Origin of the sequence: Pseudomonas sp. RtIB026 (genome assembly GCF_016861355.2) — a bacterium.
GTDB classification, from domain to species: Bacteria; Pseudomonadota; Gammaproteobacteria; order Pseudomonadales; family Pseudomonadaceae; genus Aquipseudomonas; species Aquipseudomonas peradeniyensis.
This window is the reverse complement of the sequence record NZ_AP023348.2, coordinates 2,368,121-2,481,410: the sequence shown is the minus strand read 5'-3', so window position 1 is coordinate 2,481,410 and position 113,290 is coordinate 2,368,121. Positions and strand designations below refer to the sequence as shown.

Sequence of the window (113,290 nt, the reverse complement as noted above, 5' to 3'; positions counted from 1 at the left end):
ACGCCACTCGGTGCCCGCCCCGCGATGAGTTACCATAGCGCCCTTGTCCATAAGCCCCCTGCCGCTCACCCAACGGATCTTCCATGCGTCTGTTTCATACCTCCGACTGGCACCTGGGTCAAAGCCTGCACGGCCAGGAACGCGACTTCGAACACGCCTGCTTCATCGACTGGCTGCTCGGCCAACTGCGCCTGCGCCAGCCCGACGCGCTGCTGATCGCCGGCGACATCTTCGACACGGTCAACCCGCCGGTCAAAGCCCAGGAGCGCCTCTACGACTTCATCGTCCAGGCCCACGAGCAACAGCCCAAGCTGGACATCGTGATGATCGCCGGCAACCACGACTCCGGCTCGCGCATCGAGCTGCCAGCGCCGCTGATGCGCCGCCTGCGCACCCACGCCCTGGGCCGGGTGCACTGGCTCGACGAGGGCCAGCTGGACACCGAGCGGCTGCTGATCCCGTTGACCAACGCCCGTGGCAAGGTCGGCGCCTGGTGCCTGGCCCTGCCCTTCCTGCGTCCGGCCGAAGTCACCGGCCCCGCGCTGGGCGACGACTACCTGCAGGGCATCAACCAGGTCCATGAGCAACTGATCGCCGCGGCGCAGAAGAAGCGCAAGAAAGACCAGGCGCTGGTCGCCATCAGCCACGCGCACATGGCCGGAGGCAGTATCTCGGAGGACTCCGAGCGCAGCCTGATCATCGGCAATGCCGAGGCCCTGCCGGCCAAACTGTTCGACAAGGCCATCAGCTATGTCGCCCTCGGCCACCTGCACAAGCCGCAGAAGGTCAACCGCGAGAACCGCATCCGCTACAGCGGCGCGCCGATCCCGTTGTCGTTCGCCGAGATCAACTACCCGCACCAGGTCCTGGAAGTCGAGCTGGACGGCGCCGAGCTGGTCAGCATCGAGCCGCGTCCGGTACCCCGCGCGGTGGCCCTGCAACGGGTCGGCCCGGCGCCGCTGGGCGAACTGCTCGAACAGCTCGGGCAACTGCCGGTGATCGACCTGCTCGAAGACCCCAACCGCCAGCCCTGGCTGGAAGTACGGGTGCGCCTGGACGAGCCGCAGCCCGACCTGCGCCAGCAGATCGAAGGCGCCCTGCAGGGCAAGGCCGTGCGCCTGGTGCGCATCAGCGCCGAATACGCCGGCAGCGGCCGCGCCGAAGACGACGAGCAAGCCTTCGTCGAGCTGGCCCAGATGACCCCGCAGGACCTGTTCGGCCGCGCCTGGGAGCAGGCCTACGGCAACCCCGCCGACGACCAGGCCCTGGCCGATTTCGCCGAATTGCTGCAGGACGTCCTGCAAGAGGAGGAGCAGGCATGAAAATCCTCGCCATCCGCCTGAAAAACCTGGCCTCGTTGGCCGGCCCGGTCGATATCGACTTCACCGCCGAGCCCCTGGCCAGCGCTGGCCTGTTCGCCATCACCGGGCCCACCGGCGCCGGCAAGAGCACCCTGCTCGACGCCCTGTGCCTGGCGCTGTTCGGCAGCGTGCCGCGCCTGAACGACATCGCCCGGGAAGCCAAGGTGCCGGACGCCGACGGCGAGATCCCCACCTCGGATCCGCGCAATTTGCTGCGCCGCGGCACCGGCAGCGGCTTCGCCGAAGTCGATTTCGTCGGCATCGACGGCGGCCGCTACCGCGCCCGCTGGGAAGCCAACCGCGCCCGCGAAAAAGCCACCGGCAAGCTGCAGAACAGCCGCCAGAGCCTCTACGACCTGGACAGCGAGCAGTTGCTGGGCAGCGGCAAGAACGAATACAAGCAACTGGTCGAGGCCCGCCTGGGCCTGAACTTCGAGCAGTTCACCCGCGCGGTGATGCTGGCCCAGAGCGAATTCGGCGCCTTCCTCAAGGCCGACGACCGCGAGCGCAGCGAACTGCTGGAAAAACTCACCAACACCGCGATCTACACCCGCCTGGGCCAACGCGCCTTCAGCAAGGCGCGGGAAACCGGCGAGGTTCACAACGACCTGAAGAAGCAGGCTGAACACCTGCTGCCGATGGAAGCCGAAGCCCGCGCCGCCCTCGACCAGGCACTGGAACAGGCCCAGCAGCAGTTCAAGGCCGAACAGGCGCGCCAGCGCCAACTGGAACAGCAGCGCATCTGGTTTGCCGAACAGCAGCGCCTGCAGGCCCAGCACAGCGAAGCCGGCACGGCCCTGCAAAATGCGCAACACGAGTGGCAGCAACTGGCCGAGCAACGCGTCGACCTGCAACGCCTGGAGCGCCTGGCGCCCCAGCGCCACCAGTTCCACCGCCAGCAGCACCTGGCCGGGCAACTGGCCCCGGTGCTGGCCGATATCGACCAGCAACTGCGCCAGCAAACTGAACTGCAGCAACACACCGACGCGCTGCAGCAGGCTCTGGAAACGGCCCGCCAGCACCTGGTCCAGCACCAGGCCCTGCACGGCGAAAACGCCCCGCGCCTGCGCCAGGCCTTCGCCGCCCAGGGCGACCTGACGCGCCTGGACAAGGAGCTTGCCGAACAACGGGAAGCCTGCACCCAGGCCGAACAGGAAGTCGATGCAGCCCAGCAGCAACTGCAGCAGCTGGAAGACAACCAGCAGCGCAGCCTGGAGCAACTGGCCCAAATCGACAGCGCTCTGGCCGAAAGCGAACCGCTCGGCAGCCTGGCCGACGCCTGGCAGGCCTACCTGCCGCAACTCAAGCAGGTGATGCTGATCGGCGGCCGCCTGGCCAAGGGCCGCGAAGAGCTGCCCGGCCTGCAGGCCCAGGCCAGCCAGGCCAACGCCCAGCTGCAAGCCCAGCGCGAACATTTCGAGTTGCTGTTCCGCGAGGCAGGGGCCGAACCCCAGGCGCTGGCCGAGCAGATCGACCTGCTCGGCGCCATGCTCCAGGACAACCGCAAGCAGCAACGCGCGGTCGAGGAACTGTCGCGCCTGCATGGCCGCGAAATGGAACTGCGCAACGGCCTCAATACACTGCGCGAGCGCCAGCAACAGGCCATGCAGCAGCGCCAGCAACTGATCGGCGAAGGCACGGCGGCCAAGGCAGAACTGGAGGGCGCCGAGCAGGCACTGACCCTGACCCGCCAGCTGCTCGAGCGCCAGCGCCTGGCGCGTAACACCAGCGTCGAGGAACTGCGCGCCCAGCTGCGCGATGGCGAGCCCTGCCCGGTGTGTGGCAGCGCCGAGCACCCGTTCCATCAGCCCGAAGCGTTGCTGCACAGCCTCGGTCGCCACGACCAGGCTGAGGAAGCGGCGGCGCAGCGGCAGGTCGAACAGCTCAATACCAGGTTGGTGGAGCTGCGCACCGAGTTGGGCGTGGTCAACGCCCAGCTCAAGGACTACCAGCAGCAACAGCAGCAGTTGGGCGAGCAGTTGCAGCCCGTGCTCGAGCAGGTTCAGGCCCATGCCCTGTGGCCAGCGCTGGCGCCGCAGGACGACAGCGCCCGTGGCAAGTGGCTCGACGGTCAGCTGCGCCGCCTCGGCGACGAGATCGACCGCGACGAGAAACGCCAGGGCGCCCTGCTCGCCCTGCAAAGGGATGCCGCCCGTCTCACCCAGCAATTGCAGGCCGCCGGCGAAGCCCAGCAACAGGCCCAGCGCCACCTCGACCAGCAGCACCAGGCCCTGGCCGCCGACGAGCAACAACTCGCGCAGGCCCTCGAAAGCCTCGAAAGCGTGCTGCCCCCGGACATTCTCCAGGCCCTGCGCGACGACCCGGCCAATGCGTTCCTCGGCCTCGACCAGCAGATTGCCCAGCGCCGCCAGCAACTCGACCTGCGCAAGGACGAGCTGGAAGAACAACAGACTCGCCAGCTCCAGCTGGACAAACAGCGCGATCAGCAACAGGCACGCCTGCACAGCCAGCAGCAGCTGCAACAGAAACTCGCCGTGCTGGAGGAGCAACGCCACAAGGCCCAGGCCACCCTGGGCGAGCTGCTCGGCGACCAGCCCAGCGCCGAAGCCTGGCAGCAGCACATGGACACCCAGTTGGAACAGGCCCGCGCCGCCGAGGCAGACAGCGCCCGGCAACTGCAGGCGCTGCACACCCAGGGCGTGCAACTGGCCGGCGAGCTCAAGGCCAACCAGCAGCGCCAGCAGGCACTGGAGCAGGAGCACCAGCAGCTACAGGGCGAAATCGCCCAGTGGCGCAGCGAACACCCGGAGTTGGACGACGCCGGCCTCGACCGCCTGCTGGCCATCGACGACAGCCAGGTGGGCGAGCTGCGTCAACGCCTGCAGGCCGCGGAAAAAGCCGTCGAGCAAGGCCGCGTGTTGCTAGTAGAGCGTGAGCAGCGACTGCAGCAACACACTGCCCAGGCCCACGGCGAGTTGCCCGTCGAAGCGTTGGAAACCGCCCTCGCCGAACTGGCCGCACAGCTGGCAGCCCAGGAGCAGCAATGCGCCGAGCTGCGCGCCCAACAGGCCGAGGACCAGCGCCGGCAACAGGCCAGCCAGGCCCTGGCCGAACAGATCGAACAGGCCTACCAGCAATGGCAACGCTGGGCACGTCTGAATGCGTTGATCGGCTCGGCCTCGGGTGATGTGTTCCGCAAGATCGCCCAGGGCTACAACCTCGACCTGCTGCTGCATCACGCCAACAGCCAGTTGCGCCAGCTGGCCCGGCGTTATCGCCTCAAGCGCGGCGGTAGTGCCCTGGGCCTGCTGGTGCTGGACACCGAGATGGGCGACGAACTGCGCTCGGTGCATTCGCTGTCGGGCGGCGAGACCTTCCTGGTGTCGCTGGCCCTGGCCCTGGGCCTGGCATCCATGGCGTCGAGCACTCTGCGTATCGAATCGCTGTTCATCGACGAAGGCTTCGGCAGCCTCGACCCCGAGTCGCTGCAACTGGCCATGGACGCCCTCGACGGCCTGCAGGCCCAGGGGCGCAAGGTGGCAGTGATCTCCCACGTGCAGGAGATGCACGAGCGCATTCCGGTGCAGATCCAGGTGCGCCGCCAGGGCAATGGCCTGAGCGACGTGGAGGTGTGCGGGTGATCCTCTACTCGTTCCGTCGCTGCCCCTGGGCCATGCGCGCGCGCCTGGCCCTGCGCTACGCCGGCTGCGACGTGCAGGTCCACGAGGTGAAGATGAAGGAAAAGCCGGCCGTGCTGCTGGCACTGTCGCCCAAAGGCACGGTGCCGGTGCTCGATACCGGGGATGTGGTGCTGGAGGAAAGCCTGGACATCATGCGCTGGGCGCTCGCCCGACATGACCCCGAGGACTGGCGCCTGCAGGCCGATCCCACTGCCGCGCAGCAGGCCGAAACGCTGATCACGCGCAACGACAGCACCTTCAAGGCGCAGGTGAACCTGTACAAGTACGCCGAGCGCTACCCCGAGCACACCCGGGCGCACTACCGCGCCCAGGCCGAGCCCTGGCTGGCCGAGCTGGAACGCCTGCTCGAAGGCAGGCCCTACCTGCTGGCCGCTCACCCGAGCCTGGCCGACGCCGCCTTGCTGCCCCTGATGCGCCAGTTTGCCGGGGTCGAACCCGAATGGTTCGCCGAGGCGGCTTATCCGCGGTTGCGGAGCTGGTTGCAGGGCTGGCTGGCATCGCCGCTGTTCAAGGCCGTGATGGCCAAGTGAGACAGCGTATCGCTCAAAGCGCCAGGATCGGCGCGGACATCAACAACAGCACTACCGCCGTGATACGCCACATCATGCTCTGCCCCTTTGGAGAGTCAAAAAATTAGCGTCAAATTAAATCACGTGGCGTTGTGCTATTACCAATGGCTTTACACACTCAATTGGCATGCTTGCTCAGGGCGGCATGGAAATGCGCGCTCTGCTGCAGGTATTTCTGGGTGTAGCTGTGGGTGTTCGATGCCTTGGCGCTTTGCTCCAGTTGGGCGTGGGCCGGCAGCACGACGGAGGCGGAGATGGCGGAAGCGGCGATGACCGGGAAGAGATTGAAGTTCATGTGGGCTGACCTCGACTTCGGTGGTTGACGTTAGCCCGTTGGGGCCTTGGGTCAAAACTTACGCCGATGCATCTGCCTGGAAAAATTCATTGCAGCAGTAGCGAATATCACCCCCATCGATAATTGGACACGCGCCCCCTGTAGGAGCGGCCTTGTGCCGCGAAAGGGCTGCACAGCAGCCCCGGCGATTGATGCATTAACGCTGAAATCCTGGGGCCGCTCTGCGGCCCTTTCGCGGCACAAGGCCGCTCCTACAGGGCAAACGCAGGTTCATTCCAAAAACTTGAGATCCGAAGGCGCCTGCTGGGGCAGTTTCTGCACCGTATCCCCCAACTTGCCGCTGCGCGGATCGCGGCGCATGACCACGATCTGGTTGCTCTTCTGGTTTGCCACCAGCAGGTAGTTGCCATCCGGATCGAGGGCAAACTCCCGGGGATGGTCGCCCTCCACCGAGCGGCGTTGCAGCAGGGTAAGTTGGCCATCGTCCTTGCCCACGGCGTACACCACGATCTCGTTGGCAGTGCCACGGTTGCTGACATAGAGGAAACGCCCATCGGCCGACAGGTGCAGGCCGCCTGCGGCCTTCGCCGCAGCGTCCGTGCTCTCGGTCAGCGGCAGGCGCTGGCGCTGGGTCAACGCACCGTCCTGCACATCGAACACCACCACCTCGGCGCTCATCTCCAGGGTCAGGTAAGCATGCCGGCCCTTGGCGTCGAACAGCAGATGGCGCGGGCCGCTGCCCGGCGGTAGTACCACCGAAGGCGGAATCGCCGGGCTCAACGGATGCTCGGGGCTGGCGCCGTCGTAGCGGTAGATGAACACCTTGTCGGCGCCCAGGTCGCTGGCGTACAGGTGGCGGCCATCGGGCGACAACACCAGCGAATGCACATGGGCACCGGCCTGGCGTTCGGGGTTGACCTTGCTCGGCGCACGCCGGGCCTGCTGCACCACCGGCTTGAGCTTGCCGTCCCGGGCCACCGGAATCACCACCAGGCTGCCACCGGGGTCGGGGGCAACGGCGTAGTTGGCGACGAACAGGTAGCGCTGGTCGTGGCTGAGGCTGGCGTGGGTCGGCTCGTCGCCCTGGCTGGGCACCTGGTTCAGCAGCTTGATCTCACCCTGCTTGCCCAGCGAGAAACTGCTGACCTGGCCCTTTGGCGTTTCATTGACCGCGAACAACTGGCGCTGGTCGGCGGACAGCACCAGCCACGAGGGGCTGACGCTCTTGACCACCTGCCGGGGCGTAGCGTCGATCTGCCCCGTGCGGACATTGAAGTCGTAGCGGTAGATCCCTTCGCTGCCGTTGTCGGTGTAGCTGCCCACCAGCAACGTGGCGGCCTGGGCGTTGACTGACAAAGCCATGAGGCTAGTGGTCAGCAGGCGTGTCCATTTCCTGTTCATCGTCTTCTTCATCCGGGGCACGAAAGGCACTCATACAGACTAGACGATGCTCGCCTTCGTCACTGGCCAGGCTCCAATCGTCGCCCGCGCCGATGGCGGCGCTGATCTGGTCGGAGGTGAAGGACCAGCGACGCAGCTGGCGGCCGTCCATGCACTCGATGGTGAGGCCGGATGCGTCGAAGGTGAAGTCGAAGGCGTGCAGGCCATCGATCAGGAGCATGTCGCAGGATGCGAGGGCGGTGGCGAGGGTGGACATGGGACGAGAGATTACCGATGGAAAAAAGAGCCGACAGTATACGCTGTGGGAGCGGGTTTACCCGCGAATGCGTCGGTGAGTGCACCATCGTATTCGCGGGTAAACCCGCTCCCACAGACTCTACTGCCGCCTTGGTCAGTGAGCGAAGATCGACCCGCCTTCCTTGCCCGCCAGCTTCTCCGGCTTGATCAGGAACCGCGCCAGCGCCGGCAGCAGCCACAGGGCGCCGAACATGTTCCACAACAGCATGAAGGTCAGCATCAGGCCCATGTCGGCCTGGAACTTGATGGCCGAGAAGATCCAGGTGCACACGCCGATGGCCAGGCACAGGCCGGTGAACAGCACTGCCTTGCCGGTGGAGCGCAGGGTTTCATAGTAGGCCTCCTGCAACGGCAGGCCGGCGCGCAGGAAGCTCTCCAGGCGGCTGTAGATGTAGATGCCGTAGTCCACGCCGATGCCCACGCCCAGCGCCACCACCGGCAGCGTGGCGACCTTCACGCCGATGCCCATGAACGCCATCAGCGCGTTGCCGAGCACCGAGGTCAGCACCAGCGGCAGGACGATGCACAGCGTCGCGGCGAAGGAGCGGAAGGTGATCATGCACATCACCGCCACGCAGATGTAGACCAGGATGAGGATGGTCAGCTCGGCCGACTTGATCACTTCGTTGGTGGCCGCCTCGATGCCGGCGTTACCCGCCGCCAGGAGGAACTGCAGGCCGTCCTTGTTGTGGCTGTCGGCAAAGGCCTTGGCCGCGGCGGTGACCCGCTCCAGGGTCTCGGCCTTGTGGTCGTTGAGGAACACCAGCACCGGCGCCAGCGAGCAGTCGGCGTTGTACAGGCCATCGGCGCGGGCGATGGAGTTGTTGAGGATGTCCGGGTTGCGCGACAGGGTTTCCCATTTCAGGCTGCCCTCGTTCATGCCCTTGATGACCTGTTTCGACACGGTCACCAGGGAAATGGTCGACTGCACCCCCGGGGTGTTGTCCATGGTCCACATCAACTCGTCGATCGGCGCCATGGTCGAGTGGATCGAGCAACTCTCGGCCGGGGTCTTGACCATGATTACCAGCACGTCGGAACTGGTCGAGTAATTGCTGATGATGAAGCTGTTGTCCTGGTTGTAGCGCGAGTCCGGGCGCAGCTCCGGCGCGCCCTGGTCGAGGTCGCCGATCTTCAGGTTCTGGCTGTACCAGAGGCCACCGGCGAAGGCCAGCAGCGCCAGCACCACCGACACCGGCGCCACCTTGGCGCTGGCGAAGTTGGACAGCAGGCGCCAGAACGGGTGCTCGCGGGTGGCGTCCTTCTTGCTGCGGGCGATGGCCTTCTGGCTGATGCCGACGTAGCTGATCGCCACTGGCAACAGGATCAGGTTGGTGAAGACGATCACCGCCACGCCGATCGAGGCGCCGATGGCCAGCTCGCGGATCACCCCGATGTCGATGATCAGCAGGGTGATGAAGCCCACGGCGTCGGCGAGAATGGCGATCATCCCCGGCAGGAACAGCTGGCGGAAGGTGCGCCGCGCCGCGGTCAGGGCGTTGTCGGCGTCGCTCGACTGCAGGGCGATGCCGTTGATCTTCTGCACCCCGTGGGAGATGCCGATGGCGAAGATCAGGAACGGCACCAGCATCGAGTACGGGTCCAGGCCGAAGCCCACCGCATGCATCAGCCCCAGCTGCCAGACCACCGCCACCAGGGTGGTGATGAGCACGGCGATGGTGCTGCGGATGCACCAGGTGAACCAGTACAGCAGCGCCCAGGTGATCACCAGCGCCACGCCGAAGAACATCGCCACCATCACCAGGCCGTCGATCAGGTCGCCGACCTTCTTGGCAAAGCCGACGATGTGGATCTTCACATTGGGGTTCTGTGCCTGGAACTTGTCGCGGATCTTCTCTTCCAGCTGATGCGAGAACTGCTGGTAGTCGAGCTTGACCTGCTTGCCCGGATCCTGCGGATCGGGGTGGCTCTCCAACAGCGGAATGTCGATGATGCTGGACTTGAAGTTGTTGGCCACCAGGCGCCCGACCTGGCCGGACTTGAGCACGTTGTCGCGCAGGGTGTCGAGGCTGTCCTGGGAGCCGTTGTAGGTGTTGGGGATCACCTCGCCGCCGGAGAAGCCTTCCTCGGTGACCTCGCTCCAGCGCACGCTGGGGCTCCACAGCGACTTCAGGCCGGCGCGGTCGACGCCGGGGATGTAGAAGACTTCGTCATGGATCTGGCGCAGGGTCTCCATGTAGTCCTTGTCGAAGATGTCACCCTTGGTCGACTCCACCGACACACGCACGGTGTTGCCGAGGTTGGCCAGGTCGTTGCGGTGCTCGAGCATCTGCTCGATGAACGGATGCTGCAGCGGGATCATCTTCTCGAAGCTGGTGGAGGGGCGGATCTGCGTGGCCTGCCAGAACAGGAAGATGCTCACCAGCACGCAGATGGCGATGACGATGGGGCGGTTGTTGAAGATCAGGCGTTCCAGCAGGGTGGCCTTGTCCTTGTGCTGCATGTCGAAGCTCTCCCGGCTGGTCATGGACGCGCCTCCTGGGTGCCGTCGGCCGAGGCCAGGTGCACGCCCCCTTGCCCGACCAGCAGCAGGCCGCCGCCGCCCAGGCCGCTGACGCCCGACAGGGCGATGCGGTCGGCGCGGTTGCGCACGCTGAAGGTCTGCCCGTCGTCATGGCTGCGCAGCACGCTGCCACCGTTGCCGACCAGCACCAGGCTGCCGTCTTCGAGAAGCGTAGCGCTTGCCAGGCCGAATTCGAGCGGGCCACGCTCGGCCTTGAGCTCGATCGGCTGCCAGCTGTCGCCGAAATCAGTTGAGCGGAACAGGTTGCCGCGCAGGCCGTAGGCCAGCAGGGTGTTGGGCTGGGCGGTGCCGATCACGCCGAACAGCGAGCCCTCGTAGGGGCCCTGGACCTTGGTCCAGCGCTGGCCGGCATCGCTGGAGCGGAACATGCCGCCCTGCTCGCCGACAATGAACAGGCCGGCGTCCTTCACCTGGGTGATGGCGTTGAGGTGCAACTGCTCGGGGTTGTCCAGGCGCTCGGCGACGTCCTGCCAGTGCTGGCCGCCATCGAGGGTTTCCAGCACGGCACCGTAGGCGCCCACGGCGAAGCCGTGCTGCGGATCGAGGAAGCGCACATCGAGCAAGGGGGCTTCGCGGGACAGGTCTTCGAACTGCTTGCTCCAGGTCGCGCCGCCGTCGCTGCTGGCGAGGATCTGCGCGTCGTGGCCGACGGCCCAGCCGCGCTTGTCGTCAAGGAAGAACACCGCAGTGAGCAGTTGCCGGGTGGGGACCCGGGCCTGGGTCCAGGTATGGCCCTGGTCGTCGGAGAACAGAATGTGGCCGCGGTCGCCGACCACCACCAGGCGCTGCCCGGCGTGGGTGGCGCCGATCAACAGGCTCTGGCTGGCCTTGGCCGACTCTACCGAGTATTCCTCGGCGGCCACCGCCGCCAGGACTTGCCCGGCCCCGATACTCAGCGTCAGCGCCAGCATCGCGCTGGCCGCCAGGCTGTAGCGTGCCCTTGCCCGCTCTCTCATGACTGCCCCCTGTTGTGTTCTTGTGGTGGGTCAATCTATTGCCAGGTACTGCGAAAACCCTGTTCCAGAGCCCTGGAATAGCTTCGGGTCATCGTATCGGGGTTGTTCGGCGGAACACAACGAGCGGGACGTTATGTTTTGTTAACCACAAGAACAATTGGGGCCGCTGCGCGGCCCTTTCGCGGCACAAGGCCGCTCCTACAGAGGATCGCGGCCCCCTGTAGGAGCGGCCTTGTGCCGCGAAAGGGCTGCGCAGCAGCCCCAGGGGTCTCAAGCGAGGCTCTTGCTCACCACCTCATACACATCGCTGGACAGCGCCCCGGACGCGAGAATCCGCTCCAGCTCGCCCTTCATCAACGCCTGGCGCTTGTCGTCGTACTTGCGCCAGCGGGTCAGCGGTGCGAGCTGGCGCGAGGCGATCTGCGGGTTCAGCGCGTTGAGCTCGATCACCAGGTCCGCCAGGAAGCGGTACCCCGAACAATCGGCGGCGTGGAAGTTGACCAGGTTCTGCCCGGCGAAGGCACCGACCAGCGCCCGCACCTTGTTCGGGTTCTTCAGGGTGAAGGCCGGGTGCTCCATCAACGCCTGGACCCGCGCCAGGCCGCCCGGCAGTGCACTGGCCGCCTGTACGCTGAACCACTGATCCATGACCAGCGGGTTGTCCTTGAAGTGCTCGGCGAAGGCCTCCAGCGCCTTGGCCCGCTCGGCCTCGAATGGCGAGTTGACCAGCACCGCCAGGGCGGTGAGGCGCTCGGTCATGTTGTCGCAGTGCTCGAACTGCTCCAGGGTCGCCTCGAGCACCAGCGCCTTGCCGGTCAGCATCAGGTACGACAGGGCAATGTTCTGCAGGCTGCGACGGGCGAAGTGCTCGGCAGAGGCCACGTAGGCCGTCTTGCGCGACACCTCGCGGTTGGCCTGGTAGCGCGACCACAGGGCGTCGAACAACTGCTCGGCGATCTGCTGGCGGGCGAACTCGCGAGCGGCGTGGATCGCATCGACGTCGGCCACCTGGCTGATTTCGGTGAGGTAGGCCTCGCCCGGCAGCGAGAGCATCTCGGCGACCATGGCCGGGTCCAGCGACGCATTGCCAAGCACGGTAGCCAGGGCGGTGATCAGGCGCTGGTCAAGCGTGAGCGCTTCGCCGCGCTGATGCTGGCCGATCAGCTCCTGCAGTACCTGTACCGACAGCTGCTGGCCGGCTTCCCAGCGGTTGAAGCCGTCGCTGTCGTGCTGCATGAGGAACATCAGCTGGTCGCGGTCGTACGGGAAGCCCAGCTTGACCGGTGCGCTGAAGCCACGCAGCAGCGACGGCAGCGGCTTGGCCTTGATCCCCTCGAAGGTGAAGGTCTGCTCGGCCTCGGTCACCGACAGCACGCGGCTGCTGCCGACGGCCTGCGCCTCGCCCACCAGGCGCAGCGGCAGGTCGTTGCCCTCGGCGTCCAGCAGGCCCAGGGCCACCGGGATCACGAACGGCAGTTTCTCGACCTTGTCCGGGGTCTGCGGGCAGCTCTGGCGGAAGGTCAGGCTGTAGGTCTGCGCGGCGCCGTCATAGGCCTCGCTGACCTCCAGGCGCGGCGTGCCGGCCTGGCTGTACCAGCGCTTGAACTGGGTCAGGTCGACGCCGTTGGCGTCTTCCATGGCCTTGATGAAGTCGTCGGTGGTCACCGCCTGGCCGTCGTGACGCTCGAAGTACAGGTCGCTGCCCTTGCGGAAGCCCTCGGCGCCCAGCAGGGTATGGACCATGCCCACGACCTCGGCGCCCTTCTCGTACACGGTCAGGGTGTAGAAGTTGGAGATCTCGATGAAGCTCGCCGGACGCACCGGGTGGGCCATGGGGCCGGCATCCTCGGCGAACTGGTGGGTGCGCAGGTAGGCGACATCCTCGATGCGCTTGACCGTGCGCGAGTTCATGTCGGCGCTGAACTCGGCATCGCGGTACACCGTGAAGCCTTCCTTGAGCGACAGCTGGAACCAGTCGCGGCAGGTCACGCGGTTGCCCGACCAGTTGTGGAAGTACTCGTGGGCGACCACGCCCTCGACACGCTGGTGGGCGGCGTCGGTGGCGGTCTCGGCGCGGGCCAGCACGCAGCTGGAGTTGAAGATGTTCAGGCCCTTGTTTTCCATGGCGCCCATGTTGAAGTCGTTGACCGCGACGATCATGAAGATGTCCAGGTCGTACTCGCGACCATAGACTTCCTCGTCCCAGCGCATCGACTTCTTCAGGCTGACCATGGCGTGGTCGCACTTGTCGAGGTTCTCCTCCTCGACATAGATGCGCAGGGTCACCTCACGGCCGGACTGGCGTGTGAACTCGCTCTCGACGCACCACAGGTCACCGGCCACCAGCGCGAACAGGTAGGCCGGCTTCTTGAACGGGTCTTCCCAGGTCGCCCAGTGGCGGCCGCCTTCAGCCGGGCCGTCACCGACCGGGTTGCCGTTGGACAGCAGCACCGGATAGCGATGCTGCTCGGCGATCACCGTGGTGGTGAAGGTGCTCATCACATCCGGACGGTCGAGGTAGTAGGTGATCTTGCGAAAGCCCTCGGCCTCGCACTGGGTGCAGAACATCTTGCCGGACTTGTACAGGCCTTCCAGTGCGGTGTTGCTTTCCGGGTGGATCTTCACGCTGGTATCCAGGGTGAAGCGTTCGGCCTTGGGATGCACGGTGAGGCTGTCGTCATCGAGCTGGTAGTCGTTGGCGCCCAGCGCCTGATCGTCCAGCTGCACGCTCAGCAGCTCCAGGTGCTGGCCATCGAGCACCAGCGGCGGCAGGCCGGCGCCGCGCTCGGGGTTGCGGCGCATGACCAGCTGCGCATGGACCAGGCTGTGGTCCTCGAACAGTTCGAAGGTCAGGTGGGTCTCGTCGATCAGGTATTCGGGGGCCTGATAGTCCTTGAGGTAGATCACTTGCGGTTGTTCGGTACGCATGGTGACGATCCTTTTACTGGAGCACGGCCAGCTGGTAGGCCGTGTACTTGCGAATGTTGATCACGCCGGTGTCGAAGATCAGGTACTGGCCCTTGATGCCCAACAGTGTGCCTTCCACGACCGGGTCCTTGTCGAGGTTGAAGCTGACGATCTTTTTCGGGTAGGCCTCGACCGGGTAGCGCATCTGCACCACCTCGGCGTCGGGCAACGGCTGGATGGCCTGCAACCCGAAGCGTTCCTGCAGGCCGCGGATGCCGTCGGCGCAGGCGTCGAAGATCTGTTCGCGGATGGCCGGCAGGTCGAGCACCTCGGCGTCGCCCTTGAGCAACGCGCGCCAGTTGGTGCGGTCCGGCACCTGGCTGCGCAGCACGTCCTCGACCAGCCCGGATTGCTGACGAGTGGCCACGCGCATGATCGGCAGCGCCTGGCTGGCACCCTGGTCGAGCCAGCGGGTGGGCAGCTGGGTGGCGCGGGTGATGCCGACCTTGATGCCCGACGAGTTGGCCAGGTAGACCACGTGGTCGGTCATGCAGAACTGCTCGCCCCACGAAGGCTCCCGGCAGGTGCCGGCGTCGTAGTGGCATTTCTCCGGGGCCATGATGCACACGTCGCACTGGGCCAGCTTGGTCATGCACGGGTAGCAGTAACCCTGGCTGAAGCTGGTCTTGGTGCGCTTGCCGCAGTGGGTGCAGTGGATCGCGCCGAGGTATTCCAGGCGGATCGACTGGCCGATCAGCGGGTTGACCGGCACCTCGGCGTCATCCAGGCGGAAACTGTATTGAACGACCGGTGCGTCCAGGCGCACCGCCATCTTGCTCAAAGAGCCACGAGCGAGTTCGATCAATGTACCGAGTCCGACTTGAACAGGATGTTGGCGATCGGCGCCGACTTCGAGGCGCACTCCTGCGGGCCCATGTAGCCGGTGCGCTGCTCTTCGGGGAGGTTTTTCATCTCCCAGGCGATCACCGCCTGCAGCGACAGCTCCTTCTGTTCGGCGGTCAGCTTGCGGCCGTCGGACCATTTGCCGATCTCCACGGCCGTCTTCAGGCTCTCGTAGATCTCGGGGGTGATGTTTTCGATCATTTGCGCGAACGTGGACATGGTGTCTCCTCAGTCAGGCGGTCAGTTTACGCCGGGCAAGCCATCCGCCCAAGAGGCCGGTCAGGCATCCGATGAGCAACCCGCCGACATGGGCGGCGTTGGCGATCTGGCCGAAGCCCAGTTGACCGACCACGCCGCTCAGGCAGATCACCAGCCAGATCAGCATCATCACCAACACGCCTTTGGGTAGGTTGAACTGCGGATTGGGCGCCAGCCACTGGTACAGCCAGACATGCCCGAGCAAGCCGTAAAGCACCCCGGACAGGCCGCCGAACAGGCTCGGGCCGCTGGTGAAATGCTGGGCCAGGTTGGACACCAGGCTGAACAGCAACGTCAGCCCCAGCAGCATCCACGGGCCCTGGCGCAACTCGATGCGCTTGCCCAGCTCCCAATACCACAGGCCGTTCATTGCCAGGTGCAGCACGCCGAAGTGCAGCAGCATCGGTGACACCAGGCGCCACCATTGGCCTTCGGCCAGGCCCTGGAGCAACGGGGTGAAGTACAGGTAGTCGCCCTGCACCTTGAACGACAGGAAGGTGAACCAGCCGATGGTCGACAGGTTGTCGCCCAGGCCGGTTACCCCGGCGACCACCAGGCTCAGGATCAGCACCGCAGCGGTGACCTTGCAGGCCAGGGCCTGTTCCTTAAGCGAAGGCGGCGCCGGAGCGACTTCCACGGGTTCCGGCAAGGCTTGCAGATCGGCATTGCCATCAGGGAAACGCCGGTACAGCTCGAGCACGTCCCCGGCCATGGCCGGCGGCGCCCACAGCACCTGCTCCTCGCCCTCCTCCACCACCCGGTGCGGTACCTGCAGGCGCCGCAGCAAGGCGACGAAACCACTGAGGTCGACCGCCAGCGGCAGGCGCAGTACTTCGATCACGTTCATTGGCTGGCCTGCGGACGGTCGACGTCGACCCAGACGAACTTGTGCGGGTCAATGCGGGTTTCGTCATCCAGGCGGTAGGCCGCCAGCTTGCCGTAGAGCACGGCGCTGTAGTCCAGGCACGCCAGGTTGCCCCGGATCGGCGCCGGGCGTCCGCTGCGCCAGTAGTGGCCGACAAACAGCAGCGGCTCGTCCTCGTCGTAGCGCAGCAGGGCGTTCTTCTGGCTGTGGCTGAGGGGCGTGCGGGCCACTTCGTCGGGCAGCGCGTCGGGCTGGAAAACGATGTCGCCGTAGGTCTGCGGGTCTTCCTCCCAGAACTTGGTGCGGAAGAAGGCGCGGGTCAGGCCGTCGCCGCCGGTCAGCGTCAGACCGTCCGGCAGGCGCATGTCGGTGCCGCGCAGCAGGCGGTTGCACACCGTGGCGGCGAAACTGCCGGACACCGCCGACGCCTGCACGAAGTGCTCGTCGATGCGGCCCGTGGGGTACTGCTGGCGCAGCGGCTCGATCAGCCGCGGGTCCCAGCAGGCGTGCACCAGGCGGAAGCGCCCGGCGTCGACGAACAACGGCAGCTCATAGAACCACTGGATGAAATCGTGCCAGTCGCCAGGATGCTGGGCGAACTGGGTGAGGGTCTCGTCGATCAGCCGGGCATGGCGCGGGGTGTGCTCGCGCACGAAAGCCTTGCCGCTGCCGGGCAGTGCCGGGGTGACCCAGCCCAGGGCGTTGTACTCATGGTTGCCCATGATGCAGAAGGCCTGGCCGGCCTCGACCATGTCATGGACGATGTGCAGCGCCTCGCGGATGCGCGGACCGCGGTCGACGATATCGCCGAGGAACAGCGCCTGGCGCCGCGGGTGGCGCCAGACCCCGCCGACCCGCTTGTAGCCGAGCGCGTCGAGCAGGCGTTCGAGGGTGAGCGCACAACCATGCACGTCACCGATGATGTCGAAACTGCGCGCCGGATCGAGCATCAGTCGTCCCTGCCGCCGAGGCGGCTGCCCCAGCCGAGCTTGGTGCGGCAGACCTCGTAGTAGTTGTGGTCCAGCGGATGGATCAAGCGCAGCTTCTGCGGCTTCTTGCTCACCGTGATGGTGTCGCCGGGGGCGCAGGTGAAGTGGTTCTGGCCGTCACAGGAGACCTGCGGGTAGATCTGCAGGTCCTTGGACACGACGATCTTCAGCTCGCTGTTGCCGTCCACCACGATCGGCCGGCCCGACAGGGTGTGCGGGTACATCGGCACGATGACGATGGCGTCGAGCTTGGGGTGCATGATCGGGCCGCCGGCCGACAGCGCATAAGCCGTGGAGCCGGTGGGCGTGGCGACGATCAGGCCATCGGCCTTCTGGCTGCAGACGAACTGGCCGTCGATGTAGATCTCGAACTCGATCATCCGCGTCGACTTGCCCGGGTGCAGCACCACATCGTTGAGCGCATCGCCCTGGCCGATGGCCTCGTGGTGGCGGCGTACCTCGGCTTGCAGCAGGAAGCGGTTCTCCACCAGGTAGTGGCCGTCGAGCACCTCGGCGACTTTCTCTTCCAGCTCGTCGGGACGGATGTCGGTCAGAAAGCCCAGGTTGCCGCGGTTGATCCCCAGTACCGGGATGTTGTGCCGGGCCAGGGCGCGGGCGGCGCCAAGCAGGCTGCCGTCGCCGCCGACCACGATGACCAGGTCGCAGACCTCGCCCAGCAGCTTGCGCGTGGAGGTCTGCAGGCCGTGGCCGGGCAGGACTTCGGCGATGGTGTCCTCGAGGATCACGTGCAGGTGGCGCTCGAGGAGGAATTTTTTCAGTCGGCGAATGGTGTCGAGCACCTGGGAGCTGCCAAGGCGTCCGATGATACCGATATTGCGAAATTGCTCCATGGTGCTCCTGCAAGGCTCTGCGGCGGGGTGACAATGCCGGGATTATGGGCGAAAGGACCGGCCAGCGGCAAACCGGCTATGCTCGCAGGATGATGCCCTTCGCCGACCTCGAGTCCCTGCCCCGCCAGCTGCGCCACCCTGCCGTGCGCGACCTGGCCTGGGCGCTGCTGTCGCCCCCGCTGCTGGCGCAGGCCGGCTGCCCCCAGCGCCACCCGCTGCAGGGCAGCGCCTGGGCCGATGATCCGCAGCGCCTGGGCCAATGGCTCGCGTCGCTCGACCAGGAGCCTGCGCCGCTGCTGGCCTGGCTGACACGCCTGAACAGCCGGCGCCTGGGCCTGTACTACGAAAGCCTGTGGCAGTTCGCCCTGCAGCAGGCGCCGGGCATCGAGCTGCTGGCGGCCAACCTGGCGATCCGCGACGGCGGGCACACCCTGGGCGAACTGGACATCCTGCTGCGCGACCGCGAAGGCGATCATCACCTGGAGCTGGCCATCAAGCTCTATCTGGGACCACCGAGCGGTGACGGCGGCAACCCGGACCTCTGGCTCGGCCCCGGTTGCCATGACCGGCTGGGGCGCAAGCTGGCGCACCTGGTACAGCACCAGTTGCCCATGTCGAGCGGATCGCGGAGTCACTCGGTGCTGGCCGGACTGGGCCTGGATCGGGTGCAGGCCCACCTGTGGCTTGGCGGCTACCTGTTCTACCCACGGTCGGGACAGACCCACTCGCCTGACGGCGCCAACCCCCGGCACCTGCGCGGTGGCTGGCTACGTCAATCGCAATGGAGCGAAGCCGATAATGGATGCTGGCAGCCCCTGCCCCGCCACGCATGGCTGGCACCGGCGCGGTTCGAAGCACAAGCCTGCTGGAATGCAGCGCGCTTCACCGCCTGGCGGGAAGGGCTGGAGCCCGATGCCCACGCACACCTGCTGAGCAGGGTGGAGGAACAGCCGGACGGGACATGGGCAGAGGTCGAACGGATGTTCCTGGTGGCCGACAACTGGCCAGACCTCCCCCCACGCTGAAGCAGCCCCCACCGCCGATTCGCCGGCGACGGGAGCTCAAGCGTCAGGACGCCTCGGCCACTGGCTCAGGCGCCGGGCAATGCGCCTGGGCATCCTTCGGCCACAGCACCTGCCCCTTGCCGTCGACCACCTGTTCCGCGCCGCAGGGCAGGCGGTTGGTGTCGAACACCACGCTGCCATCCAGACGATACAGGGCGCGCAGCGTGCGCACGGCGTCGTCGCCATTGCCCTCGACCCGATAGGCGAAGATCGCGCCACGCGCCTCGTCGACTTCCAGGTCTTGCCATTTGGCGGGCACCAGCAGTTTGCCATCGAGGTCATACAGTGCGCGCAAGTTGTCCGACCTGCTACCCTCGGCAGCGAGCAGGTGATGGCCATCGGCCAACAGCTTGAACGACACGAACTGTTCCGGCTTGACCAACACCTTGCCCTGCTCGTCCATCAGGCCCACGGTATCCGTCTCACTCGGGCTACCGAGGAGCATGACCGTCTTCTTCGGCGATTTCAGCTCGGTGAAGGCATAGCGCTTGGGCGCGACCACACCGATCTGCTTGTAGGTGGGCTGGAACACAACCTTCCCCTGGTCCAGGTCGATGGTTCCGTAGGTTGCCAGGAACATGTTCTGCAGCTTGCCGATATGGTTGAAACCAGGGCGGTGCCCACTCATGCCGAGCAGGCCAATACCCGCGTCGCCGATCGAGTCGTACTCGGGCTCGATCAGCCATTTGCCGTCATGCCCGATCATCCCGGCTTTGCCCCGGTCTTCGTCGGTACGCGGCAACTGCACCATGCCGCCAACCTTGCCGAACGTCTCGCAGTTCTGGTACTGCGCCTCGATCACGACCTTGCCTTGATAATCCAGGTAGCCACAAGGTTTGTCGTAACCATCCCGATACGCCACCAGGCCACCCCCTGGCGTGCCCAGCCAGCCCTTGTCGAGCGCAATCACCAGGTCGCCGTTGGCATCAGCCAGGCCCTTGCCTGCGCCGCCTTCGCGGGAGACCACCAGATACCCGTCGGCCGCGCTGACAATGGTGTCGAAGTCCAGCTTGCGCAACACCTTGGTCTTGAGGTTGTATCCCCAGCTTTCGCCTTGGCGCTCGGCGAGCACCCAGTTGCCGCGCTTGGCGAAATCCTCGCGCACGTACATTGAGTCGAATACCGCCTCGCTGACCTTCTCGCCCTGAGGCGTGAGGATGCCGCGCAGTTCGTCGATCTCGTAGACGATAAAGTCGTTGTCGCCACCGACATAGACATTGTCGAAGATGGCCGGCTGGACTTCCTTGCCCTGCTCGTCCATCACCCCGACCTTGCCATTGCGGACGTAGCCGAACAGGCCAGGGGTCAGGGTGTAGAGCTCGTCGGTGAGGTCGGCGCGAATCACCTGCTTGCCGTCACCACTTGCCAGGTGCCAGTAGTCGCCACGCCCGAAGATGAAGGCGTTGGTGAAGGGTTGGGTATAGATCTGGGTGAACTCGCTGCCTGGGGCGACTCGGAATGCGCCGTTCTGGTCCAGTACGGCGCATTCGTCGTTCACGCACAGCGGAATGGTCAGGGCGGCAATCGGTGGCGTCTTGACCGCCGGGTTTTGCTCGCAGCCGGCGAGCAGCAGGGACAGGGCGCCGAACAGCGCTACCCGAGGGGTGGAGATGAGGCGTTTCATTGACACAGGATCCTTGTGCGATGGAGATCGGGTGCAGGCCCAAAGCCATCACCCAAGCCCGCTGTGTCGGCCGCGTTTGATAGATCTGAAGCAAACACATTTCCACGCCAGCGATTAGAGTTAGGGGCAGGCGCCAGCAAGAGCGCCCTTTTTGACCTGATGACGAGGATCCACCATGGTTTCATCCACTCCCGCGACCCATTACGCGCGGCTGTCGATCGTCCTGCACTGGCTGATGCTGGTGCTGTTGGCCGCAGTCTACGCCTGCATCGAGCTGCGCGGCCTGTTCCCCAAGGGCAGCGCCGAACGCGACCTGATGAAAGACCTGCACTTCATGCTCGGGCTGACGGTATTCGTGCTGGTCTGGCTGCGCCTGGCCCTGCGCCTGTCGCGCCCCACCCCGCCGATCGTGCCCAGGCCGCCAGCCTGGCAGACGGGCCTGTCGCACCTGGTGCACCTGCTGCTGTACCTGATGATGATCGGCCTGCCGCTGGCCGGCTGGGCAATCCTCAGCGCCGCCGACAAGCCGATCCCGTTCTATGGCCTGGAGCTGCCGGCCATCGTCGCCCCGGATCCGGACCTGAGCAAGTTCATCAAGGGCTGGCACGAGCGCATCGGTAGCTGGGGCTACTGGCTGATCGGCCTGCACGCGCTGGCCGGGCTCTACCACCACTATGTGCGGCGCGACAACACACTGCTGCGCATGCTGCCCTACAAGTAGCCGCGTCGTCCCTGCAGGCCTCCGGTGTGCAGGAACATCAGGCGGGTGCCGGGGGCGAAACGCCCGGCCTCGACCTGGTCGCGCAGGGACAGCAGGGCCTTGCCGGTGTAGAGCGCCTCCAGCGGCATGCCGGTTTGCCGTTCGGTGTCGGCGATAAACGCCAGCAGCGCGTCGTCGATACGGGCAAAGCCGCCGCGGCTGGCGTCGTGCAGCTGGTAGCCCTGCACGCCCGCCAATGTTGCGACGGTTTCCGGCACGCCGTGGTCCAGGGGCACGGCCAGGGCGCCATGGACCACATGCCTGCCCGCCTCCTCCAGCACCAGGCCCGCCAGGGTCGTGCCGGTTCCCGCCGCCAGCCACCAGGCGTCGTAGTCGGTCCAGCCGAGCGTTGCCAGTTGCGCCCGGCATTGCGCGGCGATCAACCCGCAGCCCTGGGCACCGGCCAGGCCGCCACCGCCTTCGGGGATACAGTGCCAACCTGGGTACCGGGCCTGCCAGGGCTGCCAGAAACCGGGCTCATGGCGGGCGCGGTAGCCGCCGAAACCGAGCCAGTGCAGTTCCATGCCCAGGGCGCGCAGGTCTAGCACCGTCGGTGTTTCCTGGGGGTGGCCACGCAGCAGGCCGGCGGTGGCGAAGCCGAAGCGCTTGCCGGCGGCCGCCAGGGCGTGGAGATGGTTGGAATGGTTGCCGCCCAGGCTGATCAGGCCCGGGGCATCGGCCGTGCGGGCCTGGATCAGGTGATGACGCAGCTTGAACCATTTGTTGCCGCTGATCAGCGGGTCGATCAGGTCCAGACGCAGGACCGCGGCTTCGATTCCCGCGTGGCGCAACCAAGGCAGGTCCAGGCGTTGCAGAGGGGCTTGGGGGAGAGAAAAATCAGACATGAAGGCAGTTTATCTGATCACGCAGATGCAGACGTGCTGCTCGTTGCCGTTGCCGTTGCCGTTGCCGTTGCCGTTGCCGTTGCCGATCAGGAGTCTATCCTCATACCTCGCTAGCGACAGCTGCGTCAGTCCAGGCGCCGCCCGTACCTTCGCGACTTCAGGAGGCCGGATGAATGGAGCAAAGTGGGTGAGGCATACCACCATCCCTTTCAAGGTCTTTTGGGTGGGAGGCCATTGACCGAGTGAAGGCCTCCAGGTGTCCGCCGCAACCCTTGCAGCGCCTATCAGATCGAGCGCCGCCCACGCGGCGCTCGATCTCACAGACGCTGCAACTCTAAAGTCAAACGCGACTTAAACAATCACAGTTCCGCCGCCAACCTCGACCCTTGGTTAATCGCCCGCTTGGCATCCAGCTCGGCCGCCACATCAGCGCCTCCGATCAGGTGTACCGACTGCCCGGCCGCAACAAGGCCATCATGCAACTCACGCAGCGGATCCTGGCCAGCGCAGATGACGATGTTGTCCACCGCCAGCAACTGCGGCTCGCCCTCGCCAACCCGCAGATGCAGGCCAGCATCGTCCACGCTCAGGTATTCGACGCTGTTGAGCATCTGCACCTGCTTGTTCTTCAGCCCCGTGCGATGAATCCAGCCGGTGGTCTTGCCCAGGCCGTCGCCGACCTTGGTTTTCTTGCGCTGCAACAGGTACACCTGGCGCGCCGGCGCATGAGGCTCGGCCTTGACCCCGGCCACACCACCACGGGCCTGCAAACGCGTATCGATGCCCCACTCCTTCCAGAACGCCTCACGGTCCTGGCTGGTGGCCACGCCTTTGTGCACCAGGTATTCGGACACATCGAAGCCAATGCCACCAGCACCGATCACCGCCACCCGCTCGCCCACCGGCTTGCGCTCCAGCAGCACGTCCAGGTAGCTCAGCACCTTGGCATTGTCGATGCCGGGAATGGCCGGCGTGCGCGGGGCGATGCCAGTGGCCAGGATGACCTCGTCGAACTCGCCGGCCACCAGCGCGGCCACATCGACACGGGTATTCAGGCGCAGGTCGACACCCGTGGACTTCACCTTGTTGCGGAAGTAACGCAGGGTCTCGTAGAACTCCTCCTTGCCCGGCACGCGCTTGGCCACGTTGAACTGCCCACCGATCTCAGCGGCGCCATCGAACAACGTCACTTCATGACCGCGCTCGGCGGCCACGGTGGCGGCTGCCAGGCCCGCAGGGCCTGCGCCGACCACCGCGATGCGCTTCACCGCCCGCACCGGCAGGTAGTTGAGTTCGGTCTCATGGCAGGCCCGCGGGTTGACCAGGCAGCTGGTCAGCTTGCCGCCGAAAGTGTGGTCCAGGCAGGCCTGGTTGCAGCCGATGCAAGTGTTGATCTCGTCGCCACGACCTTCAGCGGCCTTGTTGACGAAATCCGGGTCGGCCAGGAATGGCCGGGCCATCGAGACCATGTCGGCATCGCCCTCAGCCAGCACCGCCTCGGCCACCTCCGGGGTGTTGATGCGGTTGGTGGTGATCAGCGGGATCTTCACCGCGCCACGCAGCTTGGCGGTGACCTTGCTGAACGCCGCGCGCGGCACCTTGGTGGCGATGGTCGGGATGCGCGCCTCATGCCAGCCGATACCAGTGTTGATCAGCGTGGCGCCGGCCTGCTCGATGGCCTTGGCCAGCAGCTCGATCTCGTCCCAGGTGCTGCCGCCCTCGACCAGGTCGAGCATCGACAGACGGAAGATGATGATGAAGTTCGGCCCCACCGCCTCGCGCACCCGGCTCACGATCTCCACCGCCAGGCGCATGCGGTTCTCGTAGCTGCCGCCCCAGCGATCGGTGCGGTGGTTGGTGTGGGCGGCGAGGAACTGGTTGATGAAGTAGCCTTCCGATCCCATGATCTCGACACCGTCGTAGCCGGCATGCTGGGCCAGGCTTGCGCAGGTGACGAAGTCGCGGATCTGCTTCTCGATGCCCTCTTCGTCCAGCTCCCTGGGCTTGAACGGGTTGATCGGCGCCTGGATGGCGCTGGGCGCCACCTGTTTCGGGCTGTAGGCATAGCGCCCGGCATGCAGGATCTGCAGGCAGATCTTGCCACCGGCGGCATGCACCGCCTCGGTGACGATCCGGTGCTTGTCGGCCTCTTCCTCGGTGCTGAGCTTGGCCGCGCCCGAATACACGCCACCTTCGTCGTTCGGCGCGATGCCACCGGTAACCATCAGCCCGACGCCGCCACGGGCGCGCTCGGCAAAGTAGGCAGCCATGCGCTCGAAGCCGCCCGGGCGCTCCTCGAGGCCGGTGTGCATCGAGCCCATCAGGGTGCGGTTGCGCAGGGTGGTGAAGCCCAGGTCGAGGGGGGCCAGCAGGTGCGGGTAACGGTCGGTAGCCATGGATGGACTCCACAGGTGGCGTGATCACGGAATGCGGGCACCTCTACCCGCGCTCTACAGCAGCGCAGCGGGACCCGTCGTTTGTCTGAGGACGACATTAAACAGGCGTTTGAACCCGCTCAATGATCGAAACTGACAACTTATTGATCCTGCTGCACAGCAGGACTACCCTAGGGCACTCCTTCTGCACAACGCTGGACCGCTCCATGCGAAAACTGCTAGCCGGCGCCCTGGCGCTGGTCACCCTTGCCGCCCTCTGCGGCTACGGCTTCTGGACCCTGCAGCGCCCGGAGGGTCATTACTTGTCCGACCTGCGCATCGAACTGGCCCTCAACCAGGGCGTGCCGGGCGAGCACGGCAACCTGCTGGGGGTCGAGCCGCTGCTGTATCCGGGGGACTACCAGAACCTCACGCGCCTGCACCGCAAGCTCTCGGCCTACCTGGAACAGGCCCGCGCCCAGGGCCTGGTCAACCCGCGCACCGTGGTGGTGTTGCCGGAGCATATCGGCACCTGGCTGTGGGCCCGGGGCGAGAAGCGCGAGCTGTACCAGGTCACCCAGCGCAACGAGGCCTGGCAGTGGCTGGAGCTGAGCAACCCGCTGCGCTACGGCCTGGCGATGCTCGCCGCCAGCGGCGACGATCGCCGTTCGGACGCGCACCTGCGCATGAAGGCCGCGCAGATGGCCGCCGACTACCAGCAGGTGTTCGGCAACCTGGCCCGGGAGTTCGGCGTCACCCTGGTCGCCGGCTCCATCGTCCTGCCCGCGCCCTATGTGGAGAACGGCGTGCTGCGCACCGGCAACGGTCCGCTGTACAACAGCAGCCTGGTGTTCGCCAGCGACGGTTCGGTGCTCGGGCAACCCCAGCACCAGCAGTACCCCGACAGCGAAAGCCGGCGCTACATCCACGACGGCCAGCAGCATCCGCTGCAGGTGCTGCAGACTCCCGCCGGACGCCTGGGCGTGCTGATCGGCAGCGACAGCTGGTACCCCGCCAACTACCGGCAACTGGCCGCGCAATCGGTGCAACTGGTTGCCAACCCGGTCTTCCTCAGTGGCAAGCAGAGCTGGCAGGCGCCCTGGCGTGGCAACCGCCACCAGGCCCAGGCCGCCGACCTGCCCCTGCGCCGCGGCGCAGTGAGCGAACAACGCGCCTGGCAGCAACTGCCGCTGGCCGCCAACGCCGCCACCCCAAGCATGAGCGTGTTCATGCGTGGTCAGTTCTGGGAGCTGGGCAGCGATGGGCAGGGCTTTGTCAGCCAGGGTGGCACGCTGTGGGTCGGCAACGACAGCCACGGCGCGCGCCTGCTCAACCTGTGGCTGTGACGCCATGCCCCGCCCCCGCGTACGCCTGGGTGAACTGTCGGTAGGTTTCGTCCAGCCCCTGGCCGAGGCGCTGACGGCACTCGGTCACGATCCACACCCCCTGCTGCTGCGCTATGGCCTCGACTCCAGGCGCCTGGCCGAGCCGGGTGCGCGGCTGTCGATCCCGCGCTACATGCACCTGGGGCACGCGGCGATCGCCTTGTCCACCGAGCCGGCGCTGGGCCTGCACATGGGGCGCCTGAGCCGCCTGGCCCAGGCCGGCCTGGCCGGCGTCGCCGCCGCCCAGGCCCCGACCCTTGGCGATGCCGCCCGCACCCTGCTGCGTTTCGAGCCGCTGTATGCCGCCAACTACCGGGGCCAGTCGAGCTTTCAGGAAGACGCCCAGGGCGCTTGGCTGCGGTTCTATTCCATCAGCCCCTACAACGACTACAACCGCTTCGTGGTCGACTCGCTGCTGGCTGGCTGGCTGGCGCAGCTTGGCGCCCTGGCGGCCAGGCCGGTGCAGGCCGAGCGCCTGGAAATCGAGTTCGACGCCCCCGCCTACGCCGCACAGTACCAAAGCCTGTGCGCAGGCCCGGTGCATTTCGGCGCCACGGCCAACCAGCTGCGCCTGAGCCAGGCCACCCTGGCCCTGCCCAACCCGCAACACTGCCCCAGTACCTGGCAGCACCTGCTGCAGCTGTGCGAAGCAGAACTGGCCCAGCGCACCCGCGTGCGCAGCCTGGGCGAGCGCATCACCCACCTGCTGGGACCGCTGTTGAACGGTGGGCGCGAGCCGGATCTGGAAGAAGTGGCGCGGCACCTGCAACTGCCGACCTGGACCTTGCGCCGCAAACTCGCCGAGGAAGGCACGCGCTTTCGCAACCTGCTCAACGACACGCGGCGCGACCTGGCCGAGACCTATATCCGCGACACGGAGCTGGCCTTCGGCGAGATCGCCTATCTGTTGGGGTTCGCCTCGGCCGAGGCCTTCCAGCGCGCATTCAAGCGCTGGACGGGGCTGACGCCCGGGGAGTTTCGCCGCAATCAGCGACAGGTGGGTTAAAGCTCGGTGGCGTCGTCGGCCGGCTCCGGCAGGTCCAGTTCATAGGCCTGGAATTCGAGCAGTTCTTCCTGGTAATCGTCCATCTTCACGCCCCTTCATTCATCGTTCTTCAGTCATTGCGCCAACCTAAGCCAGCGAAATGACGGAATGATTACAGCCCTATGAACGATAAACGTAGCAGGCGCCCGGGAAGTTATCGACGTGTCAGAGTGGCGCGGGAGCCTGCTCCACTGCCGGTGCTTCCTGCTGCACCTGGATCGGTGCCGGCTCGACGGGCGGCGCGATGGGCTGCGAGCCCTTGCTGTCGTCCACAATCGGGGCCGCAGGGGCTTCGCTAGCCGGTACAGAAGCCGCTGGAGCGGCAACAGGCGCGGGAGCAGCGGCAGGGGCGGCGGCAACCGGAGTCGGTACCGGGGCCGGTGCCTCTGCCACGCTCTCGGCGACCGGCGTGGCAGGCTGCGCCGCGGGCGCCAGGGCAGCGGGCGCAGGCTCCGGCAGGCCCAGGTCGGCGGCCGGTTTTTCAACCTTCGGCTCGGCGGCGGGCTCGGTTTTCTCCGGCTTCTTCTGCTTCGGCAGGTAGCTTTCCACCAAAGCGAAGTAGCGGTCATAGAACTGCGCGGCAGTGACTGTCTCGCTGGCGACCTTGACCATGGAATCGTCGGTGGAGCCGATCGGCATCGATACCGAACCCAGTACACCCACGCCAAGACTGGCGGAAGTGTTGGATTTCTTCAGGGTATAGCGGTCCTGCAGGGCGTTGGCGAACATGGTCGAGCGCTGCTTGTCGCTCATGTCCGGCACGCAGGTGATGTTGAAGCTGATCTGCAGATGGTTCTCGGCGTTCTGCTGGAAGCTCTTGTTGCCGGCGACCTGGTTGGCGTCGCTGCTGGTGATTATGTAGCCCTGGCTGAGCAGCGCGCGCCGCGCCGCCTCGCAGGAGCCCGCCTCGCTGGTGGCGAAACTGCGGGAGAAGGTGCCCGAGTCATCGAAGTTCTCGTGCTCGTAGACGGCGGCCTTTTTCGAGGAACAGCCGGACACACCCGCCAGCACGACGGCCAGCCCGAGCGCGCCATAGACGGTTGATCTAGACATTGCCAATTCCGGGAAGAAACGAATGGGGCGTATTGTGCAACACATCGATCAGTGGCTGAAACCATTGATCGGTGAAGACTCTGTCAGCTTGGTGTAAATCCTTGCCCGTGTCTGTGCAAGGCGCTGAAACGAAAAAAGCGACCCGAGGGTCGCTTTTTCGTAGCTTCGAGGTGTTCTAGGGACCTCGAGGCGAAGATGGCGCAGCGGACGGGACTCGAACCCGCGACCCCCGGCGTGACAGGCCGGTATTCTAACCGACTGAACTACCGCTGCGTATCGTTCGGGCTTGCACCCGATTGAAACTGGGATCTGAGCTTTCAAGCGCTGTGGCGCGAAAGCCAGGCACAAAAAAGGCGACTTTGATATCGCCCTTTCTGTGTTGCCTTGAGCGTTCATGGGGCTCTTGGCAGAAGATGGCGCAGCGGACGGGACTCGAACCCGCGACCCCCGGCGTGACAGGCCGGTATTCTAACCGACTGAACTACCGCTGCGTATCGTTCAGGCTTGCGCCTGATTGAAACTGGGATCTGGCCTTGCGGCCTCAGACCGGTGCAAGCACCCATCTGGAGAAAAATGGCGCGGCGGACGGGACTCGAACCCGCGACCCCCGGCGTGACAGGCCGGTATTCTAACCGACTGAACTACCGCCGCGCATAGTTGGACTTGCGTCCTGTTCCTCTCTGCCAGCGTGTTTCTTTCGAAACCACTGAACCAGGAACGTCTCAGGAAGTGGTGGGTGATGACGGGATCGAACCGCCGACCCTCTGCTTGTAAGGCAGATGCTCTCCCGGCTGAGCTAATCACCCCCGCGATGTTGCTTGTTGCGTTTGCTTCGCTGAGGCCGCGAAATTTACGCAGGTACCGATGCTAAGTCAATACCCCCATTGAAGTTTTTTTCAAAAAGGGCAAAAAAGGCAGCCTGATCGCAGGGCCAGCTCGCTCCCACAACCAGACGCCCGCAGCGTGGGAGCGGGCTTGCCCCGCGATAGAGCCGGTACAGCTGACAAAAAAAGGGGCTCTCGGCCCCTTTCTCTTGCATCTCAACAGGTTACAACTCAGGTGTAGATCATCTTGCGGGTCATCCCGCCATCGACCACGAACTCTTGGCCGGTGACGAACCCCGCCTGGCGCGACAACAACCACGCCACCAGCGCCGCCACATCCTCGACCGTCCCTACCCTGCCAGCCGGATGCTGGGCATGGTCGGCGTCGCTCAGCGGATCGGCGCGCCGCTGCGAAGGGTCACGGGCATCGATCCAGCCCGGACTCACCGCATTGACGCGGATCTCCGGCCCCAGGCTCATGGCCAGGGCGTGGGTCAAGGCGACCAGGCCGCCCTTGCTGGCGGCATAGGCCTCGGTGTCCGGCTCGGACTGCCGGGCGCGGGTGGAGGTCAGGTTGACGATCGCGCCACCATGGGCGCGCAGATAAGGTGCGCAATGCTTGGCCAGCAGCATCGGGCCATTGAGGTTGACCGCCAGCACCCGGTTCCATTGGGCCAGGGACAGGCTTTCCAGGGTCTGGTTATGCGGATTGGCGATCGCCGCGTTGCACACCAGCGCATCCAGCCGGCCGAACTGCCCGAGCACCTCGGACACCCCGGCACTGACCTGGGCCTCGTCGGCCACGTCCATGGTGATGAACCAGGCATTGTCGCCCAGGGCCTTGGCGACCTTGGTGCCGCGCGGGCGGTCCAGATCGCTCAGCACCACCTGCCAGCCCTCGCAGATCAACCAGGCGGCGATGCCCAGGCCGATGCCGCGGGCGGCACCGGTCACCAGGGCCACCCGGCCGTTATGGCCGGGTTCGCCACCCTTCCAGTCGATCACAGCGCCGCCAGGCCGCGGGCCAGATCGGCTTGCAGGTCGGCCACGTCTTCCAGTCCGACCGCCACGCGCACCAGGCTGTCACGGATACCCGCCGCTTCACGCTCCTGCGGCGTCAGACGGCCGTGAGAGGTGGTGGCCGGGTGGGCGATGGTGGTCTTGCTGTCACCGAGGTTGGTGGTGATGGAGATCACCCGGGTGGCGTCGATGAAGCGCCAGGCGCCTTCCTTGCCGCCCTTGACCTCGAAGCTGACCACCGCGCCGAAGCCGCTCATCTGGCGCTTGGCCAGTTCATGCTGCGGGTGGCTCGGCAGGCCGGCGTAGTGGACCTTCTCGATGCCGTCCTGTTGCTCGAGCCACTCGGCCAACGCCTGGGCGCTCTCGCAGTGGGCGCGCATGCGCAGCTTGAGAGTCTCCAACCCCTTGGTGAAGACCCAGGCGTTGAACGGGCTGAGGGTCGGGCCGGCGGTGCGCAGGAAGCCCACCACTTCCTTCATCTGCTCGCTGCGCCCGGCCACCACGCCGCCCATGCAACGGCCCTGGCCGTCGATGAACTTGGTGGCCGAGTGGAACACGATGTCGGCGCCGAGCTTGAGCGGCTGCTGCAAGGCCGGGGTGCTGAAGCAGTTGTCCACCACCAGCATGGCGCCACGGGCATGGGCGATCTCGGCGAGTGCGGTGATGTCCACCAGCTCGGCCAGCGGGTTGGAGGGCGACTCGACGACCAGCAGCTTGGTATTGGCCTTGATGGCCTTTTCCCAGCCGTTCAGGTCGACCAGCGGCACGTAGTCCACCTGCACGCCGAAACGCTTGAAGTACTTCTCGAACAGGCTGATGGTCGAGCCGAACACGCTCTGCGATACCAGCACATGGTCGCCAGCGCTGCACAGCGACATGACCACGGCGAGAATCGCCGCCATGCCGGTGGAAGTGGCCACAGCCTGCTCGGCGCCCTCCATGGCCGCCAGGCGCTCCTCGAAGGCGCGCACGGTCGGGTTGGTGTAGCGCGAGTAGACGTTGCCCGGCGTTTCGCCGGCAAAACGCGCAGCGGCGTCGGCGGCCGTGCGAAAGACATAGCTGGAGGTCAGGAACAGCGCTTCGCTGTGCTCGGCCTCCGGTGTACGGTTCTGACCGGCGCGCACCGCCAGGGTGTCGAAACCGACACCCTCGAGGTCACTGTCCAGTCGACCGGCATCCCATTGATCGGTCATGCCGTCGCTCCCAAATCAGTTGTTGTACAGGTCGATGATCGCGCTGACCGCCTGGTTCTTCACCTTGGCCAGGTCGTTACGGGCCTGCTCGATGCGCTCGAGGTAGGCTTCGTCGATATCGCCGGTGACATACTCACCGTTGAACACCGCGCAATCGAAATGCTCGATCTTGATCTTGCCGCCACCGACCGATTCGATCAGGTCCGGGAGGTCCTGGTAGATCAGCCAGTCGGCGCCGATCAACTCGGCCACCTGTTCGGTGGTACGGTTGTGGGCGATCAGTTCGTGAGCGCTCGGCATGTCGATGCCGTAGACGTTGGGGTAGCGCACCGCGGGGGCCGCGGAGCAGAAGTAGACATTCTTGGCGCCGGCTTCGCGGGCCATCTGGATGATCTGCTTGCAGGTGGTGCCGCGCACGATCGAGTCGTCCACCAGCATCACGTTCTTGCCGCGGAATTCCAGCTCGATGGCGTTGAGCTTCTGGCGTACCGATTTCTTGCGCGCGGCCTGGCCGGGCATGATGAAGGTACGGCCGATGTAGCGGTTCTTGACGAAGCCTTCGCGGAACTTGACGCCCAGGTGGTTGGCCAGCTCCAGCGCCGCGGTGCGGCTGGTGTCGGGAATCGGGATGACCACGTCGATGTCATGGTCCGGGCGCTCGCGCTGGATCTTCTCGGCCAGCTTCTCGCCCATGCGCAGGCGCGCCTTGTACACCGAGACGCCGTCGATGATCGAATCCGGACGGGCCAGGTAGACGTGCTCGAAGATGCACGGCTGCAGTTTCGGGCTTTCGGCGCACTGCTTGGTGAACATCTGGCCGCCTTCGGTGATGTACACCGCCTCGCCCGGCGCCAGGTCGCGGATCAGGGTGAAGCCGAGCACGTCCAGGGCCACGCTTTCCGAGGCGATCATGTACTCGACGCCTTCATCGGTGTGACGCTGGCCGAACACCACCGGACGGATGCCGTTGGGGTCGCGGAAGCCGACAATGCCGTAGCCGGTGATCATCGCCACCACCGCGTAGCCACCGACGCAACGGCTGTGCACGTGGGAAACCGCGGCGAACACGTCTTCTTCGGTCGGCTGCAGCTTGCCGCGCACGGCCAGCTCGTGGGCGAACACGTTCAGCAGCACTTCGGAGTCGGAGTTGGTGTTGACGTGGCGCAGGTCGGACTCGTAGATCTCCTTGGCCAGCTGCTCGACGTTGGTCAGGTTGCCGTTGTGCGCCAGGGTGATGCCGTAGGGCGAGTTGACGTAGAACGGCTGGGCCTCGGCCGAAGTGGAGCTGCCGGCGGTCGGGTAACGCACGTGACCGATGCCGATGCTGCCGACCAGGCGCTGCATGTGGCGCTGCTGGAAGACGTCGCGCACCAGGCCGTTATCCTTGCGCAGGAACAACCGGCCGTCGTGGCTGGTCACGATACCGGCAGCATCCTGGCCGCGGTGCTGGAGGACCGTAAGCGCGTCATACAGCGCCTGATTGACGTTCGACTTACCGACGATACCGACGATGCCACACATGCGACGCAACCCCTACTTTGATGAAACTTGAGTGAAGAGCGCTCAGGGCTTGGTCGGCCCGAGCAACTGCTCCTTGAACGGAAGGTCAACGGGTGCGCTGACCCCACTGGACATCCACTGGCCGCTGAACCCGAGAATGAGGTTCTTCGACCAATCGGCTACCAATAGAAATTGTGGTATCAGGCGTGATTCCTGCCACCACGGATCCTGTTGCACCGGCCCCAGGCTCAGCAGCCCGACCGCCACCACCACCAGCAAGCCCCCGCGCGCGGCGCCGAAGGCCATGCCGAGGAAGCGATCAGTGCCGGACAACCCGGTCACGCGGATCAGTTCGCCGATGAGGAAATTGAGCATCGCCCCGACCAGCAGCGTGGCGACGAAAAGAATGGCGCAGCCGGCAATGACCCGTGCTGAAGGCATCTGGATATAGCTTTCAAGATACTGCGCAAGCGAGCCGCCGAACATCCAGGCCACCGCACCGGCGACAATCCAGATGAGCAGGGACAAGGCTTCCTTGACGAAGCCGCGCTTGAGACTGATCAGTGATGAAATGACGACGATCGCGATGATCGCCCAATCAACCCAGGTAAATGCCACGGTGTTGCCTGCCGACGTTAGAGGCGGCGCATTTTACCAGAGCCAGGGGCTTGGAGTAAGCGGAATGTCAGGCGTTTGAAGGGCTGCGGGCTGACTCCGGGGACAGCTTTACACCCTGAAACAGACCGCCTGGCCTGCGCTGACTCTGTAGGAGCGGCCTTGTGCCGCGAAAGGGCTGCGCAGCAGCCCCAAGGTGTGAGCGGGGGCCGCGTCGCGGCCCTTTCGCGGCACAAGGCCGCTCCTACAGGGAGGGCGTGAGATGTGCGTCAGCCACGCTCCGGCTGGAAGCGCACCACGATACCCTTGAGGTTTTGCTGGCGGCTGATCACATCACGCAGGCGCTCGGCCTCGGCGCGCTCGATCAGCGGCCCGACGAACACCCGATTCATGCCGTCCGCCGAACGGATGTAGGCGTTGTAGCCCTGGCTGCGCAGGGTCTTCTGCAGATTCTCGGCACCGGCCCGGCTGGACAGGCTGGCCAACTGGATCGACCAGCTCACCGGCAGGCCGTTGGCATCGATCTTCGACGGCGCGGCCGGCTTGGCGGCAGGCGCAACGCTCGGTGCAGGCGCCGGACGCGCCTCCACCTTGGCGACCGGCGGCGTCGGCACTGGTGTCTGCGGCTTGGGCTGCACAGGTGGCGCCACGGTCGCGACCGGCGCGATGGGCTGGCTCGGCGCCATCACCGGCGCCGTGGACTCGTCAACCACTACCGGCGGCTGCGCGTTCTGCTCCGGCAACGGCTGAGGCTCCGGCACCTGAACCGGCTCCACCTGCACCTGGGGCAGACTCGGCATGGCCGGCGCCTCCGGCGCCTCGACTCGCACCTGGCGCAGCTCGTCCTCGCGGGTGAACAACATCGGCAGGAAGATCACCGCCAGCGCCACCAGCACCAGCGCACCGACCATGCGCTGTTTCATCCCTTTATCCAGCACTGCCATCTACTCCATCCTCGGGGACCTGCCGCTCGAGCCAGGCCAGGGCCTCGCCGACGCAGAAAAACGAACCGAACAGCAGAACCTGGTCATCCGCCGTCGCCTGGGCGCACTGCCCTTCGAGGGCAGCCGCGACACTGGCGTAAGACTTCACTGTCGCACCCAGGTTCGTCAAGGCATCCGCCAGCTCCGTGGCCGGGCGGCTACGCGGCGTGTCCAGCGGCGCCACCGCCCAATCGGCGACCTGGTCGCGCAGCGGCGCGAGCACACCGGGCAGGTCTTTGTCGGCCAACAGGCCGAATACCGCCAGGCGCCGCCCTTTCACCGGGCGCGCCGCCAGGCGGCGGGCCAGGTACTCGGCGGCGTGCGGGTTGTGGCCGACATCCAGCAGCAACTCCACGCGCTTGCCCCGCAGCAGCAACTCGCGCCGGTCGAGACGACCGGTGATACGCGTATCCAGCAAGGCCTGGCGAACCGTGCCGGCATCCCACGGCAGGTCCATCAGCAGGAAAGCCTGCAAGGCCAGGGCGGCATTCTCCATGGGCAGGTCGAGCAACGGCAGGTCGCGCAGCTCAACGGGCGAACCGTCGAGCTGGCGACCACGCCAATGCCAGTGTTCGGCACTGCTATCCAGGTCAAAATCACGCCCGCGCAGGAAGAACGGGCAATCCAGCTCACGCACCTTGTCCAGCAAAGGCTGCGGCGGATCCAGGTCGCCACACAGCGCAGGCAGGCCCTGACGGAAGATCCCCGCCTTCTCGTAGGCCACCGACTCGCGGCTATCACCCAGGTAGTCAACGTGGTCGACGCCGATGCTGGTGACCAGCGACACGTCGGCATCCACCAGGTTGACTGCATCCAGCCGACCACCCAGGCCGACCTCAAGCACCACCGCGTCCAACGCGCAGTGCTTGAACAGCCAGAACGCCGCCAGGGTGCCCATTTCGAAATAGGTCAGCGAGATCTCGCCGCGCGCCGCTTCCACTGCGGCGAACGCTTCGCACAGGCGCTCATCGCTGGCCTCGCGACCCTCGATCAGCACCCGTTCGTTGTAACGCAGCAGGTGCGGCGAACTGTACACCCCGACCTTGAGCCCCTGGGCGCGCAGCAACGCGGCCACGAAAGCGCAGGTCGAGCCCTTGCCGTTGGTACCGGTCACCGTCACCACCCGCGGCGCCAGCTTGCCCAGCCCCAGGCGCGCCAGCACCTGTTGCGAGCGCTCCAGGCCCATGTCGATGGCCGAGGGGTGCAACTGTTCGAGGTAGGCGAGCCAGTCGCCCAGGCTGCGCTGGTTCATCACGCGACCGCGGCGACCTCTTTGGCCGCTTCCGGGGTCGGCTGGCCGGTCATCTGCGCCAGCAGGCGCGCCAGGCGCGGACGCAGCTCGTCACGGGAGATGATCAGATCGATGGCGCCGTGTTCCAGCAGGAACTCGCTGCGCTGGAAGCCTTCGGGCAGTTTCTCGCGCACGGTCTGCTCGATCACCCGCGGACCGGCGAAGCCGATCAGCGCCTTCGGCTCGCCGACGATCACGTCGCCGAGCATCGCCAGGCTGGCGGAAACGCCGCCGTAGACCGGGTCGGTCAGCACCGAGATGAATGGAATGCCTTCTTCGCGCAGACGCGCCAGCACCGCGGAGGTCTTGGCCATCTGCATCAGCGAGATCAGCGCTTCCTGCATGCGCGCGCCACCGGAAGCGGAGAAGCAGACCATCGGGCAACGGTTTTCCAGGGCGTAGTTGGCGGCGCGCACGAAACGCTCACCAACGATGGCACCCATGGAGCCGCCCATGAAGGAGAACTCGAAGGCGCTGACCACGATCGGCATGCCCATCAGGGTGCCGCTCATGGAGATCAGCGCGTCCTTCTCGCCGGTCTGCTTCTGCGCGGCGGTCAGGCGGTCCTTGTACTTCTTGCCGTCACGGAACTTCAGGCGGTCGACCGGCTCCAGGTCGGCGCCCAGCTCGGCACGGCCTTCTGGATCGAGGAAGATATCGATGCGCGCGCGGGCGCCGATACGCATGTGGTGGTTGCACTTAGGGCAGACGTCGAGGGTCTTTTCCAGCTCCGGGCGATACAGCACGGCTTCGCAGGACGGGCACTTGTGCCACAGCCCTTCCGGCACCGAGCTCTTCTTCACCTCGGAACGCATGATCGAAGGGATCAGTTTGTCTACCAACCAGTTGCTCATGCTTGCTTTCTCCAGTATTGGCCAGGGAGACCTGCGCGGCCCCGCCCTGCCCTTGAGCTCAAATTCTTCTGTAAAGCGACGATGGGCCGGCCACGGCCGCCCCACCTCCAATTCTTCCCCGGCATGCCCCGCGCTCTGGCGCGGCCTGGCAGCACCGGGCTGCGAAAGCTATGGACGATGGCGCGCGGCCAGCCGTCACATTAGCGTTCACGCGTGTTTCACCGCCTGCATGAAGGCTTCGATCTTCGCCGCATCCTTGATGCCCTTGGCCTGCTCCACGCCGCCGCTGACATCCACCGCGTACGGGCGCACCTGGCGAATGGCCGCCGCCACGTTGTCGGCCGACAGGCCACCGGCAAGGATGATCGGCTTGCTCAGGCGCTGCGGAATCAGTGACCAGTCGAAGGCCTCGCCGGTTCCCCCCGGCACGCCCGGCACATAGGCGTCCAGCAGGATGCCGCGGGCGCCGGCGTAGTGGTGGCAGGCGGCCTCCAGGTCATCCCCCGGGCGCACCCGCAGGGCCTTGATCCAGGGGCGGTGGTAGCCCTCGCAATCGGCCGGGGTTTCATCGCCGTGGAACTGTAGCAGGTCCAGGGAAACCACTTCGAGGATCTCGTTGAGCTCGCAGCGCGAGGCGTTGACGAACAACCCCACGGTGGTCACGAACGGCGGCAGCGCGTCGATGATCGCCCGCGCCTGGCGCACATCCACTGCCCGAGGGCTTTTCGCATAGAAGACAAAACCGAGGGCGTCGGCGCCGGCCTCGACCGCGGCCAGGGCGTCCTCGATACGGGTAATCCCGCAGATCTTGCTGCGAACGTTGCTCATGGACGGCGAACCTTGGGTGATCGGGAAAGCGTCGATGGTAGCAAATGACCCGTGCCCCGTCAGTCTGCCAGCGCCTCGTAACCGCTAAGAAAGTGTGGGCCGATGTAACGCTGCGGCAGCGCGTATTCCTGCGGATACTCCACCTGCACCAGGTAGAGGCCGTAAGGGTGCGCGGTCACTCCGCCGTCACGGCGGTTGCGCCCCTCCAGCACCTCGCGGGCCCACTCCACCGGACGCTCGCCGGCGCCGATGGTCATCAGCACGCCGGCGATGTTGCGCACCATGTGGTGCAGGAACGCGGTGGCGCGCACGTCCAGCACGATCATCCGCCCATGACGGGTCACGCGCAGGTGGTGGATGTGCTTGATCGGCGACTTGGCCTGGCACTGGCTGGCGCGGAAGGCGCTGAAATCATGGGTGCCCAGCAGATACTGCGCGGCCTCGGCCATGCGCTCGACGTCCAGCGGGCGATGGTTCCAGGTCACTTCCTCGGCCAGGTGGGCCGGGCGGATCGGATCGTTGTAGATGACGTAGCGATAGCGCCGCGCGGTGGCCTTGAAGCGGGCATGAAAGTGCGCAGGCATCGGCGCCGACCAGACCACGCTGATGTCGTGGGGCAGGTTGAAGTTGGTGCCCAGGGTCCAGGCGCGCTCGTCGCGCACGGCGCGGGTGTCGAAATGCACGATCTGCCCGCAACCATGGACGCCGGCATCGGTACGCCCGGCGCAGATCACCGAGATCGGCTCGTTGGCCACCGTCGACAGCGCCTGCTCCAGGGCCTGCTGGACACTGGGCACGCCGCTGGCCTGGCGCTGCCAGCCGCGGTAGCGCGAACCTTTGTATTCCACGCCCAGGGCGATGCGGGTGTAGCCTTCGGCGGCCGATTCGGCGGCGGCGGTGTCGATGATGTCCAAGAGCGGCAAACCTGATGCTGAAACGAAAGGCGGGAGTATACCGGCAAACCGTGCAGGGGCCGAAATGATCGCGGGGCAAGCCCGCTCCCACGTGTTCTGTGGGAATGGGCTTGCCCCGCGCGGTGCAACGTCGCCTCAGACCAGGCGCGAGAGCATCTCGTTGGCTTCCTGGCGCTGGCTGTCATCGCCGTCCTTGACCACTTCGTCGAGGATGTCACGGGCACCCTGGTGGTCGCCCATGTCGATGTAGGCGCGAGCCAGGTCGAGCTTGGTGGCCACCTCGTCGGCGCCGGAGAAGAAGTCGAAGTCCAGGTCGTCCAGCGGCTCGGGCTCCAGTGCCGCATCCTCGGCGGTGAACTGTGGCTCAGGCGCCGCTGCCGGGACATCGAGGTTCTGCGACAGCTTGTCGAGTTCGGCGTTGACGTCGTCCAGTTCCGAGGCGAAGTTCTTCGCCGCCGGCGAGTCGTCGTCCAGCGACAGCGACAGGTCGAAGTCCTCGGGCAGCTCCAGCTCGGAGATCGGGTCGAACTCCGGAATGGCCTCGAAGGCCGCGAGCTCCGCCGCCACGTCCACCGGGGCTTCCTCGCTGCTGGCCGGGGCCACCGGCTGTTCGGCGACATCCAGGTCGAACTCGGCCAGATCGTCGACATTCTGCGGCGTCGCCTGGGCTTGGGCAAGCAAAGCCTCGAAGTCGTCGTCGGCATCGGTTTCGGCAACGGCAACGGCAGGCGCAGGCTCGGCCTCGATCTCGGGCGCTTCGACAACCAAGTCCTCAAGACCAGCCAGGTCCAGATGGTCATCTACCGGCAAGTCATCACCCAGGCTCAGGTCAAAGGCGCTGTCCAGGTCGGCCTCTTCGACGACAGGCTCAGGTTCCGGCTCGGCCGCCACGACAGGCTCAGGTTCCGGCTCCACGACGAGTTCCGGCGCGCTTTCGCCCAGCTCCAGCTCCTTGTCCTGCAGCAGGTCCTGGACATACTGCTCATCCAGCTCGGCGGCCAGGGCAGCGGCCCCGGCAGCGCCTGCCGCCACCGCCGCGACACCCAGCATGGCCGGGAAGCGCTCCTTGAGCGCGGCGACCTCGGCCTGGTTCGCGTCATTGACCGCCAGCTTGCGCTCCTGGCCGGCGAAGGCGTCCTGGTCACCCTGGCGGGCATAGACTTCCATCAGCTTCAGGCGCAGGTCGCTGCGCTGTGGCTCGGAAGCCACCGCCGCTTCCAGCAGGTCGGCGGCATGGTTGAGACGGCCACGGGCCAGGCTGTCGTCCACTTCGGCCAGCAGCGCGGCGCGCGGATCGACCGCCGGCGCGGCAGCTTCGACGGGGGCCGCAGGTTTTTCCGCGGCAACGGCCGCAGCCGCCGAGGCCGCCACCACCGCTGGCGACAGGGTCACGGTCGGCGCCGACACGTCGAGGCCTTCGAAGCTGCTGGGTGGCAGCTCCAGGTCAGGGCCGCGCTCGCCATCCTCGGCCAGGGCACGCGCCATGCGCAGGTGCTTTTCGGCTTCCTGCTGGGCCTTGCGCTTGCGCGCCAGGAGCAGCAGCAACAGCAGCAGGACCAGGAACGCGGAGCCGGCGATCAGGCCCAGCAGCAGCGGATTGCCCAGCAACTGGTCGAGCATGCCGGGCTCTTCGCTGGCCGGCTCTTCGGCGGCCACATCCTGCGGCGCGGTGTCGGCGGCGGCAGGCGCCGGAGCGACCACCGGTTCGGCCGGGGTCAGTTGGGCGTTCACCACCGGTTGCGCCGGAGCTGGCTCACCCGGCAGCGCGCCGGCCGGCGGCTGCGGTGCTGCGCCACCCTGGGCCTCCAGGCGCGCCAACTGGTCGTTCTTCAGCTCGATCAGACGCTGCAGCTTGTCCAGCTGGCTCTGCAGGTCGACCATTCGGCTCTTGAGTTCTTCGTTGTCGCGACGGCTGGTGTCGAGGCTTTCCTGGGCCACGGCCAGCTTGTCGCCCAGCGCCTTGGCCTCACCGGCCGCAGCCTTGCCGCCCGGCGCCACCAGGCGCAGGTTGTCGCCCTGGGCGATGCGTGCCGGCGCGGCGCCGGCCTCGCCACGGCGGGTGGCGTCCAGTTGTCGCGCGCGCGGGCCGAGGCGACGGCCTTCGCGCCAGGCGGCGTACTGCTCGGCCACTTCGCGGTTGGCCTGGGCCTGGGGAATGCTCTGCGCCTGCTGCTGATCGGGCAGGCGCAGGACCTGGCCGGTCTTGAGCTGGTTGATGTTGTTGCCGATGAAGGCATCCGGGTTCAGCGCCTGGATGGCCAGCATGGTCTGCTGGATCGAGCCACCGTTGCTGTTGCGCGCGGCGATCTGCCAGAGGGTGTCGCGGCGCTTGGTGGTGTAGCTGCCCGCGCTGACCGCCGGGTTGATATTGGCCTGGGTTGGCTGGCTGCCCTGGGCCTGCGCCTGGTCGAGCAACACGCTGTAGTCGCGCAGCAGACGGCCCTGGGGCCACATGACCTGGACCAGGAACTTGACCACCGGCTCCGGCAGCGCCTTGCTGGAGGTGACCCGCAGCACGCTCTTGCCGTTGGGGTTGACCACCGGGGTGAACGTGAGGTCTTCGAGGTACGGCGGGAAGGCCACCCCGGCCTTGGCGAACTCTTCCGGCGACGCCAGGCTGGGCGCCATCTGCGCTGCGGTGAGGTCGCGCACATCGAGCAGTTCGATCTCGGCATCCAGCGGCTGGTTCTGCGCCGACTTGAGGGTCAGCTCGCCCAACCCCAGAGCGTTAGCCATGCCGGACGACAGCGCCGAGGCTGCCGCGATGGCCAGAACCAGTTTGCGAATTCGAAGCATGAACTCTTCCCTTGTATGAAGCGTCCCGAAAACCTTTGCGCGGTGCAGGACAAAATTGCTCGCAGTATCTTTTACGCCATGTGTTTTATCAACAATTGTGCCGCCTGCACGGCATTCAGCGCCGCGCCCTTGCGCACATTGTCGGTGGTCAGCCACAGGTTCAGTTGCTGGTCTTCATCGACACCATGGCGTACACGACCAACATAGACCACGTCCTGGCCCACTGCGTCACCTACCGGTGTCGGATAATCCCCCAATTCGACCAGTTCGATGCCTTCGGCGGCCTCCAGCGCGGCGTTGACGGCCGCCAGATCGACCGGATTACGGCTTTGCACCGCCACACTGAAGCTATCGCCGAAAAACACCGGGACTTGAATGCAGGTCACGGAAATCTTCAGTTGCGGCAGGTCGAGCACCTGGCGCAGCTCGCCAACCAGGCGCCGCTCCACCGTTGTGTGACCCTGTGCGTCGGGGGTGCCGACCTGGGGCAGCAGGTTGAAGGCGACCTGGCGATCGAAGAAGCGCGGCTCCAGCGGGCGTGCGTTGAGCAGCTCGGCGGTCTGCCGGGCGAGCTCGCTGACGGCCTCCCTGCCCTGCTCCGAAACCGCCAGGCAAGCGTTGACCTGCACGCGCTCGATGTCGAGCAGTCCCTTGAGCGGCGCCAGCGCCACAGCCAGGGCCACCGCGCCGGCGCTCGGGCTGGTGATCAGCGCGGGCCGCGCGAGTTCGGCGATGCGCTCGCCGTTGGCTTCCGGGACCAGGGCGGTGGCGCCGTCCAGGGCGCCGGACAGGTCGATCACCGCGCAACCGGCGGCGATGGCCTTGGGCGCGAAGCTGCGGCTCACGGCGGGGCTGGCGGCGAAGAACACCAGCTGGGCCTGGGTGAAGTCGAAGCTGTCCACTTCGCGGACTTTCAGTTTCTTGCCGGCGAACATGACGCTGCTGCCGGCGGATTCCATGCTGGCCAGCAGGTGCAGGGTGGAGACCGGGAAGGCCACTTCCTCGAGGATCTGGACGAGGGATTCACCGACGGTGCCGGTGGCGCCGATTACGGCGATGTCTAGGGCGGGGGTGGTCATGGGATCGGTTCCTTTCTGCGGGGGTACGGCGGGGGAGCGGCACTTTACTTGGATTGTGGGGTGGGAGGTAGGTTCGGGTTCGGGTTCGGGTTCGGGTTCGGGTTCGGGTTCGGGTTCGGGTTTAAGAGTGTGGGTTTTGATTTATTTATGCGCATTCATTGGCGATGTCGACGCATTATCACCCTTCCGCCCTTACGGCGGCCTACTTTTCTCGTGGGAAAAGTAGGCAAAACCGTCCCGCTCCGTTCATCCGGCCCCTGCGCTTCGCTCCGGGGTTCCCTCGCTCCGTTCTTGCTCCCGGGAGGACCGCGCTGAACGCCCCATCCTGGGGCGCAGCGCTTGACGGGCATCCATGCCCGTCACCTCCCTCCGCAAGAACTCCGCTCGGCCTCCTGAAGTCGCAATTGGCGGCGCCTGAACTATCGCGCGCTTAAAAGCAAGAGCAAGAGCAAGAGCAAGAGCAAGAAATGCGAAGTTGGCTGTTTGAAAATTAGTAATATATTGGCTGTTCCGGCCTATCGCGGGGCAAGCCCGCTCCCACGCTATTCCCGCACCAAGCTGAATAATCTGCGTGGGAGCGGGCTTGCCCCGCGATTTAATCGAGAGATTAATTAAGTTTCAACTAGCGACAGCTGCGCCAGTTCAGGCGCCGCCCGTAACTTCGCGACTTCAGGAGGCCGAACGCAGGACTTGCGGAGGGAGGTGACGGGCATGGATGCCCGTCAAGCGCTGGGGCCCAGGATGGGCCCTGCAGCGCGGTCCTCCCGGGAGCAAGGCCGGAGTGAGGGAACCCGGAGCGAAGCGCAGGGCCGGATGAATGGAGCGATGTACGGGTCACCCACATGGGTTACACAAAAGTTCACTCACATAGGTGACAACACCTTGAGTGTTACATAACCATCAGTGGCATCTCGCACATCGACCCTGCCAAGGATGATGGGACCGAAAATAACATCCCAGACGCCATCCCCAACCTGCTCCAGGCCAATGGTCTGGTGCTTGAGCACATAACCTACGTAGATCCTCAAGCCGCGGCGGTTGATGATGCCGCAGCTATCCGCTGGCAAGCTCTCAATATGGCTGGGATAGGTCATCTCGGGGAGTTTTTCAGGGAATGGGCGCGGCGAGGGTTGGTAGCAAGACGCCGGTGTTTTCTGCTTCAACGCTTCATGCAAGCGCTCGTGATTGTAGTGCTGCCGGAAGCGATCAAAGTGCCGTTGTTGAGCCTCCCAGGCCACTGCCGGCGGCGATGGTAGCGTGCTTTTGAGCGTCCGATGCATGCGTTCGTGGCGGCCATTTTGTTCAGGCCGACCAGGCGCAATGCGCTCGGGAATGATGCCTAGACGCAGCCACCAGATCGACAGCTGGGAAAGTCCCGCACGCCCCTTACTGGCAAACGGCACACCGTTATCGGTACGAATCCGCTCAGGCAGGCCATTCTCCCGGAACACTTGGGTGAAAACGGCCTGCGTTTCCAGAAGATTGGTGTTGGGCATGCTGTGGCAGGCGAGCAGGAAGCGACTGGCGTGATCCATGATCGTCAGCGGATAGCACCAGACGCCTGCACCTGTCAGAAATTGGCCTTTGTAGTCCGCACTGAACAGTTGGTTAGGCGACTCTGCCTTCTCCAGGGGCTTGGGATAGACCGCTACCCGCTGACGTAAGCGGCGTGGTTTGACCAACTCGGCCTTCTTGAGGATGTTGTAGATCGCTGTCTTCGACGGCGGCGCCTGATCAGGGAAACGCTCCTGCAGCGCAGCCTGGATCTTTTTCGGACCCGGTTCCGTTTCGCCTCGACTGCGCAGTTCGATAATGGCTTCGCGAACTGCAACAGGCACGATCCAGTCCTGGGTCAACCGGCGGCGGCTGCGTTCTTCCAGCCCCGAAGGCCCCTCTTTCTCATATCGCTCGACCCATTTGTAGCCGGTCTTTCGGCTGATCTCGTAGGCCTGGCACAGGGCGCTGAAGCTGGGCGCCCCCTGTAGGTAATCCGCGATGAAAAGCATTTTCAGGTCCATAGGTTTCAGCTCTCGCCAAGGCATGGTCAGATCCTCGAAAACCGACCCTGCCAGTTAAAGACTGTTACCTATGTGCGTGAACTGATTTGTAACCCATGTGGGTGAGTCATACCGCGAGGATTTTTTGGTGACTTTTTGATCCTTCAAAAAGTTACCCGCCGTAAGGGCGGAAAGGTGACTATGCGTCAACATCGCAAATGAATGCGAATAAAAACATCAAAACAAACAACGAATCTAACACCAATAAAAAAACCCGCATCACTCTCGCAACACGGGCTCTTCAAAATCCAAACTCAAACCACCCAGATCACCGCTCCAGCAGAATCCGCAACATCCGCCGCAACGGCTCCGCAGCCCCCCACAGCAACTGGTCGCCAACAGTGAAGGCCCCAAGATACTGCGACCCCATGTTCAGCTTGCGCAAACGCCCGACCGGCACGTTCAGGGTCCCGGTCACCTGGGTAGGACTCAGCTCCTGCATGCTGATCTCCCGCTGGTTAGGCACCAGCTTCACCCAGGGATTGTGCTGGCTGATCATGCCTTCGATATCCGCCAAAGGCACATCCTTGTTCAGCTTGATGGTCAGCGCCTGGCTGTGGCAACGCATGGCGCCGATCCGCACGCAGATGCCGTCGACCGGAATCGGGCTCTTGAAGCGCCCAAGGATCTTGTTGGTCTCGGCCTGGGCCTTCCACTCTTCACGGCTCTGCCCGTTCGGCAGCTCCTTGTCGATCCACGGGATCAGGCTGCCAGCCAGCGGCACGCCGAAGTTGTCGGTCGGGAAGCCCTCGCCGCGCATGGCCTCGGCCACCTTGCGGTCGATGTCGAGGATGGCGCTGGCCGGGTTGGCCAGGTCGTCGGCGACCGCCGCGTGGATACCGCCCATCTGCTTGATCAGCTCACGCATGTTCTGCGCGCCGGCACCCGAGGCCGCCTGGTAGGTCATGGCGCTCATCCACTCGACCAGGCCGGCTTCGAACAGGCCGCCCAGGCCCATCAGCATCAGGCTGACGGTGCAGTTGCCGCCGATGTAGTTCTTGGTGCCCGCGTCCAGCTGCTGGTCGATGACCTTGCGGTTGACCGGGTCGAGGATGATCACCGCATCGTCCTGCATGCGCAGGGACGAGGCCGCGTCGATCCAGTAGCCCTGCCAGCCCGCTTCGCGCAGCTTGGGGAAGACTTCGTTGGTGTAGTCGCCGCCCTGGCAGGTCAGGATCACGTCGAGGGTCTTGAGCTCGTCGATGCTGTAGGCGTCCTTGAGCGGGCCAGTGTCCTTGCCCACGGCAGGGCCTTGGCCACCGACGTTGGAGGTGGTGAAGAACACCGGCTCGATCAGGTCGAAGTCCTGCTCTTCGAGCATCCGCTGCATGAGCACGGAACCGACCATTCCACGCCAACCGATCAGACCTACACGTTTCATCGCAACTACACCTTTGCTAAAAGTGGGCCGCCACCGGGAGTTTTTGGTGGCGGGCCAGAGAGATTACAGATTCCGCAGCGCTGCGACTACTGCGTCGCCCATTTCCTGCGTACCCACCTTGCTACAGCCCTCGGAGAAGATATCGCCGGTGCGCAGGCCCTGGTCCAGCACCCGGCTCACCGCCTGCTCGATCGCCTCGGCGGCGGCCGTCTGGTTGAAGCTGTAGCGCAGCATCATCGACACCGAGAGAATGGTCGCCAGCGGGTTGGCGATGCCCTGCCCGGCGATGTCCGGCGCCGAACCGTGGCACGGCTCGTACATGCCCTTGTTGTCGGCATCCAGCGACGCCGACGGCAGCATGCCGATGGAACCGGTGAGCATGGAAGCCTCATCCGACAGGATGTCGCCGAACATGTTGTCGGTCACCACCACGTCGAACTGCTTGGGCGCGCGCACCAGTTGCATGGCGGCGTTGTCCACGTACATGTGGCTCAGCTCGACGTCCGGGTAGTCCTTGGCCACCTCTTCGACCACTTCGCGCCACAGCTGGCTGGAGGCCAGGACGTTGGCCTTGTCCACCGAGCACAGCTTCTTGCCGCGCACGCGGGCCATGTCGAAGCCGACACGGGCGATGCGGCGCACTTCGCTCTCGCTGTACGGCAGGGTGTCATAGGCCTGGCGCTCGCCGCCTTCGAGCTCGCGCTGGCCGCGTGGCGCGCCGAAGTAGATGCCGCCGGTCAGCTCGCGGACGATGAGGATATCCAGGCCGGAAACGATCTCGGGCTTGAGCGACGAGGCATCGGCCAGTTGCGGGTAGAGGATGGCCGGGCGCAGGTTGGCGAACAGGCCCAGTTGCGAACGGATCTTCAGCAGGCCGCGCTCCGGACGGATGTCACGCTCGATCTTGTCCCACTTCGGGCCGCCCACGGCGCCCAGCAGCACGGCGTCGGCCTGGCGCGCGCGCGCCAGGGTCTCGTCGGCCAGGGGCACGCCGTGCTTGTCGATGGCGGCGCCGCCGATCACGTCGTGGGTGAGGCTGAAGCCGAGCTGGAACTTGTCGTTGGCCAGTTCCAGCACCTTGACCGCCTCGGCCATGATTTCCGGGCCAATGCCGTCACCTGGGAGAATCAGAATCTGCTTGCTCATGCGTTCCTCTATCCAATCAAGCGGCGCGCCTCGCAGGCGCGCCGAAGTACTTCAGTGTCCAATGCCCCTCTGCGCGGGGCAAGCAGTCAATCACGCGTCGCGGAACAACCAGGGCTGGCTGGCGCGGTGCTTGCCCTCGAACGCCTTGATCGCGTCGCTGTCCTGCAGGGTCAGGCCGATATCGTCCAGGCCGTTGAGCAGGCAGTGCTTTCGGAACGCGTCGATCTCGAACTTCAGCACCTTGCCGTCCGGACGAGTCACCGCCTGGGCCTCGAGATCGATGGTCAGCTGGTAACCCGGGTTGGCCTCGACCTGCTTGAACAGCTCGTCGACTTCGGCAGCGTCAAGAATGATCGGCAACAGGCCGTTCTTGAAGCTGTTGTTGAAGAAGATGTCGGCGAAACTCGGCGCGATCACGCTGCGAAAACCATACTCGTCGAGCGCCCATGGGGCATGCTCGCGGCTCGAGCCGCAACCGAAGTTCTCCCGCGCCAGCAACACGCTGGCACCCTGGTAACGCGCATGGTTGAGCACGAAATCCTGGTTCAACGGGCGCTTGCTGTTGTCCTGGTAAGGCTGGCCGACGTCCAGGTAACGCCACTCGTCGAACAGGTTGGGGCCGAAGCCGGTGCGCTTGATCGACTTGAGGAACTGCTTGGGAATGATCTGGTCGGTGTCGACGTTGGCACGATCCAATGGCGCGACAAGACCGGTGTGCTGGGTAAAGGCTTTCATGCTGCGCTCCCTTGGATCAACTCGCGGACATCGATGAAGTGGCCGGTCACCGCGGCGGCGGCGGCCATGGCCGGGCTGACCAGGTGGGTACGACCACCGGCGCCCTGACGGCCTTCGAAGTTGCGGTTGGAGGTGGACGCGCAGTGCTCGCCGCTCTCCAGGCGGTCCGGGTTCATCGCCAGGCACATCGAGCAGCCTGGTTCACGCCATTCGAAGCCGGCTTCGAGGAAGATCTTGTCCAGCCCTTCGCGCTCGGCCTGGGCCTTGACCAGGCCCGAGCCCGGCACCACCAGCGCCTGCTTGACGTTGGCGGCGACCTTGCGGCCCTTGGCGATTTCGGCGGCGGCGCGCAGGTCTTCGATGCGCGAGTTGGTGCACGAACCGATGAACACGCGGTCGAGCTTGATCTCGGTGATCGCCTGGTTGGCGGCCAGGCCCATGTACTTGAGGGCGCGCTCGATCGAGCCGCGCTTGATCAGGTCGGGCTCGGCGGCCGGGTCCGGCACGCGCTGGTCGACGGCCAGGACCATCTCCGGCGAGGTGCCCCAGCTGACCTGCGGCTTGATCTGCGCGGCGTCGAGCTCGACCACCGTGTCGAACACGGCATCGGCGTCGGACACCAGGCCTTTCCAGGCCTCGACGGCCTGCGTCCACTGCTCGCCCTTCGGCGCGTACGGACGGCCTTCGACATAGGCGACGGTGGTGCCGTCGACAGCCACCAGGCCTACCCGGGCACCGGCTTCGATGGACATGTTGCAGATGGTCATGCGGCCTTCCATCGACAGCTCGCGGATGGCGCTGCCGGCGAACTCCATGGCATGGCCGTTGCCGCCAGCGGTGCCGATCTTGCCGATCACGGCGAGGACGATGTCCTTGGCGGTGACGCCAGCGGGCAATTGACCCTCGACGCGCACCAGCATGTTCTTCATTTTCTTGGCCACCAGGCACTGGGTGGCGAGCACGTGCTCGACCTCGGAGGTGCCGATGCCATGGGCCAGGGCGCCGAACGCGCCGTGGGTGGAGGTGTGCGAGTCGCCGCAGACCACGGTCATGCCCGGCAAGGTCGCGCCCTGCTCCGGGCTGATGACATGGACGATACCCTGACGCTCGTCATTCATCTTGAATTCGACGATGCCATATTCGTCACAGTTCTCATCGAGGGTCTGCACCTGAAGGCGCGACACCTGGTCGACGATGGCCTCGATGCCGCCCTTGCGCTCCGGCGTGGTCGGTACGTTGTGGTCGGGGGTGGCGATGTTGGCGTCGATGCGCCACGGTTTGCGGCTGGCCAGGCGCAGGCCTTCGAAAGCCTGGGGCGAAGTCACTTCGTGGATGATGTGGCGGTCGATGTAGATCAAGGACGAGCCGTCATCGCGGCGCTTGACCTCATGAGCTTCCCAGAGTTTGTCGTAGAGCGTTTTGCCAGCCATCAGACTGTTCCTCATCAGCGTCTTTCTATGCCAAAGACCCCTTGGCTTGTACGGACGATGCTATGGCGATAGATTGAATAACTCAAATTCATAATTTTCATGCTTTGCATAACCATCAGGAATTCAAATAGATGGACCTGGCCAACCTCAGCGCCTTCATCGCCATCGCCGAAACCGGCAGTTTTTCCGGGGCGGGCGAACGCCTGCACCTGACCCAGCCGGCCATCAGCAAGCGCATCGCCGGCCTCGAGCAGCAGCTGGACGTGCGCCTGTTCGACCGCCTGGGCCGCGAGGTCACCCTCACCGAGGCCGGCCGCGCCCTGCTGCCCCGCGCTTATCAGATCCTCAACGTACTCGATGATACCCGCCGCGCCCTGACCAACCTCACCGGGGCGGTGAGCGGTCGCCTGACCCTGGCTACAAGCCATCACATCGGCCTGCACCGCCTGCCGCCGCTGCTGCGTGCCTTTACCCGCCAGTACCCGGCGGTGGCCCTGGATATCCAGTTCCTCGACTCGGAGGCGGCCTACGACGAGGTGCTGCACGGCCGCGCCGAAATTGCCGTGATCACCCTGGCGCCCGAGCCGCACCATTTGGTGCGGGCCGTGCCGGTATGGGACGACGCCCTGGACTTCGTCGCCTCGCCCGAGCACCCGCTGGCCAGCAACGGCGCGGTCAGCCTGGCCGACGTGGCGCGCCATCCGGCGGTGTTCCCCGGCGGCAACACCTTCACCCACCATATCGTCCAGCGCCTGTTCGAAAGCCAGGGCCTGGTGCCGAACATCGCCATGAGCACCAACTACCTGGAAACCATCAAGATGATGGTGTCGATCGGCCTGGCGTGGAGTGTGCTGCCACGTACTATGCTCGATGAACAAGTGGCGCCCATCGCCCTGCCCGGCATACAGCTGTCACGCCAGCTAGGCTACATACTGCATACCGAACGCACGCTGTCGAACGCGGCCAGGGCTTTCATGGCCCTGCTCGACAGCCATGCAGGGTCCGCCTGACCGCTCGTCAGCACGGCATGACATCCACAAGGACGCGTTTTCCGCCAAAGGTCTGGTACCGATGCCCAAATCAGCAAACCGCTTTCCGCGCCTGCCACGCATCCCTGCGGCTGATCCCCAGGAGTCGGAGCTGGCCTGGCAGAACGCTCCCCAGCTGCTGGCCGCGCTCAACGGCGCGCGCCTGGGCGCCTGGCTGTGGGACATCGAGAGTGGCCGGGTGAGCTGGTCACGGGGCACCCAGGCACTGTTCGGCTTCGATCCGCAGCGCCCGCTACCCAACGACGTCGACTACCTGGACCTGCTGCCCGAGGAAGACCGCGCCCGCACCCGCCAGGCGTTCCAGGCCGTGGTCAACGGCGAGCCGGTGGAACAGGCCATGCGCCACCGCATCCGCTGGCCCGATGGCAGCGTGCACTGGCTGGAGATCAACGGCAGCCTGACCCACGATCCCCATGGCCGGCCACAGATGATCGGGGTCATTCGCGAGATCACCCGCCAGCGCGAGCGGGAAACCGCGCTGATCAACTCGGAAAAGCGCTTCGCCACCCTGTTCCACCTCAGCCCCAACGCCATCCTCCTGACCCGCCGCCACGACGGCCTGATCATCGAGGTCAACCAGCATTTCGAGCACATGTTCGGCTGGCCGGGCGCCCAGGTGGTCGGCAAGACCAGCCTGGAGCTGGGCCTGTGGGTCAATCCCGAGCAGCGCCACCTGGTGATGGACGCCACCCGCGCCGGCAGCGGGCCGTTCACCCTGGAGGTGCAGTTCCGCGCCACCAGCGGCAAGATCCACGACGGCATCCTCTGCACCCAGGGCATCGAACTCGAAGGCGTCACCTACCTGATCAGCACCTTCGTCGACACCACCGAGCGCAAACGTGCCGAACAGGCGCTAAAGGACAGCCAGGAGCGCCTCGACCTGGCCCTGGACTCGGCCCAGCTCGGCACCTGGGACTGGCATATTCCCAGCGGCATGCTCTACGGCTCGGCCCGCGCCGCCCAGCTACACGGGCTGGACCCGGTGCCGTTCCACGAGTCATTCGAGGCGTTCTTCGAAGGCGTGCCCGAGCACGAGCGCAGCGTCATGCGCCAGGCCTACCGCAGCCTGCGCGAGGGGCCGGCGGGCAACTACCAGATCACCTACCGCGTGCAGCTGGACAACGGCGCCTCGCGCTATATCGAAAGCCGCGCCCGGCTGTACCGCGACGACCAGGGCAACCCGCTGCGCATGGCCGGCACCCTGCTCGACATCACCGACCAGGTCGAGCGCGAACAACGCCTGACCGCCTCGGAAGAAAAATTCGCCAGCCTGTTCCAGGTCAGCCCCGACCCGATCTGCGTGACCCGCCAGGACACCGGCCAGTTCATCGAGATCAACCCGGCCTTCAGCCAGACCTTCGGCTGGAACCCGGAGCAGATCCTCGGCCAGACCGCCGAGGAGATCGGCCTGTGGGCCGAATCCGCCGAACGCGCCCAGCGCATCGAGCGGGTGATCCGCGACCAGGCCCTGAGCAACGTGGCGGTGGTGGTCAACCACCGCAACGGCACGCCGCTGACCTGCGTGATCTCCAGCCGCCTGATCAGCGTCGACAGCCAGCCCTGCAGCGTCACCACCCTGCGCGACATCACCCAGCAGCAACGCGCCGAGGCGGCGCTCAAGGCCAGCGAAGAGAAATTCGCCAAGGCCTTCCACTCCAGCCCCGACGCCATCACCATCACCGAGCGCCAGAGCGGGCGCTACGTGGAGGTCAACGACGGTTTCAGCCGGCTGACCGGCTACAGCCCCGAGGAAGTGGTGGGGCGCACGGTCTACGAGATCGGCATCTGGGCCGATGAAAAGCAGCGCGCCGCCCTGCTCAACGAGCTGCGCGAGCGCGGCCGGGTGCATCACCGCGAGATGCTTGGGCGCAACAAGCGCGGCGACATCCTCACCGTGGAAGTCTCGGTCGAGCCGATCAGCCTCAACGAGACAGACTGCCTGCTGATCAATGCCCGCGACGTCAGCCTGCTGAAGAACGCCCAGGCGCAGATCCGCCACCTGGCCTACCACGACCCGCTGACCAACCTGCCCAACCGCGCCCTGCTGATGGACCGCCTGAGCCAGCAGATCGCCCTGCTCAAGCGCCATAACCTGCGCGGTGCGCTGCTGTTCCTCGACCTCGACCACTTCAAGCACATCAACGACTCACTCGGCCATCCGGTGGGCGACACGGTGCTGAAGATCATCACCGCGCGCCTCGAGGCCAGCGTGCGCCTGGAGGACACCGTGGCGCGCCTGGGCGGCGACGAGTTCGTGGTGCTGCTCAGCGGCCTGGAGGGCAGCCGCGAGGTGGTCGAGACCCGGGTCCGCGAGCTGGCCGACACCCTGCGCGAGCTGCTGGCCGAGCCGATGTCGCTGGACGGCCAGCGCCTGCAGGTGACGCCGAGCATCGGCGTGGCGCTGATCCCCGACCATGGTGCCACCCCCGCCGACCTGCTCAAGCGCGCCGACATCGCCCTGTACCGGGCCAAGGACTCCGGCCGCAACACCACCCAGCTGTTCCACACCACCATGCAGAAGGCCGCCAGCGAGCGCCTGCGCATGGAGAGCGACCTGCGCCTGGCCCTGGCCCGGGGCGAACTGGCCCTGCACTTCCAGCCCCAGGTCGATGCCCGCGACAACCGCATTGTCGGCGCCGAGGTGCTGCTGCGCTGGCACCATCCGCAACTGGGCCAGCAACCGCCGGCGCAGTTCATCCAGGTGCTGGAGGAAAGCGGCCTGATCCTCGAAGTCGGCAGCTGGATCCTCGACGAAGCCTGCGATGCCTGCGCGCGCATGCTCGCGGACGGCCTGATCGACGCCGACGACTTCAGCCTGTGCGTCAACATCAGCCCGCGGCAATTCCGCCAGAACGACTTCGTCGAGCGGGTGCTGCGCAGCCTCGACGACTACCGCCTGCCGCGACGCATGCTGACGCTGGAGATCACCGAAGGCATCGTCATCCAGAACCTGGAGGACACCATCAGCAAGATGCGCGAACTCAAGGGCTATGGCGTGAGCTTCGCCATGGACGACTTCGGCACCGGGTATTCCTCGCTCACCTACCTCAAGCGCCTGCCGGTGGATGCGCTGAAGATCGACCAGACCTTCGTGCGCGACGCGCCGGTCGATCCCAACGACGCCGAGATCGTCCGCGCCATCGTCGCCATGGCCCGCAGCCTGGAACTGGCGGTGATTGCCGAGGGGGTGGAGCTGAGCGAGCAGCTGGAGTTCCTCGAGCGGCTGGGTTGCCACCTGTACCAGGGCTACCTGCACAGCCGGCCGCTGCCGTTGCCGGAGTTCCGCCAGATGCTGCTGGAGGCGCCGGCGGATTACTAATCAAGCGATCCCCTGTAGGAGCGGCCTTGTGCCGCGAAAGGGCTGCGCAGCAGCCCCGGCGATTACTGCTTTAACGCTGAAACCCTGGGGCCGCTACGCGCCCCTTTCGCGGCACAAGGCCGCTCCTACAGGGTCCGCATAAAGCAGAAAGGGCACCCGAAGGTGCCCTTTTTTTTATCCCGCCGAACTCAGTTCAGCACCGGCTTTTCGCCGTTGATCGGGATGCGCTTGGCCTTGGCTTCTTCCGGCACGATGCGCAGCAGCTCGATGCTGAGCAGGCCGTTGGCCAGGCCCGCGCCCTTGACCTCGATATGGTCGGCCAGGCGGAACGACAGCTTGAAAGCGCGCTGGGCAATGCCCTGGTGCAGGAAGGTGACACCTTCGCTGGCGTTGTCGCGCTTGCCGCCGGTCACAGTCAGGACACCTTTTTCGACCTGCAGGTCGAGGTCCTGCTCCTGGAAGCCGGCTGCGGCAACCACGATGCGATAGTGGTCATCGCCATGCTTTTCCACGTTGTAGGGCGGGTAGCTGCTACCGGCCTCGTTACGGGCGGCGGCTTCGAACAGGTCGTTGAAACGGTCGAAACCGACGGAGTTGCGGAAAAGAGGCGCGAGAGAGAAAGCGGTAGTCATGGTCATTAACTCCTGAGATTCAGCAAGTAAAGTCACTACGCGACCCGACTTCGGCATCGCGTACTCAAGAGATATGTCCGGGCAAACGCCTTTCAAGGGCTGGCCTGAAAAATTTTACGACTGGGCATGGCTTCGTGGGAGCGGGCTTGCCCCGCAATAGCGCCAGCTCAGGCGACACAAACCTCGACGGCCTGCAGCTCCACCCCCAGCAACCCACTGATCCGCTGGCAGTCATCCTCCCGACGCAACTCAGCGAACAGCGCCACCGCCTCGGGATAGCCACGGGTCAGCATCGCCAGCCATTGTTTCATCCGCCCCGGCGCATAGCGTGGCGACAGCTTGTCCTGGGCCTGGCGCCAGAACTCGCGCAGCAGCGGCAGCAACTCGTCCCAGCTCATCGGCTGGTATTCGACGCCATCGCGGGCCGCGGCGATCTGCAAGGCCAGGTCCGGACGCGACACCAGCCCACGGCCCAGCATGATGTCCCTGGCGCCACTGACCTCGCGGCAACGCCGCCAGTCGTCGACCGTCCAGATCTCGCCATTGGCGAACACCGGCACCGCGACCACATCCTGCACCCGTGCCACCCACTCCCAATGGGCCGGAGGCTTGTAGCCCTCGACCTTGGTCCGCGCATGCACCACCAGGTGCGCCGAGCCGCCTTCGGCGAGCGCCCTGGCGCAGTCCAGCGCGCCGTCGGGGCTGTCGTAGCCCAGGCGCATCTTCGAGGTCACCGGGATATGCGCCGGCACCGCGCGACGTACCTCGCGGACGATGGCATGCAGCAGCTCGGGCTCCTTGAGCAGCACCGCCCCGCCCCGGGACTTGTTGACGGTCTTGGCCGGGCAGCCGAAGTTCAGGTCGATGACCGGCGCGCCCAGCTCGCAGGCCAGGGCCGCGTTTTCAGCCAGGCACACCGGATCCGAGCCGAGCAGTTGCACGCGCATCGGCACGCCGGCGGCGGTGCGCGCGCCCTGGCGCAGCTCCGGCGCCAGCTTGTCGAACGACGACGCCGGCAGCAGACGGTCGCAGACGCGGATGAACTCGGTGACGCACCAATCGATACCGCCCACCCGGGTCAGGACGTCGCGCAGGATGTTGTCGACCAGCCCCTCCATCGGGGCCAGGGCAATTTGCATTTCAGGGTCTCGCCACGCAAAAGGCGGCAGTCTAGCAAAAAACCGCCCCGTTTCAGCGGCCGGTCAGCGCCGGACCGTAGCCGTCGAGGAATTCCGCCGGCATGCGCTTTGGCTTGCCGCTGGACAGCTCGATGCAGGCGAAGGTGGTCTGTGCCCGCAGCAGGGTCACGCCGTCACTCGGGCGCTTGAGCTGGAAGCGTCGGGTCATGCGCAGGCGCTGGTCCCAGTCGACGATCCAGGTGCCCAACTGCAGCTCGTCGTCCTCATAGGCGGCGGCAAGGTAGTCGATTTCATGGCGGACCACGGCCATCGCCCGGTCCAGCCGGCGATACTCGGCCAGGTCCAGCCCCAGGCGCTGGGAATGGCGCCAGGCGCAGCGCTCCAGCCAGGTGACATAGACGGCGTTATTGGCGTGGCCGAGGCCGTCGATGTCCTCGCTGCCGACGCGTAGGTCGATGATGAATGGTGCTGCCAGATCCCAGCTCATGCCCGCTCCATTGGGAAACTGCCCATTGAAATGCCCAACCCTGTGGGAGCGGGTTTACCCGCGAACACCAGCGAAGCTGGTGCCAGGCAACGCAATGCCTGCTCCCGTAGCGTTTTGCACACCGATCAAACGGGCACAGTGTAACGGATGCTCAGGCGCTTTGCCGCGCGTGCTGGGTAGAACGCGCCAGCAGCTCCATCACCGCCTCGCCCAGGCGCGGGTCGGCCAGCACCCGCTGATGACCACCCTCTTCCAGCAGCAGCAGGCGGCTGTCGAACCAGGCCTGGTGAATCACCGGCGCCTCGCCGGCCGGCACCACCGGATCGTCCTCGGCGTGCACCACCAGGCCCGGCACATCCAGCTGATAGCCACTGACATCCAGGCGCGCCACCTGGACGCCGACATCCCGCTCCACCTGACGGATGAACGCGGCCCGAGCCCGGGCCGGCAGACCCAAGCGCCGGGCAAAACCGCGCAGCACGCCAAGCAGGCGGGCTGGCGCGGCGATGCTGACCGCCGCATCGGTGCGCAGCCCCCATTGCAGGGCCAGCAACAGGCTGGCGCCGCCCATGGAGTGGCCAATCACCGCCCGCAGCGGCGGCAGCTCGGCGGCGGCCTCCAGCAAGGCGCGGGCGAACGCCACCACATGCGCCTGCTCGCCGGGCGAGCGCCCATGGGCCGGCCCTTCCAGCGAAACCACGGTATGGCCGCTGTCGACCAGCCGCTCGATCAACGCCGCGAACTGAGTCGGGCGCCCTTCCCAGCCATGCATCAGCAACACCGTCGGCCCCTGCCCCCAGCGCAGCGCCGACAGCCCGAAGCGCAGGGTAATGCGCTCGGCGCGGGCCAGCAGCGGCAGTTCCCAGGCTTTGGGTGGCAAGGTGCGCGGCGTCATGAAGGCACGACGCATCTTGCCGGCGACATGTTCGGGGACCAGGTGGCCGAGGGTGCCATTGACGCCACGAATCCAGCTCAGGGTAGTCATCGCCTTGCTCCAGGGTCAGGTTGCTCAGATCACCGCCGACTTGGCGGCGCGCAGGATACGGTCGGACAGCTCGCCATCGCCCAGGGCACGGGCCACGGCCAGGCCACCCACCATCAGGGCGAAATCGGCGAGCGCCTTGTCGATGTCTTCGGGGCGATCGACCATCTGTGCGGTCATCAGCTCGATGTGTTCGGCCAGCACGTTGCGAAACGCCTCCGGCAGGCGTTGCATCTCGCTCAGCGCATTGGGAATCGGGCACGCCTGCACCTCGGAATCACGGTGCTTGCGCGACAGGTAGAAGGCCGCGACCAGGGCCCGACGCCCGGCGCCGTCAAGGGCGGGATCGACCTGAGCGAGCAAGGCGCGGCGCTCGCCGAGCAACTGGCTGAACGCCTCGAGCATGAGCTCGTCCTTGCTGTCGAAGTGGGCATAGAAGCCGCCGACTGTCAGCCCCGCGGCGCCCATGACCTGGCTGACGCTCGGCTCGGCCGGCCCCTGCTGCACCAACGCGCTACGGGCGGCATCGAGGATGCGTTCGCGGGTCTTGCTCTTCTTGTCGCTCATGGCTCACCTCAAAACATTATGACCATCATATTATGCTCATAATATTTTCTGGCAAGCGGAATCTGCGGCCATTGATCGGCGCAGCGACACTTTTCGGGAGGCAGAAAAAACAAAAGGCCCATTCAATAATCGAATGAGCCTTATAAGTCCTGCAAAACGCAGGTAAAAAATTGGCGTCCCCTAGGGGACTCGAACCCCTGTTACCGCCGTGAAAGGGCGGTGTCCTAGGCCACTAGACGAAGGGGACTTAAACCTTCGTGCCGACTCGCTGCTGCGAATCGTGGCGAATTGGTGGAGCTAAGCGGGATCGAACCGCTGACCTCCTGCATGCCATGCAGGCGCTCTCCCAGCTGAGCTATAGCCCCGAGTAAAACAAATGACTCACCGATCTGGATGATGAGTCATTCAACTCCCGCAAACGCGGGTAAAAGTGGCGTCCCCTAGGGGACTCGAACCCCTGTTACCGCCGTGAAAGGGCGGTGTCCTAGGCCACTAGACGAAGGGGACGTAACCTTCGTGCCGACCCGCTTTCGCGAATCGCGGCAAAATTGGTGGAGCTAAGCGGGATCGAACCGCTGACCTCCTGCATGCCATGCAGGCGCTCTCCCAGCTGAGCTATAGCCCCGGATTTCTAGCCTCGCGGCCCAGCGACATCGTGAAACATCGCTTGTGTGAAACTGGCGTCCCCTAGGGGACTCGAACCCCTGTTACCGCCGTGAAAGGGCGGTGTCCTAGGCCACTAGACGAAGGGGACGAACCTTCTTACCTTCAAGACCCGTTTACTGGAACCGGTCTTGCCTGACGGCCTTGGCCATCAAGCGGAATTTGGTGGAGCTAAGCGGGATCGAACCGCTGACCTCCTGCATGCCATGCAGGCGCTCTCCCAGCTGAGCTATAGCCCCACAATGTCGCTTTGAACCGAACCGCTGGCTGGGTGCCTGGCGTTTCGTTTTCGCTCATCGCTGTGGACGGGGCGCATATTAAGATCGGATTGCAGGGCTGTCAAACGAATTTTTGAAAATATTCAAAATTTTTTTCACAGATAACAATCACTTACCGCCCTGCCCTGCTGAATCAGAGCGCCGCTCCCTTGTAGGAGCGGCCTTGTGCCGCGAAAGGACCGCAACGCGGTCCCACAATCTGTGCATTGACGCAGAATCGCCGGGGCCGCTTTGCGGCCCTTTCGCGGCACAAGGCCGCTCCTACAGGGGGCACGATAGCCGCTGTCAGGCGATATTCGCCAGCAGCTTCTCCCACTCCTTGTTTTCCTTCTTCGACACGCCACCGAGCAGGTCGATGGCCTGGCGCAGGCGGTAGCGGGTCAGGTCGGGGCCGAGGATTTCCATGGCGTCGAGCACCGACACCGAGCTGGCCTGGCCGGTGATGGCGGCGAACATCAGTGGCATGGCATCGCGCAGTTTGAACTCCAGCGACTCGACCACGGCCTGGATGCAGCCGGTGATGCGGTCCTTTTCCCACTGACGCAGGCTTTCCAGCTTCCACAGGATCAGCTGCATCACCTGGCGCACCTGGTCGGCCGACAGCTTCTTGCTCTCGAACAGCTTGGCGTCAAGCTTGAGCGCGCCTTCGAAGAAGAAGCCACCCAGCGGGGCGACCTGGCTGAAGGTCTCGACCCGGCCCTGCACGTGCGGAGCGATCTTCATCATGTAGTCGCTGTTGAACGCCCACTTCTGCACGCGCGCGGCGAACTCTTCCACCGGCAGCTCACGCAGCCACTGGCCGTTCAGCCACGACAGCTTCTCGATGTCGAAGATCGGACCGCCCAGGGAGATGCGCGACAGGTCGAAGTGCTCGACCATCTCGTCCAGCGAGAACTTCTCGCGCTCGTCCGGCATCGACCAGCCCATGCGGCCCAGGTAGTTGAGCATGGCTTCGGGCATGAAGCCCATGCGCTCGTAGAAGGTCACCGAGGTCGGGTTCTTGCGCTTGGACAGCTTGCTCTTGTCGGGGTTGCGCAAAAGCGGCATGTAGCACAGCTTGGGCTGTTCCCAGCCGAAGTACTCGTACAGCTTGATCAGCTTGGGCGCCGACGGCAGCCACTCTTCGCCGCGCAGCACGTGGGTGATGCCCATCAGGTGGTCGTCGACCACGTTGGCCAGGAAGTACGTCGGCAGGCCGTCGTTCTTCATCAGCACCTGCATGTCCATGCGGTCCCACGGGATCTCGACGTCGCCACGGAGCATGTCCGGCACCACGCAGACGCCTTCGCTCGGCACCTTCATGCGGATCACGTGCGGCTCGCCAGCGGCCAGGCGGCGCTGCACTTCCTCGTCGCTCAGCAGCAGGGCGCGGCCGTCGTAGCGCGGGGTTTCGCCGCGGGCCATCTGCTCGGCACGCATCTGCTCCAGCTCTTCGGCGGTGCAGAAGCAGTAGAAGGCGTGGCCGGCATCGACCAGCTGCTTGGCGTATTTGGCATAGATCTCGCCACGCTCGCTCTGCCGGTACGGGCCGTGCGGGCCGCCGACGTCCGGGCCTTCGTTCCATTCGATGCCGAGCCAGCGCAGGGCGTCGAAGATCTGCTGCTCCGACTCGCGGGTGGAGCGCAACTGGTCGGTGTCTTCGATCCGCAGGATGAACTCACCGCCATGCTGCTTGGCGAAGCAGTAGTTGAACAGGGCGATGTAGGCGGTGCCGACATGGGGGTCGCCGGTGGGCGATGGCGCGATGCGCGTGCGAACGGTGGTCATGGAGAGTCTCGGACAAAGAGAAACAAAGGCGGAATGTTAGCAGGGAGCGGGCACCGGGCTCCAGCAATGGCGCGATCGCCACTTGTGAGCGCCCTGCCGGGCGCTGTTAAATTTGCTTACATTTTCGCAATGACAGCCTCCCATGCCCACTCCACTCAAACGTCGCCTGCTGGTCTTCATCACCTTGGTACTGCTGGTCGGCCTTGCCTTCCTGGCCCACTGGTACTTCAAGGGGCGCTTCTACGAGAGCACCGACAACGCCTATGTGCAAGGCGAGATCACCCGCATTTCCAGCCAACTGGGCGCGCGCATCGACGAGGTGCGGGTCGAGGACAACCAGCATGTGAGCAAGGGCGACCTGCTGGTGCGCCTGGAAGCCGCCGACTTCGAGCTGGCCGTCGAGCGCGCCCGCGCGGCTCTGGCCACCCGCGAGGCGGAACTGGCCCAGGCGCGCAGCCGCCTGACCCAGCAAGGCAGCCTGATCGCGGCCGGCCAGGCCCAGGTCGCCGCCAGCCAGGCCACCCTCGACCGCTCGCAGCTGGACCTCAACCGCGCCCAGGCCCTGCGCAAGCCCGGCTTCGTCTCCGAAGAGCGGGTCACCACCCTGTCGGCGGAAAGCCATGTCGCCCGCTCCCAGGTGGACAAGGCCCAGGCCGACCTCAAGGGCCAGCGCCAGCAGGTCGACGCCCTGAACGCCGAACTCAAGCGCCTCGACGCGCAGATCGCCAACGCCCGCGCCGACCTGGCCCAGGCCGAGCTGAACCTGACCCGCTGCGCGATCCACGCGCCGATCAGCGGCACCATCGGCCAGCGCAGCGCCCGCAACGGCCAGGTGGTGCAGGCCGGCGCCTACCTGCTGTCGATCGTCCCCGACGAAGACATCTGGGTGCAGGCCAACTTCAAGGAAACCCAGATCGGCCGGATGCACCCCGGCCAGCGTGCCGAACTGCTGTTCGACAGCTACCCCGACACCCCGATCGAAGGCCGCGTGAACAGCCTGTTCGCCGCTTCCGGCGCGCAGTTCAGCCTGTTGCCGCCGGACAACGCCACCGGCAACTTCACCAAGGTGGTGCAGCGCATTCCGGTCAAGCTGACCTTCGCCGCCGACAACCCGCTGCATGGGCGCATCCGCCCGGGCATGTCGGTCACAGCCACGGTCGACCTGCGCGATGGGGATGCGGATGGCCGGTGACGCGCTGCTGCGCCCCACCGCGGAGCCGACCCGGCGCGACTGGATCGCGGTGATGAGCGTGATGCTCGGCGCCTTCATGGCGGTGCTGGACATCCAGATCACCAACTCTTCGCTCAAGGACATCCAGGGCGCGCTGTCGGCGACCCTCGAGGAAGGCTCGTGGATCTCCACCTCCTACCTGGTGGCCGAGATCATCATGATCCCGCTGACCGCCTGGCTGGTGCAGCTACTCTCGGCCCGGCGCCTGGCGGTGTGGGTGTCGCTGGGCTTCCTGGTGTCGTCGCTGCTGTGCTCGATGGCCTGGAACCTCGAGAGCATGATCGTGTTCCGCGCCCTGCAGGGTTTCACCGGTGGCGCGCTGATCCCGCTGGCGTTCACCCTGACGTTGATCAAGCTGCCCGAACACCACCGCGCCAAAGGCATGGCCATGTTCGCCATGACCGCCACCTTCGCCCCCTCCATCGGCCCGACCCTGGGCGGCTGGCTGACCGAGAACTGGGGCTGGGAATACATCTTCTACATCAACATCCCGCCGGGGCTGGTGATGATCGCCGGCCTGCTCTACGGGCTGGAGAAGAAGGAAGCGCACTGGGAACTGCTCAAGAGCACCGACTACGCTGGCATCGTCACCCTCGGCCTGGGCCTGGGCTGCCTGCAGGTGTTTCTCGAGGAGGGGCATCGCAAGGACTGGCTGGAGTCGAACCTGATCGTCAGCCTGGGCAGCATCGCCCTGCTCAGCCTGATCCTGTTCGTGATCCTGCAGTTCTCCCGTCCGCACCCGCTGATCAACCTGCGCATTCTCGGCAACCGCAACTTCGGCCTGTCGAGCATTGCCAGCCTGGGCATGGGCGTCGGCCTGTACGGGTCGATCTACCTGCTGCCGCTGTACCTGGCGCAGATCCAGGGCTACAACGCCCTGCAGATCGGCGAGGTGATCATGTGGATGGGCGTGCCGCAGCTGTTCCTGATCCCGCTGGTGCCGCAGTTGATGAAGGTGATCCCGCCCAAGGTGCTGTGCGCCCTGGGCTTTTGCCTGTTCGGCGCGGCCAGCTTCGGCTCCGGGGTGCTCAATCCGGACTTCGCCGGCCCGCAGTTCAACCAGATCCAGGTGATCCGCGCCCTTGGCCAACCGATGATCATGGTGACCATCTCGCTGATCGCCACGGCCTATATCCAGCCCCAGGACGCGGGCTCGGCGTCGAGCCTGTTCAACATCCTGCGCAACCTGGGCGGCGCCATCGGCATTGCCTTGCTGGCGACGCTGCTGGATGCGCGGACCAAGGAATACTTCGACTACCTGCGCGAGGCGGTGGTGCCGAGCAACCCACAGGTGGCGGAGCGCCTGGCGCAGCTGGCCGAGCGGCTAGGCAGCGATAGCGCGGCGCTGGGCAAGCTGTCCGAGATTACCCACCAGCAGGCCTTGATCATGGCCTACAACGATGCCTTCCATTTTGTCGGGATCGGGCTGGCGGTGAGCATGCTGGCGGTGTTGCTGACGCGCACGTTGCCGCAGGGGTTGAAGGCGGGTGAGGCTCACTGACACAGCCCACAAGCAAAATCTGTCGTGCGGCTGCCGGCCTCTTCGCGGGTAAACCCGCTCCCACAGGTTCAGCGTCTACGCGAATCCTGTGGGAGCGGGTTTACCCGCGAAGGGGCCGGCACTGATAGACGCCGCTCAACTGGCGATCAGCCGCTCGCGCAGCTTGCCGATCTCGTCGCGCAACTGCGCGGCGGCCTCGAATTCCAGGTCGCGGGCGAACTGGACCATCTTCTCTTCCAACTGCTTGATGCGCTTGGTGATCTGCGCCGGGGTCTGCAGCTCGGCCTCGTAGCGCTCGGCCTCCTCCGCCGCCTTGGCCATGCCCTTGCGCTTCTTGCTCCGCGCTCCCGGCACCGTGGCGCCTTCCATGATGTCGGTGATGTCCTTGACCACGCCCTTGGGCACGATGCCATTGGCTTCGTTGAACGCCACCTGCTTGGCCCGACGCCGCTCGGTCTCGTCGATGGCCCGCTGCATGGAGCCGGTGATGTTGTCGGCGTAGAGAATCGCCTTGCCATTGAGGTTGCGCGCGGCGCGACCGATGGTCTGGATCAGCGAGCGCTCGGAACGCAGGAAACCCTCCTTGTCGGCATCGAGGATCGCCACCAGCGACACCTCGGGCATGTCCAGGCCCTCGCGCAGCAAGTTGATCCCCACCAGTACATCAAAGGTGCCCAGGCGCAGGTCGCGGATGATCTCGACCCGCTCGACGGTGTCGATGTCCGAGTGCAGGTAGCGCACCCGCACATCGTGGTCAGCCAGGTAGTCGGTGAGGTCCTCGGCCATGCGCTTGGTCAGCGTGGTAGCCAGTACCCGCTCGCCCATGGCCACGCGCTTGCCGATCTCCGACAGCAGGTCGTCCACCTGGGTCAGCGCCGGGCGCACCTCGACCTGCGGATCGACCAGGCCGGTCGGCCGCACCACCTGCTCCACCACCCGCCCGGCGTGCTCGGCCTCGTAGGTACCGGGGGTGGCGGAGACGAAGATGGTCTGTGGGCTGACCGCCTCCCATTCGTCGAAGCGCATCGGCCGGTTATCCAGTGCCGACGGCAGGCGGAAGCCGTACTCCACCAGGGTCTCCTTGCGCGAACGGTCACCCTTGTACATCGCACCGACCTGCGGAACGCTGACGTGGGACTCGTCGATCACCAGCAGCGCGTCATCCGGCAGGTAGTCGTAGAGCGTGGGCGGCGGCGCACCGGCCGGGCGCCCGGAAAGGTAGCGCGAGTAGTTCTCGATGCCGTTGCAGTAGCCCAGCTCGAGGATCATCTCCAGGTCGAACCGGGTGCGTTGCTCCAGGCGCTGGGCCTCGACCAGCTTGTTGTGTGTGTTCAGGTACTCCAGTCGATCCTTGAGCTCGTCCTTGATGCCCTCCACCGCGTCGAGCAGGGTCTCCCGCGGGGTCACGTAGTGGCTCTTGGGGTAGAAAGTGAAACGCGGCAACTTGCGAATCACCTCGCCGGTCAGCGGATCGAAGGCGGCGATGTTCTCCACCTCGTCGTCGAACAGCTCGATACGAATGGCCTCGAGGTCCGATTCGGCCGGGAAGATATCGATCACGTCGCCGCGCACGCGGAAGGTGGCGCGGGCGAAGTCCATCTCGTTGCGGGTGTACTGCAGGTCGGCCAGGCGCCGCAGCAGGGCGCGCTGGTCGAGCTTGTCGCCGCGGTCGACGTGCAGGACCATCTTCAGGTACGTCTCGGGGCTGCCCAGGCCGTAGATGCACGACACGGTGGTGACGATGATCGCGTCGCGCCGCTCCAGCAGCGCCTTGGTCGCCGACAGGCGCATCTGCTCGATGTGATCGTTGATCGACGCGTCCTTCTCGATGAAGGTGTCCGACGACGGTACGTAGGCCTCGGGCTGGTAGTAGTCGTAGTAGGAGACGAAGTACTCCACCGCGTTGTTCGGGAAGAACGCCTTGAACTCGCCGTACAACTGGGCTGCCAGGGTCTTGTTCGGCGCCAGCACCATGGTCGGGCGCTGCACCTGCTGGATGACGTTGGCGATGCTGAAGGTCTTGCCCGAGCCGGTCACCCCGAGCAGGGTCTGGTGCGACAGGCCCGCGTCGATGCCCTCGACCATCTGGCGGATGGCCTCGGGCTGGTCGCCGGCCGGCTGGAATCGGGTGACGAGCTGGAACTCGGACATGACGGACCTCGTGGATGTCGCGGCAACTGTAAATTTAGCCAGTAGTCTATACCCAAATGCGCGCCCCGGGCGCGGGATTCAAGCCCGACCTGTGAACGTTCATGTCTATGGACCGGGCAATTCGACCAATGGTCGAAAAATATTTGCGCAAACAGCCGGAAAAGCTGCGCCAGACTGTCGCAGTGACCGGTCGGTATCACTATACTGACTCCCCGTTTGTGCACCGCTTCAGTGCCTTCGGCTGGAGCGTGGCGACCCCTATCACTCTCCTATCAGAGCCAAGGTAACAATGAGCCTGTTTTCCGCTGTCGAGCTGGCACCCCGCGACCCTATCCTGGGCCTCAACGAAGCATTCAACGCCGACCCACGCACCGACAAGGTGAACCTGGGCGTGGGCGTCTACTGCAATGAGGAAGGCCGCATCCCGCTGCTGCGCGCGGTAATCGAAGCCGAGACCGCCCGTGCCGCCCAGCACGCTTCGCGCGGCTACCTGCCGATCGACGGCATCGCCCAGTACGACCAGGCCGTGCAGAAGCTGATCTTCGGCGCCGAGTCGCCACTGCTGGCCGCCGGCCGCGTGGTCACCGTGCAGGCCGTGGGCGGCACCGGCGCGCTGAAGATCGGCGCCGACTTCCTCAAGCGCCTGCAGCCGGGCGCCGTGGTGGCCATCAGCGACCCGAGCTGGGAAAACCACCGTGCCCTGTTCGAGAGCGCCGGTTTCCCGGTACAGACCTACCGTTACTACGACGCCGCCAGCCAAGACGTCAACCGCGCCGGCATGCTCGAGGACCTGAACAAGCTGCCGGCCGGCTCGGTCATCGTCCTGCACGCCTGCTGCCACAACCCGACCGGCGTCGACCTGTCGCTGGACGACTGGAAAAACGTCCTGGAAGTGGTCAAGGCCAAGGGCCACATCCCGTTCCTCGACATGGCCTACCAGGGCTTCGGTGCCGGCATCGACGAAGACGCCTTCGCCGTGCGCCTGTTCGCCGAATCGGGCCTTGAGTTCTTCGTTTCCAGCTCGTTCTCCAAGTCGTTCTCGCTGTACGGCGAGCGCGTCGGCGCGCTGTCGATCGTCACCGCCTCGAAGGACGAGAGCACCCGCGTGCTGTCGCAGGTCAAGCGGGTAATCCGTACCACCTACTCCAACCCGCCGACCCACGGTGCCAGCATCGTCGCCGCCGTGCTCAACAGCCCCGAGCTGCGCCAGATGTGGGAAACCGAGCTGGCCGAGATGCGCGAGCGCATCCACGGCATGCGCAAGCAGATGGTCGAGCTGCTGGCCGAATACGGCGCCAAGCGCGACTTCAGCTTCGTCGGTCGCCAGTGCGGCATGTTCTCCTACTCGGGCCTGACCGTTGAGCAAGTGGCGCGCCTGAAGAACGAGTTCGGCATCTACGCCCTGGACACCGGCCGCATCGCAGTCGCCGCGCTGAACCAGAGCAACATTCACGTGGTCACCAAGGCCATCGTCGAAGTGCTGTAACTGCTTGATTGTCTTGGGGGAAGCTTGACTTCCCCCAAGCAGTCAGTAAGATACGCGCAGATTCCGCGATAGCTCAGTCGGTAGAGCAAATGACTGTTAATCATTGGGTCCCTGGTTCGAGTCCAGGTCGCGGAGCCAAACACTGAAAACCTCCAGATGCGCAAGCACTGGAGGTTTTTTCTTTTCAGGATCCGCCGCTTGTTTTCCGACTGCCCTGGACTATCGTCTGCCTGCGCACCTCGCGCAGCAACGACAGGGAGTCAACATGGACACCGTTCGCAATGCCCAGCAAGCCGTGGAAGTGGTCGCCGATCAATCCATCCTCGCCGCACTGCAGAAGACGTTCGCGGTAGGCGGCTGCATCATCGAAAATGCCACCGGCAAGGTGTTGAAGGCCATGCACAACAATGTGCTGATGCCCTACCCCGACAGCACCGCGCAACCCCCGTTCCTGCCTCATGATCCTACAGCCCACGGCGAACGCCAGTTGGTGCAGTGGTACTACGACAATCGCCAGGCCCTGAACCTGCCGCCACCCGGCGCGCTCACCGTGGTGACCACCCTGGACCCCTGCGCGATGTGCGCAGGCTCGCTGCTGACCGCCGGTTTCAATGTGGCGGTCAGCGCCATCGACACCTATGCCGGGGTCAACTACAACAGTCAGTTCGACTTCCCGACCCTGCCGCCGGAAGTGCGCCAGAAAGCCCAGCAAACCTGGGGCTACTACGCGGTAGACAAGCCTATCGATCGGCAGTACCAGGGCTCGACAGGCCCCGTCTTCGCGAAGGAAACCATCGACTCGCGAGTATTCAGCCTGACCGGCTCGATCTTCGACGCCAGCGTCAACACGGTACGCGATGCGAGCAACAATAGTGGCCTGGCGCCTGACAAGCTGAAGAACCCGGCATCGCTGCCGGCCAACAGCGCGGTGCGCAAGGCATTGGCCGAACTCAGCCCATGGGCATTGACGGTCAAGTTCGACGACCCGCGCATGCCGGGCGCGGCCTTGGCCAAGCCATTGACGGAAACCGCTCGCCATGCCGACACGATGAATGCCGTGGCCTTGCTGGATCCGTTCGGCAACCTGCTGGCCTGCCTTGGCGGCCAGGAAAAACAGTCGCCCATCCGCACGGCGTTCATGGAAACCACACGCCGCTATGCCCTGATGCGCTGGCAGTTGATGAACAGCAACGACCCGCAGGTCCGCGCTGAGGCGCAGCAGTACCTCACCCATCCCAAGTATGGCACGTTCGTTTTCCTGTATATCCCTGATCCGCGCACCAGTGAAGCAGTGATGACCTTCGGTGCGTATGGCTCGACCATGGAGGGGCCTGTGCCGCAGTCGTTCCCGTCCAACCTGCAATATGTGCTGCTGCACCCAGGTGTGACGCCGCAGGCCGTGGCGCAGCTGGCGCAGAAGCTGCCGCCCTTCTACACCCAGAGCGTTCAGGTCGCCCCCAGCCAGGTGCTGGACGACGCCTTGATCCAGGCTGCGAAGGGCGCGCTATAAGCCCCTCTGTCAATCATTGGGACAGGGGCTCGGTCACTGGACGCCCCTCGTCCACCAGGCTCCAGACCAGCAGTTTGGCCGGCTGGGTCTTGCTGGCATTGCGCGACACGCTGTGCACGGTGCCCGGCGCCTCGTACCAGAACTCGCCGGCCTTGTAGGTTTTCTCTGGTTCGTCGTTGAGCTTGGAGGTCACCGCCCCTTCCAGCACATAGGCCATGACCGCTCCCGGATGCTGATGGGCGGGCGATGCCTGGCCGGGGCCATAGCTGACCGTGAGCATCACGGCTTTCTTGCCGGGGGCGTTGGTGGGGAGTTGTTCCTGGAGAATCTTGACCTGGTCGGGCTTCTCGCCGTGGGCCCAGGTAGGTGACAACGGGGCGAGCAGGCCTAATGTCAACAGGGCAATAGGTAGACGGATGGATCGCATCGGGTTTCTCCTGAAGGGTATCTGCCTGCAGGTTAAGCCCAGGGTGGTGAGGGGCAAACGGCCAATTCGCGGAAAAAACGGGAGGCCGATTGCCGGTTTATCGTTTTGGCCGTTGCCGTTGCCGTTGCCGTTGCCGTTGCCGTTGCCGTTGCCGTTGCCGTTGCCGTTGCCGTTGCCGTTGCCGTTGCCGTTGCCGATCAAAAGTCTAGCGCCAAACCCAACTAGCGACAGCTGCGTCAGCCCAGGCGCCGCCCGTACCTTCGCGACTTCAGGAGGCCGAACGCAGGCCTTGCGGAGGGAGGTGACGGGCATGGATGCCCGTCAAGCGCTGGGGCCCAGGATGGGCCCTGCAGCGCGGTCCTCCCGGGAGCAAGGCCGGAGTGAGGGGACCCGGAGCGTAGCGGAGGGCCGGATGAATGGAGCGAGGATTTTTTGGTTCCTTTTTGATCCTTCAAAAAGGAACTCGCCGTAAGGGCGAAAAGGTGACTATGCGTCGACATCGCAAATGAATGCACTTACAACTATTAAAACTAGCACAGACCGACTTTGACTTTGACTTTTAGAGTCATGTGTTTTGAAAGTTATATGCGCATTCATTTGCGATGGCGACGTATAGTCACCTTTCCGCCCTTACGGCGGCTCACTTTTTGAAGGATCAAAAAGTAAGCAAAAAATCCTCGCTCCATTCATCCGGCCCCTACGCTTCGCTCCGGGGTCCCCTCGCTCCGTTCTTGCTCCCGGGAGGACCGCGCTGAACGCCCCATCCTGGGGCGCAGCGCTTGACGGCCATCCATGGCCGTCACCTCCCTCCGCAAGAACTCCGCTCGGCCTCCTGAAGTCGCAATTGGCGGTGCCTGAACTATCGCGCGCTTAGAAGCAAGATCAAGATCAAGATCAAGATCAAGATCAAGATCAAGATCAAGAAATATGAGTTGATTGCTGGGCTGTTGTATCTGTAATGAAACGGGGATTCAGAAACAGTTATTATATACTACGCCCAATCGGATAGAACTCACCCCGACTCCAAACTCCAAGCCAAACTTCCCCATCAATCTCCCGCGCCACCGCCAGTTCCACCAACTGATAGAACACATTGCGATGAATCAACGCCTCGAGGTTGCTGCGCATCAGCACATACGGAGAAGGCTCCTGGGTAACCGGATCAAGCTCAACCCGCAGGGGATTCTCAGGCCCAGCCTCGACCTGATCGTCGACATTGCTGGTAAACCGCAACACCTGCTGCTCCCCACTGCCCTCGACATCCAGCAGCACGGCAACAAATGGCGCATCATCGACCCGGATCCCGACCTTCTCCACCGGCGTGACCAGGAAGTAATCGTCCCCGTCACGCCGAATGATGGTGGAGAACAACCGCACCATCGGCTTGCGCCCGATCGGCGTCCCCAGGTAGTACCAGGTCCCGTTCCGGGCGATCCGCATGTCGATGTCACCGCAGAAGTCCGGGTTCCACAGGTGCACCGGGGGCAGCCCCTTGTGCGCGGGGATCTGCGCCAGCAGATCGTTGGCCTTGCCGGAATCGCTCATGACGCGCTCGCTCAGTTGCTCATGCCCAGAAGACTACGAGCGTACTCGCGCATCGGCGCGGCAAGCAAATCCTGTGGCGTGTTGTCGTGGAACGTCAACAAACCGCCGCGGCTCTTGATGCGCGCGGTGTCGATCAGGTAGCGGGTGCTGGTCTCGATCAGCATCATCTGCACCACGCCACGGTCCCAGCCCAGGCGATCGACAGCCTGCTCGTCATACCACTCGTCACCGTTGCCGATACGGTCGTCGGTGCGGGCGAAACGGGTGTACAACACATAGTCGGCACCCACCGCGCGGGCCTCGGCGATCGCGTCTTCCAGACCCAGCGGGCCCTGGGCGCGACGCACCAGCGGGAAGTACTCGACGAAGCTCTTGAAGGCCTCCTCGGCCACCGCGTTCTGCTGCGGCACCGGCCCCTTGCCCGGCGGCACGAAGGCGCCCTGGCCGATGAAGATGAACGAGTCCGGCTGCAGACGGATCGACAGGGTACGGGTGGTGTCGCTGTGGTCCAGCAGGCCCGCATCACTCATGTGGTAACGGACGCCCTCGCCCATATCGCTGACATTCATGCAGCCGCCCAACGCCATCAGCGCCAGCAGCAAGACCAGGCTACGCATCTTTCCTCCAGAAACCGGTGACGAAAAACCGGCGAATAGCCGCGGGATGCAGCTTTTGCGCCAGAGTCAGCCGCCGATCACCTTCATCACCATCACATCGCCGGAAAACGCCACATCCTGCTTGTCCGCCAGGGCCTTCACCAGCAGCCGCTGCAGCGCCGGAAGCGCCTGATGGCGGGGCTTGTCGAGCAGGTCGCCGACAAAGTGACGGTTACTCGACGACAGGCAGCCATGCAGCCAGCCGGTGGACGACAGCCGCAGGCGCGAACAGGTGCGGCAGAACGGCACGCTCTCGTTGGCGATCACGCCGAAATGGCCCTTGCCGGGAATGCGGTAGCGCAGGGCCGTGGCATCCAGCGGGCGCGGCGCCTGCTCATAGCTGTGTGACTGACCGATCAACGCCAGCAGTTGCTCAAGGCCGACGAACTGCTGCAGGAAAGCATTGCCGTCGCGCGCCAGGTGGCCCATGCGCATCAGCTCGATGAAGCGCAGCTCGTAGCCGCGTTCGAGGCAGTAATCGAGCAAAGGCAGCACCTGATCGAGGTTCTGCCCGCGCATGGGCACCATGTTGACCTTGATCGCCATGCCCGCGGCGCTGGCCTGCGCCATGCCCGCCAAGACGCTGGCCAGGTCGCCACCCCGGGCGATCCGGCGAAAGGTACTGGCGTCGAGGGTGTCGAGGGAAACGTTGAGCCGGCGGATGCCGGCGTCGCGCAGCAGCGGCAGCTTGCGGGTGAGCAGCTGGCCGTTGGTGGTCAGGCTGATGTCTTCCAGCCCCAGGCCCGCCACCGCGCCGAGAAAGGCTTCCAGTCGCGGACTGACCAGCGGCTCGCCGCCGGTGATGCGCAGCCGTTCGACCCCGGCCGCCTCCACCAGGTAGGCCACGCCCCGGGCCAGGGCATCCGCCGTGAGCTCGTCCTGCGCCGCCACCAGGCGCTTGCCATCGGGCACGCAGTAGGTGCAGGCATAGTTGCAGGCAGCAGTCAGGCTGACGCGCAGGTTGCGAAAGCGCCTGCCTTGACGATCGACGATCATGGATGACTCCGGCGTGGAAGATTCTGGCGAGCAAAACCTGACTCAAAAATCAGGTTTTTGCAAGCCTTCCCGGCGAAGCCTTGAGCGAAGGCGCCCGCCGGATGTGCGGTGGGCGCTGCTTGAACGGCTTTAGTTCGCGGCTTCCGGATCGCGCTTGCGCTTGTTGCCCATGCGCACGCCGATGTCCATGAGGAACTGGAAGAAACCTTCCTGATCCTCGAGCACATTGCTCCAGAACGGCGAGTGGTACAGCGCCACCGCGCCATGGACCAGCGCCCAGGCCGCACAGTAGTGGAAGTACGGCGGCACGTCCTCGAGCTTGCCCTCGCTGATGCGCCCCTTGATCAACTGGGTGAGGCGATCAAAGTTGGAGGCGCGGATGCTGTGCAGCTGCTCCACCATTTCCGGCACCTGGTTGCCCTTGACCACCTTCTCTTCCAGGCGGTCGAACAGCCGGTAGCGCTGCGGGTCGCGCATGCGGAACTCGAAGTAGGCACGCGACAGGGCTTCCTTGTCACGGTCGACGTCGGCCGAATGCAACAGCTCATTCAGGTCGCGCTCGTAGTCGAGCATCAGGCGCAGGTAGATCTCCGCCTTGGACTTGAAGTGCTTGTAGATCGTGCCTTTGCCGATACCCACGGCGTCGGCGATCATCTCGACGGTGACGCTGTCTTCACCTTGTTCGAGAAACAGCTTGAGCGCCGTGTCGAGGATCTCTTGTTCGCGACGGCGAAACTCACGGACCTTGCGAGGTTCTTTCTGCATAAAGAAGGACTGGGATGACAATCGAAGCGGATTATTATGCCTAACTGGCGGCAAATTGCACGGATCTTCCAACCATGTCTGTGTTTCTTGATGAGTTCGAGCAGGCGCCGGGCCTGTGCTACCTGAATCACGCGGCGATCGCCCCCTGGCCGCGGCGGACCGCCGAGGCCGTGGCGCGCTTCGCCCAGGAAAACGTGCGTCTGGGCGCCCGCGAGTATCCGGCCTGGCTGGCCACCGAGCGCCGCCTGCGCGAGCGCCTGGCACGCCTGCTGAATGCGCCCAGCACCGGCGACATCGCCCTGGTGGGCAACACCTCCCAGGCGCTGTCGCTGGTGGCCTTCGGCCTCGACTGGCGGCCCGGCGACCAGGTCGTCATCAGCGACGAGGAGTTCCCCTCCAACCGCGTGGTCTGGCAGGCCCTGGCTGATCGCGGGGTCGAAGTGGTCGAGGCAGGCCTGGCCGTCGCCGATCCGGAAGCGGCACTGCTCGCCGCCTGCGGCCCGCGAACGCGCTTGCTGTCGGTCAGCGCCGTGCAGTTCGCCAGCGGCCTGCGCCTGGACCTGGCACGCCTGGGCGCCGCCTGTCGCCAACGCGGCGTGCTGTTCTGCGTCGACGCGATCCAGCAGGTCGGCGCCCTGCCCTTCGATGTGCAGCACTACCAATGCGACTTCGCCATGGCCGACGGCCACAAGTGGATGCTCGGCCCCGAGGGGCTGGGAGTGTTCTATTGCCGCAGCGAGCTGCGCCGGCAGTTGAAGCTGCACGCTTATGGCTGGCACATGCTCGAACACCTTGGCGATTTCGAACGCCGCCAGTGGCAACCGGCGCGCAGTGCGCGGCGCTTCGAGTGCGGCAGCCCGAACATGCTCGGCGCCTGCGCACTGGAGGCCAGCCTGTCGCTGCTGGAGGAGGTTGGCATGACGGTGGTCGCCGAACAGCTGGGGCAGCGGGTCGAGCAGCTGCATCAAGGGCTGACGGCCATCCCCGGGGCGCAGTTGCATAGCCCGGATGATCCTTCACGGCGGGCCGGCATCGTCAGTTTCAGCCTGGATGGTCATGCCAACGCCGACATTTATCGAGCCCTGGGCAAAAACGGGGTGATATGCGCCGTACGCGGCCCCGGGGTACGGTTTTCCCCACATTTCTATACCGACCGCCGCCTGATCGACGAAGTACTGCGACAGGTCCGACAGATTGCCATGCATTGAACGCGCAAGGGACTGCGGACGTATTCCAAATCTGTTTAAAAAACGATCAATCACTGCTGGCGGGGCGCCAATCCTGGCCAATACTTGAAGTGTTGGCGCGGCGCATACCCCCAAGTGGCGCGCCGATAAAGGTACCCAGGGAGCGTGTGCCTTTGTTTTACTCCTAATGGTCTTAACCCGGATTCCCCCCCCAGAACCCGGGTTTTTTTTGCCCGGTTCGGGGTGGGTGGCGCTTGGTAGCGTTGGGGGGAGGCTTGCAGGTGTTCGCCGACAGATTTTCAGCGCTCTCGAGATCGAGCGCCGCGCGGGCGGCGCTCGATTTCAACGCCCCCATCCAACTTGAGCCTTACCCCACGAAACGACCTCAGGCCACCCTTGCCAGCGGGAACAGGCGCTTGAAGTTGCTGGTCGTCTGCTCGGCCAGCTGCTCGTAGCTCACCCCACGCAACGACGCCACATACTCGGCCACTTCCCGCACGTACTGCGGCAGGTTCGGCTTGCCGCGATGCGGGATCGGCGCCAGGTACGGCGAGTCGGTCTCCACCAGCAGGCGATCCACCGGCACCTGCCGGGCCACCTCGCGCAAGGCGTCGGCATTGCGGAAAGTGACGATGCCGGACAGCGAAATGTAGTAGCCCAGGTCGAGCGCGGCCTTGGCCATCGGCCAGTCCTCGGTGAAGCAGTGCAGCACCCCGGCCTGGGGCAGGTTGGCCTCGCGCAGCAGCGCCAGGGTGTCCTCGCGGGCCGCCCGGGTGTGCACGATGACCGGCTTGCCGGTCTGCCGCGAAGCCTCCAGGTGCAGGCGGAACGAGGCCTGCTGCAGTTCGGCGGCCTCTGGCTCGTAGTGGTAGTCCAGCCCGGTCTCGCCAATGGCCACCACATGGGGGTGGGCCAGTTCGCGCAACAGCCACTCCAGGGCCGGCGTTTCCCCGGGCGCCAGGTCGAGCGGGTGCACGCCCACCGAGCAGTCCACGTCGGCGTAGCGCTCGCTCAGCGCCTTGACCGCGCCGGCGTTCTCAGCGCTCACGCCGATGCACAGGAAGTGCCCTACCCCGCGCTCACGGGCCGCCTGCAGGGCGGCGTCGAGGGAGCCCTGGTGGGCGCTCAGGTCGAGACGGTCGAGGTGGCAATGGGAATCTACGAGCATGGGAACACGACACACATGAATGAACGGTGGAAATCAGCGCATGCCCGGCAGCTGCACCCAATGGGCGAGCAAGGCTTCGAGCAGCAGTACACGGTTGAGGTTGGCCTTGCCCAGCACCTTCTGGCGCTGCTCGAGGATCCACGCCTGGACCTCCAGCACCTTGCCCTGGCGGCTCTTCTGCGCCAAGTACTGCAGCACCTTGCGCATGTCGGCCAAGCCTAGTCCTTCCTCATCCTGGGTCAACTGGTAGCGCAGGATCAGGTGCGACCAGTCGCAGAACCAGTCGAACAGCAACAGCAACGGCACGCTGTTCCAGGCCTCGGCCAGTTGGCTGGGCGACTGCTGCTGCTTGAGCAGCTTCTTCACCCCCTCGGTCACCAGCGCCCGCTGCTCGCGCACGCCCTGGGCCTGCAAGCTCACGGCCATCAGCGGCGAACCGGCGGCCAGGGTCAGCAGCTCCTCGCGCTCCTCCTCGCCACTGTCGGCAAGGGCGGCGGCCAGCCAGGCGCGGCTCTGCTCCAGGCTCGGCTGCGGGCAGGCAACCTGCTGGCAGCGGCTCTTGATGGTCGGCAGCAGGCGGCTGGGCTGGTGGCTGACCAGCAGTAGCACGGTATCGCCGGAGGGCTCCTCCAGGCTCTTGAGCAGGGCGTTGGAGGCATTGATGTTCATCGCCTCCACCGGCTCGATCAGCACCACCTTGCGCCCGCCCTGCTGGGCGGTCTGCACCACGAATGACACCAGATCACGCACCTGGTCGATCTTGATCGGCTTGTCGGCCTCTTCCGGCTCCAGTACGAAGTTGTCCGGGTGGCTGCCGGCCTTGAGCAACAGGCACGACTTGCATTGGCCGCAAGCATCCAGGCCCTGCGGCTGCTGGCACAGCAGCCGCGCCATCAGGCGCTCGGCCAGTGCGCGCTTGCCGATGCCCTGGGGCCCGTGCAGCAAGTAGGCATGGGCATGCTGGGCGCGCCCGGCCAATTGCTGCCAGAGCGCCTGCTGCCAGGGGTACTGCTTATCCATGGTCGGTACGCCTGAAATGGTTTGCACATGTGAATGTGCCGCGCTGGATCTTTGCAAACATCATCTATGACAAATTAAAATCGGGCCGAAGCCTTCCATTGTACCTGCGCAATCACACTGAAGACACCGGAGCCTACGTGAGGAAAATTATCGGCCTGGCCGCCCCCGCCAGATCGGGAAAGGACACCGTCGCCGCGATGCTGCTCGCATACCCCGGCGTTGCTGCCTATGCGCTCGCCGACCCCCTGAAGATGGGCTGCCAGGCATTGTTCGGCCTGACCGACGAGGAAACCTGGGCCGACGCGCTCAAGGAGCAGAAACTCGATGACTGGGCACGTTCCCCACGCGAGTTTTTCCAACAGGTCGGTACCGAATGGATGCGAGTCTTCAACTCAGACCACTGGCTGATGCGAGCGGAACGGGCGATCGAGCCACAACCACAATCTGCGCAACCACTGGCCCAGGCAACACTCTCAGAAGCCGATGCCCCAATCAGGCTTGCCGCCCAGGCATTCTTTGGTTTTACCGAACAACAGACATGGGACCCGCATTGCTCAAGGCAAATTGACCCATTCTGGCAGGTCACGCCCGAGGACACGTTCGCTTTCATCTCGCAAAAGGCAGTTGAGCTGGACCGGGATTATCTGCTCAAGCGAGCACTGCGACCGGTGATGCGACCCAAGCCGTTGCCATTCCTGCCAGCGCAGATCAACACCATCGTCATCAAGGACATTCGTTTCGAGAACGAAGCCAGCTTCCTGCGTAGCCACAACGGCGTTATCTGGCATGTTCGCCGACCTGACGCCCTGCGAGTCAACGCACATAGCTCCGAGTCGGGCATACAGCAGAATGAGCAGGATATCCTGATCGTCAATGATGGAACGATCGCAGACCTTGAACACAAGGTGGCCAAGGCCTGGGCTACTCAGCAGAGCCGTTGAAGAGCCCTGCCTTGACTGCCGCCCTGCCAACTCAAGACGCTTGACGGGACACCTTCCCGCTCGCCGACATCCCTTGACGATGGATCGCACGCAATGCTGACAAATTTCCAGATCAAAAGCGATTGACCTTTCACTTGACACATGCCCAATATAGAAGGAAGGCTTCCGGTATGCGCTATCAGATCTGCCTACAGGCGACCGGGGGCAGAGCCCCCGGTCGCCTGTAGGCAGATCAAAAGCAGGCACATTTGAGCCGCATCGTGCGACCTAGCTTGCGAGGTTCAGATTCAGCACTTATGCTTTGACTCATGCATTACCTGCGGCTCGTCGGCATCGTACATACCCAAGATGTAGCAATGCGATTTGTGTTACCCTTTGAGTGTCTACCCTTCCAGCAAAAACAGGCGCAACAGCGATGAATTTCGCCAACATGCAAGCCCAAAACCTCAGCTTCTCCAACCTCGTGGCCTTCAAGGACATGGCGCGAGAGCAGCAAGTGCAAGCAGTTTACAGCGCTGACCGTAACGCTCTGGATATGGCTGCCAACTCGGTTAAAGCAGCCATCAAAGGGAACGCAGCGTCAATCGCACGCCCTCGACGCTTTTCGGTAGCCTGAAAGCGTGTCACAGCCTGAGGAATTACCTGAGGCTGTAGATCTGAGCACACCCGAACCACTATCTCCTTTCCAGCAGCTATTGGAACGGTCGGAAGTCTTTGCAACGCTTCGCGATCTCATCCAGCGCGTCTACCAGCCTTCAGCTGAAGAGGTTGTGACCAAGCACCACCTCGTCATTGTCGGCGGTCAATCGCTGGCCTTGTGGTCGAGACAGTACCTGATCGACGAATTGACAGGCGAAGAAGTCGGGTTTGTGACCAGCGACGACCTAGATTTTATCGGCAAAAGCTCTTCTATCGAACATTGCCAGCAAGCCCTAAACATCGATTTCCGCAAAGCCTCTATTGAAGACAACACGCCCAATTTAGCCATTGGCCTGTACGAATGGCAGAAGGACAAAAATCTTGTTGTCGATATCTTGGGTGAGATTGCAGGCGTCGAAGAAAAAGTTTTGCTTAAGAACTTATCTTTCATCGACCTAGAAGGAGTAGCCGTAGCAGTTATTGACCCTGTCACCTGCGTCCAATCCCGGCTAGCTAATCTTTTTGCCCTATGGCAATCAAACACTCACCGCGAAGCAATCCGAACGAAAATTGCGATCAGAGCCGCAAACTGCTTCATCCGGGAAATCCTCGTTCATGATGGCTACCGCGCCGCCGCCACAATTATCAGACGAGTTAAAAAACTGGCCCTTTCAGACTACGGCAAACGCGTATTTGTCGAGTACGGCATCGACATTTTTAGCGCGATCCCTCACGACCCAGCCATTTTCCCTGAACTCTATAACATACGCGAGCGACCCAAAAGCGTAACCCAGCTTGAAGACCTTCGCCGGAGAAAGCTCGTTCAATACAACCGCTTTGGGCGAAGCAACGATATCCATGAGTCTCATATACGCCCGCAGACCGCACCGACTGATACACGATAGTTGAACCACTAGGAAAGCAACCGCCATCCCAAACGAGACTAATGCGAATCGTCGATCCTGGCTCTACTCACGCACAGTGAGCAATGGAACCTTCTAGTCTTTCCTGGATAGCCTGCCCTATCAAAATAGCCAGCCAGAACTGCACCACCACCCAAGGCTCGCCACCCCATAACCTAACCAAAGCGCTGCAATGACAAGCACCACAGTGGCTCTTTTGCAGAATTCTTAGCGGATAAACCGCTTACACTTTTTCGCCAAGTTGCGTCCCAGAAGAGCGGCGTCCCTGCCCTGGCTAAAGCGGAAATGCTACTGGCCTCGATTACCGAGTCAAAGAACACTGGGGCCGGGCAACCAGAAACCTCTCCCGACCCCACCGCCTACCTGACGGCGGTCTCCGTCCAACGACTCATTGAGGCACAGACTGGTCCGTCGGCTGAGCCTCCTGCTGTGCAGGTTCCACCGGCACTGCCGGCACCTCCTCGGACTTGACCGCAGGTTGCGCGGATGATGGTTCATCCGTGGACTCCTTTGGCACAGGCGCGGGGCTGGAACGGTAATCCGCCCGCCGCTTGAGCTGGAACTCACGCACCGCACTGTTGTGATCGTCCAGGTCATCGGAGAACACATGGCTGCCATCGCCGCGGGCGACGAAGTACAGGCTCGAGCCGTTGCTGGGGTTGAGCGCGGCATGGATCGCCTCGCGCCCGACCATGGCGATCGGCGTCGGCGGCAGGCCGGTCATGGTGTAGGTGTTGTAGGGGGTCGGCTCGCGCAGGTCGGCGCGGGTGATCTTGCCGTTGTAGCGCTCGCCCATGCCATAGATCACGGTCGGGTCGGTCTGCAGCATCATGCCCAGGCGCATGCGCCGCACGAACACGCCGGCGATCTGCCCGCGCTCCTGGGGAATGCCGGTTTCCTTCTCCACCAGCGAGGCCATGATCAGCGCCTGGTACGGGTCGCGATACGGCAGGTCGGTGCTGCGCTCGGCCCATTCCTTGGCCAACACTTCGTCCAGGCGCATATAAGCCTGCTGCAACAGCTCGATGTCACTCATGCCGCGCACGAAGCGATAGGTGTCGGGGAAGAAGCGGCCTTCGGGGAACACACCGGTATGGCCGAGCTTATCCATCACTTCGGCATCGGACAGCCCCTCGAGGGTGTGCTTGAGCTTTTCGTGCTTCGCGACTGCGGCACGCACCTGGCGGAAGGTCCAGCCCTCGACCAGGGTAATGTTGTACTGCACCACGTCGCCGCGCTTCCAGGCGTCGAACAGCTGCCCCACGGTCATGCCCGGGGTCACCCGGTACTCGCCGGTATGCAGCGGCGTGCCCGCCATGTTGAAGCGCCAGTAAAGGCGCAGCCACAGCGGATCGTCGAGCAGGCCTTCGCCCTGCATGCGATAGAACATACGGTTGGGCGTCGTGCCGCTGGGCACGTCGAGCAGGCGCTCCTGCGCCACTTGCAGGGGCTGCTCCAGGACCGAGTTGACCTTCCAGGCGGCCCAGCCCAGTGCCAGGCCGGCGAGGATCAAACTCATTTCCAGCAGCAGCAGGAATTTGCGTCTCACGAATCAGGTATCCAGTAACGTACGGGCAACGGCCTGCAGTTTACGGGTGAGCGGCCCGGCCGGCCAGTTCAGCGCGGCGAATTCACGCACGGGCCAGATGCCGTAGACACTGTTGCAGACGAACACTTCGTCAGCCTGCTCCAGCGCCTCCAGCGGCAAGTCCCGCACCTGGGTGGCAATGCCCAGCAACGCCGCCTGCTCCAGCAACGCCGCGCGCATCACCCCGGCCACGCCGCAACGGCTCAGCTCGGCAGTCAGCAGCACGCCGTCACGCACCAGGAACAGGTTGCTGTACACCCCTTCGATCACCCGCCCTTGGCCGTCACGCATCAAGCCTTCGGCAAACGCCGGATCCTGCCATTCGGCACGGGCCAGCACCTGCTCGAGGCGGTTGAGGTGTTTGAGCCCGGCCAGCAGCGGTTGTTCCGCCAGCCGCGTCTGACAGGCGTACAGGCGCACGCCCTGTTCGGCGTTTTCGGCGGGATAAGCCGGCAAGGGGCTGCCCTGGAGAATGCGCCGCGCCTGGGCGCCAGCCACCGGGGCATAGCCGCGCTGGCTGTCGCCACGGGTCAGGATCAGCTTGGCGACGCCCTCGCCCAGTAGCTGGGCGAATTGCAACAGTTCATTGCGAACCAGCGTCAGATCGGCTTCGATCGCCAGGCGCTGGCAACCCAGCGCCAGGCGGTCGAGGTGCAGGGCCAGCAGGCTGGGCCTGCCGCCGCGCACGGCAATGGTCTCGAACAGGCCATCGCCGTAGGCCAGGCCACGATTCTGCAGATTGACCGCAGCCGCGTCCTGGCCATCGATCCAGCTGTGCATCAGTCGGCGAACCGACGGAATACCAGCGAGCCGTTGGTGCCACCGAAGCCGAACGAGTTGGACAGCACGACGTCGATCGGCATGCTGCGCGCCTGGTGCGGCACGAAGTCCAGGTCGCAGCCTTCGTCGGGCTCGTCCAGGTTGATGGTCGGCGGCGCCATCTGGCTGTTGATCGCCAGGACGCTGAAGATCGCCTCCACCGCGCCGGCGGCGCCGAGCAGGTGGCCGGTCATCGACTTGGTCGAACTGACCGCCAGCTTGTAGGCGTGCTCGCCGAACACGCGCTTGATCGCGGCCACTTCGGCAATGTCGCCGGCCGGCGTCGAGGTGCCGTGGGCGTTGATGTAGCTGACGTCCTCAGGCTGGATGCCGGCATCGCGCAGGGCGTTGGCCATGCAGCGGGCGGCACCTTCGCCGGAATCGGGCGGCGAGGTCATGTGGTAGGCGTCGCCGCTCATGCCGAAACCGACCAGCTCGGCGTAGATGGTGGCGCCACGGGCCTTGGCATGCTCCAGTTCTTCGAGCACCAGGGCACCGGCGCCGTCGGACAGCACGAAGCCGTCACGGCCCTTGTCCCACGGACGGCTGGCACGGGCCGGCTCGTCGTTGCGGGTCGACAGCGCGCGGGACGCGCCGAAGCCGCCCATGCCCAGGCCGCAGGCGGCCATTTCGGCGCCGCCGGCGATCATCACGTCGGCTTCACCGTAGGCGATGTTGCGCGCGGCCATGCCGATGCAATGGGTGCCGGTGGTGCAGGCGGTGGCGATCGCGTAGTTCGGCCCTTGCAGACCCAGGTGGATCGACAGGAAGCCGGAGATCATGTTGATGATCGAGCCCGGCACGAAGAACGGCGAGATCCGGCGCGGCCCCTGCTCGTGCAGGGTCTTGCTGGTCTCTTCGATGTTGGTCAGGCCACCGATGCCCGAGCCCATGGCCACGCCGATGCGCTCGCGGTTGGCGTCGGTGATTTCCAGGCCGGCGTTGCGCACCGCCTGGAAGCCGGCCGCCAGGCCGTACTGGATGAACAGGTCGAGCTTGCGGGCCTCCTTGGCCGACAGGTACTGCTCGACTTCAAAGCCCTTTACCGAGCCGCCAAAACGGGTGGAGTAGGCAGACAGATCCGTATGCTCGATCGGACCGATGCCACTGCGGCCAGCCAGAATGCCCTGCCAGGTGCTCGGTACATCGGTACCCAGTGGCGACAGCATACCCATACCAGTGACCACGACGCGTCTACGCGACACAGTACTCTCCTCATTTCCAAATTACAGAGTCTCTTGCCAGTGCACTGGCGCGGCCAATGGCCTGGCAACAGACTCCGCTGATTGCAGGGCTTGCAAAGAAAAAACCGCACGCCGGCGACGGCAGTGCGGTTTTTCCCGACAAGTAGCGTCGACTGAAACGTCTTAGGCCTGGTGGGCGTTGACGTAGTCGATGGCAGCTTGAACGGTAGTGATCTTCTCGGCTTCTTCGTCAGGGATTTCGGTCTCGAATTCCTCTTCCAGAGCCATCACCAGCTCAACGGTGTCAAGCGAATCGGCACCCAGGTCCTCAACGAAGGAAGAGGTGTTCTTCACTTCATCTTCCTTGACGCCCAGTTGCTCGGCGACGATTTTCTTGACGCGTTCTTCGATGGTGCTCATACCTAGTTTTCACTCCTAATGGACATATGTCAGGCAGCTGGCCGGTGACCAAGTTTATAGGAAGACGCCTGCTTTTCAAGCGTAACGCGCCTTCCACCAGGCCACCGGGCCCTCTGCCCGGAATCTGGTTGCAGCTTTATAACGGATTTTAGGCTCGCAGTATGACTCTTTTTTGAAGCAATCCGTCACATTGAGTTGCGGTTTTTACATGTACATCCCGCCGTTCACCGGCACGGTGGCGCCGGTGACATAGGCTGCGCCGTCGGAAGCCAGGAAGGAAACCACTTTCGCGATCTCCTCGGCCTGGCCCAGGCGGCCCAGCGGAATCTCTTTCTGCAGGGCCTCGCGCTGCGCTTCTGGCAGTTCGCGGGTCATGTCGGTGTCGATGAAGCCCGGGGTCACCGAGTTGACTGTGATGCCACGCGAGCCCACTTCACGGGCCAGGGCACGGCTGAAGCCTTCCAGGCCGGCCTTGGCGGCGGCGTAGTTGGCCTGGCCGGCGTTGCCCATGGCACCCACCACCGAGCCGATGCTGATGATACGACCCCAGCGGGCCTTGGTCATGCCGCGCAGCACGCCCTTGGACAGACGGTAGAGGCTGTTGAGGTTGGTGTCGATCACGTCGAACCACTCGTCGTCCTTCATCCGCAGCATCAGGTTGTCGCGGGTGATGCCGGCGTTGTTGACCAGGATGGCCGGTGCGCCGAACTGCTCGCCGATGGCGCCCAGCACCGCCTCCACGGACTCGGCGCTGGTGACGTTCAGCTCCAGGCCGGTGCCGTTGATGCCGTGCTCTTTCAGGGTGGCGGCAATGCGCTCGGCGCCCGACGCGGTGGTGGCGGTACCGATCACGGTCGCGCCCTGACGGCCCAGCTCGAGGGCGATGGCCTGGCCGATACCACGGCTGGCGCCGGTGACCAGTGCAACTTTACCTTGCAGGCTCATGCAAGCTTCTCCGAATTCAGGCCAGCGCCGCACGGGTGGCGGCGACGGCGTCTGGGGTGTTGAGGTTGTAGGTGGTCACGCCGTCGGCGCAACGCTTGTTCAGGCCGGCCAGGACCTTGCCCGGACCGCATTCGACCAGGTTCACCGCGCCGCGCTCGGCCAGGGCCTGCACGCACTCGACCCAGCGTACCGGCTGGTACAGCTGTGCCAGCAGATCGTGCTTGAGAGCGTCGAGGTCAGCGGCGATGGCGGCGGTGACGTTCTGCACCACCGGGATCTGCGGGGCCTTCCATTCGATGGCGTTGACCGACCCGGCGAAACGCTCGGCGGCCGGTTTCATCAGCGCGCAGTGCGACGGCACGCTGACCGCCAGCGGCAGGGCGCGCTTGGCGCCGGCCTCTTTGCACAGCTCCATGGCGCGATCCACCGCCGCCTTGTTGCCGGCGATGACCACCTGGCCAGGGGAGTTGAAGTTCACCGCGCTGACCACTTGGTCTTCGGCGGCCTTGGCACAGATTTCGACCACCACCGCGTCGTCCAGGCCGAGGATCGCGGCCATGGCGCCGTGACCGGCCGGCACGGCTTCCTGCATCAGCTGACCGCGGCGCTCGACAAGGCGCACGGCGTCTTTGAGCGACAGGCTGCCAGCGGCGACCAGGGCGCTGTATTCACCCAGGCTGTGACCGGAGACAAACGCAGGCTGCGCGCCACCCTCTTCCAGCCAAAAGCGCCACAGGGCGATCGAGGCGGTCAGGATGGCCGGCTGGGTCTTGTCGGTCTGGTTGAGTTGTTCTTCCGGGCCTTCCTGGACCAGTTTCCACAGGTCATAGCCCAGGGCCTCGGACGCTTCCTTGAAGGTCTCGACGATTACCGGTTTTTCGGCGCCCAGCTCTTTGAGCATGCCCAGCGACTGGGAACCTTGACCAGGAAAGACGAATGCGAGGGATGCAGACATTGAACAAGCCCTTATGATCTTGTCGTCGGATAGGGTGCGCCGGGCCGTGGGCCGGGCGCGCAATCTGAAAGCTTGGATGGAGCGGCGGACCAAGCGGTCACATTTAAGCACTTCATGGGCGACATGCCCAAAGGCTTTGTATTTCCAGTCATGGCCTCATCGCGGGGCAAGCCCGCCCCCACGCCACTCAGGGCAACAGGTCTTCGAGGCGCCCATGCAGGCGCTGCGGCAGGTTCTCCTGAATCTCGATCAGCGCGCGTTGGATCGCGCTCTGCAAGCCCTGCACGCCCGCCGAACCATGGCTCTTGATGACGATGCCCTGCAACCCCAGGAAGCTTGCGCCATTGTGTCGCGCCGGCGCCAGGTCGGCCTGCAGGCGCTTGAGCAACGGCAGGGCCATGGCCCCCGCCGCCCGCGCCAGCAGCCCGCCGCGGAACAACGCCTCGATGCGCGCACCGATCATGGTTGCCAGGCCTTCGCTGGACTTGAGCAGGATATTGCCGACGAAACCGTCGCACACCACCACGTCCGCCTCGCCACGGTACAGCCCGTCGCCCTCGACGAAGCCGATGTAGTTCAGGCCCCGGGCGTTCTGCAGCAGACTGGCGGCCAGCTTGACCTGCTGGTTGCCCTTGATGTCCTCGGTGCCGATATTGAGCAGCGCCACCCGCGGCCGATGCACGCCCAGGGCCTGGGCGGCCACCGAGCCCATCACGGCGAACTGGTAGAGGTTTTCCGCGCTGCAATCGACATTGGCGCCGAGGTCGAGCAGCTGGCAGTAGCCGGCCTGGGTCGGAATCGCCGCCACCATCGCCGGGCGATCGATACCAGGCAGGGTCTTGAGCACCAGGCGCGACAGGGCCATGAGCGCACCGGTATTGCCGGCACTCACGCAGGCCTGGGCCTTGCCATCACGCACCAGTTCGAGGGCGACGCGCATCGACGAGTCCGGCTTGCCCCGCAACGCCTGCGATGGCCGCTCGTCCATGCCGATCACTTCGCTGGCCGCAACAATCTGCAGGCGCGCGCGATCCGCAGCCGCAAGGCCACTGACGAGATCTTCAAGGAGGGAGGGTTGACCGACAAGGGTCAGGTGCAGCGAGGGGGTAGCCGAAAGGCAGGCAATGCTAGCCTGGACAATGTTGCGGGGACCGAAGTCCCCGCCCATTGCGTCGATCGCGATGATCTGAGCGGACAAGGATTACTCGTCGGCGCCCTTGTCGATCACTTTGCGACCACGGTATACGCCTTCTGGCGATACGTGGTGACGCAGGTGTACTTCACCGGTGCTCTTCTCTACCGACAGAGCTTCTGCCGACAGGGCGTCGTGCGAACGGCGCATGTCACGGGCAGAGCGGGATTTTTTGTTCTGCTGAACAGCCATAATTGATTAACTCCTAAACGTTTGGGTCACGCTTTAACTGCGCCAATACACTGAACGGGTTGGACCGCGATACCTCGTCCTTGCTCGGCTCGGGCTCATCGAGTCCCGCCGGCTGCTGGCATTCTTCCGGATGATGAGCAGGCACGATCGGCAGGGCGAGCAACAGCTCTTCCTCGACCAACGCCTGCAGATCCAAAGGATCTTCGCCCAGTTCCAGCACGTCATAGCCTTTCGGCAACGACTGGGTGTTCGCACCCTCCTTCACCACGGCGTATGTACATTCGCTGTGGATCGGCAGGGTGACCAGCTCAAGACAACGCTGGCAAACCATCTTGACTTCGACATCCAGCGCGCTGTGGATAACCACCACGTGCTGTTCATCTCGTTCAAAATCGAACTTCGCCTGCACCGTACCGACATTGTCGGAAAGCGGGTCGCAGAGTCTTTCCAAATCAGCGAGTTGCAGCGAACCTTCGAGGGTTACGCCACGATCAGCCAATTTGCGCGGGTCAACGTGAGGTGGAATCGGGTCATTCAACATAGGCGCAGCATTCTAGGGATGCACCCCCTCCCTGTCAAAGGAAATTAGGTGTCATCTCGCATGTTAGAATTCGGGGTAATTGCCCAGGAGTCTACCATGCTTCCCTTGTTACTGGCTTCCAGCTCTGCGTACCGCCGCGAACTGCTCACCCGCCTGCGCCTGCCCTTCACCTGGGCGAGCCCCGACCTTGACGAACGGCGCCTCGATGGCGAGCCCGCCGTCGAGCTGGTCCGCCGCCTGGCCCGACAGAAAGCCGAAGCCCTGGCCGCCAGCCACCCCGACCACCTGATCATTGGTTCCGACCAGGTGGCGGTGCTGGGCGAGCAGATCCTCGGCAAGCCCCACACCTTCGAACGCGCCTGCGAGCAGTTGCTGGAGGCCAGCGGGCAGCAGGTCACCTTCCTCACCGGGCTGGCGCTGCTGAACAGCGCCACAGGCCACTGCCAGGTCGATTGCGTGCCGTTTACCGTGACGATGCGCGAGCTGGATCGGGAGCGCGTGGAGCGCTATGTGACGGCCGAGCAGCCGCTGGACTGCGCCGGCAGCTTCAAGGCGGAGGGATTGGGGGTCAGCCTGTTCCAGAGCACCCATGGCTGCGATGCCACGAGCCTGATCGGGCTGCCTCTGATTAGACTGGTGGACATGCTGCACAAGGAAGGTGTGCGGGTGCCCTGAGCACCAGCCCTCTCAAGGCATTAAAAATTAGCGCCTGACTTGGAATTGCCGGGGCTGCTTTGCAGCCCTTTCGCGGCACAAGGCCGCTCCTACAGACGAGCGTGACCCCTGTAGGAGCGGCCTTGTGCCGCGAAAGGGTCGCAAAGCGACCCCTGCATCTTGGACCGATCCACGACGATGAACCTTCAGCTCAACGCAGCGAAGGCCCCTGGAAGCCCATGTACAGCGCCAGGCGCTCAGCCACGCTGGCACCGATGCGCTTGGAGAAGCGATCGAACGGCGACTCCTGAACGGTGAAGTCAACCAACTCCTTCTCACCCACGATGTCGCGGGCGACATAGCTGGCACTGCCCAGCCCATCCACCAGCCCCAGCACCTTGGCCTGCTCGCCGGACCAGATCAGCCCGCTGAACAGCTCCGGATGCTCCTTGTCCTTCAAACGCTCGCCCCGCCCCTGCTTGACCATGGCGATAAACTGGCGATGAGTGGTGTCCAGCACACCCTGCCAGAACGCGGTCTCCTCGGGTTTCTGTGGCGAGAACGGATCGAGGAACGCCTTATGCTCGCCAGCCGTATAGGTACGACGCTCCACCCCCAGCTTGTCCATGGTCCCGACGAAGCCATAACCGGCCGCGGTGACACCAATGGAGCCGACCAGGCTGGCCTTGTCGGCATAGATCTCGTCGGCGGCGCTGGCGATGTAGTAGGCGCCGGAAGCACCCAGGTCGGCGATCACCGCATATAGCTTGATGGCCGGGTACTCGGCGCGCAGGCGACGGATCTCGTCATACACGTAGCCCGACTGCACCGGACTGCCGCCCGGGCTGTTGATGCGCATGACCACGGCCTTGGTCTTCGGATCCTTGAACGCCTCGCGCAGGCTCTTGACGATATTGTCGGCACTGGCCGGCTCCTGGTCGGCAATCACCCCGCGCACCTCAACCAGCGCGGTATGGTTGCCGCTGCGCGAGGCCGCCTTGTCCACATCCATCAACGGCGTGAACAGGAACAGGATGCCGAACAGGTAAACGAAGGTCAGCAGCTTGAAGAAGATCCCCCAGCGCCGCGCCCGGCGCTGCTCCTGGACGCCGGCCAGCAAGGTCTTCTCCAGCAGCTTCCAGCTCTTGCGCTCCTCGCCGGTGTCATCTGGCTCGGGCGCCTTCCATTCGTCAGTCATGCTCACCTACCTTGGAAATTGATCTGCGCAGGCTCGGCCAGCCATTCGCGCAACTGGGAAAAATGCTCGATGCACACTTGCGGACCGAATTCGGCCAGGGCCTGCAGCGACATGGCGCCGTAGCCCACGGCAACCGAATGCATGCCGGCATTGCTGGCCATCTGCAGGTCGAACGCCGAATCTCCGACCATCAGCGCCCGTCCAGGTTCGACCCGGCAATGGGCGAGAATTTCTTCGAGCATCAGCGGATGCGGCTTGCCACGGGTTTCGTCGGCCGCCCGGGTGATATCGAAATAACCTTCCCAGCCATTGGCCTTGAGCACCCGATCCAGGCCGCGTCGCGCCTTGCCGGTGGCCACCGCCAGGCGATAGCCCTCGGCACGGAACGCTTCCAGCGACTCGACCACGCCGTCGAACAACGGTGACGGCTGTTGGTCCAGCGCCATGTACACGTCGGCGTAGTGCTGACGGAACGCCTCGACCTGCGGCACATCAAGATGCGGGTACAGGGTGGCGATCGCCTCCCCCAGCGCCAGGCCGATGATGCCCTTGACCGCCTCGTCGCTACTGGCGACCTCGCCGGCACGCCCGGCGGCCACGTTCATCGCCTCGACGATGCGCCCGATGGAGTCGGCCAGGGTGCCGTCCCAGTCGAAGATCAGCAGGTCATAACTTTTATTCATGGATCAGGACGCCAGCCGCTCGATGGTCTTGGCCCACATCTCGTCCACCGGCGCCTCGAGCTTGAGCTCGCCACCGTCGGGCAGCGGCACGGTCAGCTGGTAGGCATGCAGGAACAGACGCTTGCCGCCCAGCTCGCGAATCTCGCGACTGAAGTCTTCATCGCCGTACTTGCTGTCGCCGGCGATCATGTGCCCGGCATGCAGGGTATGCACGCGGATCTGGTGGGTACGCCCGGTGATCGGCCGCGCCTCGACGATGGTGGCGAACTCGCCGAAGCGGCGCAGCACGCGGAACATCGTCAGCGCGTCCTTGCCCTCGTCATTGACCTCGACCATGCGTTCGCCGGAACGCAGGTTGCTCTTTTGCAGCGGCGCGTTGACCTGCTTCTTCGAGGTCGGCCAGTGGCCGCGCACCAGCGCCATGTAGCGCTTGTCGACGCCATCACCGCGCAGGGCGGCGTGCAGGTGGCGCAGCATGCTGCGCTTCTTGGCGATCATCAGCAGGCCCGAGGTGTCGCGGTCCAGGCGATGCACCAGCTCGAGCTCCTTGGCGTCCGGGCGCAACTGGCGCAGCGCCTCGATCACGCCGAAGCTCAGGCCGCTGCCGCCATGCACGGCGATGCCGGCCGGCTTGTTCATCACGATCAGCGCCTTGTCCTCGTAGACAATCGCGGCCTCCAGGCGCTGCAGCAGCCCCTGGGCCACCGGCGCCGGCTCGTCGCGCTCGGGCAGGCGCACCGGCGGCACGCGCACGATATCGCCGGCCTGCAGCTTGTACTCAGGCTTGATCCGGCCCTTGTTGACCCGCACCTCACCCTTGCGCAGGATGCGGTAGACCAGGGTCTTGGGCACGCCCTTGAGGGCCGTGATGAGGAAATTGTCGATGCGCTGGCCGGCAAGCTCCGGCGGGACTTCGATCAGCTGAACGCCGGAAGTCGGGGGGGTATTGGTCGTCATGGCGGGATCATAACAATTTTTTATGGAATTGAAGCACTTAATCATTGCTGCTATAGTCGCGAACGCCGCCAAAAGCGGCAGGCCAGCGGCACCAGGCTCTACGCCGGCCCTGACCATCGCAATTCCCGAGGACGCGAGGCCGTCCTACGGAGCGTTCGCCAGTTTAACTAAATGCCTGGAATCGCCACCAGCGCTGTGTAGAGAAGACCGAAAAAAAACGACAAGTGCGGTGTTTCACCTGCTTACCCGATTCTTTTCGCCGTACCTCTGCCCGCCACCGTCGTCTCCGCGCATTTGGGCGAATGCCTCGGAAATTCCTGCCTTGGATATGTTATGGCGCCAGCCCGGAACCGGGCTGGCGAAAAATGCAACCCGTTGCGGATTCAGCGCGCGGCAGCACCGAATTTTCAAGGGATACGTGCAGGGTGGAGATGCACAGCCCTCGGACCGTGTGGCACCGAACCCGCCCCAGCGCCCCACTCAACGGGCGATGAGCGGACAAGGTCCTCAACAGACGCCCTAGTGGCGTCCACGGCCGACCGGTTGATTCCTCCTCCTGACTGAGTGCACCAGGCCCGCTCGATTGATTCGGATAACCTTCGAAAAGCTCGACAGGTCTTTTGGCACCGCAAAACAGGACGCGTCGTCGCGACAACGGCAGGCTGGGCAACCGGCTGGTGCCGAACGTCGCCAGACACGGGGGTGGCCCGCCACCCTTTGCGCACCTTGGCACCGACCCTGAGAAGTCGTGTGTGCCGCACGCCGTTTCCGGCAGCCCGGAAACCGACGGTACAACATGAAAAGAATGCTGATTAACGCAACTCAGCCCGAAGAGTTGCGTGTAGCCCTGGTGGACGGCCAACGTCTCTACGACCTGGACATCGAGTCCGGCGCCCGTGAGCAGAAAAAGGCCAACATCTACAAAGGCAAGATCACCCGGATCGAGCCCAGCCTCGAAGCCGCCTTCGTCGACTTCGGCTCCGACCGTCACGGCTTCCTGCCGCTGAAGGAAATCTCCCGCGAATACTTCAAGAAAGCCCCTGAAGGCCGGGTCAACATCAAGGAAGTCCTGAGCGAAGGCCAGGAAGTCATCGTCCAGGTCGAGAAGGAAGAGCGCGGCAACAAAGGCGCCGCCCTGACCACCTTCATCAGCCTGGCCGGCCGCTACCTGGTGCTGATGCCCAACAACCCGCGCGCCGGTGGCATCTCCCGCCGCATCGAAGGCGAAGAGCGCAACGAACTGCGCGAAGCGCTGAACGGCCTGACCGTTCCGGGCGACATGGGCCTGATCGTGCGCACCGCGGGCCTGGGCCGCAGCAGCGAAGAAATGCAGTGGGACCTCGACTACCTGCTGCAGCTGTGGACCGCCATCAAGGAAGCCTCGCAAGACCGCGCCGCGCCGTTCCTGATCTACCAGGAAAGCAACGTCATCATCCGCGCCATCCGCGACTACCTGCGCCAGGACATCGGCGAAGTGCTGATCGACAGCATCGACGCCCAGGAAGAAGCCCTGACCTTCATCCGCCAGGTAATGCCGCAGTACGCCAGCAAGGTCAAGCTGTACGAAGACAGCGTGCCGCTGTTCAACCGCTTCCAGATCGAAAGCCAGATCGAAACCGCCTTCCAGCGCGTGGTCGACCTGCCGTCCGGCGGCTCGATCGTCATCGACCCGACCGAAGCCCTGGTGTCCATCGACATCAACTCGGCGCGCGCCACCAAAGGCAGCGACATCGAAGAAACCGCCCTGCAGACCAACCTGGAAGCGGCCGAAGAGATCGCCCGCCAGCTGCGCCTGCGTGACATCGGCGGCCTGATCGTCATCGACTTCATCGACATGACCCCGGCCAAGAACCAGCGCGCCGTCGAAGAACGCGTGCGCGAATGCCTCGAGGCCGACCGTGCCCGCGTGCAGGTGGGCCGCATCTCGCGCTTCGGCCTGCTGGAAATGTCCCGTCAGCGCCTGCGCCCATCGCTGGGCGAAAGCAGCGGCATCGTCTGCCCGCGCTGCTCCGGCACCGGCATCATCCGTGACGTCGAGTCGCTGTCGCTGGCGATCCTGCGCCTGATCGAGGAAGAAGCGCTGAAGGACCGCACCGCCGAAGTGCGCGCCCAGGTGCCGATCCCGGTGGCCGCCTTCCTGCTCAACGAGAAACGCAACTCGATCACCAAGATCGAACTGCGTACTCGCGCACGCATCATCATCCTGCCGAACGATCACCTGGAAACCCCGCACTTCGAAGTCCAGCGCCTGCGCGACGACAACCCGGACGTGCTGACCAACCAGTCCAGCTACGAGATCGCCTCGGCCGAGACCGAAGAAGCGCCGCAGCCGACCGCCACCCGCACCCTGGTGCGCCAGGAAGCCGCGGTCAAGACCGCGCCGGCCCGTGCCAACGCACCGGTTCCGGCCACCGTTGAAGAACAGCCTGCCCCTGCCGCGCCGGTCGCTGCCCCTGCCGCCGCCGAGCCGAGCCTGTTCAAGGGCCTGGTCAAGTCGCTGGTCAGCCTGTTCGCCGGCAAGGAAGAGCCCGCCGCCGCACCGGCCGCCGCCACCGAGAAGCCAGCCACCGAGCGCTCGCCACGCAATGAAGAGCGTCGCAACGGTCGCCAGCAGAGCCGCAACCGCAACGGCCGTCGCGAAGAAGATCGCAAGCCACGCGAAGAGCGCGGCGAGCGCGCCCCGCGTGAAGAGCGTCAGCCTCGCGAAGAGCGTGCCCCGCGTGAAGAACGCGCGCCACGTGAAGAGCGTCAACCGCGTCAGCCGCGTGAAGACCGCCGCGGCAACCGCGAAGAGCGTGTGCGCGAACTGCGCGAGCCGCTGGACGCCGCGCCGGTTGCCCGCGAAGAACGCGCCCCGCGTGAAGAGCGTGCGCCACGCGAAGAACGCGTAGCCCGTGAAGAGCGCGCACCACGTGAAGAACGTGCTCCACGTGAAGAACGTGCCCCTCGCGAAGAACGCGCTCCACGTGAAGAACGCGCCCCTCGCGAAGAGCGTGCTCCACGTGAAGAACGTGCCCCTCGCGAAGAACGCGCTCCACGTGAAGAACGTACCCCTCGCGAAGAGCGTGCCCCACGCGAGGAACGCGCTCCACGCGAAGAGCGCCAGCTGCGCCCTGAGGTGCAAGCCGCCGAACAGGTTGCCGAGCTCGCCGAGGAAGAACTGCCGAACGAAGAGCTGCTGCAGGACGAGCAGGAAGGTGCCGATGGCGAGCGTCCGCGCCGTCGTTCCCGTGGCCAGCGTCGTCGCAGCAACCGTCGTGAGCGCCAGCGCAACGCCAATGGCGAGCTGATCGAAGGCAGCGACGAAGACGCCGGCGAAGAGCAGCCACAACAGCACCAGGCCACCGAGCTGGGTGCCGAACTGGCCGCCGGCACTGCCGTCATCGCCGCTGTCGCCACCAGCAACATTAGCGCTGACGCCGAGGCCGAAGCCAACCAGCAGGCCGAACGCGCCAGCGCCGCTGTCGCCGAGACCCAGGTGGAAATCACCGAAGTCGTGGCCGAGCAGGTCGCCATCGCCCCGGTGGTCGAGCAGCCTGTCAGCGAGCCTGTGGTCGCCGCCGAGCCAAGCATCGAGCCTGTAGTTGAAGTGGCGCCGCAGCCAGTGGTTGAAGAAGCCGCCGCCGAGCAGCCGGCCGCCGCCGTTGTCGAGGCAGCCGTCGAGCCTGCAGCGGTCGTGGAAGCCCCTGTGGTGGAAGCGGGCGAGATCGAGAAGGCACCGGTTGCCGAAGTGGTCGAAGCCGAGGCGCCAGTCGCCGAGCAGCCTGCTCCGGTGGTCGAAGCCGTCGAAGCCCAGCCTGAAGTGGTCGAAGCCCCGGTGGCCGAGCCTGCGCCAGCCGTGGTTGCCGAAGAAGCGCCAGTCGAGCCGTCCACCATCATGCTGTCGAACGGCCGTGCGCCGAACGACCCGCGTGAAGTGCGTCGCCGCAAGCGTGAAGCCGAAGCAGCCGCCGCTGCCCTGGCCGCCGCTGCCCCGGCCGAAGCCCTGGAAACCGCTGATGAGCACAAGCCTCATCACGGTTGATAGCCTCGGCTGAATGAAAAAGCCCCGCCAGTGCGAACTGGCGGGGCTTTTTCTTTGTCGATTTGGATGGCACCGGCTTCGCCGGTGATCGCGGGGCAAGCCCGCTCCCACGCAGTCCCTCTCAGCCGCGGGACGGTGGCGTGGGAGCGGGCTTGCCCCGCGATAGGGCCGGCACAGGCCAGCCCATCAGTACAGGTTCGGCTCCATCTCCAGCTCGACCCCGAAGCGCTCGAGGATATCCGCCTGGATCCGCCGAGCCAGGGCATGCAACTGCGCCCCGCTCGCCTGGCCGTAGTTCACCAGCACCAGCGACTGCAAGCGGTGCACCCCGGCATCGCCATCGCGATAGCCTTTCCACCCCGCCTGCTCGATCAGCCAGCCGGCCGCCAGCTTCACCTGGCCATCGGCCTGGGGATAGGCCACCACGCCAGGGTGCCCGGCACGGATGCGCTCGACCAATTCAGCGGGCACCACGGGGTTCTTGAAGAAGCTCCCAGCGTTACCCAGCTCAGCCGGATCCGGCAGCTTTTCCCGACGGATACTGCAGATCGCGTCGCTGATCGCCTGCGCGCTCGGCTGCTCGACGCCCTGCTCCGCCAGGCGCTGACGCACCGGGCCGTAGTCCAGGTGTGCCTGCAAGGTGCGGCTCAAGGCAAAGCGCACGCGCAGGATCAGCCAGCGCCCGGGGCTGCGCTTGAACAGGCTGTCGCGATAACCGAACGCGCAGTCCTCCAGCGAGAAGTCCCGCAGCTCGCCGGTCTCGCGGTCCAGCGCGGTCAAGCCGGCGAACACATCCTTGATCTCCACGCCATAGGCACCGACGTTCTGCATCGGCGCGGCGCCCACGGTGCCGGGGATCAGGCTGAGGTTTTCCAGCCCGCACAGCCCCTGCCCAAGGCTCCACTGCACAAACGGGTGCCAGGGCTCGCCGGCCTCGGCCTCGACCACCACCCGCTCGCCGTCGTCGCTGAGCAGGCGTCGGCCACGGCTGGCCATATGCAGCACCAGGGCCTCGACATCGCGTGACAGCAACAGGTTGCTGCCGCCGCCGATCACCAGCACCGGCACCTGCCGCTCGGCGGCCTGGGCCAGGGCCTGGCGGACTTCGTCGTCGTCATGGGCCTGGGTGAAGTAGCGGGCACTGACATCGATGCCGAAGGTGTTGTAGGGCTTGAGCGACACCCGCTCCTGCCAGTGCGTCGTCATAACCGCCCCTTGATTTCCACGACCAGCTCGCGGCAGGCCGCCTCGATCAGGTCCAGGACCTGCTCGAAGCCTTCGACACCGCCGTAGTAAGGGTCCGGCACTTCGTCCAGGGCCGCGCCATAGCGGCGCAGCAACAGGTCGAGCTCGCCCTTGGCGTTGTGCGGGCGCAGGGCCTGCAGGTGGCCCAGGTTGCTCTTGTCCATGGCCAGGACCAGGTCGTACTCGGCGAAGTGCGCCGCCTTGACCTGCTGGGCGCGCTGGCGCGACAGGTCGTAGCCACGGGCCAGGGCGGCCTTGCAGGTACGGCTGTCGGGCGCCTTGCCGACATGCCAGTCGCCGGTGCCGGCGGAGGCCACCTGCACCACATCACCCAGGCCTGCGGCCTCGAGCTGGTGGCGCAGCACGCCTTCGGCGGTCGGAGAACGGCAGATATTGCCGAGGCAGACGAACAAAACGCGCATCAGGCCTCCAGCAAGCGCCGTACGCGCTCCAGGTCTTCAGGGGTGTCCACACCCACGGCCGGTGCCTCGATGGCGTCGGCGACATGGATGCGCACGCCGTGCCACAGGGCGCGCAGCTGCTCCAGCGATTCGGTCTGCTCCAGCCAGCACGGGCCCCAGGCGACGAAGTCCTGGAGGAAGCCCACGCGGTAGGCGTACATGCCGATATGGCGGCGATAGGGCACGCCCTCCGGCAACTGGTCGCGGTTTTTGGCGAAGGCGTCGCGGGCCCAGGGCAGCGGCGCGCGGCTGAAGGTCAGGGCCAGGCCGTGCTTGTCGCTGACCACCTTGACCGCGTTGGGATTGAAGATGGTTTCTGGCGCGTGGATCGGCTCGGCCAGGGTGGCGATGCCGGCTTCCGGGTGCGCCGCCAGGTTGGCCGCCACCTGGTCGATGATCACTGGCGGAATCAGCGGCTCGTCGCCTTGCACGTTGACCACGATGGCATCGGCGGCCAGGCCCAGCTGGGCAGCCACCTCGGCCAGGCGATCGGTGCCCGACTCGTGGTCGGCGCGGGTCAGCAGCACTTCGGCGCCGAACGCTTGGCAGGCTTCGACAATGCTGGTGTCGTCGGTGGCGATGACCACGCGGCTGGCACTGCTCTTGCGCGCCTGCTCCCACACATGCTGGACCATCGGCTTGCCGGCGATCGGCAGCAATGGCTTGCCCGGCAGGCGCGTGGAGCGCAGCCGGGCGGGAATCACCACGGTGAAGTCCAGGCTCATTTGTCCAGGCGCTCTTCATCGGTCAGGGTGCGCGCCTCGCTTTCCAGCATCACCGGGATGCCGTCGCGGATCGGATAGGCCAGGCCCGCGCCCTTGCTGATCAGCTCGGTCTTGTCGGCGCTGAGCTTGAGCGGGCCCTTGGTGATCGGGCAGGCCAGGATATCGAGCAGTTTGGTGTCCATGGAGGTGTCCTTGCGACGGAAAATGAAAAAAGGCTCAGGGGCGGCCGGGCAGCAGGCGGTCGAGCTGGGCGTCGAACCAGGCGCTGAAGGCGGGCGTCGGCACGGCGTCGACCGCCAGGTACCACCAGTCGTCGGCGGCGAAGGGCCGGCATTTCACCGCATCCTTCTCGGTCATCACCAACGGCAGCGGCGGGCTGAACGACAGCACTTCACGGCTGTAGGGCGCATGGTCGGCGAAAGGGTGCGGCACCGGCTGCCAGTGTAGCCCCAGCAGGGTGTTGAAGAAACGTTGCGGATTACCGATGCCGGCCACGGCGTGCAGCGCCTGGCCAGGCGGGAACAGGTCGAGCTCGCGGCGCTCGCCGCTGCGCAGGTTGATCAGCGCCGAGGGTTGCAGGCGGAAGGCGAAGCCGTCGTCGCGGTCGCTCTCGGCGCCGTTGAACAGCACCGCGTCCGCCTCGCCCAGCCGCTCGGCCGGTTCACGCAACGGGCCGGCCGGCAGGCAGCGGCGATTGCCCAGGCCCCGGGCGGCGTCGATCAGCACCAGCTCCAGGTCGCGGGCCAGGCGGTAATGCTGCATGCCGTCGTCGCACAGGATCAGGTCTGGCGCGTCGCTGGCCAGCAAGGCCTGCACGGCGCGGGAACGGTCGGGGTCGATCACCAGCGGCACGCCGGTGCGCTGGACGATCAGCAAGGGCTCGTCGCCGGCCTGCTCCGCAGGCTGGTCAGCCTGGACGCGCCAGGGATAGTGCGGCGGCTTGGCGCCATAGCCACGACTGACCACGCCGACCTTGAGCCCCTGCCGGCGGCAGTGCTCGATCAACCAGAGGATCATCGGCGTCTTGCCGGTACCGCCGACGGTGATGTTGCCCACCACGATCACCGGTACCGGGGCACGGTAGCTGGGGCTTTCGCCACTGAGGAAGCGCGCGCGCTTGCGCGTCACCACGCGCCGGTACAGCGCCTCCAGCGGACGCAGCAGGGCCAGCGCCGGATGCCCGGCGTACCAGGCGGCGAGCAGACGGTCGGCGAAGGCCATCAGGGCTTGCCCTGCGCGGCCTCGACGGTGGTCATGCGCAACTTGCTGAAGCCGAGCTTGCCGGCCGCGTCCATTGCGGTGATCACAGCCTGGTGCGGGGTCTTGCCGTCGGCGCTGATGGCCAGCGGCAGGGTGATGTCACCGCCGGACTCCTTCTCGATCGCCTCGGTCAGGGTGTCCAGGTCGCTCTTGGGCAGCAAGTGGTTGTTCACCGAGTACACGCCGTCGGCGCTGATGGTGATCTCCACCAGCTTGCCCTGCTCGGCCGGCGGCTGCTCGGCGCTACTGGCCTCGGGCAGCTCGACGCGCAACTGGGTCTCGCGGGTGAAGGTGGTGGTGACCACGAAGAACAGCAGCAGCACGAAGACCACGTCGATCAACGACGCCAGGTTGATGTCGACGTTCTCGCGCTGGCGATTGCGCCGGAACTTCACGCCTTGCCTCCGGCCACTTCCACTTCGCGGTCGCCCTGCAGCACTTCCACCAGCTTGATCGCTTCCTGCTCCATGCCCACCACCAGCTCATCGATGCGGCGCAGCAGGAAGCGGTGGAAGAACACCGCCGGGATACCGACCATCAGGCCGGCCGCGGTGGTAACCAGGGCCTTGGAGATACCCCCGGCCAGAACGGCGGCGTTGGCGGTCATCTGCGAGCCCATGAAGGCGCTGAAGATGTCGATCATGCCCAGCACGGTGCCCAGCAGGCCCAGCAGCGGGGCCATGGCGGCGATGGTGCCGAGGGTGCTGATGTAACGTTCCAGCTCGTGGATGACCCGCGAGGCGGCCTCCTCGATGCACTCCTTCATGATCTCGCGGCCGTGGCGCGAGTTGGCCAGGCCCGCGGCGAGGATCTCGCCCAGCGGCGAGTCGGCGCGCAGGGCCTTGAGCTTGTCACTGGTGAGTTGTTTGTCCTTGATCCACATCCACACCTGGCCCAGCAGGTGCGGCGGGGTGACACGGCTGGCGCGCAGGGTCCACAGGCGCTCGACGACGATCGCCATGGCGGCGATGGAGCTCAGGATGATCGGCAGCATCATCCAGCCACCGGACTTGACCAATTCCCACACAGTTAGCATCCCCTCGGAAAAAGGCCGCCACTCTACCATAGGACCGCCTGGGGCTCATCTGCCGGAGGTCAGGGAAATCGCCGGGCTTGGCTTGGAAGCTGTGGGGTGGCGGATACCGAGCACCGCGCGGGCGGCGCTCGATTTACGCACCAAAGAAAAACTCACGACATGCCCCCCAAAAAACCCTCCTAATCACGCCAGAACCGCCGCTCCCTGCGCACACCCTCCACCTCACCCTGACTCCCCAGCATCAATCGCAACGCCCCCTCCACCGCCGTGTCATGCACCACCACCCCATGCCGCCGATAGCGCTCGACCACCTGCCCATGGGGATGCCCGAAGCCATTGTGTCGCCCTCGGGAAATCAGCACCCCGCGCGGCGCCGTGGCCTGGACGAACGGCTCGCTGGACGACGTGCGGCTGCCATGGTGCGGCGCCTGCAGCCAGTCCACCCGAGGATCCTCGACCGTGGCCAGCCAGGCGCGCTCCGCCCCGGCCTCCATGTCCCCGGCCAGCAGCAGGCGCTCGCCCATGGCCTGCACCCGCAACACACAGGAACGCTCGTTGCTGGAAGCCCCCTGCGGCCAATGCCAAAGCTCGAAATCGACGCCATCCCACTGCCAACGCTCACCACTGCTGCACAGCGACGCCGCCTCCAGCCCGTCGACCTCGCCGGCCAGCACCCGCGCCACCGGTACCCCACGCCGCACCGCCGCCGCCCCACCGGCATGGTCGGCATGGCCATGGCTGATCAGCATCACATCCAGCGCCTTCACCCCGAGCTTGCGCAAGGCCGGCAGCACCACCGTCTCGCCCAGGTCACTGCCACCCCGGGCCGGGCCTGCGTCATACAGCAGCGCGTGATTGCGGGTACGCAGCAGCACCGCCAGACCCTGCCCCACATCCAGCTGCCAGACCTGCACCTGGCCCAAGGGCACCTGTTCGCGTGGCGCCCACAGCGCCAGCAACATAACCGCCCCCGGTGCCCGCAATGGCACGCCCCGGGGCAGCAGCACCAGCACGGCGTCCAGGCACACCAGCAGCCAGGCCCACAACGGCAGCGGCTCGGGTATCCAGGCCGGCTGCTGGCCCGCCAATCGCGTCAGCACGGCAAACAATCCATCCAACGACAGGCCCGCCAGCCACAGCATTCCCTCCCCCAGCCCAGGCACCGGCAACATGGCCGTGCCCAGCAACGCCAACGGCAGCACGCCCAGGCTGAGCCATGGCACGGCGAGCAGATTGGCCAGCGGCGCGCTGAGGCTGACGGGCAGCCCCAAGGCCAGCAGCACCGGCAGCAGCCCCACGGCGATCACCCACTGGGCGCGGGTCCAGGCCTGCCAGGGCCGCCAGGCGCCCAGCCGCGCGGCAAAGCACAACACCAATACCGCCACGGCAGTGAACGACAGCCAGAACCCCGGCAACAGGCTGGACAGCGGCTCGACCAGCAGCACGCCCGACAGCGCCATCAGCAACGGCACCCAGGCGCCCAGGTGACGAAAACGCAAGCGCCAGAGCAGCACCACCGCCAGCATCAGGCACGCCCGCTGCACCGGCACGCCGAACCCCGCCAGCCAGCCGTAGCCCAGCGCCGCCGTCATCGCCAGGCCACAGGCCCAGGGCAGCCACGGCAACCGCCGGGGCCAGGCCCCCAGACGCGCCAACCCTGCCACCAGCCCATAGACCAATCCGGCCAGCAAGCCGATGTGCTGTCCGGAAATCACCAGCAGGTGCACCGTGCCGGTGGCCTGCAGCACCTGCCAATCCTCCCGCGCCAGGCCTGCCCCATCCCCGAGCACCAGGGCGGTCAACGCCGCCTCCCGGCCATGGGCATCGGTGGCCAGCAAGCGCTGGCGCAGGCCGTCGCGCCAACTGCTGGCCTCCTCCCCCTGGCGTGTACCGGCCTTGACCGTGCCGGTGGCGCCGACCCGCCGTGCCAACAGCGTGGCCTCCTGATCCGGGCCATGCGGGTTGAGCAGGCCCAGCGGCCGACGCAGGTTGACCGCCAGCCGCCAGTGCTCCCCCGCCCGCAGCGGCGGCCCGTCGAACCAGCTCAATTGCACCCGCTGCGGCAACCGGGCCCGGCGCGACTGCGGCTGCTCCAACTCGAAACGCACGCCGCGCTCGGTGCGAGTCGGCAGGCCCACCACCCGCCCCTCCAGCCACAGCGTACGGCCGTCCAGCGCGGCCGGCAGGCGGTCGTCCAGGGCCTGCTGCGCCGACCAGCAGGCCCAGCAAACACCCAGCAGGAACCCGCCCAGCGGCCAGGCCCGGGTACGCAGGCAGGCCAGGGCCAGCAACAGCAGTGGAATCAGCCATCCGACCGGTGGCAAGGCAGGCAAGAAGCGCAGGCTCAACAGCCCGAGGACCAGCGCCAGCATCCCTGTGCGCATGAGATAGAGCTCCAGAAGCGAAAACGCCCCCTGAGGCTTAGCCGATTGGCGGGAAAAACCTGCTAATCAATTGTCACAAACTCTGAACGAGGTTGCGCTTGAATGAAGGCATACTGACGCCCTTCAACCCCGCCGGGAGCCCACATGCCGCGCCGTCTGTTCAAACGCTACATGCCGGACCCGACCAGCATCCGCGAACACAAGTCGTTACGCTTTTTCGGCAAGCTGCTGCACGACCCCAACCTGTGGCACCTGAATCGCCATTCGGTGGCGCGGGCCATGGGCGTCGGCCTGTTCGCGGCGTTGATCCCCATCCCCATGCAGATGCTGCTGGCCGCCGCGCTGGCGATCCCGGTGCGCGGCAACCTGCCGATCGCGGTGAGCCTGGTGTGGCTGACCAACCCGCTGACCATGCCGCCGGTGTTCTTCGTCACCTACATGACCGGCGCCTGGCTGATGCAGGTGCCGCCGCGCACCCTGCCCGAGGAAATCACCGTCGACTGGGTCACCGACCAGCTGGCGACGATCTGGCAACCGTTCCTGCTCGGCTCGGTGGTGTGCGGGGTGGTGCTCGGCGTGCTCGCCTACTTCACCACCATGGGCTACTGGCGCTGGTGGGTGGGCCGGCAGTGGCGCCGGCGCCAGTGCCGCTGTGCCCTCACCCGCAGCTCAGGCACGCATGCCGCGGCCGCTGACCAGCAGGCGCACGCACAGCAGGTAGAGCACCGCGGTGGCCACCAGCATGAAGCTGATCGCCGTGCCGATGCTGATGTCCGACACCCCTAGGATGCCGTAGCGGAACGAGTTGACCATGTGCAGCACGGGGTTGGCCAACGACACGGTCTGCCAGAACGGCGGCAGCAGGTTGATCGAGTAGAACACCCCGCCCAGGTAGGTCAGCGGCGTCAGCACGAAGGTCGGAATGATCGAGATGTCGTCGAAGTTGCGGGCGAATACTGCGTTGACAAAGCCCAGCAGCGAAAAGATCGTCGCCGTCAGCAGCACCACGATGACCGTCACCCCCAGGTGATGCACCTGCAAATCGGTGAAGAACAGCGACAGGAAAGTCACGATCACCCCCACCGCCAAGCCGCGCAGCACGCCACCCAGCACATAACCGACGAGGATGGTGTGCGGCGACACCGGCGAGACCATCAGTTCCTCGATGGAGCGCTGGAACTTGCTGCCAAAGAAGCTCGACACCACGTTGCCGTAGGAGTTGGTGATCACCGACATCATGATCAGCCCTGGCACGATGTACTCCATGTAGGTGAAGCCGCCCATGTCGCCGATCTGCCGGCCGATCAGGTTACCGAAGATCACGAAGTACAGGACCATGGTGATCGCCGGCGGCAGCAGGGTCTGCGGCCAGATGCGCAAGAAGCGCCGCACTTCGCGGTAGACGATGGTGTTCAGGGCGACCCAGTTGGTGCGCAGCTCCACACTCATATCGCCACCTTCGACAGGTTCTTTTCCACCAGGGACACGAACAGCTCCTCGAGTCGGTTGGTCTTGTTGCGCAGGCTCTGCACCTCGATGTTCTTCAGCGCCAGCTGGCCGAACAGCGCGGTGATGCCGATGTCCTTGTCCACCTGCACCTCCAGGGTGTGCGGGGTGATCAGCCGGCACGGGTAGCCCTGCAGCTCAGGCGCGGCGGGCAGGTCGTGCTTGAGGTCGAGGACGAAGGTCTCGACATGCAGCTTGCCCAGCAGCTGGCGCATGCTGGTGTTCTCGACGATGGTGCCGTGGTCGATGATGCCGATGTTGCGGCACAGCTGCTCGGCCTCTTCGAGATAGTGGGTGGTGAGGATGATGGTGATGCCCTTCTGGTTGAGCTCGGTGAGGAAGCTCCACATCGAACGACGCAGCTCGATGTCCACCCCGGCGGTCGGCTCGTCGAGGATCAACAGGCGCGGCTCGTGGATCAGCGCCCGGGCGATCATCAGCCGGCGCTTCATGCCGCCGGACAGCGAACGCGACGGCACGTCGCGCTTGTCCCATAGCCCGAGTTGCGTCAGGTACTGCTCGGCGCGTTCCTTGGCCACCTTGGGCGGGATGCCGTAGTAGCCGGCCTGGGTGACGACGATGTCGAAGGTCTTCTCGAACTGGTTGAAGTTGAACTCCTGGGGCACCACGCCCAGGCAGCGCTTGAGCGCCGCCGGCTCGCGGTCCAGGTCGTGGCCGAACACGTTGACCGTGCCGCTGGTCTTGTTCACCAGGGTCGAGAGAATGCCGATGGTGGTGGACTTGCCGGCGCCGTTGGGGCCGAGCAAGGCGAAGAAGTCGCCTTCGGAAACGTCCAGGTCGATGCCCTTGAGGGCCTGGAAACCGTTGCCGTAGGTCTTGGTCAGCTGTCGGATGGACAGGGCGGAACTCATAGCGGGTCGGGTACCGAGAAAAGGGTTCGGGACACGCCAGGCAAAGTCACTGGCGCAGTGAGTGCGGCCATGGTGCAAGGGCTGGCCGCACAAGTACAGTCACATCTATTGATAATGACTATCGAAGTGGCGTCACGTCAGGGCGGTCATCACCGCCGCCTGGTAGGCCGGGCGCTGCTTGAGGCGCGCGTACCAGGCTTCGAGGTGGTGCATGGCCGGGCGTTCGATGGGCATTTCGAACCAGGCGTAGATGAAGCTGCCCAGGGGGATGTCGCCCATGCCGATCTGCTCGCCGGAGAGGTACGGCTGCCTGGCCAGGGTCTCGTCGGCGATGGCCAGCAGTTGCGCGCACTGCTTGTGCGCGGCGTTGATCGCCACCCAGTCGCGCTGCTCCTCGGGGGTGCGCAGCAGGCCCCAGAACAGCGGACGGAAGGGGCCGGCGAAGGACGAGGTGGTCCAGTCCATCCACTTGTCGGCCAGGGCGCGCTGGCGCGGGTCGTCGAGGTACCAGCCTTGTTCTGCGCCGTATTCGGCGCACAGGTAGCGCACGATGGTGTTGGACTCCCACAGCACCAGGTCGGCGTCTTCGAGCATGGGCACCAGGCCGTTGGGATTGAGTGCCCGGTAATGCGGTTCGTTGACCACGCCGAAGGCGCCGCCGGCATCGATGGACTCGAAGTCCAGGCCCAGCTCGTGGGCGATCCACAACGCCTTGCGCACATTGCTCGAATTCTTGCGGCCCCAGATCTTCAGCATGGCAACGTCCTTAATGAATGCGGGAGGGGGGTCAGTCTACCCCAAGCGGTGGGCGGTGCCAGTGAAACCGGGGGGCCGCTTTGCGGCCCTTTCGCGGCACAAGGCCGCTCCTACAGGGACCGCACCACGGCAGAACTGGCGCATATCCTGTAGGAGCGGCCTTGTGCCGCGAAAGGGCTGCGCAGCAGCCCCAGCGACCTCAGAGACTGTCAGATCTTTCCGAACCTGAAACCAAATGCTTCAGCCAGCAAAGCTTGGGAACTATCCTACGCGCTTGCCGGAAGCCGCCACGTTGTCGGGGAAATACCCCGGGGATAACTTCATCGGGTCGCCCAATTGGGTGACCGGGTGTGAGAAACCCGATTTCCACAACGGTAACGCGCCTCCGTCATGGTGGCCGTGTACGGGCAGACCTCGGTCTGGCCGGGTTTACCTTGTGGCCCGGATTTCTCACCTCGTACATGGCTGCCACCTTGATCTCGTGAGAAAGGATGCGGGTGGTGGTTACTCGTAACCACAAGGAAGCTCGACCATGAAAAAAATCGTCCCAGACCCACCCCGTCTCTCCCACTTCATCACCATCCGCCCCACCCTCCCCCGCGACGACGCCATGGCCGCCGCCGTCGAAGTGGCCACCGCCATCTCCGACGTCCTCGACATCTACTTCAAGACCGAGCCCGGCGAAGCCCAGGACCGCCTGTTCACCGTCAGCGACTACCTCGGTCAGCTCGCCTGCGCCCTGCTCGAGCACAAGCCCCAGGTGCAGCCATGAGCCGCGGGCATACCGCAGGCCGCATCACCTGCCTGGACCTGTTCAAGGTCGAGCCGGGCGTTACCTTCGAAGACGCCTTCAGCGAGTTGTCGGTGCTGCTCGGCTGCATCCGCCACCTGACCTGCGAAGCGGAGATGGAAGGCGACCTGCTGGCCGGCAGCTCGGCGCGGATCCTCAGCGCCATGGCCAAGGCGCTGATCGATGACATGGAGGTGGGGTTGAACAGAAGTAAATGATCCCCGGGGCCGCTTTGCGGCCCTTTCGCGGCACAAGGCCGCTCCTACATGGGATCGCGGCCGTCTGTAGGAGCGGCCTTGTGCCGCGAAAGGGCTGCAACGCAGCCCCACAATCCCCCAACCGCCACCGAACTCCCGCCACCCAACCCGGTCAGTCTTCTAAGCAGGCCATCCACCCCAACACGTCTAAGCTCTGTGGATCGCCCCCCGCCCCGCTTCCAAGGAGGAAGAATCATGCTGCTGTTGTGGTTGCTGGTCCTGGTGCTAGGCGCCGCGTATCTCCTGCATCGACGCCTGGCGCCGTTGCAGATCCTCGCGGCAATCGCCGCCTACACCCTGCTCATGGGCCTGTTCAGCACGGCGCCGGGCTGGCTGCTGACGCTGATCTGGGTGGTGATCGCCCTCAAGGTCGCCTTCTTCGTCCTGCCAGAAATGCGCCGCAAACTGTTCACCGCGCCGATGTTCAGCTGGTTCCAGCGCACCCTGCCGCCGATGTCGCAGACCGAGCGCGAAGCCATCGACGCCGGCACCGTGTGGTGGGACGGCCACCTGTTCAGCGGCCGCCCCGACTGGAACACCCTGCTCGACTACCCCGCGCCCAAGCTCAGCGAGGAAGAACAGGCCTTCATCGACGGCCCCACCGAGCAGCTGTGCGCCATGGTCAGCGACTGGCAGATCGGCCAGGACCTCGACCTGCCGCCGCAAGCCTGGGACTTCATCAAGCAGCACGGCTTCTTCGCCCTGATCATCCCCAAGGAATACGGCGGCAAGGGCTTCTCGGCCTACGCCCACTCCCAGGTGGCGATGAAGCTGGCCACCCGCAGCGGCGACCTGGCCTCCACGGTGATGGTGCCCAACTCCCTGGGCCCGGCCGAACTGCTGCTGCACTACGGCACCGACGAACAGCGCAGCCACTACCTGCCGCGCCTGGCCCGTGGCGACGACATCCCCTGCTTCGCCCTCACCGGCCCCCTGGCCGGCTCCGACGCCGGGGCCATGCCCGACACCGGCGTCATCTGCAAAGGCCAGTGGCAGGGTGAAGAAGTCATCGGCCTGCGCCTGAACTGGGAAAAGCGCTACATCACCCTCGGCCCGGTCGCCACCCTGCTGGGCCTGGCCTTCAAGGCCTACGACCCCGACCACCTGTTGGGCGAGCAGACCGAGCTGGGCATCAGCCTGGCACTGATCCCCACCGACCTCCCCGGCGTGGAGATCGGCCAGCGCCACCTGCCGCTGGGCGCCGCGTTCATGAACGGCCCCAACAGCGGCAAGGACGTATTCGTGCCGCTGGACTGCCTGATCGGCGGCCAGGCCATGCTCGGCAAGGGCTGGATGATGCTGATGAACTGCCTGTCAGTGGGCCGCTCGATCTCCCTGCCGGCGGTCGGCACGGGCGCGGCCAAGTACACCAGCCTGGTCACCGGCCAATACGCCCGCGTGCGCGAACAGTTCAACGTACCGCTGGCCGCCTTCGAAGGCATCCAGGAATCCCTGGCACGCATCGGCGGCAACGCCTGGCTGATGGACAGCGCCCGCCTGCTCACCGCCAAGGCTGTCGACCTGGGGGAAAAACCCTCGGTGCTGTCGGCGATCCTCAAGTACCACCTCACCGAGCGCGGCCGCGAGTGCATCCAGCACGCCATGGACGTGCACGGCGGCAAGGGCATCATCATGGGCCCGAACAACTACCTGGGCCGCAACTGGCAAGGCGCGCCGATCTTCATCACCGTCGAGGGGGCCAACATCCTGTCGCGCAACCTGATGATCTTCGGCCAGGGCGCAATCCGCTGCCACCCGTTCGTGCTCAGGGAAATGGCCCTGGCCGGGCGCGAGGACCACGACCAGGCGCTGAACGAGTTCGACGACCTGCTGCTGCAGCACATCCTGTTCGCCGCCGGCAACGCCGCCAGCACCCTGGTGCTGGGCCTGGGCCTGGGGCATTTCGAGAAGGTCCCGGGCGATGCCTTGAGCCAGGGCTACTTCCGCGCCCTCAACCGCCAGGCGGCGGCGTTCGCCCTGCTGGCCGACCTGTCGATGATGCTGCTGGGCGGCGCGCTCAAGCGTCGCGAACGCCTGAGCGCCCGGCTGGGTGATGTGCTCAGCTACCTGTACCTGTCCAGCGCCGCGCTCAAGCGCTACCACGACCTCGGCTCGCCCGAGCATCTGCGCCCCCTGCTGCGCTGGGCCCTGGAGGAAAGCCTGGGGCAGGCCGAGAAAGCGCTCGATGCGTTGCTCGACAACTTCCCCAACCGCTTCCTGGGCTGCGCCCTGCGCGTGCTGGTGTTCCCGTTCGGCCGCCGACATACCGGGCCCAGCGATGAGCTGGATGCCGAGGTGGCGGCGCTGATCGGCCGCCGCAAAGGCGACCCGGCGCTGGAAGAGTTGCTGGCGGGCTGCTTCAGGCCTCAGGCCGACGGCGACCCGGTGGCCGCGCTGCAGACCGCCTGCGACCTGCTGGACGATGCCGCCCCGCTGCACAAGGCGCTGCATCAGGCCATCAAGGAAGGTAAGGTGCAGGCGACACCAGGGCAATCGGTGATCGACGCCGCCATCGAAGCGGGCGCCTTGCAAGCGGAGGAAGGCCAACGCCTGCATCAGGCCGAGCAGGCACGGCGGGTGGTGATCGATGTGGATGCGTTCGACAAGGAAGTGCTGTTGCCCGAAGCAGGCAAAGTGCGCTGAACATTCATCGACAACATCGCAGGGCAAGCCCGCTCCCACGAACAAGCCGTGAACATATGTTCGTGGGAGCGGGCTTGCCCCGCGATAGCGCCAGCACAGGCAGCTACGCTGCCAGCCTATGCAAAACCGGCGTATACTCCGCCCCCCGTTTCAACCACCCCGAGGACCGCCGCCATGGCCAACCCCCACCTGGAATACCACCTGCAACTGCTCCACCACCTGCGCACCATCCTGGCCGCGCTGGGTGAAGCCGAACAGGTCCCGGAGGAAAGCCACGCCCTGTTCCTCGAGCGCTTCGACGAACTGCTCACCCTGCTGCCCCAGGACCCGCTGCAAAGCCAGTACCTGGGCCAGGACCTGATCTGCCAGGTGATCCAGCGCTACCCACAGATCGCCCACCTGGTGCCGCGTGACCTGCTGTGGTTCTTTGGTGGCGATTGCCTGCATTTCATGCCGGATGAAGAGCTGGAGCTTTACCAAACGCTGGAAGAGCGACGCTACGAGGCCGAGCAGAACGGTGAAGCGTTCGATTGGCACCAAGAAAAGCAACTGCTAGCCAAGCCTGCTCAGGGTGATATTCACTGATGTAGATGCATCCCGGCCCCATCTGGGCCGGGAACCCCAATCACCTGAGCGGGACAAGTGAATTCACTCCGCCAAATCACGATCTAGCAAGTCAGGGGGAATCCTAGCCACACCCCCGAAAAAATGATGCGCCGAAGAACATAAGAACTCTGCTTCCAGTCGAAGTCGTTCTACCTGCGAAGGGGGCTGCTTCCCTTTACTTTCTTCATAACGCCTCCACGCATCGACCGCCCGTTTACATATCTCCAGCTGGACTTCCAAATCCGTCGTTTCGATCGTCACGGTCATTGCTCCTTCCTTGTTCAAGACAGAATGGAGTGGGATCAGGCGCGCCCAACATTCTCCCCCGACAGAGTAATAACTGATGGTATGAGTACGAACATCGGGCGTAACGAGTAGCTCCATGCCGTTGTACGCCCCCAGACGACATTAGCCAACTAGTAAAATTGATAGGTGTGCAGAGCCAGCTCGCCCCAAAAAACCAATCTCGCGAGCAAAAAAAAACGCCACTTCAAACGAAGTGGCGTTTTCAATTTGGAGCGGGAAACGAGACTCGAACTCGCGACCCCGACCTTGGCAAGGTCGTGCTCTACCAACTGAGCTATTCCCGCAGGGTGAAGCTTTACCGCATGTGGCGTGAAGCGCCTTGACGACCTTCACCACCTGCACCGTCGGAAACGATGCGTTGAAACTGGAGCGGGAAACGAGACTCGAACTCGCGACCCCGACCTTGGCAAGGTCGTGCTCTACCAACTGAGCTATTCCCGCAAATATGGCGTCCCCTAGGGGACTCGAACCCCTGTTACCGCCGTGAAAGGGCGGTGTCCTAGGCCACTAGACGAAGGGGACTAAGCCGACGCTTTTCAGCGCACCAGAACATGAACCTCACGATTCAGCCTGGATTTTCTTTTCCTGCCCTGCCGCAGCAGTGCCGGAGAAACTGGAGCGGGAAACGAGACTCGAACTCGCGACCCCGACCTTGGCAAGGTCGTGCTCTACCAACTGAGCTATTCCCGCAATATGGCGTCCCCTAGGGGACTCGAACCCCTGTTACCGCCGTGAAAGGGCGGTGTCCTAGGCCACTAGACGAAGGGGACACGCTGCTCGCATTACCTATTAAAGTACTGCTTGCTTTCACTCCCTGCCGCGTTTCGCTGTGTGCTTTACGCTGCAAGTGGCGCGCATTCTATGGATGCCTTGGAAGGTCGTCAACCCCTTTGTAGAAATTTATTTAAATCAATGACTTCCCGTCGTCATGGACAGTGATGCAGGATGCGTCCGGGGATTGGCGTTGCTTTTCTGACGTTGGCTCGGCAAGCTCGTAGCGATGTGCCACTATCTGTAGGTTTTGGATTACGGGCCGATATATAGAGCAAGGCTTGAGGGGTTCATCGCGGGGCAAGCCCGCTCCCACGCATATCCAACGGATATGAGGGAGCGCGGACTGTTCCGCCAGGCTGCACTGTTCGCTTTCGGGCGGACTCACTACACTCTCGATAGATGCAAAACTTCTTCATGAGGCGTTAACGGTGACACCACTTCTGATCACCCTGCTTATCGTTGCGGGTATCGCGCTGCTGATCGTGATCGGCTACCTCAACAATGTGGTCGAGAACGGCAAGCTCGAGCGTGCACGGCTCAAGGTCGAGCTGGCCGACCGCCTGCGCCGCTGCGGCGAAATCACCGAGACCTTCCCCGGGCAGTTCATGACGCCTGCGCTCAAGCTGCTGTTGACCCGCCTCGAACTGAACCTCAACCAGCGCCAGCTGGCGCTGGACAAGCACAGTGGTGACCTCAAGGCACGTATCGCCGAGCTGGAGGGGCTGATCGGCCAGGGTGAGAGAATCCCGGTCAGCAACCCGCCCTCGCCGATCCAAACCGAGGTCAAGGCCAAGGATGTGCGCTTTTTGCTGGAGCTGCTGCACAACCAGATCGTGCGCGCCACCCAGGAAGGGTTCCTCGCGACCAACGAGGGCAAGTACTGGGTCAAGGAGATCCGCCATATCCTGGTGTTGCTGCATATCGAGTTCTTCAACAACCTCGGCCAGCAGGCCCTGCAGCAAAACCAGCCGGGGCAGGCGCGCCTGGCGTTCGAGCGTGGCGTGCAGTACCTGCGCAAGCAGCCTGAGCCCAAGCAGTATGAAGAGCAGCTGACTTACCTTGAGAAACTGCTGAACCGGGCCAACGCCCAGGTGCTGGACCAGATGGAGCCGGCGGAGAACGAACAGAATGCGCTGACCCAGGGGCTCAAGACTGATGAGGATGAGACCTGGAAGAAGAAGGTTATTTACGACTGACCGGGATTCTGGGGGGCGCTTTGCGCCCCTATCGCGGCACAAGGCCGCTCCTACAGAGGGTTGCGATTGCCTGTAGGAGCGGCCTTGTGCCGCAAAAGGGCTGCGAAGCAGCCCCCAGCGATCTTGATAAAGAAAGGGGCCTTCGCAGGCCCCTTCTTCATTTCAGCAATCGGTCAACTCGAGGAACACCTCGACCAACCGCTCCAGCCCCACCTGGTCGGCCTCGCTGAAGCGCGCCAGCTTCGGGCTGTCCAGGTCGAGCACTCCGATCAGCCTGCCGGCCTTGACCAACGGGATCACCAACTCGCTGTTGGACGCGCTGTCACAGGCGATATGCCCGGGGAACGCATGCACATCCTCGACCCGCTGGGTCGTGCGGGTAGCCGCCGCGGCACCGCACACGCCCCGGCTGAAGGGGATGCGCACGCAGGCCACCTGGCCCTGGAACGGGCCGAGCACCAGTTCTTCGTTACGGTTGATATAGAAGCCCGCCCAGTTCAGGTCCTCTACCTGGTTGTACAAAAAGGCCGAGAACTGCGCGGCGTTGGCGATGAAGTCGCGCTCGTCGGCGAACAGCGCCTGCACTTGCGCGGCCAGCAGGTCGTAGCCATCGAGGCCTTGGCCACTGGCGTTGAGGTCGATCATTTATTTCTGCTCCAGCAATTGCAGCCCGACCCAGTAGCGGGCGAACTGATAGGCACAACGGCCATTACGGTTGCCGCGGCCGGTGGCCCAGCGTACGGCGAGGATGTCGAGCGCTTCGCTGCGCTGCCACTGCAGCCCGGCCGGGCGCGCCAGCTGGCCGATCCAGTGCTCGACCACGTTGAGGAAATGCTCCTGGCTGAACGGGTAGAACGACAGCCACAGGCCGAAACGGTCGGACAGGGCGATCTTGTCCTCCACCGCCTCGTTGGGGTGCAGCTCGCCGTCGACCATCTTCCAGTTCTCGTTGTCGCTCTGCTTCTCCGGCACCAGGTGGCGGCGGTTGGAGGTGGCGTACAGCAGCACGTTGTCCGGGGCTTGCTCCAGCGAGCCGTCGAGCACGCTCTTGAGCACCCGGTAGTCACCCTCCCCGGCTTCGAACGACAGGTCGTCGCAGAACAGGATGAAGCGTTGTTCAAGTTTTTGCAGTTGCTCGACCACCCGCGGCAGGTCGGCCAGGTGGTCGCGCTCGATTTCGATCAGGCGCAGGCCGGCGCCGGCATGCTCGGCCAACAGCGCACGCACCAGCGACGACTTGCCGGTGCCGCGCGAACCCCACAGCAGGGCGTGGTTGGCCGGCATGCCGTTGATGAACTGGTGGGTGTTGCGGCCCAGCTGCTCACGCTGCTGGTCAACGCCGATCAGGTCGGACAGGCGGATGTCGAGGCTGACTTCGAGGGGCATCAGGTAGCCGCTGCGGCCGTCGCGTTGCCAGCGGGCGGCCAGGGTGCGGGTCCAGTCGATGTCCGAGCGCGGGGCCGGCAGCAGGGGTTCGAGGCGGGCGAGGACGGATTCTGCGCGGTCTAGGAAAGCGGTAAGGCGGGTGTCCATGAGGGCTCCTGCAAATCAGGTTTCGGTACCGTGCCGGCCCCTTCGCGGGTAAACCCGCTCCCACAGCAGGCAGTGGACCCTGTGGGAGCGGGTTTACCCGCGAAGGGGCCGGCACGGACAAAAGCTGAATGTTCGACAGACCCGCCAGCAGCCAGGGCTGATCGGCTATGCTTGCGCAGCGCACGGAGCAAGTAACCGGCTTGGGACCCATGGATATCAAGTTCACCAATCGCCTGTCATACAAGCAAGCCCGGTTGACAGTCCTGGTCGGCTTCATCCTGGGAACATTGCTCAGTCTCATCCAGATCGGCATCGATTATGCCAGCGAAGACGCGTCCATCAACCGTGAAATTCAGGCACTGTTGAAGATCAGCCACGACACGGCCTCGCGCATCGCCTACAACATCGACACGGAGCTGGCCCAGGAGCTGACCGGCGGCCTGCTGAAATCGCCGGCGCTGATCCGCGCGCGGCTGATCGACAACAACGACACCGTGCTGGCCGACGTGCAGCGCCCCAGCACGGAGAGCCGCTACCGACCGCTGTCGGACTTCCTGTTCGGCGAGCAGCGCCAGTTCCAGGACCGACTGTTCCTCGCCCACATGCCCGACGAATACCTCGGCACCCTTTACCTGGATGTCGACACCTACACCTTCGGCGGGCGCTTCCTCGACCGCGCCGGGGTCACCCTGGTCAACGGCTTTGCCCGCAGCCTGGTGCTCACCGGCATTCTCCTGGGGCTGTTCTACCTGATGCTGACCAAGCCGCTGGTGACGGTGATCGGCGCGCTCAGCGGCAACGATGCGCGCACGCCCAGGCAGAACCGCGTGGACTGCCCCAAGGGCCACGAGAACGACGAGATCGGCGTGCTGGTGCGGGTCGCCAACCAGCAGTTCGTCAGCATGGCCACCGAGATCCAGCAGCGGCGCACCGCCGAGAACCGTCTGACCCAGTACCTCAACGAGCTGGAGGACATCGTCTCGGCGCGTACCACCGAGCTCAAGGCCAGCAACAGCCGCCTGAGCCTGTCCAACCAGGAGCTGGACGAGGCGCGCCAGCGCGCCCTGGACATGGCCCAGGCCCGCGCCGCCTTCCTGGCCAACATGAGCCACGAGATCCGCACCCCGCTCAACGGCATGCTGGGCATGATCGCCCTGGCCCTGGACAGTGGCCTGGCGCCCGAGCAGCGCCAGCAGCTGTCGATCGCCCACGACTCGGGCAAGGTACTGGTGGAGTTGCTCAACGATATCCTCGACCTGTCGAAGTTCGACGCTGGCCAGCTGGAGCTCGAGCGCATTCCGTTCGACCTCGGCGCCATGGTCGAGGACACCGCCAACCTGCTGTCGCAAAACGCCGCGCCCAGCGTCGAGCTGACCTGCCTGGTCGCCCCTGACTTCCCCAGCACGGTGCTGGGCGACCCGACCCGGGTGCGGCAGATCGTCAGCAACCTGTTGTCCAACGCCCTCAAGTTCACCCGTTTCGGCCGCGTCGACGTGCGCCTTTGCAGCATCGTCGGCGGTATCCGCCTGGAGGTGAGCGACACCGGCATCGGCATCCCCGAGGAGGCCCAGGCGCGGATCTTCCAGCCGTTCACCCAGGCCGGCGCCGGCATCACTCGCCAGTACGGCGGCACTGGCCTGGGCCTGGCCCTGACCCGCAACCTGTGCAAGGCCATGCAGGGGCATCTGCATATCCAGTCCGAAACCGGCTTCGGCAGCCGCTTCAGCGCCGACCTGCCGCTACCGGCGCACACCGAGGCGATCCCGCCGGCGCCATTGAACGGGCGGGTGGTGGCCCTGGGCAACCCCGGCAGTGGCCTGGCCGAGCTGCTGGAGGGGCTGTTGCCGCGCTGGGGGCTGGAATACGTGCGTCATGAGGATGCCAAGGACCTGGCCGGCACGGC

Annotated in this window: 97 protein-coding genes and 16 tRNA genes (1 of these 113 only partly in view); 27 read left to right on the top strand and 86 right to left on the bottom strand. The window is 65.0% G+C overall.

What is annotated here, in order from left to right:
- Positions 1-83 precede the first annotated feature (83 nt).
- The 3 genes from PRtIB026_RS11290 to PRtIB026_RS11280 are packed head-to-tail and all read left to right on the top strand — an operon-like array spanning position 84 to position 5,553.
- Complete coding sequence (locus tag PRtIB026_RS11290; protein ID WP_203647505.1) at positions 84-1,322, top strand: exonuclease SbcCD subunit D C-terminal domain-containing protein; 1,239 nt, start codon at positions 84-86, stop codon at positions 1,320-1,322.
- Complete coding sequence (locus PRtIB026_RS11285) at positions 1,319-4,963, top strand: AAA family ATPase (RefSeq protein ID WP_267813819.1); 3,645 nt, start codon at positions 1,319-1,321, stop codon at positions 4,961-4,963. The genes PRtIB026_RS11290 and PRtIB026_RS11285 overlap by 4 nt, the downstream gene beginning before the upstream one ends.
- On the top strand, positions 4,960-5,553 hold the full coding sequence (locus tag PRtIB026_RS11280) for a glutathione S-transferase (RefSeq protein WP_203647506.1): 594 nt from the start codon (positions 4,960-4,962) through the stop codon (positions 5,551-5,553). The genes PRtIB026_RS11285 and PRtIB026_RS11280 overlap by 4 nt, the downstream gene beginning before the upstream one ends.
- Before the next feature lie 157 nt (positions 5,554-5,710).
- Here the strand turns inward: PRtIB026_RS11280 and PRtIB026_RS11275 are convergent, their stop codons facing one another.
- The 11 genes from PRtIB026_RS11275 to PRtIB026_RS11225 form a co-directional block, all read right to left on the bottom strand.
- Positions 5,711-5,887: a hypothetical protein gene (locus tag PRtIB026_RS11275; RefSeq protein ID WP_167388412.1), complete on the bottom strand. Its 177-nt coding sequence runs from the start codon at positions 5,885-5,887 to the stop codon at positions 5,711-5,713.
- Between the two features lie 270 nt (positions 5,888-6,157).
- Positions 6,158-7,288, bottom strand: coding sequence for a lactonase family protein (locus PRtIB026_RS11270; RefSeq protein WP_267813817.1), 1,131 nt, complete (start codon positions 7,286-7,288; stop codon positions 6,158-6,160).
- Positions 7,254-7,544: a DUF5629 family protein gene (locus PRtIB026_RS11265; RefSeq protein WP_203647507.1), complete on the bottom strand. Its 291-nt coding sequence runs from the start codon at positions 7,542-7,544 to the stop codon at positions 7,254-7,256. Before PRtIB026_RS11265 ends, PRtIB026_RS11270 begins: the two co-directional genes overlap by 35 nt.
- Positions 7,545-7,679: 135 nt before the next feature.
- Complete coding sequence (locus PRtIB026_RS11260; protein ID WP_203647508.1) at positions 7,680-10,073, bottom strand: efflux RND transporter permease subunit; 2,394 nt, start codon at positions 10,071-10,073, stop codon at positions 7,680-7,682.
- Positions 10,070-11,086 (bottom strand): WD40/YVTN/BNR-like repeat-containing protein, encoded by a 1,017-nt coding sequence (locus tag PRtIB026_RS11255; RefSeq protein ID WP_203647509.1) that lies wholly within the window; start codon positions 11,084-11,086, stop codon positions 10,070-10,072. Before PRtIB026_RS11255 ends, PRtIB026_RS11260 begins: the two co-directional genes overlap by 4 nt.
- 270 nt (positions 11,087-11,356) lie before the next feature.
- A complete protein-coding gene (gene pepN, locus PRtIB026_RS11250; protein WP_203647510.1) occupies positions 11,357-14,014 on the bottom strand; it encodes an aminopeptidase N in 2,658 nt (885 codons plus the stop codon).
- A gap of 13 nt (positions 14,015-14,027) precedes the next feature.
- A complete protein-coding gene (locus PRtIB026_RS11245) occupies positions 14,028-14,858 on the bottom strand; it encodes a DUF2797 domain-containing protein (RefSeq protein ID WP_028692915.1) in 831 nt (276 codons plus the stop codon).
- Positions 14,855-15,115 (bottom strand): YeaC family protein, encoded by a 261-nt coding sequence (locus tag PRtIB026_RS11240; RefSeq protein WP_011532970.1) that lies wholly within the window; start codon positions 15,113-15,115, stop codon positions 14,855-14,857. Before PRtIB026_RS11240 ends, PRtIB026_RS11245 begins: the two co-directional genes overlap by 4 nt.
- A gap of 13 nt (positions 15,116-15,128) precedes the next feature.
- Complete coding sequence (locus tag PRtIB026_RS11235; protein ID WP_203647511.1) at positions 15,129-16,001, bottom strand: rhomboid family intramembrane serine protease; 873 nt, start codon at positions 15,999-16,001, stop codon at positions 15,129-15,131.
- Entirely contained in the window at positions 15,998-16,969 is a 972-nt protein-coding gene (locus PRtIB026_RS11230) for a metallophosphoesterase (RefSeq protein ID WP_203647512.1), read from the bottom strand. The genes PRtIB026_RS11235 and PRtIB026_RS11230 overlap by 4 nt, the downstream gene beginning before the upstream one ends.
- Complete coding sequence (locus PRtIB026_RS11225; RefSeq protein ID WP_023632574.1) at positions 16,969-17,859, bottom strand: NAD(+) kinase; 891 nt, start codon at positions 17,857-17,859, stop codon at positions 16,969-16,971. Before PRtIB026_RS11225 ends, PRtIB026_RS11230 begins: the two co-directional genes overlap by 1 nt.
- Before the next feature lie 44 nt (positions 17,860-17,903).
- Between PRtIB026_RS11225 and PRtIB026_RS11220 the strand changes: the two genes are divergently transcribed.
- On the top strand, positions 17,904-18,884 hold the full coding sequence (locus tag PRtIB026_RS11220; protein ID WP_203647513.1) for a DUF1853 family protein: 981 nt from the start codon (positions 17,904-17,906) through the stop codon (positions 18,882-18,884).
- A gap of 43 nt (positions 18,885-18,927) precedes the next feature.
- Here PRtIB026_RS11220 and PRtIB026_RS11215 read toward each other — a convergent pair whose 3' ends face one another.
- The gene (locus tag PRtIB026_RS11215; protein ID WP_203647514.1) at positions 18,928-20,547 is read right to left on the bottom strand and encodes a WG repeat-containing protein; all 1,620 of its coding nucleotides are present in this window, start codon (positions 20,545-20,547) and stop codon (positions 18,928-18,930) included.
- A gap of 175 nt (positions 20,548-20,722) precedes the next feature.
- Here PRtIB026_RS11215 and PRtIB026_RS11210 point away from each other — a divergent pair, with 175 nt between their 5' ends.
- Complete coding sequence (locus PRtIB026_RS11210; RefSeq protein WP_203647515.1) at positions 20,723-21,268, top strand: cytochrome b; 546 nt, start codon at positions 20,723-20,725, stop codon at positions 21,266-21,268.
- On the opposite strand, the gene PRtIB026_RS11205 is transcribed toward PRtIB026_RS11210, so the two are convergent.
- Together PRtIB026_RS11205 and PRtIB026_RS11200 are read right to left on the bottom strand one after the other, a co-directional pair.
- A complete protein-coding gene (locus PRtIB026_RS11205) occupies positions 21,259-22,152 on the bottom strand; it encodes a 1-aminocyclopropane-1-carboxylate deaminase/D-cysteine desulfhydrase (RefSeq protein ID WP_203647516.1) in 894 nt (297 codons plus the stop codon). The two genes, PRtIB026_RS11210 and PRtIB026_RS11205, sit on opposite strands and share 10 nt — an antisense overlap.
- A 359-nt stretch (positions 22,153-22,511) precedes the next feature.
- Positions 22,512-24,548 (bottom strand): NADPH-dependent 2,4-dienoyl-CoA reductase, encoded by a 2,037-nt coding sequence (locus tag PRtIB026_RS11200; protein ID WP_203647517.1) that lies wholly within the window; start codon positions 24,546-24,548, stop codon positions 22,512-22,514.
- Between the two features lie 206 nt (positions 24,549-24,754).
- Here PRtIB026_RS11200 and PRtIB026_RS11195 point away from each other — a divergent pair, with 206 nt between their 5' ends.
- The gene (locus PRtIB026_RS11195) at positions 24,755-25,873 is read left to right on the top strand and encodes a nitrilase-related carbon-nitrogen hydrolase (RefSeq protein WP_203647518.1); all 1,119 of its coding nucleotides are present in this window, start codon (positions 24,755-24,757) and stop codon (positions 25,871-25,873) included.
- A 4-nt stretch (positions 25,874-25,877) separates the two neighbouring features.
- Positions 25,878-26,918 (top strand): AraC family transcriptional regulator, encoded by a 1,041-nt coding sequence (locus PRtIB026_RS11190; RefSeq protein ID WP_203647519.1) that lies wholly within the window; start codon positions 25,878-25,880, stop codon positions 26,916-26,918.
- Positions 26,919-27,122: 204 nt separating this feature from the next.
- On the opposite strand, the gene PRtIB026_RS11185 is transcribed toward PRtIB026_RS11190, so the two are convergent.
- The 21 genes from PRtIB026_RS11185 to leuC form a co-directional block, all read right to left on the bottom strand.
- Entirely contained in the window at positions 27,123-28,010 is an 888-nt protein-coding gene (locus PRtIB026_RS11185; RefSeq protein ID WP_203647520.1) for a DUF2242 domain-containing protein, read from the bottom strand.
- 196 nt (positions 28,011-28,206) lie between these two features.
- Positions 28,207-28,283 (bottom strand) — tRNA-Asp (locus tag PRtIB026_RS11180).
- A 141-nt stretch (positions 28,284-28,424) separates the two neighbouring features.
- A tRNA-Asp gene (locus PRtIB026_RS11175) sits at positions 28,425-28,501 on the bottom strand.
- Between the two features lie 83 nt (positions 28,502-28,584).
- Positions 28,585-28,661, bottom strand: a tRNA-Asp gene (locus tag PRtIB026_RS11170).
- A gap of 79 nt (positions 28,662-28,740) precedes the next feature.
- Positions 28,741-28,816, bottom strand: a tRNA-Val gene (locus PRtIB026_RS11165).
- Between the two features lie 249 nt (positions 28,817-29,065).
- On the bottom strand, positions 29,066-29,839 hold the full coding sequence (locus PRtIB026_RS11160; protein ID WP_203647521.1) for an SDR family oxidoreductase: 774 nt from the start codon (positions 29,837-29,839) through the stop codon (positions 29,066-29,068).
- Positions 29,836-31,047, bottom strand: coding sequence for an O-succinylhomoserine sulfhydrylase (locus PRtIB026_RS11155; RefSeq protein WP_028690444.1), 1,212 nt, complete (start codon positions 31,045-31,047; stop codon positions 29,836-29,838). The genes PRtIB026_RS11160 and PRtIB026_RS11155 overlap by 4 nt, the downstream gene beginning before the upstream one ends.
- Before the next feature lie 15 nt (positions 31,048-31,062).
- Complete coding sequence (gene purF, locus PRtIB026_RS11150; RefSeq protein WP_203647522.1) at positions 31,063-32,568, bottom strand: amidophosphoribosyltransferase; 1,506 nt, start codon at positions 32,566-32,568, stop codon at positions 31,063-31,065.
- A 42-nt stretch (positions 32,569-32,610) separates the two neighbouring features.
- Positions 32,611-33,165, bottom strand: a complete 555-nt coding sequence (locus PRtIB026_RS11145; protein WP_050704773.1) for a CvpA family protein — start codon at positions 33,163-33,165, stop codon at positions 32,611-32,613.
- A gap of 266 nt (positions 33,166-33,431) precedes the next feature.
- Positions 33,432-34,106, bottom strand: a complete 675-nt coding sequence (locus tag PRtIB026_RS11140; protein WP_203647523.1) for an SPOR domain-containing protein — start codon at positions 34,104-34,106, stop codon at positions 33,432-33,434.
- Positions 34,090-35,397: a bifunctional tetrahydrofolate synthase/dihydrofolate synthase gene (gene folC / locus PRtIB026_RS11135; RefSeq protein ID WP_203647524.1), complete on the bottom strand. Its 1,308-nt coding sequence runs from the start codon at positions 35,395-35,397 to the stop codon at positions 34,090-34,092. Before folC ends, PRtIB026_RS11140 begins: the two co-directional genes overlap by 17 nt.
- The gene (gene accD, locus PRtIB026_RS11130) at positions 35,397-36,290 is read right to left on the bottom strand and encodes an acetyl-CoA carboxylase, carboxyltransferase subunit beta (RefSeq protein ID WP_028690439.1); all 894 of its coding nucleotides are present in this window, start codon (positions 36,288-36,290) and stop codon (positions 35,397-35,399) included. The genes folC and accD overlap by 1 nt, the downstream gene beginning before the upstream one ends.
- Before the next feature lie 207 nt (positions 36,291-36,497).
- Entirely contained in the window at positions 36,498-37,118 is a 621-nt protein-coding gene (locus PRtIB026_RS11125; RefSeq protein WP_203647525.1) for a phosphoribosylanthranilate isomerase, read from the bottom strand.
- A gap of 59 nt (positions 37,119-37,177) precedes the next feature.
- A complete protein-coding gene (gene truA, locus PRtIB026_RS11120) occupies positions 37,178-38,032 on the bottom strand; it encodes a tRNA pseudouridine(38-40) synthase TruA (protein WP_203647526.1) in 855 nt (284 codons plus the stop codon).
- Positions 38,033-38,167: 135 nt separating this feature from the next.
- Positions 38,168-40,828 carry a FimV/HubP family polar landmark protein gene (locus PRtIB026_RS11115; protein WP_203647527.1) on the bottom strand — a complete coding sequence of 887 codons (2,661 nt, stop codon included), beginning with the start codon at positions 40,826-40,828 and terminating at the stop codon, positions 38,168-38,170.
- A gap of 71 nt (positions 40,829-40,899) precedes the next feature.
- On the bottom strand, positions 40,900-41,907 hold the full coding sequence (locus PRtIB026_RS11110) for an aspartate-semialdehyde dehydrogenase (protein WP_203647528.1): 1,008 nt from the start codon (positions 41,905-41,907) through the stop codon (positions 40,900-40,902).
- A gap of 863 nt (positions 41,908-42,770) precedes the next feature.
- On the bottom strand, positions 42,771-43,949 hold the full coding sequence (locus PRtIB026_RS11105) for an integrase core domain-containing protein (RefSeq protein WP_203647529.1): 1,179 nt from the start codon (positions 43,947-43,949) through the stop codon (positions 42,771-42,773).
- Between the two features lie 283 nt (positions 43,950-44,232).
- Positions 44,233-45,345, bottom strand: coding sequence for an aspartate-semialdehyde dehydrogenase (asd, locus tag PRtIB026_RS11100; protein ID WP_198743661.1), 1,113 nt, complete (start codon positions 45,343-45,345; stop codon positions 44,233-44,235).
- A gap of 63 nt (positions 45,346-45,408) precedes the next feature.
- On the bottom strand, positions 45,409-46,491 hold the full coding sequence (gene leuB, locus PRtIB026_RS11095) for a 3-isopropylmalate dehydrogenase (protein WP_203647530.1): 1,083 nt from the start codon (positions 46,489-46,491) through the stop codon (positions 45,409-45,411).
- A 90-nt stretch (positions 46,492-46,581) separates the two neighbouring features.
- Positions 46,582-47,226 carry a 3-isopropylmalate dehydratase small subunit gene (gene leuD, locus PRtIB026_RS11090; protein WP_110739341.1) on the bottom strand — a complete coding sequence of 215 codons (645 nt, stop codon included), beginning with the start codon at positions 47,224-47,226 and terminating at the stop codon, positions 46,582-46,584.
- Complete coding sequence (leuC, locus tag PRtIB026_RS11085; RefSeq protein ID WP_203647531.1) at positions 47,223-48,656, bottom strand: 3-isopropylmalate dehydratase large subunit; 1,434 nt, start codon at positions 48,654-48,656, stop codon at positions 47,223-47,225. Before leuC ends, leuD begins: the two co-directional genes overlap by 4 nt.
- Positions 48,657-48,787: 131 nt before the next feature.
- Here leuC and PRtIB026_RS11080 point away from each other — a divergent pair, with 131 nt between their 5' ends.
- Both PRtIB026_RS11080 and PRtIB026_RS11075 read left to right on the top strand, forming a co-directional pair.
- Complete coding sequence (locus PRtIB026_RS11080; RefSeq protein ID WP_028690430.1) at positions 48,788-49,666, top strand: LysR family transcriptional regulator; 879 nt, start codon at positions 48,788-48,790, stop codon at positions 49,664-49,666.
- 61 nt (positions 49,667-49,727) lie between these two features.
- A complete protein-coding gene (locus PRtIB026_RS11075) occupies positions 49,728-53,024 on the top strand; it encodes a PAS domain S-box protein (RefSeq protein WP_203647532.1) in 3,297 nt (1,098 codons plus the stop codon).
- Between the two features lie 188 nt (positions 53,025-53,212).
- Here the strand turns inward: PRtIB026_RS11075 and PRtIB026_RS11070 are convergent, their stop codons facing one another.
- The 12 genes from PRtIB026_RS11070 to gltX all read right to left on the bottom strand — a co-directional run bounded on the left by PRtIB026_RS11070 (position 53,213) and on the right by gltX (position 59,539).
- Positions 53,213-53,656: an Hsp20 family protein gene (locus tag PRtIB026_RS11070; RefSeq protein WP_198743665.1), complete on the bottom strand. Its 444-nt coding sequence runs from the start codon at positions 53,654-53,656 to the stop codon at positions 53,213-53,215.
- A 167-nt stretch (positions 53,657-53,823) separates the two neighbouring features.
- Entirely contained in the window at positions 53,824-54,795 is a 972-nt protein-coding gene (locus PRtIB026_RS11065; protein WP_203647533.1) for a tRNA dihydrouridine synthase, read from the bottom strand.
- A gap of 52 nt (positions 54,796-54,847) precedes the next feature.
- Complete coding sequence (locus tag PRtIB026_RS11060; protein ID WP_050704724.1) at positions 54,848-55,282, bottom strand: acyl-CoA thioesterase; 435 nt, start codon at positions 55,280-55,282, stop codon at positions 54,848-54,850.
- A 151-nt stretch (positions 55,283-55,433) separates the two neighbouring features.
- Positions 55,434-56,267: an alpha/beta fold hydrolase gene (locus tag PRtIB026_RS11055; RefSeq protein ID WP_203647534.1), complete on the bottom strand. Its 834-nt coding sequence runs from the start codon at positions 56,265-56,267 to the stop codon at positions 55,434-55,436.
- Positions 56,268-56,291: 24 nt separating this feature from the next.
- The gene (locus PRtIB026_RS11050) at positions 56,292-56,831 is read right to left on the bottom strand and encodes a TetR/AcrR family transcriptional regulator (protein WP_050704722.1); all 540 of its coding nucleotides are present in this window, start codon (positions 56,829-56,831) and stop codon (positions 56,292-56,294) included.
- A gap of 171 nt (positions 56,832-57,002) precedes the next feature.
- Positions 57,003-57,078 (bottom strand) — tRNA-Glu (locus PRtIB026_RS11045).
- A 42-nt stretch (positions 57,079-57,120) separates the two neighbouring features.
- A tRNA-Ala gene (locus PRtIB026_RS11040) sits at positions 57,121-57,196 on the bottom strand.
- 66 nt (positions 57,197-57,262) lie between these two features.
- Positions 57,263-57,338 (bottom strand) — tRNA-Glu (locus PRtIB026_RS11035).
- 42 nt (positions 57,339-57,380) lie between these two features.
- A tRNA-Ala gene (locus PRtIB026_RS11030) sits at positions 57,381-57,456 on the bottom strand.
- A 53-nt stretch (positions 57,457-57,509) separates the two neighbouring features.
- Positions 57,510-57,585: transfer RNA gene (locus PRtIB026_RS11025), tRNA-Glu, on the bottom strand.
- 72 nt (positions 57,586-57,657) lie between these two features.
- Positions 57,658-57,733: transfer RNA gene (locus PRtIB026_RS11020), tRNA-Ala, on the bottom strand.
- A gap of 324 nt (positions 57,734-58,057) precedes the next feature.
- A complete protein-coding gene (gene gltX / locus PRtIB026_RS11015) occupies positions 58,058-59,539 on the bottom strand; it encodes a glutamate--tRNA ligase (RefSeq protein ID WP_203647535.1) in 1,482 nt (493 codons plus the stop codon).
- A 142-nt stretch (positions 59,540-59,681) separates the two neighbouring features.
- Here gltX and PRtIB026_RS11010 point away from each other — a divergent pair, with 142 nt between their 5' ends.
- Together PRtIB026_RS11010 and PRtIB026_RS11005 are read left to right on the top strand one after the other, a co-directional pair.
- Positions 59,682-60,731: an HlyD family secretion protein gene (locus PRtIB026_RS11010; protein ID WP_203647536.1), complete on the top strand. Its 1,050-nt coding sequence runs from the start codon at positions 59,682-59,684 to the stop codon at positions 60,729-60,731.
- Between the two features lie 49 nt (positions 60,732-60,780).
- On the top strand, positions 60,781-62,271 hold the full coding sequence (locus PRtIB026_RS11005; RefSeq protein WP_267813913.1) for an MDR family MFS transporter: 1,491 nt from the start codon (positions 60,781-60,783) through the stop codon (positions 62,269-62,271).
- Positions 62,272-62,406: 135 nt separating this feature from the next.
- Here the strand turns inward: PRtIB026_RS11005 and uvrB are convergent, their stop codons facing one another.
- The gene (gene uvrB / locus PRtIB026_RS11000) at positions 62,407-64,422 is read right to left on the bottom strand and encodes an excinuclease ABC subunit UvrB (protein WP_203647537.1); all 2,016 of its coding nucleotides are present in this window, start codon (positions 64,420-64,422) and stop codon (positions 62,407-62,409) included.
- A 289-nt stretch (positions 64,423-64,711) separates the two neighbouring features.
- Between uvrB and PRtIB026_RS10995 the strand changes: the two genes are divergently transcribed.
- From PRtIB026_RS10995 to PRtIB026_RS10985, 3 genes are all read left to right on the top strand, one after another.
- Entirely contained in the window at positions 64,712-65,908 is a 1,197-nt protein-coding gene (locus PRtIB026_RS10995) for an amino acid aminotransferase (RefSeq protein ID WP_186716432.1), read from the top strand.
- A 62-nt stretch (positions 65,909-65,970) separates the two neighbouring features.
- Positions 65,971-66,046, top strand: a tRNA-Asn gene (locus PRtIB026_RS10990).
- A 127-nt stretch (positions 66,047-66,173) separates the two neighbouring features.
- Positions 66,174-67,418, top strand: a complete 1,245-nt coding sequence (locus PRtIB026_RS10985) for a nucleoside deaminase (RefSeq protein WP_203647538.1) — start codon at positions 66,174-66,176, stop codon at positions 67,416-67,418.
- 13 nt (positions 67,419-67,431) lie between these two features.
- Here the strand turns inward: PRtIB026_RS10985 and PRtIB026_RS10980 are convergent, their stop codons facing one another.
- The 5 genes from PRtIB026_RS10980 to PRtIB026_RS10960 form a co-directional block, all read right to left on the bottom strand.
- Positions 67,432-67,845 (bottom strand): cupin domain-containing protein, encoded by a 414-nt coding sequence (locus tag PRtIB026_RS10980; protein ID WP_110739327.1) that lies wholly within the window; start codon positions 67,843-67,845, stop codon positions 67,432-67,434.
- A gap of 984 nt (positions 67,846-68,829) precedes the next feature.
- Complete coding sequence (locus PRtIB026_RS10975) at positions 68,830-69,390, bottom strand: DUF1285 domain-containing protein (protein WP_203647539.1); 561 nt, start codon at positions 69,388-69,390, stop codon at positions 68,830-68,832.
- A gap of 11 nt (positions 69,391-69,401) precedes the next feature.
- Positions 69,402-70,007, bottom strand: coding sequence for a DUF4823 domain-containing protein (locus PRtIB026_RS10970; RefSeq protein WP_050704713.1), 606 nt, complete (start codon positions 70,005-70,007; stop codon positions 69,402-69,404).
- Between the two features lie 66 nt (positions 70,008-70,073).
- On the bottom strand, positions 70,074-71,042 hold the full coding sequence (locus tag PRtIB026_RS10965) for a GTP 3',8-cyclase MoaA (protein ID WP_203647540.1): 969 nt from the start codon (positions 71,040-71,042) through the stop codon (positions 70,074-70,076).
- Positions 71,043-71,171: 129 nt separating this feature from the next.
- Entirely contained in the window at positions 71,172-71,807 is a 636-nt protein-coding gene (locus PRtIB026_RS10960) for a TetR/AcrR family transcriptional regulator (protein WP_011532895.1), read from the bottom strand.
- 74 nt (positions 71,808-71,881) lie between these two features.
- Between PRtIB026_RS10960 and PRtIB026_RS10955 the strand changes: the two genes are divergently transcribed.
- Positions 71,882-73,015 (top strand): aminotransferase class V-fold PLP-dependent enzyme, encoded by a 1,134-nt coding sequence (locus PRtIB026_RS10955; protein WP_203647541.1) that lies wholly within the window; start codon positions 71,882-71,884, stop codon positions 73,013-73,015.
- A gap of 364 nt (positions 73,016-73,379) precedes the next feature.
- Here PRtIB026_RS10955 and PRtIB026_RS10950 read toward each other — a convergent pair whose 3' ends face one another.
- Together PRtIB026_RS10950 and PRtIB026_RS10945 are read right to left on the bottom strand one after the other, a co-directional pair.
- On the bottom strand, positions 73,380-74,162 hold the full coding sequence (locus PRtIB026_RS10950) for a TatD family hydrolase (protein WP_203647542.1): 783 nt from the start codon (positions 74,160-74,162) through the stop codon (positions 73,380-73,382).
- 33 nt (positions 74,163-74,195) lie between these two features.
- Positions 74,196-75,182, bottom strand: a complete 987-nt coding sequence (locus tag PRtIB026_RS10945; protein ID WP_203647543.1) for a DNA polymerase III subunit delta' — start codon at positions 75,180-75,182, stop codon at positions 74,196-74,198.
- A 29-nt stretch (positions 75,183-75,211) separates the two neighbouring features.
- Between PRtIB026_RS10945 and PRtIB026_RS10940 the strand changes: the two genes are divergently transcribed.
- The 3 genes from PRtIB026_RS10940 to PRtIB026_RS10930 all read left to right on the top strand — a co-directional run bounded on the left by PRtIB026_RS10940 (position 75,212) and on the right by PRtIB026_RS10930 (position 77,667).
- Positions 75,212-76,123: a deoxynucleotide monophosphate kinase gene (locus PRtIB026_RS10940; RefSeq protein ID WP_244670918.1), complete on the top strand. Its 912-nt coding sequence runs from the start codon at positions 75,212-75,214 to the stop codon at positions 76,121-76,123.
- Between the two features lie 415 nt (positions 76,124-76,538).
- Positions 76,539-76,739: a hypothetical protein gene (locus PRtIB026_RS10935; protein WP_203647544.1), complete on the top strand. Its 201-nt coding sequence runs from the start codon at positions 76,539-76,541 to the stop codon at positions 76,737-76,739.
- Positions 76,740-76,743: 4 nt separating this feature from the next.
- On the top strand, positions 76,744-77,667 hold the full coding sequence (locus PRtIB026_RS10930) for a hypothetical protein (protein WP_244670919.1): 924 nt from the start codon (positions 76,744-76,746) through the stop codon (positions 77,665-77,667).
- Between the two features lie 406 nt (positions 77,668-78,073).
- On the opposite strand, the gene mltG is transcribed toward PRtIB026_RS10930, so the two are convergent.
- The 9 genes from mltG to PRtIB026_RS10885 form a co-directional block, all read right to left on the bottom strand.
- Entirely contained in the window at positions 78,074-79,234 is a 1,161-nt protein-coding gene (gene mltG / locus PRtIB026_RS10925) for an endolytic transglycosylase MltG (RefSeq protein ID WP_244670920.1), read from the bottom strand.
- Positions 79,235-79,237: 3 nt separating this feature from the next.
- Positions 79,238-80,053 carry an aminodeoxychorismate lyase gene (gene pabC, locus PRtIB026_RS10920; protein WP_203647545.1) on the bottom strand — a complete coding sequence of 272 codons (816 nt, stop codon included), beginning with the start codon at positions 80,051-80,053 and terminating at the stop codon, positions 79,238-79,240.
- Complete coding sequence (fabF, locus tag PRtIB026_RS10915; RefSeq protein WP_050704704.1) at positions 80,053-81,297, bottom strand: beta-ketoacyl-ACP synthase II; 1,245 nt, start codon at positions 81,295-81,297, stop codon at positions 80,053-80,055. Before fabF ends, pabC begins: the two co-directional genes overlap by 1 nt.
- A 162-nt stretch (positions 81,298-81,459) precedes the next feature.
- On the bottom strand, positions 81,460-81,696 hold the full coding sequence (acpP, locus tag PRtIB026_RS10910; RefSeq protein WP_028690990.1) for an acyl carrier protein: 237 nt from the start codon (positions 81,694-81,696) through the stop codon (positions 81,460-81,462).
- A gap of 204 nt (positions 81,697-81,900) precedes the next feature.
- Positions 81,901-82,641 carry a 3-oxoacyl-ACP reductase FabG gene (gene fabG / locus PRtIB026_RS10905; RefSeq protein ID WP_203647546.1) on the bottom strand — a complete coding sequence of 247 codons (741 nt, stop codon included), beginning with the start codon at positions 82,639-82,641 and terminating at the stop codon, positions 81,901-81,903.
- A 16-nt stretch (positions 82,642-82,657) separates the two neighbouring features.
- Positions 82,658-83,596 carry an ACP S-malonyltransferase gene (fabD, locus tag PRtIB026_RS10900; protein WP_203647547.1) on the bottom strand — a complete coding sequence of 313 codons (939 nt, stop codon included), beginning with the start codon at positions 83,594-83,596 and terminating at the stop codon, positions 82,658-82,660.
- A gap of 187 nt (positions 83,597-83,783) precedes the next feature.
- A complete protein-coding gene (gene plsX, locus PRtIB026_RS10895; RefSeq protein ID WP_203647548.1) occupies positions 83,784-84,794 on the bottom strand; it encodes a phosphate acyltransferase PlsX in 1,011 nt (336 codons plus the stop codon).
- Positions 84,795-84,797: 3 nt separating this feature from the next.
- A complete protein-coding gene (gene rpmF / locus PRtIB026_RS10890; protein ID WP_028690987.1) occupies positions 84,798-84,980 on the bottom strand; it encodes a 50S ribosomal protein L32 in 183 nt (60 codons plus the stop codon).
- A 13-nt stretch (positions 84,981-84,993) separates the two neighbouring features.
- Positions 84,994-85,521, bottom strand: a complete 528-nt coding sequence (locus PRtIB026_RS10885) for a YceD family protein (RefSeq protein ID WP_023630499.1) — start codon at positions 85,519-85,521, stop codon at positions 84,994-84,996.
- Positions 85,522-85,617: 96 nt separating this feature from the next.
- Between PRtIB026_RS10885 and PRtIB026_RS10880 the strand changes: the two genes are divergently transcribed.
- Complete coding sequence (locus tag PRtIB026_RS10880) at positions 85,618-86,196, top strand: Maf family protein (protein ID WP_203647549.1); 579 nt, start codon at positions 85,618-85,620, stop codon at positions 86,194-86,196.
- A 190-nt stretch (positions 86,197-86,386) separates the two neighbouring features.
- On the opposite strand, the gene PRtIB026_RS10875 is transcribed toward PRtIB026_RS10880, so the two are convergent.
- The 3 genes from PRtIB026_RS10875 to rluC are packed head-to-tail and all read right to left on the bottom strand — an operon-like array spanning position 86,387 to position 89,013.
- Entirely contained in the window at positions 86,387-87,373 is a 987-nt protein-coding gene (locus PRtIB026_RS10875) for a S49 family peptidase (RefSeq protein WP_203647550.1), read from the bottom strand.
- Positions 87,374-87,375: 2 nt separating this feature from the next.
- Positions 87,376-88,056 carry an HAD family hydrolase gene (locus tag PRtIB026_RS10870; protein ID WP_267813810.1) on the bottom strand — a complete coding sequence of 227 codons (681 nt, stop codon included), beginning with the start codon at positions 88,054-88,056 and terminating at the stop codon, positions 87,376-87,378.
- Positions 88,057-88,059: 3 nt separating this feature from the next.
- Positions 88,060-89,013 carry a 23S rRNA pseudouridine(955/2504/2580) synthase RluC gene (gene rluC, locus PRtIB026_RS10865; RefSeq protein WP_203647551.1) on the bottom strand — a complete coding sequence of 318 codons (954 nt, stop codon included), beginning with the start codon at positions 89,011-89,013 and terminating at the stop codon, positions 88,060-88,062.
- A 796-nt stretch (positions 89,014-89,809) separates the two neighbouring features.
- Here rluC and rne point away from each other — a divergent pair.
- On the top strand, positions 89,810-93,037 hold the full coding sequence (gene rne / locus PRtIB026_RS10860; protein WP_267813809.1) for a ribonuclease E: 3,228 nt from the start codon (positions 89,810-89,812) through the stop codon (positions 93,035-93,037).
- A gap of 186 nt (positions 93,038-93,223) precedes the next feature.
- Here rne and murB read toward each other — a convergent pair whose 3' ends face one another.
- The 8 genes from murB to PRtIB026_RS10820 all read right to left on the bottom strand — a co-directional run bounded on the left by murB (position 93,224) and on the right by PRtIB026_RS10820 (position 100,148).
- Complete coding sequence (gene murB / locus PRtIB026_RS10855) at positions 93,224-94,243, bottom strand: UDP-N-acetylmuramate dehydrogenase (RefSeq protein WP_203647552.1); 1,020 nt, start codon at positions 94,241-94,243, stop codon at positions 93,224-93,226.
- Positions 94,240-94,704, bottom strand: a complete 465-nt coding sequence (locus PRtIB026_RS10850) for a low molecular weight protein-tyrosine-phosphatase (protein WP_203647553.1) — start codon at positions 94,702-94,704, stop codon at positions 94,240-94,242. The genes murB and PRtIB026_RS10850 overlap by 4 nt, the downstream gene beginning before the upstream one ends.
- Positions 94,704-95,468, bottom strand: coding sequence for a 3-deoxy-manno-octulosonate cytidylyltransferase (gene kdsB, locus PRtIB026_RS10845; RefSeq protein ID WP_203647554.1), 765 nt, complete (start codon positions 95,466-95,468; stop codon positions 94,704-94,706). The genes PRtIB026_RS10850 and kdsB overlap by 1 nt, the downstream gene beginning before the upstream one ends.
- Positions 95,465-95,650 (bottom strand): Trm112 family protein, encoded by a 186-nt coding sequence (locus tag PRtIB026_RS10840; protein ID WP_011532874.1) that lies wholly within the window; start codon positions 95,648-95,650, stop codon positions 95,465-95,467. The genes kdsB and PRtIB026_RS10840 overlap by 4 nt, the downstream gene beginning before the upstream one ends.
- Positions 95,651-95,684: 34 nt before the next feature.
- Positions 95,685-96,689 (bottom strand): tetraacyldisaccharide 4'-kinase, encoded by a 1,005-nt coding sequence (lpxK, locus tag PRtIB026_RS10835; RefSeq protein ID WP_203647555.1) that lies wholly within the window; start codon positions 96,687-96,689, stop codon positions 95,685-95,687.
- Positions 96,689-97,123 carry an ExbD/TolR family protein gene (locus tag PRtIB026_RS10830; RefSeq protein WP_203647556.1) on the bottom strand — a complete coding sequence of 145 codons (435 nt, stop codon included), beginning with the start codon at positions 97,121-97,123 and terminating at the stop codon, positions 96,689-96,691. Before PRtIB026_RS10830 ends, lpxK begins: the two co-directional genes overlap by 1 nt.
- Positions 97,120-97,755, bottom strand: coding sequence for a MotA/TolQ/ExbB proton channel family protein (locus tag PRtIB026_RS10825; RefSeq protein WP_028690976.1), 636 nt, complete (start codon positions 97,753-97,755; stop codon positions 97,120-97,122). The genes PRtIB026_RS10830 and PRtIB026_RS10825 overlap by 4 nt, the downstream gene beginning before the upstream one ends.
- 188 nt (positions 97,756-97,943) lie before the next feature.
- Positions 97,944-100,148: a DNA internalization-related competence protein ComEC/Rec2 gene (locus PRtIB026_RS10820; protein ID WP_203647557.1), complete on the bottom strand. Its 2,205-nt coding sequence runs from the start codon at positions 100,146-100,148 to the stop codon at positions 97,944-97,946.
- A 144-nt stretch (positions 100,149-100,292) separates the two neighbouring features.
- Here PRtIB026_RS10820 and PRtIB026_RS10815 point away from each other — a divergent pair, with 144 nt between their 5' ends.
- Positions 100,293-100,934, top strand: a complete 642-nt coding sequence (locus PRtIB026_RS10815; protein ID WP_203647558.1) for a DUF2062 domain-containing protein — start codon at positions 100,293-100,295, stop codon at positions 100,932-100,934.
- Here the strand turns inward: PRtIB026_RS10815 and PRtIB026_RS10810 are convergent.
- The 3 genes from PRtIB026_RS10810 to PRtIB026_RS10800 form a co-directional block, all read right to left on the bottom strand.
- The gene (locus tag PRtIB026_RS10810; RefSeq protein WP_203647559.1) at positions 100,818-101,597 is read right to left on the bottom strand and encodes an ABC transporter permease; all 780 of its coding nucleotides are present in this window, start codon (positions 101,595-101,597) and stop codon (positions 100,818-100,820) included. The two genes, PRtIB026_RS10815 and PRtIB026_RS10810, sit on opposite strands and share 117 nt — an antisense overlap.
- A complete protein-coding gene (locus tag PRtIB026_RS10805; RefSeq protein WP_203647560.1) occupies positions 101,594-102,526 on the bottom strand; it encodes an ABC transporter ATP-binding protein in 933 nt (310 codons plus the stop codon). The genes PRtIB026_RS10810 and PRtIB026_RS10805 overlap by 4 nt, the downstream gene beginning before the upstream one ends.
- A 132-nt stretch (positions 102,527-102,658) precedes the next feature.
- The gene (locus PRtIB026_RS10800) at positions 102,659-103,282 is read right to left on the bottom strand and encodes a glutathione S-transferase (protein WP_203647561.1); all 624 of its coding nucleotides are present in this window, start codon (positions 103,280-103,282) and stop codon (positions 102,659-102,661) included.
- Positions 103,283-103,814: 532 nt separating this feature from the next.
- Between PRtIB026_RS10800 and PRtIB026_RS10795 the strand changes: the two genes are divergently transcribed.
- From PRtIB026_RS10795 to PRtIB026_RS10780, 4 genes are all read left to right on the top strand, one after another.
- Positions 103,815-104,054 (top strand): hypothetical protein, encoded by a 240-nt coding sequence (locus PRtIB026_RS10795; protein WP_203647562.1) that lies wholly within the window; start codon positions 103,815-103,817, stop codon positions 104,052-104,054.
- Positions 104,051-104,290, top strand: a complete 240-nt coding sequence (locus tag PRtIB026_RS10790) for a DUF3077 domain-containing protein (RefSeq protein ID WP_203647563.1) — start codon at positions 104,051-104,053, stop codon at positions 104,288-104,290. The genes PRtIB026_RS10795 and PRtIB026_RS10790 overlap by 4 nt, the downstream gene beginning before the upstream one ends.
- 234 nt (positions 104,291-104,524) lie before the next feature.
- Entirely contained in the window at positions 104,525-106,972 is a 2,448-nt protein-coding gene (locus tag PRtIB026_RS10785) for an acyl-CoA dehydrogenase (RefSeq protein WP_203647564.1), read from the top strand.
- A gap of 174 nt (positions 106,973-107,146) precedes the next feature.
- Positions 107,147-107,557: a PA2817 family protein gene (locus PRtIB026_RS10780; protein ID WP_198742759.1), complete on the top strand. Its 411-nt coding sequence runs from the start codon at positions 107,147-107,149 to the stop codon at positions 107,555-107,557.
- 63 nt (positions 107,558-107,620) lie between these two features.
- On the opposite strand, the gene PRtIB026_RS10775 is transcribed toward PRtIB026_RS10780, so the two are convergent.
- From PRtIB026_RS10775 to PRtIB026_RS10750, 6 genes are all read right to left on the bottom strand, one after another.
- Complete coding sequence (locus PRtIB026_RS10775; RefSeq protein WP_203647565.1) at positions 107,621-107,845, bottom strand: hypothetical protein; 225 nt, start codon at positions 107,843-107,845, stop codon at positions 107,621-107,623.
- Between the two features lie 247 nt (positions 107,846-108,092).
- A tRNA-Gly gene (locus tag PRtIB026_RS10770) sits at positions 108,093-108,168 on the bottom strand.
- Positions 108,169-108,249: 81 nt separating this feature from the next.
- Positions 108,250-108,325: transfer RNA gene (locus PRtIB026_RS10765), tRNA-Gly, on the bottom strand.
- Between the two features lie 5 nt (positions 108,326-108,330).
- Positions 108,331-108,406: transfer RNA gene (locus PRtIB026_RS10760), tRNA-Glu, on the bottom strand.
- A gap of 92 nt (positions 108,407-108,498) precedes the next feature.
- Positions 108,499-108,574 (bottom strand) — tRNA-Gly (locus PRtIB026_RS10755).
- Positions 108,575-108,578: 4 nt separating this feature from the next.
- Positions 108,579-108,654, bottom strand: a tRNA-Glu gene (locus PRtIB026_RS10750).
- Positions 108,655-109,086: 432 nt separating this feature from the next.
- Between PRtIB026_RS10750 and PRtIB026_RS10745 the strand changes: the two genes are divergently transcribed.
- A complete protein-coding gene (locus PRtIB026_RS10745) occupies positions 109,087-109,854 on the top strand; it encodes a hypothetical protein (protein WP_050704683.1) in 768 nt (255 codons plus the stop codon).
- 162 nt (positions 109,855-110,016) lie between these two features.
- On the opposite strand, the gene PRtIB026_RS10740 is transcribed toward PRtIB026_RS10745, so the two are convergent.
- Both PRtIB026_RS10740 and PRtIB026_RS10735 read right to left on the bottom strand, forming a co-directional pair.
- Positions 110,017-110,499 (bottom strand): GAF domain-containing protein, encoded by a 483-nt coding sequence (locus tag PRtIB026_RS10740; protein ID WP_203647566.1) that lies wholly within the window; start codon positions 110,497-110,499, stop codon positions 110,017-110,019.
- Positions 110,500-111,387 (bottom strand): ATP-binding protein, encoded by an 888-nt coding sequence (locus PRtIB026_RS10735; RefSeq protein WP_203647567.1) that lies wholly within the window; start codon positions 111,385-111,387, stop codon positions 110,500-110,502.
- Between the two features lie 167 nt (positions 111,388-111,554).
- Between PRtIB026_RS10735 and PRtIB026_RS10730 the strand changes: the two genes are divergently transcribed.
- Positions 111,555-113,290, top strand: the 5' portion of a protein-coding gene (locus PRtIB026_RS10730) for a response regulator (RefSeq protein ID WP_203647568.1). It continues 619 nt past the right edge of the window; the window shows 1,736 of its 2,355 coding nt (coding positions 1-1,736); its start codon is at positions 111,555-111,557; its stop codon lies off the right edge, out of view.

Coding starts and splice junctions, on each gene's coding strand:
- PRtIB026_RS11235 (WP_203647511.1), bottom strand. CDS start 16,001: ATGAACGTGATCGAAGTACTGCGCCTGCCGCTGGCGGTCGACCTCAGT.
- PRtIB026_RS10885 (WP_023630499.1), bottom strand. CDS start 85,521: ATGTTGAATGACCCGATTCCACCTCACGTTGACCCGCGCAAATTGGCT.
- PRtIB026_RS10870 (WP_267813810.1), bottom strand. CDS start 88,056: ATGAATAAAAGTTATGACCTGCTGATCTTCGACTGGGACGGCACCCTG.
- PRtIB026_RS10820 (WP_203647557.1), bottom strand. CDS start 100,148: ATGCGCACAGGGATGCTGGCGCTGGTCCTCGGGCTGTTGAGCCTGCGC.
- PRtIB026_RS11010 (WP_203647536.1), top strand. CDS start 59,682: ATGCCCACTCCACTCAAACGTCGCCTGCTGGTCTTCATCACCTTGGTA.
- PRtIB026_RS11065 (WP_203647533.1), bottom strand. CDS start 54,795: ATGCAAATTGCCCTGGCCCCGATGGAGGGGCTGGTCGACAACATCCTG.
- PRtIB026_RS11200 (WP_203647517.1), bottom strand. CDS start 24,548: ATGGCTACCGACCGTTACCCGCACCTGCTGGCCCCCCTCGACCTGGGC.
- PRtIB026_RS11140 (WP_203647523.1), bottom strand. CDS start 34,106: ATGGCAGTGCTGGATAAAGGGATGAAACAGCGCATGGTCGGTGCGCTG.
- leuC (WP_203647531.1), bottom strand. CDS start 48,656: ATGGCTGGCAAAACGCTCTACGACAAACTCTGGGAAGCTCATGAGGTC.
- PRtIB026_RS10795 (WP_203647562.1), top strand. CDS start 103,815: ATGAAAAAAATCGTCCCAGACCCACCCCGTCTCTCCCACTTCATCACC.
- kdsB (WP_203647554.1), bottom strand. CDS start 95,468: ATGAGCCTGGACTTCACCGTGGTGATTCCCGCCCGGCTGCGCTCCACG.
- acpP (WP_028690990.1), bottom strand. CDS start 81,696: ATGAGCACCATCGAAGAACGCGTCAAGAAAATCGTCGCCGAGCAACTG.
- PRtIB026_RS11285 (WP_267813819.1), top strand. CDS start 1,319: ATGAAAATCCTCGCCATCCGCCTGAAAAACCTGGCCTCGTTGGCCGGC.
- PRtIB026_RS10880 (WP_203647549.1), top strand. CDS start 85,618: ATGCTTCCCTTGTTACTGGCTTCCAGCTCTGCGTACCGCCGCGAACTG.
- PRtIB026_RS10875 (WP_203647550.1), bottom strand. CDS start 87,373: ATGACTGACGAATGGAAGGCGCCCGAGCCAGATGACACCGGCGAGGAG.
- PRtIB026_RS11060 (WP_050704724.1), bottom strand. CDS start 55,282: ATGAGCTGGGATCTGGCAGCACCATTCATCATCGACCTACGCGTCGGC.
- PRtIB026_RS10805 (WP_203647560.1), bottom strand. CDS start 102,526: ATGAGTTCCGCCCTGTCCATCCGACAGCTGACCAAGACCTACGGCAAC.
- PRtIB026_RS10970 (WP_050704713.1), bottom strand. CDS start 70,007: ATGCGTAGCCTGGTCTTGCTGCTGGCGCTGATGGCGTTGGGCGGCTGC.
- pabC (WP_203647545.1), bottom strand. CDS start 80,053: ATGCACAGCTGGATCGATGGCCAGGACGCGGCTGCGGTCAATCTGCAG.
- PRtIB026_RS11075 (WP_203647532.1), top strand. CDS start 49,728: ATGCCCAAATCAGCAAACCGCTTTCCGCGCCTGCCACGCATCCCTGCG.
- PRtIB026_RS11195 (WP_203647518.1), top strand. CDS start 24,755: ATGCGAAAACTGCTAGCCGGCGCCCTGGCGCTGGTCACCCTTGCCGCC.
- fabG (WP_203647546.1), bottom strand. CDS start 82,641: ATGAGCCTGCAAGGTAAAGTTGCACTGGTCACCGGCGCCAGCCGTGGT.
- PRtIB026_RS10735 (WP_203647567.1), bottom strand. CDS start 111,387: ATGGACACCCGCCTTACCGCTTTCCTAGACCGCGCAGAATCCGTCCTC.
- PRtIB026_RS10815 (WP_203647558.1), top strand. CDS start 100,293: ATGCCGCGCCGTCTGTTCAAACGCTACATGCCGGACCCGACCAGCATC.
- PRtIB026_RS11155 (WP_028690444.1), bottom strand. CDS start 31,047: ATGACCGATCAATGGGATGCCGGTCGACTGGACAGTGACCTCGAGGGT.
- accD (WP_028690439.1), bottom strand. CDS start 36,290: ATGAGCAACTGGTTGGTAGACAAACTGATCCCTTCGATCATGCGTTCC.
- PRtIB026_RS11050 (WP_050704722.1), bottom strand. CDS start 56,831: ATGAGCGACAAGAAGAGCAAGACCCGCGAACGCATCCTCGATGCCGCC.
- PRtIB026_RS11265 (WP_203647507.1), bottom strand. CDS start 7,544: ATGTCCACCCTCGCCACCGCCCTCGCATCCTGCGACATGCTCCTGATC.
- lpxK (WP_203647555.1), bottom strand. CDS start 96,689: ATGGCCTTCGCCGACCGTCTGCTCGCCGCCTGGTACGCCGGGCATCCG.
- PRtIB026_RS10850 (WP_203647553.1), bottom strand. CDS start 94,704: ATGCGCGTTTTGTTCGTCTGCCTCGGCAATATCTGCCGTTCTCCGACC.
- PRtIB026_RS10955 (WP_203647541.1), top strand. CDS start 71,882: ATGTCTGTGTTTCTTGATGAGTTCGAGCAGGCGCCGGGCCTGTGCTAC.
- PRtIB026_RS11185 (WP_203647520.1), bottom strand. CDS start 28,010: ATGTCTAGATCAACCGTCTATGGCGCGCTCGGGCTGGCCGTCGTGCTG.
- rne (WP_267813809.1), top strand. CDS start 89,810: ATGAAAAGAATGCTGATTAACGCAACTCAGCCCGAAGAGTTGCGTGTA.
- leuB (WP_203647530.1), bottom strand. CDS start 46,491: ATGAGCAAGCAGATTCTGATTCTCCCAGGTGACGGCATTGGCCCGGAA.
- PRtIB026_RS10950 (WP_203647542.1), bottom strand. CDS start 74,162: ATGCTCGTAGATTCCCATTGCCACCTCGACCGTCTCGACCTGAGCGCC.
- PRtIB026_RS11110 (WP_203647528.1), bottom strand. CDS start 41,907: ATGACCACCCCCGCCCTAGACATCGCCGTAATCGGCGCCACCGGCACC.
- PRtIB026_RS10775 (WP_203647565.1), bottom strand. CDS start 107,845: ATGACCGTGACGATCGAAACGACGGATTTGGAAGTCCAGCTGGAGATA.
- PRtIB026_RS11190 (WP_203647519.1), top strand. CDS start 25,878: ATGCCCCGCCCCCGCGTACGCCTGGGTGAACTGTCGGTAGGTTTCGTC.
- PRtIB026_RS11215 (WP_203647514.1), bottom strand. CDS start 20,547: ATGAAACGCCTCATCTCCACCCCTCGGGTAGCGCTGTTCGGCGCCCTG.
- pepN (WP_203647510.1), bottom strand. CDS start 14,014: ATGCGTACCGAACAACCGCAAGTGATCTACCTCAAGGACTATCAGGCC.
- PRtIB026_RS10960 (WP_011532895.1), bottom strand. CDS start 71,807: ATGCAGAAAGAACCTCGCAAGGTCCGTGAGTTTCGCCGTCGCGAACAA.
- PRtIB026_RS10790 (WP_203647563.1), top strand. CDS start 104,051: ATGAGCCGCGGGCATACCGCAGGCCGCATCACCTGCCTGGACCTGTTC.
- PRtIB026_RS11240 (WP_011532970.1), bottom strand. CDS start 15,115: ATGTCCACGTTCGCGCAAATGATCGAAAACATCACCCCCGAGATCTAC.
- rluC (WP_203647551.1), bottom strand. CDS start 89,013: ATGACGACCAATACCCCCCCGACTTCCGGCGTTCAGCTGATCGAAGTC.
- murB (WP_203647552.1), bottom strand. CDS start 94,243: ATGACGACGCACTGGCAGGAGCGGGTGTCGCTCAAGCCCTACAACACC.
- purF (WP_203647522.1), bottom strand. CDS start 32,568: ATGTGTGGCATCGTCGGTATCGTCGGTAAGTCGAACGTCAATCAGGCG.
- PRtIB026_RS10780 (WP_198742759.1), top strand. CDS start 107,147: ATGGCCAACCCCCACCTGGAATACCACCTGCAACTGCTCCACCACCTG.
- asd (WP_198743661.1), bottom strand. CDS start 45,345: ATGAAACGTGTAGGTCTGATCGGTTGGCGTGGAATGGTCGGTTCCGTG.
- uvrB (WP_203647537.1), bottom strand. CDS start 64,422: ATGTCCGAGTTCCAGCTCGTCACCCGATTCCAGCCGGCCGGCGACCAG.
- PRtIB026_RS11255 (WP_203647509.1), bottom strand. CDS start 11,086: ATGAGAGAGCGGGCAAGGGCACGCTACAGCCTGGCGGCCAGCGCGATG.
- rpmF (WP_028690987.1), bottom strand. CDS start 84,980: ATGGCTGTTCAGCAGAACAAAAAATCCCGCTCTGCCCGTGACATGCGC.
- PRtIB026_RS10800 (WP_203647561.1), bottom strand. CDS start 103,282: ATGCTGAAGATCTGGGGCCGCAAGAATTCGAGCAATGTGCGCAAGGCG.
- PRtIB026_RS10985 (WP_203647538.1), top strand. CDS start 66,174: ATGGACACCGTTCGCAATGCCCAGCAAGCCGTGGAAGTGGTCGCCGAT.
- folC (WP_203647524.1), bottom strand. CDS start 35,397: ATGAACCAGCGCAGCCTGGGCGACTGGCTCGCCTACCTCGAACAGTTG.
- leuD (WP_110739341.1), bottom strand. CDS start 47,226: ATGAAAGCCTTTACCCAGCACACCGGTCTTGTCGCGCCATTGGATCGT.
- PRtIB026_RS10840 (WP_011532874.1), bottom strand. CDS start 95,650: ATGGACACCAAACTGCTCGATATCCTGGCCTGCCCGATCACCAAGGGC.
- PRtIB026_RS10995 (WP_186716432.1), top strand. CDS start 64,712: ATGAGCCTGTTTTCCGCTGTCGAGCTGGCACCCCGCGACCCTATCCTG.
- PRtIB026_RS11230 (WP_203647512.1), bottom strand. CDS start 16,969: ATGCTCGATCCGGCGCGCAGTTTCGACATCATCGGTGACGTGCATGGT.
- PRtIB026_RS11270 (WP_267813817.1), bottom strand. CDS start 7,288: ATGAACAGGAAATGGACACGCCTGCTGACCACTAGCCTCATGGCTTTG.
- PRtIB026_RS10945 (WP_203647543.1), bottom strand. CDS start 75,182: ATGGATAAGCAGTACCCCTGGCAGCAGGCGCTCTGGCAGCAATTGGCC.
- PRtIB026_RS11125 (WP_203647525.1), bottom strand. CDS start 37,118: ATGAGCAACGTTCGCAGCAAGATCTGCGGGATTACCCGTATCGAGGAC.
- PRtIB026_RS11080 (WP_028690430.1), top strand. CDS start 48,788: ATGGACCTGGCCAACCTCAGCGCCTTCATCGCCATCGCCGAAACCGGC.
- PRtIB026_RS10980 (WP_110739327.1), bottom strand. CDS start 67,845: ATGCGATCCATCCGTCTACCTATTGCCCTGTTGACATTAGGCCTGCTC.
- gltX (WP_203647535.1), bottom strand. CDS start 59,539: ATGACCACCGTTCGCACGCGCATCGCGCCATCGCCCACCGGCGACCCC.
- PRtIB026_RS11225 (WP_023632574.1), bottom strand. CDS start 17,859: ATGGAGCAATTTCGCAATATCGGTATCATCGGACGCCTTGGCAGCTCC.
- PRtIB026_RS11115 (WP_203647527.1), bottom strand. CDS start 40,828: ATGCTTCGAATTCGCAAACTGGTTCTGGCCATCGCGGCAGCCTCGGCG.
- PRtIB026_RS11105 (WP_203647529.1), bottom strand. CDS start 43,949: ATGCCTTGGCGAGAGCTGAAACCTATGGACCTGAAAATGCTTTTCATC.
- PRtIB026_RS10965 (WP_203647540.1), bottom strand. CDS start 71,042: ATGATCGTCGATCGTCAAGGCAGGCGCTTTCGCAACCTGCGCGTCAGC.
- PRtIB026_RS10785 (WP_203647564.1), top strand. CDS start 104,525: ATGCTGCTGTTGTGGTTGCTGGTCCTGGTGCTAGGCGCCGCGTATCTC.
- PRtIB026_RS11220 (WP_203647513.1), top strand. CDS start 17,904: ATGGGCGAAAGGACCGGCCAGCGGCAAACCGGCTATGCTCGCAGGATG.
- PRtIB026_RS10935 (WP_203647544.1), top strand. CDS start 76,539: ATGAATTTCGCCAACATGCAAGCCCAAAACCTCAGCTTCTCCAACCTC.
- PRtIB026_RS11275 (WP_167388412.1), bottom strand. CDS start 5,887: ATGAACTTCAATCTCTTCCCGGTCATCGCCGCTTCCGCCATCTCCGCC.
- PRtIB026_RS11070 (WP_198743665.1), bottom strand. CDS start 53,656: ATGACTACCGCTTTCTCTCTCGCGCCTCTTTTCCGCAACTCCGTCGGT.
- PRtIB026_RS10810 (WP_203647559.1), bottom strand. CDS start 101,597: ATGAGTGTGGAGCTGCGCACCAACTGGGTCGCCCTGAACACCATCGTC.
- PRtIB026_RS11205 (WP_203647516.1), bottom strand. CDS start 22,152: ATGTCTGATTTTTCTCTCCCCCAAGCCCCTCTGCAACGCCTGGACCTG.
- PRtIB026_RS11290 (WP_203647505.1), top strand. CDS start 84: ATGCGTCTGTTTCATACCTCCGACTGGCACCTGGGTCAAAGCCTGCAC.
- PRtIB026_RS10740 (WP_203647566.1), bottom strand. CDS start 110,499: ATGATCGACCTCAACGCCAGTGGCCAAGGCCTCGATGGCTACGACCTG.
- PRtIB026_RS11055 (WP_203647534.1), bottom strand. CDS start 56,267: ATGACTACCCTGAGCTGGATTCGTGGCGTCAATGGCACCCTCGGCCAC.
- fabD (WP_203647547.1), bottom strand. CDS start 83,596: ATGTCTGCATCCCTCGCATTCGTCTTTCCTGGTCAAGGTTCCCAGTCG.
- PRtIB026_RS11210 (WP_203647515.1), top strand. CDS start 20,723: ATGGTTTCATCCACTCCCGCGACCCATTACGCGCGGCTGTCGATCGTC.
- PRtIB026_RS11260 (WP_203647508.1), bottom strand. CDS start 10,073: ATGACCAGCCGGGAGAGCTTCGACATGCAGCACAAGGACAAGGCCACC.
- PRtIB026_RS10975 (WP_203647539.1), bottom strand. CDS start 69,390: ATGAGCGATTCCGGCAAGGCCAACGATCTGCTGGCGCAGATCCCCGCG.